Origin of the sequence: Pseudonocardia sulfidoxydans NBRC 16205 (genome assembly GCF_007989085.1) — a bacterium.
In the GTDB taxonomy this organism is placed as follows: domain Bacteria; phylum Actinomycetota; class Actinomycetes; order Mycobacteriales; family Pseudonocardiaceae; genus Pseudonocardia; species Pseudonocardia sulfidoxydans.
The window spans coordinates 1-84,154 of record NZ_BJVJ01000020.1 but is presented as its reverse complement, the minus strand read 5'-3'; the positions used below and the strand labels follow the sequence as shown (position 1 = coordinate 84,154).

Annotated in this window: 71 protein-coding genes and 2 tRNA genes; 31 read left to right on the top strand and 42 right to left on the bottom strand. The window is 72.9% G+C overall.

Annotated elements, in window-relative coordinates; translation table 11 throughout:
* On the top strand, positions 1-635 hold a 635-nt coding region (locus PSU4_RS12520; RefSeq protein ID WP_281290676.1), incomplete at its 5' end, for an acyl-CoA dehydrogenase family protein.
* On the opposite strand, the gene PSU4_RS12515 is transcribed toward PSU4_RS12520, so the two are convergent.
* The 3 genes from PSU4_RS12515 to eno are packed head-to-tail and all read right to left on the bottom strand — an operon-like array spanning position 619 to position 2,989.
* Entirely contained in the window at positions 619-1,143 is a 525-nt protein-coding gene (locus tag PSU4_RS12515) for a DUF501 domain-containing protein (RefSeq protein ID WP_147106842.1), read from the bottom strand. The genes PSU4_RS12520 and PSU4_RS12515 overlap by 17 nt on opposite strands.
* A 21-nt stretch (positions 1,144-1,164) precedes the next feature.
* A complete protein-coding gene (locus tag PSU4_RS12510) occupies positions 1,165-1,695 on the bottom strand; it encodes an FtsB family cell division protein (RefSeq protein ID WP_147106839.1) in 531 nt (176 codons plus the stop codon).
* Position 1,696: 1 nt separating this feature from the next.
* Positions 1,697-2,989, bottom strand: coding sequence for a phosphopyruvate hydratase (gene eno / locus PSU4_RS12505; RefSeq protein ID WP_147106837.1), 1,293 nt, complete (start codon positions 2,987-2,989; stop codon positions 1,697-1,699).
* A 164-nt stretch (positions 2,990-3,153) separates the two neighbouring features.
* On the opposite strand from eno, the gene PSU4_RS12500 reads away from it, so the two are divergent.
* Positions 3,154-3,591 carry a tetratricopeptide repeat protein gene (locus tag PSU4_RS12500; RefSeq protein ID WP_147106833.1) on the top strand — a complete coding sequence of 146 codons (438 nt, stop codon included), beginning with the start codon at positions 3,154-3,156 and terminating at the stop codon, positions 3,589-3,591.
* 150 nt (positions 3,592-3,741) lie between these two features.
* On the opposite strand, the gene efeB (PSU4_RS12495) is transcribed toward PSU4_RS12500, so the two are convergent.
* Genes efeB (PSU4_RS12495) through efeU (PSU4_RS12485) form a run of 3 tightly spaced genes read right to left on the bottom strand, consistent with a single transcriptional unit; the run spans position 3,742 to position 6,988 of the window.
* Positions 3,742-4,962 carry an iron uptake transporter deferrochelatase/peroxidase subunit gene (gene efeB / locus PSU4_RS12495; protein ID WP_147106830.1) on the bottom strand — a complete coding sequence of 407 codons (1,221 nt, stop codon included), beginning with the start codon at positions 4,960-4,962 and terminating at the stop codon, positions 3,742-3,744.
* Positions 4,963-4,967: 5 nt separating this feature from the next.
* On the bottom strand, positions 4,968-6,122 hold the full coding sequence (gene efeO / locus PSU4_RS12490) for an iron uptake system protein EfeO (RefSeq protein WP_147106827.1): 1,155 nt from the start codon (positions 6,120-6,122) through the stop codon (positions 4,968-4,970).
* A gap of 32 nt (positions 6,123-6,154) precedes the next feature.
* Positions 6,155-6,988, bottom strand: a complete 834-nt coding sequence (gene efeU, locus PSU4_RS12485) for an iron uptake transporter permease EfeU (RefSeq protein ID WP_147106824.1) — start codon at positions 6,986-6,988, stop codon at positions 6,155-6,157.
* 405 nt (positions 6,989-7,393) lie between these two features.
* Here efeU (PSU4_RS12485) and efeU (PSU4_RS12480) point away from each other — a divergent pair, with 405 nt between their 5' ends.
* From efeU (PSU4_RS12480) to efeB (PSU4_RS12470), 3 genes are read left to right on the top strand one after another with little or no spacing between them, the layout of a single operon-like run.
* Complete coding sequence (gene efeU / locus PSU4_RS12480; RefSeq protein WP_147106821.1) at positions 7,394-8,215, top strand: iron uptake transporter permease EfeU; 822 nt, start codon at positions 7,394-7,396, stop codon at positions 8,213-8,215.
* Between the two features lie 45 nt (positions 8,216-8,260).
* Positions 8,261-9,403, top strand: a complete 1,143-nt coding sequence (gene efeO, locus PSU4_RS12475) for an iron uptake system protein EfeO (RefSeq protein ID WP_147106818.1) — start codon at positions 8,261-8,263, stop codon at positions 9,401-9,403.
* A 13-nt stretch (positions 9,404-9,416) separates the two neighbouring features.
* Positions 9,417-10,709 carry an iron uptake transporter deferrochelatase/peroxidase subunit gene (efeB, locus tag PSU4_RS12470; protein WP_147106815.1) on the top strand — a complete coding sequence of 431 codons (1,293 nt, stop codon included), beginning with the start codon at positions 9,417-9,419 and terminating at the stop codon, positions 10,707-10,709.
* On the opposite strand, the gene PSU4_RS12465 is transcribed toward efeB (PSU4_RS12470), so the two are convergent.
* The 5 genes from PSU4_RS12465 to PSU4_RS12445 form a co-directional block, all read right to left on the bottom strand.
* Positions 10,682-11,680 carry a nucleoside triphosphate pyrophosphohydrolase gene (locus PSU4_RS12465; RefSeq protein ID WP_147106812.1) on the bottom strand — a complete coding sequence of 333 codons (999 nt, stop codon included), beginning with the start codon at positions 11,678-11,680 and terminating at the stop codon, positions 10,682-10,684. The two genes, efeB (PSU4_RS12470) and PSU4_RS12465, sit on opposite strands and share 28 nt — an antisense overlap.
* A gap of 9 nt (positions 11,681-11,689) precedes the next feature.
* Positions 11,690-12,655 (bottom strand): SurA N-terminal domain-containing protein, encoded by a 966-nt coding sequence (locus PSU4_RS12460; protein WP_147106809.1) that lies wholly within the window; start codon positions 12,653-12,655, stop codon positions 11,690-11,692.
* A 59-nt stretch (positions 12,656-12,714) separates the two neighbouring features.
* A complete protein-coding gene (mfd, locus tag PSU4_RS12455) occupies positions 12,715-16,302 on the bottom strand; it encodes a transcription-repair coupling factor (protein ID WP_222596234.1) in 3,588 nt (1,195 codons plus the stop codon).
* Between the two features lie 170 nt (positions 16,303-16,472).
* On the bottom strand, positions 16,473-17,225 hold the full coding sequence (locus PSU4_RS12450) for a hypothetical protein (RefSeq protein ID WP_147106806.1): 753 nt from the start codon (positions 17,223-17,225) through the stop codon (positions 16,473-16,475).
* Positions 17,222-18,202, bottom strand: coding sequence for an ABC transporter ATP-binding protein (locus PSU4_RS12445; protein WP_147106803.1), 981 nt, complete (start codon positions 18,200-18,202; stop codon positions 17,222-17,224). Before PSU4_RS12445 ends, PSU4_RS12450 begins: the two co-directional genes overlap by 4 nt.
* Before the next feature lie 146 nt (positions 18,203-18,348).
* Here PSU4_RS12445 and PSU4_RS12440 point away from each other — a divergent pair, with 146 nt between their 5' ends.
* Positions 18,349-20,172 (top strand): chloride channel protein, encoded by a 1,824-nt coding sequence (locus tag PSU4_RS12440; protein WP_246115074.1) that lies wholly within the window; start codon positions 18,349-18,351, stop codon positions 20,170-20,172.
* Positions 20,169-20,672, top strand: a complete 504-nt coding sequence (locus PSU4_RS12435; protein WP_246115073.1) for a MarR family winged helix-turn-helix transcriptional regulator — start codon at positions 20,169-20,171, stop codon at positions 20,670-20,672. The genes PSU4_RS12440 and PSU4_RS12435 overlap by 4 nt, the downstream gene beginning before the upstream one ends.
* A 7-nt stretch (positions 20,673-20,679) precedes the next feature.
* On the opposite strand, the gene PSU4_RS12430 is transcribed toward PSU4_RS12435, so the two are convergent.
* The 4 genes from PSU4_RS12430 to PSU4_RS12415 form a co-directional block, all read right to left on the bottom strand.
* Positions 20,680-24,009: a S41 family peptidase gene (locus PSU4_RS12430; protein ID WP_147106797.1), complete on the bottom strand. Its 3,330-nt coding sequence runs from the start codon at positions 24,007-24,009 to the stop codon at positions 20,680-20,682.
* A 21-nt stretch (positions 24,010-24,030) separates the two neighbouring features.
* Entirely contained in the window at positions 24,031-24,300 is a 270-nt protein-coding gene (locus PSU4_RS12425; RefSeq protein ID WP_147106794.1) for a DUF2277 domain-containing protein, read from the bottom strand.
* 48 nt (positions 24,301-24,348) lie between these two features.
* The gene (locus PSU4_RS12420) at positions 24,349-25,020 is read right to left on the bottom strand and encodes a PIG-L deacetylase family protein (protein WP_147106791.1); all 672 of its coding nucleotides are present in this window, start codon (positions 25,018-25,020) and stop codon (positions 24,349-24,351) included.
* A gap of 210 nt (positions 25,021-25,230) precedes the next feature.
* Complete coding sequence (locus PSU4_RS12415; RefSeq protein ID WP_147106788.1) at positions 25,231-26,217, bottom strand: acyl-CoA desaturase; 987 nt, start codon at positions 26,215-26,217, stop codon at positions 25,231-25,233.
* A gap of 185 nt (positions 26,218-26,402) precedes the next feature.
* Here PSU4_RS12415 and PSU4_RS12410 point away from each other — a divergent pair.
* Positions 26,403-26,473: transfer RNA gene (locus PSU4_RS12410), tRNA-Gln, on the top strand.
* A gap of 1,474 nt (positions 26,474-27,947) precedes the next feature.
* Here PSU4_RS12410 and PSU4_RS12405 read toward each other — a convergent pair.
* Positions 27,948-28,451, bottom strand: a complete 504-nt coding sequence (locus PSU4_RS12405) for a L,D-transpeptidase (RefSeq protein ID WP_246115072.1) — start codon at positions 28,449-28,451, stop codon at positions 27,948-27,950.
* 253 nt (positions 28,452-28,704) lie between these two features.
* Between PSU4_RS12405 and glmU the strand changes: the two genes are divergently transcribed.
* The 5 genes from glmU to pth all read left to right on the top strand — a co-directional run bounded on the left by glmU (position 28,705) and on the right by pth (position 33,308).
* Positions 28,705-30,261 (top strand): bifunctional UDP-N-acetylglucosamine diphosphorylase/glucosamine-1-phosphate N-acetyltransferase GlmU, encoded by a 1,557-nt coding sequence (gene glmU, locus PSU4_RS12400; RefSeq protein WP_147106785.1) that lies wholly within the window; start codon positions 28,705-28,707, stop codon positions 30,259-30,261.
* Positions 30,258-31,238, top strand: coding sequence for a ribose-phosphate diphosphokinase (locus PSU4_RS12395; RefSeq protein WP_147106783.1), 981 nt, complete (start codon positions 30,258-30,260; stop codon positions 31,236-31,238). Before glmU ends, PSU4_RS12395 begins: the two co-directional genes overlap by 4 nt.
* A 138-nt stretch (positions 31,239-31,376) precedes the next feature.
* Complete coding sequence (locus PSU4_RS12390; RefSeq protein WP_147106780.1) at positions 31,377-31,802, top strand: hypothetical protein; 426 nt, start codon at positions 31,377-31,379, stop codon at positions 31,800-31,802.
* A gap of 265 nt (positions 31,803-32,067) precedes the next feature.
* Positions 32,068-32,721, top strand: coding sequence for a 50S ribosomal protein L25/general stress protein Ctc (locus PSU4_RS12385; RefSeq protein ID WP_147106777.1), 654 nt, complete (start codon positions 32,068-32,070; stop codon positions 32,719-32,721).
* A gap of 20 nt (positions 32,722-32,741) precedes the next feature.
* Complete coding sequence (pth, locus tag PSU4_RS12380) at positions 32,742-33,308, top strand: aminoacyl-tRNA hydrolase (RefSeq protein ID WP_186816900.1); 567 nt, start codon at positions 32,742-32,744, stop codon at positions 33,306-33,308.
* Between the two features lie 36 nt (positions 33,309-33,344).
* On the opposite strand, the gene PSU4_RS12375 is transcribed toward pth, so the two are convergent.
* Positions 33,345-35,000 (bottom strand): fatty acyl-AMP ligase, encoded by a 1,656-nt coding sequence (locus tag PSU4_RS12375; protein ID WP_147106770.1) that lies wholly within the window; start codon positions 34,998-35,000, stop codon positions 33,345-33,347.
* Between the two features lie 38 nt (positions 35,001-35,038).
* On the opposite strand from PSU4_RS12375, the gene PSU4_RS12370 reads away from it, so the two are divergent.
* Entirely contained in the window at positions 35,039-36,385 is a 1,347-nt protein-coding gene (locus PSU4_RS12370) for a dipeptidase (protein WP_147106767.1), read from the top strand.
* A 128-nt stretch (positions 36,386-36,513) separates the two neighbouring features.
* The gene (locus PSU4_RS12365; RefSeq protein WP_147106763.1) at positions 36,514-39,675 is read left to right on the top strand and encodes an AfsR/SARP family transcriptional regulator; all 3,162 of its coding nucleotides are present in this window, start codon (positions 36,514-36,516) and stop codon (positions 39,673-39,675) included.
* Here PSU4_RS12365 and PSU4_RS12360 read toward each other — a convergent pair.
* The 10 genes from PSU4_RS12360 to metG form a co-directional block, all read right to left on the bottom strand.
* The gene (locus tag PSU4_RS12360; protein ID WP_147106760.1) at positions 39,657-40,493 is read right to left on the bottom strand and encodes an ABC transporter permease; all 837 of its coding nucleotides are present in this window, start codon (positions 40,491-40,493) and stop codon (positions 39,657-39,659) included. The genes PSU4_RS12365 and PSU4_RS12360 overlap by 19 nt on opposite strands.
* A complete protein-coding gene (locus PSU4_RS12355) occupies positions 40,490-41,467 on the bottom strand; it encodes an ATP-binding cassette domain-containing protein (protein ID WP_147106756.1) in 978 nt (325 codons plus the stop codon). The genes PSU4_RS12360 and PSU4_RS12355 overlap by 4 nt, the downstream gene beginning before the upstream one ends.
* Before the next feature lie 140 nt (positions 41,468-41,607).
* Positions 41,608-43,401 (bottom strand): ABC-F family ATP-binding cassette domain-containing protein, encoded by a 1,794-nt coding sequence (locus PSU4_RS12350; RefSeq protein ID WP_147106754.1) that lies wholly within the window; start codon positions 43,399-43,401, stop codon positions 41,608-41,610.
* Positions 43,401-44,372: a 4-(cytidine 5'-diphospho)-2-C-methyl-D-erythritol kinase gene (locus PSU4_RS12345; protein WP_147106751.1), complete on the bottom strand. Its 972-nt coding sequence runs from the start codon at positions 44,370-44,372 to the stop codon at positions 43,401-43,403. The genes PSU4_RS12350 and PSU4_RS12345 overlap by 1 nt, the downstream gene beginning before the upstream one ends.
* Before the next feature lie 104 nt (positions 44,373-44,476).
* The gene (locus tag PSU4_RS12340) at positions 44,477-45,994 is read right to left on the bottom strand and encodes a DHA2 family efflux MFS transporter permease subunit (RefSeq protein ID WP_307724781.1); all 1,518 of its coding nucleotides are present in this window, start codon (positions 45,992-45,994) and stop codon (positions 44,477-44,479) included.
* Complete coding sequence (locus PSU4_RS12335; protein ID WP_246115071.1) at positions 45,991-46,557, bottom strand: PadR family transcriptional regulator; 567 nt, start codon at positions 46,555-46,557, stop codon at positions 45,991-45,993. The genes PSU4_RS12340 and PSU4_RS12335 overlap by 4 nt, the downstream gene beginning before the upstream one ends.
* A 348-nt stretch (positions 46,558-46,905) precedes the next feature.
* The gene (gene rsmA, locus PSU4_RS12330) at positions 46,906-47,763 is read right to left on the bottom strand and encodes a 16S rRNA (adenine(1518)-N(6)/adenine(1519)-N(6))-dimethyltransferase RsmA (RefSeq protein WP_186816898.1); all 858 of its coding nucleotides are present in this window, start codon (positions 47,761-47,763) and stop codon (positions 46,906-46,908) included.
* A gap of 34 nt (positions 47,764-47,797) precedes the next feature.
* Entirely contained in the window at positions 47,798-49,783 is a 1,986-nt protein-coding gene (locus PSU4_RS32755) for a resuscitation-promoting factor (protein WP_147106745.1), read from the bottom strand.
* A 201-nt stretch (positions 49,784-49,984) separates the two neighbouring features.
* The gene (locus PSU4_RS12320) at positions 49,985-50,869 is read right to left on the bottom strand and encodes a TatD family hydrolase (RefSeq protein WP_246115070.1); all 885 of its coding nucleotides are present in this window, start codon (positions 50,867-50,869) and stop codon (positions 49,985-49,987) included.
* Positions 50,870-50,912: 43 nt separating this feature from the next.
* Positions 50,913-52,706, bottom strand: coding sequence for a methionine--tRNA ligase (gene metG / locus PSU4_RS12315; RefSeq protein ID WP_147106738.1), 1,794 nt, complete (start codon positions 52,704-52,706; stop codon positions 50,913-50,915).
* Positions 52,707-52,773: 67 nt separating this feature from the next.
* Here metG and PSU4_RS12310 point away from each other — a divergent pair, with 67 nt between their 5' ends.
* From PSU4_RS12310 to PSU4_RS12290, 5 genes are all read left to right on the top strand, one after another.
* Complete coding sequence (locus PSU4_RS12310; protein WP_147106734.1) at positions 52,774-53,349, top strand: TetR/AcrR family transcriptional regulator; 576 nt, start codon at positions 52,774-52,776, stop codon at positions 53,347-53,349.
* Positions 53,346-55,001 (top strand): amidohydrolase, encoded by a 1,656-nt coding sequence (locus tag PSU4_RS12305; RefSeq protein ID WP_147106731.1) that lies wholly within the window; start codon positions 53,346-53,348, stop codon positions 54,999-55,001. The genes PSU4_RS12310 and PSU4_RS12305 overlap by 4 nt, the downstream gene beginning before the upstream one ends.
* Before the next feature lie 53 nt (positions 55,002-55,054).
* On the top strand, positions 55,055-55,537 hold the full coding sequence (locus tag PSU4_RS12300) for a cation:proton antiporter regulatory subunit (protein ID WP_147106729.1): 483 nt from the start codon (positions 55,055-55,057) through the stop codon (positions 55,535-55,537).
* Complete coding sequence (locus PSU4_RS12295) at positions 55,537-56,715, top strand: cation:proton antiporter (protein WP_147106726.1); 1,179 nt, start codon at positions 55,537-55,539, stop codon at positions 56,713-56,715. Before PSU4_RS12300 ends, PSU4_RS12295 begins: the two co-directional genes overlap by 1 nt.
* Before the next feature lie 174 nt (positions 56,716-56,889).
* Entirely contained in the window at positions 56,890-57,801 is a 912-nt protein-coding gene (locus PSU4_RS12290; RefSeq protein ID WP_186816896.1) for an endonuclease domain-containing protein, read from the top strand.
* Between the two features lie 51 nt (positions 57,802-57,852).
* On the opposite strand, the gene rsmI is transcribed toward PSU4_RS12290, so the two are convergent.
* The gene (gene rsmI, locus PSU4_RS12285; RefSeq protein WP_147106721.1) at positions 57,853-58,704 is read right to left on the bottom strand and encodes a 16S rRNA (cytidine(1402)-2'-O)-methyltransferase; all 852 of its coding nucleotides are present in this window, start codon (positions 58,702-58,704) and stop codon (positions 57,853-57,855) included.
* A gap of 117 nt (positions 58,705-58,821) precedes the next feature.
* Here rsmI and PSU4_RS12280 point away from each other — a divergent pair, with 117 nt between their 5' ends.
* Entirely contained in the window at positions 58,822-60,306 is a 1,485-nt protein-coding gene (locus tag PSU4_RS12280) for a dolichyl-phosphate-mannose--protein mannosyltransferase (protein ID WP_147106854.1), read from the top strand.
* Positions 60,307-60,309: 3 nt separating this feature from the next.
* Here the strand turns inward: PSU4_RS12280 and PSU4_RS12275 are convergent, their stop codons facing one another.
* The 3 genes from PSU4_RS12275 to aspS form a co-directional block, all read right to left on the bottom strand.
* Entirely contained in the window at positions 60,310-61,275 is a 966-nt protein-coding gene (locus PSU4_RS12275) for an Lrp/AsnC family transcriptional regulator (RefSeq protein ID WP_147106718.1), read from the bottom strand.
* Between the two features lie 108 nt (positions 61,276-61,383).
* Positions 61,384-61,965, bottom strand: a complete 582-nt coding sequence (locus PSU4_RS12270; RefSeq protein ID WP_147106716.1) for a hypothetical protein — start codon at positions 61,963-61,965, stop codon at positions 61,384-61,386.
* An 89-nt stretch (positions 61,966-62,054) separates the two neighbouring features.
* Positions 62,055-63,827 (bottom strand): aspartate--tRNA ligase, encoded by a 1,773-nt coding sequence (gene aspS / locus PSU4_RS12265; protein WP_147106714.1) that lies wholly within the window; start codon positions 63,825-63,827, stop codon positions 62,055-62,057.
* A gap of 132 nt (positions 63,828-63,959) precedes the next feature.
* On the opposite strand from aspS, the gene PSU4_RS12260 reads away from it, so the two are divergent.
* Positions 63,960-64,982: a tryptophan--tRNA ligase gene (locus tag PSU4_RS12260; RefSeq protein WP_147106711.1), complete on the top strand. Its 1,023-nt coding sequence runs from the start codon at positions 63,960-63,962 to the stop codon at positions 64,980-64,982.
* Between the two features lie 137 nt (positions 64,983-65,119).
* Positions 65,120-66,688: an MFS transporter gene (locus PSU4_RS12255; protein ID WP_147106708.1), complete on the top strand. Its 1,569-nt coding sequence runs from the start codon at positions 65,120-65,122 to the stop codon at positions 66,686-66,688.
* A gap of 175 nt (positions 66,689-66,863) precedes the next feature.
* Here the strand turns inward: PSU4_RS12255 and PSU4_RS12250 are convergent.
* The 5 genes from PSU4_RS12250 to PSU4_RS12230 all read right to left on the bottom strand — a co-directional run bounded on the left by PSU4_RS12250 (position 66,864) and on the right by PSU4_RS12230 (position 71,079).
* Positions 66,864-66,936: transfer RNA gene (locus PSU4_RS12250), tRNA-Ala, on the bottom strand.
* 42 nt (positions 66,937-66,978) lie between these two features.
* Positions 66,979-68,067, bottom strand: coding sequence for a divisome protein SepX/GlpR (sepX, locus tag PSU4_RS12245; RefSeq protein WP_147106705.1), 1,089 nt, complete (start codon positions 68,065-68,067; stop codon positions 66,979-66,981).
* A 198-nt stretch (positions 68,068-68,265) separates the two neighbouring features.
* Positions 68,266-68,940: a GNAT family N-acetyltransferase gene (locus PSU4_RS12240; protein ID WP_147106702.1), complete on the bottom strand. Its 675-nt coding sequence runs from the start codon at positions 68,938-68,940 to the stop codon at positions 68,266-68,268.
* 9 nt (positions 68,941-68,949) lie between these two features.
* Entirely contained in the window at positions 68,950-70,176 is a 1,227-nt protein-coding gene (glp, locus tag PSU4_RS12235) for a molybdotransferase-like divisome protein Glp (protein ID WP_147106699.1), read from the bottom strand.
* Positions 70,177-70,182: 6 nt separating this feature from the next.
* Positions 70,183-71,079 (bottom strand): UTP--glucose-1-phosphate uridylyltransferase, encoded by an 897-nt coding sequence (locus PSU4_RS12230; RefSeq protein WP_147106696.1) that lies wholly within the window; start codon positions 71,077-71,079, stop codon positions 70,183-70,185.
* Positions 71,080-71,115: 36 nt separating this feature from the next.
* Here PSU4_RS12230 and PSU4_RS12225 point away from each other — a divergent pair, with 36 nt between their 5' ends.
* The 4 genes from PSU4_RS12225 (at position 71,116) to mscL (ending at position 73,389) form a co-directional block, all read left to right on the top strand.
* Positions 71,116-71,721, top strand: a complete 606-nt coding sequence (locus PSU4_RS12225; protein WP_147106693.1) for a 5-formyltetrahydrofolate cyclo-ligase — start codon at positions 71,116-71,118, stop codon at positions 71,719-71,721.
* 56 nt (positions 71,722-71,777) lie between these two features.
* Positions 71,778-72,161: an FmdB family zinc ribbon protein gene (locus tag PSU4_RS12220; protein ID WP_147106688.1), complete on the top strand. Its 384-nt coding sequence runs from the start codon at positions 71,778-71,780 to the stop codon at positions 72,159-72,161.
* Positions 72,162-72,268: 107 nt separating this feature from the next.
* The gene (locus PSU4_RS12215; RefSeq protein WP_147106685.1) at positions 72,269-72,943 is read left to right on the top strand and encodes an SAF domain-containing protein; all 675 of its coding nucleotides are present in this window, start codon (positions 72,269-72,271) and stop codon (positions 72,941-72,943) included.
* A gap of 17 nt (positions 72,944-72,960) precedes the next feature.
* Entirely contained in the window at positions 72,961-73,389 is a 429-nt protein-coding gene (gene mscL / locus PSU4_RS12210) for a large-conductance mechanosensitive channel protein MscL (protein WP_147106851.1), read from the top strand.
* 10 nt (positions 73,390-73,399) lie between these two features.
* On the opposite strand, the gene PSU4_RS31240 is transcribed toward mscL, so the two are convergent.
* Complete coding sequence (locus tag PSU4_RS31240; protein ID WP_186816895.1) at positions 73,400-73,567, bottom strand: hypothetical protein; 168 nt, start codon at positions 73,565-73,567, stop codon at positions 73,400-73,402.
* Between the two features lie 69 nt (positions 73,568-73,636).
* Here PSU4_RS31240 and PSU4_RS12205 point away from each other — a divergent pair, with 69 nt between their 5' ends.
* A complete protein-coding gene (locus tag PSU4_RS12205) occupies positions 73,637-74,197 on the top strand; it encodes an Rv0909 family putative TA system antitoxin (RefSeq protein WP_147106683.1) in 561 nt (186 codons plus the stop codon).
* 94 nt (positions 74,198-74,291) lie between these two features.
* On the opposite strand, the gene PSU4_RS12200 is transcribed toward PSU4_RS12205, so the two are convergent.
* The 5 genes from PSU4_RS12200 to PSU4_RS12180 form a co-directional block, all read right to left on the bottom strand.
* On the bottom strand, positions 74,292-74,786 hold the full coding sequence (locus PSU4_RS12200; protein WP_373866048.1) for a MogA/MoaB family molybdenum cofactor biosynthesis protein: 495 nt from the start codon (positions 74,784-74,786) through the stop codon (positions 74,292-74,294).
* Between the two features lie 83 nt (positions 74,787-74,869).
* Entirely contained in the window at positions 74,870-76,693 is a 1,824-nt protein-coding gene (locus PSU4_RS12195) for a S1C family serine protease (RefSeq protein WP_147106677.1), read from the bottom strand.
* A 96-nt stretch (positions 76,694-76,789) separates the two neighbouring features.
* Entirely contained in the window at positions 76,790-78,196 is a 1,407-nt protein-coding gene (locus PSU4_RS12190; RefSeq protein WP_147106848.1) for a HAMP domain-containing sensor histidine kinase, read from the bottom strand.
* A gap of 53 nt (positions 78,197-78,249) precedes the next feature.
* Entirely contained in the window at positions 78,250-78,951 is a 702-nt protein-coding gene (locus PSU4_RS12185) for a response regulator transcription factor (protein WP_147106674.1), read from the bottom strand.
* A gap of 51 nt (positions 78,952-79,002) precedes the next feature.
* The gene (locus PSU4_RS12180; protein ID WP_147106671.1) at positions 79,003-79,881 is read right to left on the bottom strand and encodes an NAD(P)-dependent oxidoreductase; all 879 of its coding nucleotides are present in this window, start codon (positions 79,879-79,881) and stop codon (positions 79,003-79,005) included.
* A gap of 65 nt (positions 79,882-79,946) precedes the next feature.
* Between PSU4_RS12180 and PSU4_RS12175 the strand changes: the two genes are divergently transcribed.
* From PSU4_RS12175 to PSU4_RS12165, 3 genes are all read left to right on the top strand, one after another.
* A complete protein-coding gene (locus tag PSU4_RS12175; protein ID WP_246115069.1) occupies positions 79,947-81,089 on the top strand; it encodes a metallophosphoesterase in 1,143 nt (380 codons plus the stop codon).
* A gap of 369 nt (positions 81,090-81,458) precedes the next feature.
* A complete protein-coding gene (locus PSU4_RS12170; RefSeq protein ID WP_147106668.1) occupies positions 81,459-82,043 on the top strand; it encodes a hypothetical protein in 585 nt (194 codons plus the stop codon).
* A gap of 71 nt (positions 82,044-82,114) precedes the next feature.
* On the top strand, positions 82,115-82,912 hold the full coding sequence (locus PSU4_RS12165) for a transposase family protein (RefSeq protein WP_147106665.1): 798 nt from the start codon (positions 82,115-82,117) through the stop codon (positions 82,910-82,912).
* Positions 82,913-84,154 lie beyond the last annotated feature (1,242 nt).

Sequence of the window (84,154 nt, the reverse complement as noted above, 5' to 3'; positions counted from 1 at the left end):
GGCTGGCCGACCAGCCGCTGATGCAGTCGGTGGTGGCCGACCTGGCGCTGGAGTCGGAGGCGGCGACGGCGCTCGCGCTGCGGCTGGCCGGGGCGGTCGACCGGGGCGAGACCGAGCTGCTGCGCCTGGCGCTGCCAGCGTCGAAGTACCTGGTGTGCAAGCGCACCCCGACGGTCGTCGCCGAGGCCATGGAGTGCTTGGGCGGCAACGGGTACGTCGAGGAGTCAGGGTTGCCGCGGCTCTACCGCGAGGCGCCGCTGAACTCGATCTGGGAGGGCTCGGGCAACGTCACGGCCCTCGACGTGCTGCGCGCCGTCACGAAGGAACCGGACTCCGTCGAGGCCGTCCTGCAGGAGATCGACGCGGCCGCGGGCGTCGACTCGTGGTTCGACCGGGCCCGCACCGAGCTGCGGACGGAGCTGCGCTCACGCGAGCAGCGCACCGCGCGCAGGCTCGCCGAGCTGCTGGCGCTGTGCCTGCAGGGGTCGCTGCTGCTGCGCCACGCCCCCGAGGAGGTGTCGACGGCGTTCGTGTCCTCGCGGTTCCTGCCCGACGGGCCGTGGCGCACCGCGGGGACGCTGCCGGCGGCGGCGCACACCGAGGCGCTGCTGGGGCGGGTCAGCCCTCGTCGTTGACGCAGACGCAGGGGCCGGCCTTCCACCACTCGCCGACCTCGTCGAGGGCCTCGTCGCCGAACGGGTTGACCCCGCGCCCGCGGGCCAGCGCGTGCCCGGCGTGGACGTGCAGGCACTTGACCCGGGTGGGCATCCCACCGGCGGAGACGTCGGTACCGAGGGGTTCGATCGCGTCGCGCTCGGCCAGGTAGGCCTCGTGGGCGCGCAGGTAGGCGGCGGCCAGCTCGGGGTCGTCGGCGAGCCGGTCGGTCATCTCCCGCATCCGGCCGTCGGCCTCCAGCGTGCCCAGCCGCGACGCGAGCCGCGGGCACGTCAGGTAGAACAGCGTCGGGAACGGGGTGCCGTCCTCGAGGCGCGGCGAGGTCGCGACGACGGTCGGCAGCCCGCACTCGCAGCGGTGCGCGACCTCCCGTACCGAACGCGGCGCGCGCCCGAGCTGGGCGGTGACGGCGGCGCGATCGGCGTCGGAGATCGTCGGCGCGGGAGTGTTCCCCGGAGCGGGTGTCACTGTGCGGACGTCACTGTGCGGTCATAACTGTGCGGGGGAACCTTCCGAGACGGTGGTCCAGAGGCGTTCGAACCACGGTTGCCCGGCGGCGAGCTCCTCGGGGCTCGGCGGCGGGACGGGCAGCTCGACGATGTAGGGCACCTCGCCGGGCTTGACGTAGCCGAGGCGGCTGCGGGCGTCGGCCTCCACCTGCGACGGGTCGGAGAGGCGGGCCCGCTGCTCGTCGAGCCGGTCGACCTCGGCGGCGATCTGCTGCTGCTCGTGGGTCAGGTCGGACAGCTGCTGACGCTGGGCCACGAAGTTGCGCAACGGAACCGCCACGGTGAGCGCCAGCGCGCAGACGACGACGGCAAGCACGGCGGCACGCCGCGTCGACGAGACGCCGAGGAACCCGGTGGTCGCGGCGACGACACCGGCCGCGCGGGACCGGGTGCGCGTCAGCTGGGGTTCGCGGGTGCGGGTGCGCCGCCCCGCGGCACCCGGCCGGGCCGACGAGGCGCCGCGGCCCCGGTCGCCCCGGGTCCGCGCGCGCTCGTCGGCCGCGGCGGGCACGTCAGCCCTGCGGCACCGCGTACCGCGGGAAGGCCAGCTCGCCGGCGTAACGCGCGGCGTCGCCCAGGGCCTCCTCGATGCGCAGCAGCTGGTTGTACTTCGCGACCCGCTCGGAGCGGGCGGGCGCGCCGGTCTTGATCTGGCCGCAGCCGGTGGCGACGGCCAGGTCGGCGATCGTGGTGTCCTCGGTCTCGCCGGAGCGGTGGCTCATCATGCAGCGGTAGCCCGCCGACTGCGCCAGCGTCACGGCGTCGAGGGTCTCCGACAGCGTGCCGATCTGGTTGACCTTGACCAGCAGCGCGTTGGCGGCGCCGCGCAGGATGCCGTCCTCGAGCCGCTCCGGGTTGGTGACGAACAGGTCGTCGCCGACGAGCTGGACCTTGTCGCCCAACGTCTTCGTGAGCTCGATCCAGCCGTCCCAGTCGTCCTCGGACAGCGGGTCCTCGATGGAGACGAGCGGGAACGCGTCGACCAGCTCCGCGTAGACCGCGGACAGCTCCGCCGACGACAGCGAGCGGCCCTCGTAGGAGTACGTGCCCTTGTCGAAGAACTCGGTGGCGGCGACGTCGAGCGCGAGGACGACGTCGGAACCGAGGGAGAAGCCGGTGGTCTCGATCGCGGTGGAGATCAGCTCCAGCGCACCGCGGGTGCCGCCCTTGACGTCGGGAGCGAAGCCGCCCTCGTCGCCCAGGCCGGTGGCCAGCCCGTTCTTCTTCAGGACGGACTTGAGCGCGTGGTAGACCTCGGTGCCCCAGCGCAGGGCCTCGCGGAACGACTCCGCACCGATCGGGGCGATCATGAACTCCTGCACGTCGACGGACGTGTCGGCGTGGGCGCCGCCGTTGAGGATGTTCATCATCGGGACGGGCAGCACGTGGGCGTTGGGGCCGCCGACGTAGCGGAACAGCTCCAGGCCCGACGACTCCGCGGCCGCCTTCGCGACGGCCAGGGACACACCCAGCAGCGCATTCGCGCCGAGGCGGGACTTGTCGTTGGTGCCGTCGAGGTCGACGAGGCGCTGGTCGACCAGGCGCTGGTCGACGGCCTCCATGCCGGTCAGCTCGGGACCGATCTCGTCGAGCACCGCGGCGACGGCCTTCTCGACACCCTTGCCGCCGTAGCGCTTCGCGTCGCCGTCGCGCAGCTCGACGGCCTCGTGCTCACCCGTGGACGCGCCGGACGGGACCGCGGCCCGGGCCAGCGTCCCGTCGTCGAGGGCGACCTCCACCTCGACCGTCGGGTTTCCTCGCGAGTCGAGGATCTCGCGCGCGCCGACCTGCTCGATGACCGCCACCACAGCTCCCGTTCCGGATTCGACACTTGGACCCGGTGCGTCACCCTAGCCGCCGGCGGGCCCCCGGCCGCGCACCGCGGGCGAGGTGTCGTGGCCGTCACCCGCCCCGGGCCGTCCTGTCAAGCCTCGCGGATCCGCGTGCCGGGGCCTACCGTGGAGCGACCATGACGACGCCGCACGGATCACACGCAGAGGAGCCCGACGAAGCCCGGTCCGGGACCGGCCCCGACGTGTTCGCCTCGTTCCGCCGCGCGGAGCGGCTGTTGTCGGACCGCCGGCCGCTCGACGCGCTGCAGGCGCTCGGCCCGGTGCTCGACTGCGAACCCGACGACGTCTCGGTGCAGCTCCTCGCGGGCCGCGCCTATTTCGACTCGGCGCAGCTGCACCGCGCGGAGCAGGCGTTCACCCGCGTCCTGGAGCTCGACCCGGCCGACCACTACGCGCGCTTCGCGCTGGGCAAGACGTTGCAACGTCAGGCCCGGCTCCCGGAGGCGTTGGCGCAGTACAAGATGGCCGCCGCCATGGACCCGCGCCCGGAGTACCAGGAGGCCCTGGGCGAGTTGCGGGCCCGCGTCGCGATGGACCGCGCCGAACCGGCCTGACACCACCCGCGCGCAACCTCACGGTCGTGGTCGGGCGCCGGGACGACCGTGAGGTTGCGCCCGGTTCTCGGGCCCACCCGGGCGCGGCCCGCACAGACGGTCGTGAGCGGCAATAGTCGCGATAGCGACTATTGCCGCTCACAGGGGTCATCAGGTGAACAGGGCGCGGCCCCACCAGTCGTCGGGGCCCGTCGTCCCGGGTGGGCAGGCGTAGAGGCCCGAACCGACGTGGCGGATGTACTCGTTGAGCGCGTCGCTGCTGCCGAGCTTGCGCTGCAACGTCACGAACTGGTCCGGGTCGCGCACGTAGGCCAGGAAGAACAGGCCGGCGTCGAGCGTGCCGGTGCGGGCGTCGATGCCGTCGGTGTAGGAGTAGCCGCGGCGCAGGATGCGCAGCCCACCGTTGTTCTCCGGGGCCGCGAGCCGCACGTGGGCGTCCTCGGCGATGACGGGCCCGTCGGGGCCGACGGCGCCGAAGTCGGGCGTGTCGAACTCGTCGGTGCCGGTGAGCGGCGCGCCGGAGGTCTTGAACCGGCCGAACACGGCCTGCTGGTCAGACAGCCGGTCGCGGTCCCACGGCTCCACGAACATCCGGATGCGGCGGGCGACGAGGTAGCTGCCGCCGCCGAGCCAGCCGGCGCCGTCGCCGTCGGCCACCCAGACGTGCTGTCCGAGCGCGGCGTCGTCGGCGCCCTCGATGTTGCGGGTGCCGTCCTTGAACCCCAACAGGTTCCGCGGCGTGCCACCGGAGTTCCCCGTCGACGACGTCTTGCCGAACCCCAGCTCCGCCCACCGGGCGACGACGGTCCCGCGGCCCAGCCGGGTGAGGTTGCGGACGGCGTGGAACGCGACGGTGGGGTCGTCGGAGCAGGCCTGCACGGCGACGTCACCGCCGCTGCGGGCGGGATCGAGGAGCTCGCCGGGCAGGGCCGGCAGCGGGGCGAAGGCGGCGGGGCGGCGGGCGGCGAGGCCGAAGCGGTCGGTGCCGTCGGCGGCGGTGAACAGGCCGGGCCCGAAGCCGATCGTGATCGTGAGCCGTCCGGGGGCCAGCCCGTCGGCCTCGCCGGTGTCGGCGGGCGGCAGGGCGTCCGACGGCGCCGGCCCGGGTACGGGCACGCCGCGGGTCATGGCCTCGGCCGCGGCGGTCCAGGTCTTCAGGAGCGCGACGAGGTCCTCGCGTCGGGTGGTGGTGACGTCGAAGGCGGTGAACGCCAGCCGGTCCTGCACCGGCGTGGCGATGCCGGCCTGGTGCGGGCCGTGGAACTCGACGACGTCGGCCGCCGCGGCCGCGGACGGTGCACAGCCCGCGAGGGCACCGACGGCGCCGGCTCCCGCGATCCCCTGCAGGAGCCGGCGCCGGGACAGTTCCATGCGGGTCAGACCACCTTCCCCGCGACCTGCGACAGCGGCTCGGCGAGCGCGTTGACGGAGTCGGCGAGCGAACGCTTGTCGGTGTCGGTCACGGCGCCGTAGTCCTGGTAGCCGCCGTCGGCGGTCCTGTACTCGGCCAGACCCTGCGCGACGTCGGTGAAGCGGGCCTCGAGCTGCTGGGCGAGGTCGGGGTCCGTGGCCGCCAGCGCCGGCTGCAGCAGCTCGAACGCCTTGCGGGCGCCGTCGATGTTGGCGGCGAAGTCCCAGAGGTCGGTGTGGGAGTAGCGGTCCTCCTCGCCGGTCACCTTGCTGGTGGAGACCTCGGTGAGCAGGTCGGACGCGCCGTTGGCGAGCTCGGCGGGCTGGTAGGTGTTGGTCGCGACCTTCGTCTTGAGGGTCGCGACGTCGGCGTCGAGCTCGTCGGCGATCGGCGCCATGCCGTTCAGGGTCCCGTCGGCCCAGAGTGCCTTCTCGATGCGGTGGAAACCTGTCCATCGGGTGGGGTCGGTGACGTCGTCGATGCGGGCGTCGATGGCCGGGTCGAGGTCGCCGAAGCTCTCGGCGACGGGCTCGATGCTCTCGTAGTGCACGCGGGCCGGGGCGAACGCGTTCTTCGCGGCGTCGATGTTCCCGGCGCGGACGGCGTCGGTGAATGTCTTCGTGGCCGTCTGCAGTTGGGCGACCTCGGTGACGACGTAGTCGTGGTAGCCCTGGGTGGCGGCGGTGAGCGAGGTGTTGCCGGCGGCGGCAGGCGCGGAACTGGCGCCAGCCGCGGCGCCGTCGACGGTGAACGTCCAGGTGTCCTTGGCCGCGCCCGGGCAGTAGACGCTGTAGGTGCCGGGCTCCATGCGCAGCGAGAAGGTGCCGTCGAGGCCGGCGGTGATGTTCTCCTTCTCCCCCAGGATCTTCCCGCCGCCCTGGACCTCGGCCTCGGTGACCTTCGCCGACGCCGCGTTGGTGACGGCGAAGGTCACGGGCCCGGTGGGGACGGTGGCCGGGTTCGGGCCGCAGCCCGCGTCGCTGATCTCGATCGTGACCGCGGACGCGGGCGGGTCGCCGGGCGAGGCCTGTTGGGAGCTCGCCGAACAGGCGGAGGCGAGCAGCCCCGCGCTGGCGAGGGCGGCGACACCGCAGGCGGCGCGGGTTCGGGTGGGGGTCACGAGTCGTGCTCCTCGATGGATCCGGTGGGGGGTCAGGCGGCCGGCGCGGGGGCCGGCGTGCGCCGCTTCGTGGTGGGAGCGAGCACGTAGATCAGGAGTGGGACGACGTACACCAGCCAGACGACGACCTCGAGGACCACCGGGTAGGGCTGGATGCCGAGGACGCCGGTGAGCAGCGACGACACGGGCGTGCCGGGCAGGACGAGCCAGGACAGGTCGAGGGCTCGGGTCTGGCCGATGTCGATCCAGCCGGCCTCGTGGGCGGTGTGCGCGGCCGTCGTCAGCAGGCCGCCGGCCACGACGACGAGCACGACGCCGGTGACCCGGAAGAACCGCGCCATGTTCAGCTTCACGCCGCCGCGGTAGATGCCGTAGCCGAGGGCGACGGCCGCGACCACACCGAGCAGGGCGCCGAGGCCCGCGAGCAGCGGCGACGTCGAGGCCTGGAACGCGGCGAGCAGGAAGACGGCCGTCTCGAAGCCCTCGCGGAGCACGGCGAGGAACGCCATGGCGACGAGTGCGGTCGTGGAGCCCGCGGCCAGCGCCGCACCGGCCGACGACTCGAGCTCGGCGCGCAGGTCGCGGGCGTGCGACCGCATCCAGATCACCATGTAGGTGACCATCGCCACGGCGAGCAGGCCGATGACGGTCTCGAGCCCTTCCTGGGCGGCCTGTGGGAGGTCGGCGGTGACGATCTCCAGGACCACGCCGACGGCGATGCAGATGACGACGGCGGTCCCGACGCCGATCCAGACGGATCGCAGTGCGTCGCGGCGGCCGCGGGCGACGAGGAAACTCGCCACGATCCCGACGACGAGTGAGGCCTCGAGCCCTTCGCGCAGTCCGATGATGAACGTGGCGAGCACCCGGGACCCACTTTCCGTGACACCGGCTCCGCAGCATTCTCACGACCGGGCGAGACGAAATTAGGTATTCCTGGGATTGCCTGTCAATAGGCTCGGATAACCCCGCCGAATTGCGCGTGGAGCGCTTTTCGAGAATTGCCGACGACGTCGTCCGAAAAGACTCGCCGAATGGGTGGACGGTCCCGTTCGGATGCTTCCGCCGGTGGTGGACGCCACGTCCGATCTTGCGTTCTCTGTGCCGGAAAAGTCCGATTCGCGAATACGACGAGCACCCCGCCGGAGATCAACCGGCACTTGGTAACGAAACGGCACTACCGCCGCGGACACGACAGAGGCTAGCCTCGCTGCGCACCTGCGCAGGCTGGCCTAAGAAGCCGTACGAAACAGACTGGAGACGTCGGAAACGTGCTCGGCAACGCGTTGATCGGACTGCGGGAAGGCCTGGAGGCCGCGCTCGTCGTGAGCATCCTGGTCGCCTTCCTCGTGCGCACCGACCGGCGCTCGGAACTGCCCAAGGTGTGGCTGGGCGTCGGCATCGCCGTCGCCGTCTCGGTGGGCGTGACGCTGGCCCTCACCCTCACCCAGCAGGCACTCACCTTCGAGGCCCAGGAGGCGCTCGGCGGGACACTCTCGATCGTCGCGGTCGCGTTCGTCACCTGGATGATCTTCTGGATGCGGCGCAACGCGCGGGCGTTGTCGTCGGAACTGCAGGGCAAGCTCGAGGACGCGCTCAAGATCGGACCCGTCGCGGTCGTCGTCGTAGCCGCGCTCGCCGTCGGCCGCGAGGGCCTGGAGACGGCGGTGTTCTTCTTCTCCGCCGCAGAGGCCGCGGGCGAGACGCTGCAACCGCTGATCGGGTTCCTGATCGGCATCGCCATCGCGATCGCCCTGGCCTACCTGATCTACCGCGGCGCCGTGAAGATCGACCTCGGCAAGTTCTTCACCGTCACCGGCCTGCTGCTGATCTTCGTCGCCGCCGGGATCCTCGCCTACGGCGTCCACGACCTGCAGGAGGCCGGCATCCTGCCCGGCCTCAACACCCTGGCCTTCGACGTCAGCGCCGCCGTCCCCGCCGACTCCTGGTACGGCACGTTGCTCAAGGGGATCTTCAACTTCTCGCCGCAGACCACCGTGCTCGAGTCGATCGTCTGGGTCGCCTACGTCGCCGTGGTCCTGACGCTCTTCCTGCTTCCCGGCCGACGCCGCGCCGCTGTCGCCACCACCTGAGAAACACCGCGCTGAGAAACCGCGCTGAACACCCCGAGGAGAACCATGTCACGCAGGACCGCGGCCTCAGTGCTCGCCGCAGCCGCGGCAGCCGCCGTGCTCGCCGGATGCACCAGCACCGCCCCACCGGCCGAGAACGCCTCCGGCGGACAGGGCGGGCCCATCAAGGTCGCGGCCGCCGACTCGTCGTGCGACGTCGCGGTCACGGAGGCACCCGCCGGCAAGATCTCGTTCACGGTCACCAACACCGGGAGCAAGGTCACCGAGTTCTACCTCTACGCCACCGGCGACCGGATCATGGGCGAGGTCGAGAACATCGGACCCGGCCTGACCCGCGACCTGATCGTCGAGGTCCCCGACGGCGGCACCTACACCACCGCCTGCAAGCCCGGCATGGTCGGCGACGGCATCCGCGCGGCGTTCACCGTCACCGGCAACGCCCAGCGCTCCGTCGACCAGAACACCCTCCTCGCCGAGGCCACCGCCGGCTACACGCGCTACGTCAATTCCCAGATCGAGGCCCTGGTCCCCAAGACCCAGGAGTTCGCCGACGCCGTCAAGGCGGGCGACGTCGCCACGGCCAAGGCGCTGTTCCCGGTGTCGCGCACCTACTGGGAGCGCATCGAGCCGGTCGCCGAGTCGTTCAGCGACATCGACCCCAAGGTCGACGGCCGCGACGACGGCGAGCCCGGCGTCCCGTTCACCGGCTACCACCGCCTGGAGAAGGACCTGTGGGAGACCGGCCTGCAGCCCGACTCGGCCGCGATGGCGGACGCGCTCGTCGCCGACATGAAGGACCTGCAGACCCGCGTCAAGACCCTCGAACTGACCCCGGTCCAGCTCGCCAACGGCGCCAAGGAGCTGCTCGACGAGGTCGCCACCGGCAAGATCACCGGTGAGGAGGACCGCTACAGCCACACCGACCTGTGGGACTTCAAGGCCAACGTCGAGGGCTCGCAGGCCGCGGTCGCCGCGCTGCGCCCGGTGATCGACGAGAAGGACAAGGCACTCGGCCCGCTGCTCGACGAGCGCTTCGCCGCCGTCGACACCCTGCTCGAGCAGTACCGCGTCGGTGACAGCTACAAGCTCTACACGGAGCTGACCGACGAGGACAAGAAGAAGATGACCGACGCCGTCGACGCCCTGAGCGAGCCCATCAGCCAGGTCGCCGCCGTCGTCACCAGCTGATCGGACACACCGAATGACCGACACCGGCCGGACCGAACGCACCGTCCCCCCACCCCCCTCCGAGGAGACCGGTGGTGGGCTCTCACGACGGGCGCTGTTCGGTCTGGCCGGTGCCGGCGTCGCGCTGGCCGGTGGCGGCGCGGCTGTCGGCTGGGCGGTGGGCGAGAACGCGTCGTCGACACCGGCGACGGGTGTCGTCCCGTTCCGCGCCGTGCACCAGGCCGGTATCGCGACCCCCGCGCAGGACCGGCTGCACTTCGTGGCCCTCGACCTGACGACGACCGACCGCGTCGCCGTCGCGCGCCTGCTCGCCCGCTGGGCCACCGCCGCCGAGCGGATGACCGCGGGCGAGGAGACGGCCGCGAACGGTGCGGTCGGCGGCAACCCCCTGGCCCCACCCGCCGACACCGGCGAAGCCCTCGGGCTCCCGGCCGCGTCGCTGACGATCACCGTCGGGTTCGGCGGCTCGTTCTTCGACAAGCTCGGGCTGCAGGACCGCCGCCCGCCCGCGCTGGCCGAGCTGCCGCCCTTCGCGGGCGACAACCTCGATCCCGCCCGTTCCGGCGGCGACCTGTGCATCCAAGCCTGCTCCGACGACCCCCAGGTCGCCGTGCACGCCGTGCGCAACCTGGCCCGCATCGGGTTCGGCACGACGTCGGTGCGCTGGTCGCAGCTCGGGTTCGGGCGCACCTCGTCGACGTCGACGGCGCAGACCACCCCGCGGAACCTGTTCGGCTTCAAGGACGGCACCAACAACGTCAAGGCCGAGGAGCCCGACCAGCTCGACGACCACGTCTGGGTCCAGCCCGGCGACGGCCCCGACTGGATGACCGGCGGCACCTACCTCGTGGCACGGCGCATCCGGATGCACATCGAGACGTGGGACCGGACGTCGCTGCAGGAGCAGGAGCAGATCGTCGGGCGCAGCAAGGGTGAGGGCAACCCGCTCAGCGGCACGGCGGAGTTCGACGTCGCCGACCTGAACGCCCGTGGCGCCGACGGGGAGCCCGCGATCGCCACCGACGCCCACATCCGGCTCGCCTCGCACGAGACGCTGAACGGCGTGCGGATCCTGCGGCGCGGCTACAACTTCGTCGACGGCACCGACGGCCGCGGCCGCCTCGACGCCGGACTGTTCTTCATCGCGTTCGTCCGCGACCCGCAGACGCAGTTTGTGCCCATGCAGCGCGTGCTCGCCCAGCAGGACCCGATGATGGAGTACCTGCAGCACACCGGGTCCGCGATGTTCGCGTGCCCGCCGGGGCTGGCCGGGTCGGACTACTGGGGCAGCGCCCTGCTCTCCTGAACGACGCTGCTCGCCTGAACGACGCTGCTCTCGTGAACGACGCTGCTCTCCTGAGCCGTCCACGCCGCACGCCAGGCGTCGCCGTCGAGGGCGTGCGCGTCCGCGCCCTCGGCGGTCGCCGCGCGCTGGGCCGCGCGGACGCGGTCGGCGAACCGGCGCGCCGCGGTGCGCAGCTCCGCCTCCGGATCGACCCCGGCGAGCTTGGCGCGGGCCGCGAGCGCGAACAGCTCCTCCCCCACCCCCGGCCCCGACGGCAGCAGCTCGGCCGGGAAGCCCGCCCGGGCGGTGCGGCTGGTGAGCTTGGCCGCGAGCGCGACGGCGGGCTGCCCCATCGGCACCCCGTCGACACTGGACTCACGCTGCTTCTCGGCCCGCTTGAGCTCCTCCCAGCGGTGCTCCTGGCGTTCCGCGGTGTCGATCCGCTCGCTGCCCGCGAAGACGTGCGGGTGCCGCCCCACCAGCTTGGCGACGAGATCACCGGCGACGTCGTCGACGTCGAACGAGGCGGCGTCCTCGGCCGCCACCCGGGCGTGGAACAGGACCTGCAGGAGCACGTCGCCGAGCTCCTCGCGCATCGCCGTCCGGTCGCCGTCCTCGATCGCCTCGTACAGCTCGTAGGCCTCCTCGACCAGGTACTGCAGCAAGGAGTCGTGCGTCTGCTCGGCGTCCCACGGGCAGCCGCCGGGCGAGCGCAGCCGGTCCATGACGGCCACCGCGTCGAGCAGGGCCGCGCCCGTGGGCTCGGGCGTCGTGATCACGGCGTCGGCCGCCGCGACGAGCGGGTGCGCGGGATCGGTGGTGAGCACGACCGATCCCGCGGGCGGGTCACCGTCGAGCGGCACGGCACCCCACGAGGCCGGGTCGGTGACGTCGGGGGTGGCGACGACCGCGGTGGCCGTGCGCAGCGGGCCCACGGCCGCCGCGGGCAGGACCGCGCCGAGGCGCGCGGAGAGCAGGACGACGGTCGTCACGAGAGCCGGTCAGGGGGTGGCGGCGGGCGGGGCGAGGATGGTGCCGGGCACCTGGTCGGCCGGCAGGACGCCCATCGACAGCGGGTCCCACACGCCGTAGCGCGGGTTGATGCGGATGTCGGTGGCCATCGCACGCGGCTGCAGCAGGTGCGTGCCGAACGTCAGCAGCAGGGTGCGGTCCACCTGGTCGGCCGACTGGCCGTCGTCCTGGCCGCGCGCGGGCGGCGGCGGGTCGGCGAGGGTGCGCGACTGCACCTTCGCGATCGTCCACGTGGTGTCGCCCTGCTGCGGCTTCACGATGATCACGCCGCCCTGCGGGGTGCCGAGCAGCGACCACGCGTACGGCGGGGCCTGCGCGAAGCCGGGCACGATCTGCGACGCCGGGACGGCGCGGGCGGGGCCGCCGAAGAACTGGTCGGCCGCCGGACCACCCGTGAGGGCGGCCCGGGCCTTCGCCTGCGCGTCGGCCTCCGACGACGTCTGCCCCACCTGCACGGCGACGTTGAGCCGGTCGAGCTCGCGGCGGCCCAGCTCGACCATCAGCAGGTCGTCGCGGACGGCCTCGCGGCGCAGCGCCGGGTCGCCGTACTGCGCGATCGGCGACTCCAGCGTCGCCGCGGCGGGCTGGTTGTCGTCGGTGGTCCGGTCGTCGGCGGCGATGGTCTCGTCGACCTGCGCGTCGGTGACCGTCAGACCGGTCTCGGCCGCCTCGGCGCGGATCAGGTCGTGCAGCACCGCGCGGCTGACCAGCTCACGCGCCACGAGATCGGGGGTGACCCCGGACTGCGCCATCAGCGCCGTGAGCCGGGGCGAGGCGAGCAGCGTGCCCAGCTGCGACTCGACACTCGACAGCCCGACCGACGAGTCGCCGACGATGACGGCCGACCCGACCTGGCTCGGTCCGCTGCCGCATCCCGCGACGACCGCTCCGAGGATCGACGTGACGGCGATGGCCCGGATCACCCTGCTGCGCACGGGCCCACCCTCTCACGTGGCTTTCCACACCCCGCCGAGGGTCATGTGCGGCCGCCCGCTCAGCCCGCCGCGACCGCTGCGGGCGTGCCCGTCAGGTCGGTGAGCAGCCGCTTCGCCCACTCCAGCAGCTCGACGTCGCGCAGCGGCGCGCCACCGATCCGGTTGCCCTCGGCCGGGCGCGGGACCGTCACCAACCGGGCCGCCGGCTTGTAGACGGCCTTCGGGTACAGCCGCTTGAGCCGCATCTGCGCCGAGTCGGCCAGGTCGACCGGCCCCACCCGGACCGCGTTGCCCGCCACCGCGACCTCGCCCACCCCGAGCTCGCGGCACGCCTGCCGGAACGCCGCGACCGCGAGCAGGTTGCGGACCGGCTCCGGCGGCTCGCCGTAGCGGTCGGTGAGCTCGTCGACGATCGCGTCGAGCGCCGCCTGGTCGGGCGACTCCGCGATCTTGCGGTACACCTCCAGGCGCAGCCGCTCGCCCGTCACGTAGTCGTGCGGGACGTGCGCGTCGATCGGCAGGTCGATCCGGACCTCGGCCAGCGGCTCGGGCTCGTCGGAACCCTGCGAGCCCGCCTGCTTGCGGAATGCCGCGACGGCCTCGCCGACCAGCCGGATGTAGAGGTCGAAGCCGACGCCCGCGATGTGCCCGGACTGCTCGGCGCCCAGGATGTTGCCCGCGCCGCGGATCTCCAGGTCCTTCATCGCGACGGCCGCGCCCGAGCCCAGGCCCGAGTGCTGCGCGATCGTCGCCAGCCGGTCGTGCGCCGTCTCGGTGAGCGGGTTCTCCGCCGGGTAGAGGAAGTACGCGTAGCCGCGCTCGCGGCCACGCCCGACCCGGCCGCGCAGCTGGTGCAGCTGCGAGAGCCCGAGCGTGTCGGAACGCTCGACGATCAACGTGTTCGCGTTGGAGATGTCGAGGCCGTTCTCGACGATCGTGGTGCAGACCAGGACGTCGTACTCGCGGTGCCAGAAGCCGTTGACGGTGCGCTCGAGCACCTCCTCGTTCATCTGGCCGTGCGCCACCGCGATCCGCGCCTCCGGCACGAGGTCCTGGATCGTCTTCGCCGCGCGGTCGATGCTCGACACCCGGTTGTGGACGTAGAAGACCTGCCCGTCGCGCAGCAGCTCGCGGCGGATCGCGGCGCCGACCTGCTTCGGGTCGTAGGCGCCGACGTAGGTCAGCGTGGGGTGGCGCGACTCGGGCGGGGTGGTGATCGTCGACATCTCGCGGATGCCGGCGAGGCTCATCTCCAGGGTGCGCGGGATCGGCGTCGCCGACAGCGTCAGGACGTCGACGTGCGCGCGCAGCGCGGTGATGTGTTCCTTGTGCTCGACGCCGAACCGCTGCTCCTCGTCGACGATCACCAGGCCGAGGTCCTTCCAGCGCACGCCCGTCTGCAGCAGCCGGTGGGTGCCGACGACGACGTCGACCGTCCCGTCCGCCAGCCCCTCGATCGTCTGCTTGGCCTCGGCCGCGTCGGTGAACCGCGACAGCCCCTTCACCGTGACGGGGAAGGCGCGCATGCGGTCGGAGAACGTCGCGAGGTGCTGGGTGGCCAGCAGCGTCGTCGGGACGAGCACGGCGACCTGCTTGCCGTCCTGCACCGCCTTGAACGCCGCCCGCACCGCGATCTCGGTCTTGCCGAACCCGACGTCGCCGGAGATGACCCGGTCCATCGGGACGGCCCGCTCCATGTCGGCCTTGACCTCGTCGATCGCGGCCAGCTGGTCGGGGGTCTCGGTGAACGGGAACGCGTCCTCCAGCTCACGCTGCCACGGGCTGTCGGTGGCGAACGCGTGCCCGGGCGAGGCCTGCCGCGCCGCGTAGAGCTGCACCAGCCCGGCGGCGATGTCGCGGACGGCCTTGCGCGCCTTGCTCTTCGTCTTCGACCAGTCGGCGCCGCCCAGCTTGTTCAGCGCGGGCTGCTCGCCGCCGACGTAGCGGCTGATCTCGTCGAGTGCGTCCGTCGGCACGAACAGCCGGTCGGCGGGCTGCCCGCGCTTGGACGACGCGTACTCCAGCACCAGGTACTCGCGCGTCGCGCCCTGCACGGTCCGCTCACGCATCTCGACGAACCGGCCGATGCCGTGCTGGTTGTGCACGACGAAGTCGCCCGGCTGCAGGACCGCGAGGTCGACGGCGTTGCGCCGGCGCGCGGGCATCTTGCGGGCCGTTGCCTCCAGCCCGGCGCGGCTGCCCGTCAGGTCGGCCTCGCTGAGCACGACCAGCCCGATCGCCGCCGCGGTGAACCCGTCGGCGACCCGCCCGCACGTGACCGTGACCAGGCCCTTCTCGGGCTCGTCGGTGAGGGCCTCGACCAGCGACGCCGGCACCTCGGCCTCACGCAGCTGCTCCAGCGACCGCTGCGCGGTGCCCTGCCCGGCGACGACCAGCACCGCGGCACCGCCGGTGGCGACGTGGGCGCGCATGTCGACGAGCGCGCGGTCGGTGTCGCCGCGGTAGGACTCGATCTCGTGCACGGCGGGCACGAGGGACTCGTCGGACCCCGACAGCAGCGGCGAGAGCGTCACGACGGGCCGCCCCGACGTCGCCGCGTGCGCGAGCACCTCGCCGAGGTCGCGGTAGGCCGACGCGCCGAGGTCGATCGGGGCGGCCGCGCCGGCGGCGGCGTCGTCGCTGCCCAGCGACGCCGCGAGCCACGACGCCTCCAGGAACTCCTGGCCGGTGCGGACGAGGTCGTGGGCGCGGGTGCGGATCCGCTCCGGGTCGGCCACCAGCACGATCGACCCGGCGGGCAGCAGGTCCGTCAGCAGCTGCATCTCGTCGCCCACCAGGGCCGGGACCAGCGACTCCATGCCCTCCGACGGGATGCCCTCCGCGAGCTTCTCCAGCAGCTCGCGCAGCTGCGGGGTGTTCTCGTGCGTCTTCGCGAGGGCGGTGGCGCGGGCCCGGACCGGTGCGGTGAGCAGCAGCTCCCGGCACGCGGGCGCGACGACCTCCTCGACGGCCTCGACCGAGCGCTGGTCGGCGACCGCGAACGCGCGGATCTCGCTGACCTCGTCGCCCCAGAACTCGATACGGACCGGATGGTCGGCCGTGGGCACGAAGAGGTCGACGATGCCGCCGCGGACGGCGAACTCGCCGCGCTCGGTGACCATCTCGACGCGCGTGTACGCCAGCTCGACGAGCCGTTCCAGCAGGTCATCGAACCCGTACTCGGTGCCGACGCGCAGCCGGACCGGGTCGAGCGTGCCCAGCCCCGGCGCGATCGGCTGGATCAGGCTGCGCGCCGCCGCCGCGACCAGCCGCACCGGGGAGTCGCCGCCCGCGAGCGCCCGGAAGATCGTCAGCCGGCGGCCGACGGTGTCGGGGCGCGGGGAGAGCCGCTCGTGGGGCAGCGTCTCCCACGACGGCAGGACCGCGACCGCGTCGGGACCCAGCAGGTCCGACGCGGCGGCCGCCAGGTCCTCGGCCTCCCGGTCGGTCGCGGTCACCGCGAGCACGGTCCGGCCGCCCTCGGCGACGACGGCCGAGGCGAGGAACGGGCGCAGCGCGGCGGGGCCCTCGACGGCGAGCGCCGGGACGTCGGCCGCGCGGGGGTCGAGCGTGGCGACGGAGTCGAGGACCCCGACCAGGGCGGGAACAGTGGCGGTGAGCAGGCCGGACAGCGGGGCCGCGGACACGTCGGGGCAACTCCTCGAAGAGGGCAGAGCACGCGAGACAGACCCTCCCCCGGGAATCGCACCCGGGTCGGGGCCTGTCACCCAGCCTACGCGCCGCCCCCCAGACCCTGTGAGCGCAGACCCTGTGAGCGGCAATAGTCGCTATAGCGACTATTGCCGCTCACAGGGGGTCAGGCGTCGCGTCGGTTCGCCACCGCCAGCGCGATCGCCATGAGGACGACGGCGACGCCCGCGAACCACGCCAGTGAGCCCCACGGCCCGAAGTGCATCGTCGACATCGACGGCACCGCGCCCGCGTCGCCACCCCCGCCGGTGAGGAAGTTCGTCGCGTTCACGAACGGCAACCAGCTCTGGATGTCGGCGCCGACGCGCGGGATCAGCCCGATCAGGTTCTCGACCAGCAGCACCCACACCAGCAGCAGCGTCACCGCGCCCGCGGTCTGCCGGACCAGGACGCCGACGGCCAGCGCGATCACCGCGCCCACCGCCCACACCAGCGCGATCCCCGCGACGACCCGCCACTCCGCCCCGGTCGACAGGCTCATGGACGTCGGCGAGATCAGCCACGCCACACCCCAGGAGCCGAACCCGGCGAGCAGCCCGACGACGCCCGCCACCGGCACCACGACCGCAGCCTTGGCCAGCAGCGCCGCCGTCCGGTTCGGGACGGCCTGGAACGTCGTGCGGATCGTCCCGAAGCGGTACTCCGAGGTCACCGAGACCGTCGCCATGACCATGACGACGACCATGCCGAACGTCGCGAAGTAGCCGCTGACCGCGAACGGCACCGACCCGTCCGCCGGGCTCCAGGTGGCGACGACGACCGCCGTCAGCCCGATGACGATCACGACCGCGACGGCGCTCGTCCACCACGGCGAGCGCGTCGACATCAGCTTGATCCGTTCCGCGGCGACGGCACTCATCGCTGCACCTCCGACCGGTGCGTGCCGGCCGGACCCGGCGCCGGGGCACCGGGGACCGGCGGCCGGGGTGGCGGCCCGCCCGCCGTGAACTCCACGTCCCCGCCGGTGATCTGCATGAACGCCTCCTCCAGCGAGCCGCGCACCTGCGTCAGTTCGTGCAGCACGATCCCGGCGGCCGCGGCGAGCTCGCCGATCTGTTCCGTCGACGCCCCGGTGACGCGGGCGCCGCCCGACGGGTCGGGCGTCACGCCGAACCCGGCGGCCTGCACGACCGGCACGAGGTCGGTGATCGCGGGGCTGCGCACCAGCACCGACGACCCCGAGGCCCCGTCGACGAACGCCGCGGTCGGGCCGTGGGAGATCAGCCGGCCGCGCCCGATGACGACCAGCTCCGTCGCGGTCAGCGCCATCTCCGACAGCAGATGGCTCGACACGAACACCGTGCGGCCCTCGGCGGCCAGGCCCTGCATCAGCGTGCGGATCCAGCGGATGCCCTCGGGATCGAGGCCGTTGACGGGCTCGTCGAACATCAGCACGGGCGGGTCGCCGAGCAGCGCGCCCGCGATGCCGAGGCGCTGCGCCATGCCGAGCGAGAACGTCCCCGCCCGCTTGCCCGCGACAGCCGTCAGCCCGACGAGCTCCAGCACCTCGTCGGCACGCGTCGCGGGCAGTCCGGTCGCGGCGGCCATCCACTGCAGGTGCCGGCGGGCGGAGCGGTTGGGGTGCACCCACTTCGCGTCGAGCAGCGCACCGACCGTCCGCATCGGACGGGCGTGGTCGCGGTAGGGGCGGCCGTCGATCCTGACCTCGCCCGCGTCGGGGCGGTCCAGGTCGAGGACCATCCGCATCGTCGTCGACTTCCCCGCGCCGTTGGGTCCGAGGAACCCCGTCACGACGCCCGGGCGCACCTCGAAGGTCAGGTCGTCGACGGCGAGCGTCGAGCGGTACCGCTTGGTGAGACCTCTCACCTCGATCATGGACGTCCTCCTGCTCGGTTCGCCCCATTCCACCGTGAATCCGCCGGTCGGGGCACCGGGTCATCCCTGGAAGGAGTCAGGGACGACCCCGAACGACGCAATCTGTGTGGGTGCGCAATCGTTGCGTGACGTGCATGATCCCGGTCGTGTCCCGCTCCGCCCCACCCGTCCGCGACCGCGCCCGCCACCTCGGCGACTTCACACTCACCCCGCGCGTCCTCGTCACGATCGCGTGGGCGCTGCCCATCGGCGCGCTCGGCGCCGTCGCCGCCTGGGCCCTGCTACGGCTCATCGGGCTGATCACCAACCTCGTCTTCTACGGACGCGTCGACACCGCACTGGTCGCGCCCGGCGCCGCACCGCATCCCGCCTGGCTGGTGCTGCTCGCGCCCGTCGCCGGCGGCCTCGTCATCGGCCTGATGGCCCGCTTCGGCTCGGAGAAGATCCGCGGCCACGGCATGCCCGAGGCCATCGAGGCGATCCTCCTGCGGCGCAGCACCGTCGAGCCGCGGGTGGCCGTCCTCAAGCCCGTGTCGGCCGCCGTGAGCATCGGCAGCGGCGGGCCGTTCGGCGCCGAGGGGCCGATCATCATGACCAGCGGGGCCGTCGGCTCCATCCTCGCCCAACACCTGCACCTGTCGGCCGACGAACGCAAGGCACTCATGGTCTCCGGCGCCGCAGCCGGCATGGCCGCGACGTTCAACGCGCCCTTCGCGTCGGTGCTGCTCGCCGTCGAGCTGCTGCTGTTCGAGTGGCGCCCGCGCAGCTTCCTGCCCGTCGTCGCGGCCGTCTCCGTCGCCACCGTCGTGCGGGCCCCGCTGCTCGGCAGCGCCCCGATCTTCCCCGTCGACCTCGGCACCTTCACCCCGAGCGCCCCCGTCGACGCGCTGTGCGTCGCCGCGGGCATCGTCGGCGGGCTGCTCGCCGTCGCCGTGACCGCGCTCGTCTACCTGTCCGAGGACACCTTCGCCCGGCTCCCACTGCACTGGATGTGGTGGCCGGCCATCGGCGGGCTGATCATCGGCATCGGCGGTCTCATCGAGCCGCGGGCCCTCGGCGTCGGCTACGACGTCATCGACGAGCTGCTCACCGGCAGGGCGACGATGTCGCTGATCATCGGGATCCTCGTCGTGAAGAGCCTGATCTGGGGGCTGTCGCTCGGCTCCGGCACGTCCGGCGGGGTGCTCGCGCCCGTCTTCATGATCGGCGCCGCCCTCGGCGCGCTCGAAGGTCTCGTGTTCCCGCAGACCGCGCCCGGGTTCTGGGCCATCGTCGGGCTCGCCGCCGTCGTCGGCGGGGTCATGCGCTCGCCGATCACCGGTGTCGTGTTCACCCTCGAGCTCACCCACGCCTGGTCCGCGCTGTTCCCGCTGATGATCGCGGCGGCCGCCGCCTACGGCACCTCGGCCCTGGTGCTGCGCCGATCCGTGCTCACCGAGAAGATCGCCCGGCGTGGGTACCACCTCACGCGTGAGTACGAGGTCGACCCGCTGGAGGTACTCATGGTCGACGAGGTCATGCACGCCGACCCGGCGACGCTGCGGACCACCGACCCCCTCCCCGTCCCCACGACGACCCTCACCGCCGGCGTCCCCCGCCGCGGCCGGCCCTGCGACGACCCACCCCGGCAACGGCTCTTCCCCGTCGTCGACGACGACGGCGCGCTCACCGGGGTCGTCCCCCACCGCGCGCTCACCGACCCGCCCGCGAGCGCCCGCACCGTCGCCGACCTCCTCGTCGACGACCCGCTCGTCGTCCGCGCCGACGACACGCTGCGCGCGGTCGCGTCCCGGTTCGCGGAGGCCGCCGTCGGTGCCGCGCCCGTGGTCGACCGCGACGACGCGACCCGCCTCGCCGGGATCGTCACCGTCGAGCAGCTCCTCGACGGACGGCTGCGCGACCTCGCCGAGGAGCACCATCGGGAGCGCCCCATGCGTCTCCTCGGCCGACGCGCGACGATGCCCTCGTGAGCGACGCACAACAGGCCGGCCCGACCGAGACCGAGATCGAGTCCGTCATGCGGGCCGCCCGGGTCCTCGTCGGCGTATCGGCGCAGTCGTTCGCGGTCGTCGAGGACCGGCTGACCCTGCCGCAGCTGCGGGTGCTGGTGATGGTCGCCAGCCGCGGGCCGCTGCGCCTTGCCGCGGTCGCCGAAGGGCTCGGCGTGCACCCCTCCAACGCCAGCCGCGCGTGCGACCGGCTCGTCGTGGCCGGTCTCCTGGACCGCACCGACGACCCCGCCGACCGCCGCCAGCTCGTCCTGCAGGTCACCCCGAAGGGCGAGGCGCTCGTCGACGAGGTCATGGGCACCCGCCGCACCACCATCGACCGGCTGCTGTCACGGATGGCCCCGTCCGACCGGGCCGCGCTCGTCCCCGCCCTGGCCGCCCTCGCCGACGCCGCCGACGACGGATTCGCCCGGGCCGTGTGGTCGATGGGCTGGACGACGGGCGCAGGGCCGAGCACGTGAGCGACGCTCAGCGGGGCGGCAGGTCCGGGCGGCGGCGCGACGGGCGCGTCCCCGGGTCCGGAGGGCGGACCGCCGGCGTCCGCTCCAGCGCCTCCAGGCCCAGCCGCACCGCCGTCTCCAGCTGCGGGTCGCGGCCCGCAGCCCAGTCCTGCGGCGTGATCACGACCTCGACATCCGGCTCCACCCCGTGGTTCTCCACGTCCCACGCCACGTCGTCGAACCAGAACGAGTACCGCGGCTGCGTCACCCGGGTCCGGTCGACGAGGCCGTAACGGCTGTCGATCCCGATCACCCCGCCCCACGTCCGGGTGCCCACCACCGGGCCCAGCCGCAGCCGCTTGAACGCCGCCGTGACGATGTCGCCGTCGGAACCGGAGTGCTCGTCGGCCAGCGCCACCAGCGGGCCGCGGGGCGCATCGCCGGGATAGGTCTGCGGCTGGCGGTGGCGCACCACGTCCCAGCCGATCACCTTGCGGGCGAGCTTCTCGATCACCAGCTGCGACGTGTGCCCACCCGAGTTGCCCCGCACGTCGACCACCAGGCCGTCGCGGCTGGTCTCCCGGCCCAGGTCGCGGTGCAGCTGCGCCCAGCCGCTGGCCACCATGTCCGGCACGTGCAGGTAGCCCAGCCGCCCACCCGACGCCTCCGCGACGAACGCGCGCTTCGTCGCCACCCAGTCCTGGTAGCGCAGCGGCAGATCGTCCTCCAACGGCCTGACGACGACCCGGCGCACCTCGCCGTCGCTCGTGCGCACCGTGAGCTCGACCAGCTGGTCCGCGGTCCCCACCAGCAGCGGCGCCGGCCCCAGCTCCGGGTCGACCCGCCGCCCCGCGACCTCCAGCAGCACGTCGCCCTCACGCACGTCGACACCCGGGTCGGCCAGCGGGCTGCGCGCCCGGGTCGCCGACGTCTCCGGCGGCAGCACCCGGGCGACGCGCCAGCCGTCGTCGGCGCGTTCGAGGTCCGCACCGAGCAGCCCCGGACGACCCGACCAGTCACCCGCGCCGCCGCCACCGATCACGTACGCGTGCGACGACCCCAGCTCGCCCTGCAGCTCCCACAGCAGGTCGACCAGGTCGTCCTTGCTGCCGACCGCGTCCACCAGCGGCCGGTACCGGGCCAGCTCGGCGGCCCAGTCGACGTCGGCCATGTCCTCGACCCAGAAATGGTCGCGCATCAACCGGCCCGCCTCGTCGAACATCTGCCGCCACTCCGCGGCCGGGTCGACCGTCACCGTGATCCGCGACAGGTCGATGTCGAACTCGTCGGCGTCGTTCTCCGACGGCGCCGACGACCCCGACCGGTCCGAGCGCAGCACCCGCACCGTCGACCCGTCGCGCACCACCAGCCGGTTCCCGTCACCGCTCACCTCGTAGGACGTGGCGGGATCGGCGATCACGTCGAGCTTGCGACGCACCAGGTCGTAGCGCTCCAGCACCGGACGCGGCCCACGGTCGCCGGTCAGCTCGCGGCCCTCGCCCAGCACACCCGAGATCGGCCGGCGGAACCACAACAGGCAGTCCTTCGCCGCACCCAGCCCACCCAGGCGACCCTCCGCGACCGGGATCGGCACCACGCGCGCGGCCAGACCCTCGACGTCGACGACGACCGCGTCCTCGTCGGTGCCCTTCTCCTCGGTCTTCCCGGCCGCGTCCTCCGCCGCCGGCTCGGCGTCCTCGGCACCCTCGCTGTCCGTCGCCGGCAGGTCCTCCGGCCCCTCGTCCGCACTCGTCGTCGGGCGACCGTCCGGCGTCGCCCCGAACGGCGACGGCGTCCGCGCCGCCAACGGCACCAGGAACGGCCGCCACGACGCCGGGAACGTCAGATCGAACGAGTGCTCGTCGTAGATCGGGTCGAACGTGCGCAGCGACAGGAACGCCAGGTACTTCCCGTCGGTCGTGAACACCGGATGCCGGTCGACGAACCGCGGCGGCGTCACCTCCACCAGCGTGTCGTCCGCCAGCCGGGCGATCATGATCCGCGACAGCCCCGTCTCCACCGGGTCCGCGAACGTCAGCCACGCGCTGTCGGGCGAGTACGACACCCCCGACACCTCGCCGTCCGCACCCCGGGCCAGCTCCCGCAACGCCCCCGTCGCCGTGTCCATGACCAACAGCCGACCGTCATGGGTGGCGATCGCGACCGTCGACGCGTCCGGCGCCGCCTCCAGCTCCAGCACCCGCCCGACCTCACCCACCCCGTACCGGACGAGCGCCGCGACGCCCTCGGCCCGCGGGTCCAGCGGCGCCACGACGACGGCGTCCTCACCCTCGGCGTCGTCGACCCACACCGCACGGTCCTCACCCAACGGCTGCGCCAGCCGCGCCCGCACCCCCGGCTCCGCCAACAACGTCCGCGCCGGACCGTCGCGGTGGGTCAGCCGGTGCACCGTGCCCCGCACCTGCGCGATGCTCGCCCGGCCCGTCCGGTCCGGAGCGACCCGGCCGAGCCAGTTCGAGGCATGCACCCGGAACGGCTCCCGGTCGGTACGCGGCCCCGCGAGCGCGACGTCGATCCGGCGCGGCTGCGAGTCCGACGCCAGGTCCTCGAGCAGGAACAGCTCCCCCGCCGACTCGAACACGATCCGCGACCCGTCCGTCGCCGCGTGCCGCGCGTAGAACGCCGGCGAGCCGTCCGCGCCGTGGTCACTGTGCCGGCGCAACCCGCCCACGTCGCCGTCCAGCGGCAGCGAGTACACGTTGCCCCAGCCCTCGTGGTCGGACAGGAACGCGATCCGATCACCCACCAGCGTCGGCGAGTCGATCTGCCCGTCCAGCTCCGCGGCCAGCCTGCGGAACTCCCCCGAACCCTCCCGGTCCCACCACAGCTTCCCCGCCGTGCCACCCCGATAGCGCTTCCACCAGGCCGTCTCGCGCGACATCGTCGTCCCCAGCAACACCGCCGGACCGTCCGCCGACGTCGCCACATCCGACACCGGCCCGAAGCCCAGCCGACGCGGCGCCCCACCCGCCGCCGGGATCGCGTACGCCCACGTCCGGCGCGCCGACGCCTGCCCCGACGCGCTCACCGCGACCACCTCAGCCGTGTCGCCCGAGCCGCGCCAACCCACCGTGCGGGCGCCGCCCAGGAACGTCAGCCGACGCACCCCGCCACCGTCGAGATCGGTCACGAACACCTCCGGCGCGCCCTCACGCGCCGACGTCCACGCCACCAGCCGACCGTCCGGCGACAACCGCGGCCGCGACACCGGCACGTCGTCCGCGGTCAACCGGTACGCCCGGCCCCCCGCCAGCGGCGCCGTCCACACGTCGTCCTCGGCCGTGAAGACCAGCGTGTCACCGTGCAGATGGGGAAACCGGAGGTAGCTGCGAGGCACACGCAGACGGTAGTCAGCGCATCAGCTCCCGTAACGGGCGGCCGCGCGGGCGCGGGCCTTGACCGCCTCCACCTCACGATCACGCGGCGGCGCCGTCGTCACCAGCGCGTCCAGCAGCTGCCGGGTGGCGTGCTCCACCGCCGCGACGGCCTCCGCGAACGCCTCCTCGTTGGCCTTCGACGGCTTCGCCGCGCCACTGATCTTGCGCACGTACTGCAGCGCGGCGCCGTGCACCTCGTCGTCGGTCGCGGGCGGTTCGAAGTTGTGCAAGGTCCGGATGTTGCGGCACATGCGCCCGATACTCCCCGGTTTCGGCCCCCAGGTCACCGGCCCGGTCACTTACAGGACGGGATCTCCGCCGGTCAACGGCGCCACCGCCAGCACGATCCGCGGCACGTGGAACGCCTCCGCGTACCGCGCCCGGCACTGCACACCCCGGATGCGGGCCAGCCCCCCGAACGTCTCCCCGTCGAACCACGCCCGGTCCCGCTGCGACCCGTAGTGCTCGTGCAGCTTCGCGACCTTCTCCCGCAGCACCGGCTCCGCCAACGGCAGGTACACCGACGGCACCGTCAGGTCGTTCTCCCACTTCACGATCTCGTAACAGAACGTCAGATGGTCCCGGAACACCGTCGGCACGATGTCGGCCAACGTCCGCAGATCCGGATCCGTGTCCAACGGCGACGGCGCGAAGATCAGATCCGGGTCACCGTGCGCGCCCATGTCCTCGACGGCCTGCTTCGCCCGCTCCCACCGCGTCGTCAACCGGCCATCAGGCAGATCCAACACCGTGACCTCGAGCTTCGCGCCCGGACAGAACGCCGCCAACGCCGCGCGCTCCTCCTCCTCGCGCAACGACCCGCCACCCGTCAGCACCAGGGCGCTCACCTGCACACCCGGATGCGCCCGGCACAGCTCCAGCAGCGCCCCACCCGCCCCGATCGCGATCTCGTTGCAGTGGACGCCGAGCAACAACATCCGGTCCAGACGCTCCGGGAGCAGGCTCAGCATCAGGGGCCACCTCTCCGGTGACCGACCGGGCGACACACGCCGACCCGGGGGCGCGGGACGGCGCGCACGCCTCGGGCCACCTCGAACGAACGGGACGGGAGGACCAGCGCCCGATCAGTGTTCCACGGACGACCCCGCCACACCCGCACACCGGACGTGACGACGGCGCGTCGCGTCCGGGTCAGTTGGCCCACCCGGACGAGTGACGACTCAGCTCGTCTTGAGCTTCTCCAGCCGACGCGGCGTCGGCCAGCGCACATCCGTCGCCCACCCGAACTTCTCGAAGAACCAGATCACCCGCGCCGAGATGTCGATCTGCCCCCGCAACACACCGTGCCGCGCACACGTCGGGTCGGCGTGGTGCAGGTTGTGCCACGACTCGCCCATCGACAAGATCGCCAACGGCCAGAAGTTCCGCGACTTGTCCCGCGACCTGAACGGCCGCTCCCCGAACATGTGACAGATCGAGTTGATCGACCACGTCACATGGTGCGACACCCCCATCCGCACCAGACCGCCCCAGAAGAAGCCCGTCAACGCGCCCGCCCACGACCACGTCACCAGACCGCCGATCAACGCCGGCAGCGCCAGACTCACCAACACCCACACCCCGAACAGCTTGCTCACGGTGCGGATCGCCCGGTCCGCCAGCAGATCCGGGATGAACCGCTGGTAGTTCGTCTTCCTACGGTCGAACAGCCAACCCGTGTGCGCCCAGAAGAACCCACGCGCCACACCCGCCAGCGACGTACCGAAGCGCCACGGCGAGTGCGGGTCACCCTCCTTGTCGGAGAACGCGTGATGACGACGATGATCCGCCACCCACGCAAACACCGACCCCTGCACCGCCAGGCCGCCACCGATCGCCAGCACCACCCGCAGCCACCGCTTGGCCTTGAACGAGCTGTGCGTGAAATGCCGGTGATAGCCGACCGTCACACCCAGGATCCCGACGGTGTAGAACACCGCCCCGATCACCACGTCGTGCCAGCCCAGACCCCAGCCCCACACCACCGGGACCGTGGCCAGCAACGCCAACATCGGCCCCACCACGAACAGCCACACCAGCATCTGCTGCCAGCCGCTGCGGGTCTCGCCGAGGATCGGCTTCGCGACGCCCGGCCGGGGCCTCGCCTCGGCCTCCGGAACACTGGGGGGAGCGCCCGTCGCGCGCGCGTCGGCGGCCTCTGCGGTCATGCGTCACCTCTCGGGTCGGGATCGGTCGGCGACGACCGTTGCCGCCCGAGAATAACGAATGCGGCGCGCCCCCCGAACGCCGAACCGGCGCGAAGTCCGTGAACCAGACACGAACAACGCACCGCGGCGACCCCATGCCCGCCCGGGCGGGGCCGCTGTGGGCGTCGTGCCAGGATGGAGGTCTGTCCGCCGTGGTGTAATGGCAGCACCTCGGATTTTGGTTCCGATGGTTCAGGTTCGAATCCTGGCGGCGGAGCAGCACCCCGACGCAACGTGCCGCCACCGGTCCCCCGGTAGTCCCGACGACGATCATCGTCCCTGGTGCGTGAGCGCCCCATGCGTCGCTCAGTACCCGCAAACAGCGATGATCCACCCCCCGCTGGTTCGGCCGCTGCCCACATCCGCGCCGATGCACCGCGCCACCGCGGCGCGCACCCAGTGACGGCAGCGCAGCAGCCGACGCCCCGGCTGCCAGACGACCCGGCAGCCCGGCGGCTGCGAGGCGTGACCCGGCCGGGATCCACAGCCCCGCCCCCGGCAGCTCCGCGACCCAGCAGCGCGGCACCCCGGCAACGCGGCAGTCCGCGACCCGGGCCCGCTCGGCATGATCATCGTTTCGGAGTCATGGGCGACGCAGGTGTCGTTCATGAGCCAGAAATGGCGATCACCGCGCGGCCCACTGCCCATGATCGTCGCTTCTGGTGGATGAGCGTCATCCTCGTCGCTCATGCGCCGGGAACAGTGATCATGTGGGTGGAGCTGTCAGGGGCCGACGGCCGAGGTCGCCGGCCACCTGAGCCCGCAAGATCATCGACGCCGGGACGCGCCGACACCACTGACGCCCATGTCCCAGGCCCGGCCGGCCCGGCACAAGGCAGCTCGATCCGACGCTGCTCGCCCCGACGACCCGGCGTGACGCACCCGGCCCAGCCCGGCACAGCGCGGCTGGGTCCAATGCGCTCGCCCCGACGACCCACCGCGTGGCGCACCCCGGCCCACCCGGCGCACCCCAGCCCAGCCCGGCCGGCCCGGCACAGCGCGGCCCTGCTCACCGCGGCTCGAGCCGACACATCTCGCCCCGACGACCCGGCGTGACGCACCCCGGCCCAGCCCGGTACAGCGCCGCTCGGTCCAACGCGCTCGGCCCAACGGCCCACCGCGTGGCGCACCCCGGCCCACCCCAGCCCAGCCCGGCCGGCCCGGCACAAGGCGGCTCGATCCCACGCGGCTCGCCCAACGACCCGGCGAGACGCACCCCGGCCCAGCCCGGCACAGCGCGGCTCGGCACGGCCCTGCACACCGCGGCTCGATCCGACGCGGCTCGCCCCGACGACCCGACGTGACGCACCCCGACGCCCCTCAGCCCAGCCCAGCCCGGCCCGGTCCAACGCGGCCGGCCCGGCGTAACACAACCCGGCACACCCGGGCATGCCCAGGCCTGGCACACCCCGGCCGGGGTCGGCACGGCACGGATCCGACGCAGCTCGCCCCGCTCACGCGGAGCACCCCCAACCCCGTGATCGCCATTTGTGGTGCATGAGCGTCGCCCGCGTCGCTGGAGGACCACGAACAGCGATCACGAACAGCCATCACGAACAGCAGGGCAGCAGCCGGATGCGCCGCCGTTCGGCTCAGCCGGCGCGACTCAGCCTGCGCGGCCCGCCACCGAGCGAGGCGCAGATCACGAGGCCGCGCCGACCGGACCGCGTGCAGGGGGCGGCGGCCGAACGTCAGACGATCTCGACGCGGTCGCCGACCTGCAGGTACTCGTAGAAGTGCGCGGCCTCGGCGCGGGGGAGGCGGACGCAGCCGGCGGAGGAGGTCTCGGTGTTGCCCTCGTGGAAGGCGATGCCGCCGGGGGCGAAGAAGACCGCGTAGGGCATGGGCGCGTTGTCGAACTCGGCGCTGCGGTGGTCGCGGTTCTTCCATTCGACGCCGAAGGCGCCGCGCGGGGTCTCCTTGCCGGGTCCGCCGGTGCTGATGGTGACGGGCCCGTGGACGACGGCGCCGTCGTCGATCAGCCAGGCCTTTTTGCCGTCGATGGAGACGCAGGCACGGGCGGCGATGGTGCAGGGGGTGCCGTCGGCGAGGGGGGCTTCGACGGGTCGCAGGGGTTCGGCGTGGGCGACGCCGGCTCCGGCGAGGGTTCCGAGGCCGGTGAGGCCTGCGGCGGCGACGGCTCGCGCTTTCCTGCCGAGGATGCCTGCAGCCGACGACGCTCTGTGCCTGCCCACGCCCGTACTCCTGCCTCGCCGTTCGCGGGCCGACGGGCCCGCGGACCGTCTCACCCGACCGAGTGATCCAACGACGGTCCGGGGCGGGGGTTACGAACCGGTCGTCGGGGATGGGCGGGGAGTCCTGCGGCGAGTCGGTGCGCGCCGGGGGCCGGTGGTCACCACCCCGTAGGATTCGGCCGTCCGGGCGCCGGTCCTGCACGAACGGCCTGGCCGCGCGACAGCCGAGAGCGACGACCGAGGAGTACGGCTCATGCCCGATCGTCCCGCCGGGGACGCCCCGCCCGCATCGTTCGCACGGCCCGCTGCGGCCGTCGTCCTCGCCGCGGGCGAGGGCACGAGGATGCGGTCGGCGACGCCGAAGGTCCTGCACGAGATCGGTGGGCGGAGCCTGCTGGGTCACGCGGTGCATGCGGTGGCGGCGTTGGAGCCCGAGCATCTGGTGGTGGTCGTCGGGCATGCGCGGGAGCGGGTCGCCGAGGCCGTCGCGGGGATGGCCGACGAGCTGGCACGTCCGGTGTCGACGGCGGTGCAGGAGCAGCAGAACGGCACGGGTGACGCGGTCCGGTCGGGGCTCGCGGGCCTGCCGGGTGGGCTGGTCGGCACGGTGCTGGTCACCTACGGCGACGTGCCGTTGCTCGACACGGCGACCTTGTCGGCTCTGCAGGCGGCGCACGTTTCCAAGGACGTGGCGGTCACCGTTCTCACCACGGTCCTGGAGGACCCGACGGGGTACGGGCGCATCGTGCGCGACGCGTCGGGCGCGGTGACGGGGATCGTGGAGCAGCGTGACGCGACGCCGGAGCAGCGGGCGATCACCGAGGTCAACTCGGGTGTGTACGCGTTCGACGCGGCGTTCCTGTTGGCGGCGATCGGCCGGCTGACCACGGACAACGCGCAGGGCGAGCTGTATCTGACGGACCTGTTGGCGATCGCGGCGGCGGACGGCGCGGGGGTGTCGGCGCTGGTGTCGACCGACGTGTGGCAGGCCCGGGGGGTCAACGACCGGGCGCAGCTGGCGGAGGCCCGCGCGGAGCTGAACCGCCGGGTGGTGCGCCGCTGGATGCTCGACGGGGTGACGGTGGTCGACCCGGCGACGACGTGGATCGACGTGCAGGTCCGTTTCGAGGCCGACGTGACGGTGCATCCGGGCACGCAGCTGCACGGGACGACGTCGGTGGCGGGTGGCGCGCAGGTCGGGCCGGACACGACGTTGACCGACGTGGAGATCGGCGCGGGCGCGAGCGTGGTGCGCACGCACGGGAGCGGCGCGGTGATCGGTGCGGGTGCGTCGGTGGGGCCGTTCGCGTTCCTGCGGCCGGGCGCGCACCTGGGCGAGCGCGGCAAGATCGGCACGTTCGTCGAGGTGAAGAACGCCGACATCGGTGCGGGCAGCAAGGTGCCGCACCTGACCTATGTGGGCGACGCGACGATCGGTGAGATGAGCAACATCGGCGCGTCGTCGGTGTTCGTGAACTACGACGGTGTGACGAAGCGGCGCACGGTCGTGGGCTCGCACGTCCGTACCGGGTCCGACACGATGTTCATCGCCCCGGTGCAGGTCGGGGACGGTGCGTACACGGGCGCCGGCACGGTCCTGCGTGACGACGTGCCGCCGGGGGCGCTGGCGGTGTCGGCCGGGTCACAGCGCACCATCGACGGGTGGGTCCGGCGCAAACGCCCCGGGACGCCCGCGGCCGAGGCCGCCGAGCGTGCCGAGGCGGCCGCATCCCAGCTCGACGGAGCGGCCACCGCCGCACCCGCCACGGACGATGCCGGCCGACCCGGCCGAGGAGGCACACGACGGTGAGCGCGATCTTCGCGACCCCGAAGAAGAACCTGATGCTCTTCTCCGGGCGGGCGCATCCGGAGTTGGCCGACCAGGTGGCCAAGGAGCTCGACGTCACGATCACCCCGCAGTCGGCCTACACGTTCGCGAACGGCGAGATCTTCGTCCGGTTCGAGGAGTCGGTTCGTGGGTGCGACGCGTTCGTGCTGCAGTCGCACTCGGCGCCGATCAACGATGCCGTGATGGAGCAGCTGATCATGGTCGACGCGCTCAAGCGTGCGTCGGCGAAGCGGATCACCGTGGTCATGCCGTTCTGGGGCTATGCCCGCCAGGACAAGAAGCACCGCGGCCGTGAGCCGATCTCGGCCCGTCTGATCGCGGACATGTTCCTCGTCGCGGGTGCCGACCGGATCATGACGGTCGACCTGCACACCGCCCAGATCCAGGGCTTCTTCGACGGCCCGGTCGATCACCTGTTCGCGTTGCCGGTGCTGGCCGAGCACATCAAGCAGAAGTACGCCGACCGCGACCTGGCCGTCGTCTCCCCGGACTCGGGCCGTGTGCGCCTGGCGGAGCGGTGGGCGGAGACGCTGGGGGGCACGCCGTTGGCGTTCATCCACAAGACGCGTGATCCGCGCAAGCCGAACGAGGCGGTCGCGAACCGGGTGGTCGGTGATGTCGACGGTCTCACCTGTGTGGTGATCGACGACATGATCGACACCGGCGGGACGGTCGCGAAGACGGCTGAGGTGCTGCTGCGCGAGGGTGCGCGGGAGGTCGTCATCGCGGCCACGCACGGTGTGCTGTCGGGGCCGGCGGTCGAGCGGTTGTCGACGTGCGGTGCCACCGAGGTGATCTTCACCGACACGCTGCCGATCTCGGAGGACAAGCGCTTTCCGGGGATGACGGTGCTGTCGATCGCGCCGCTGCTGGCGGAGGCCATCCATCAGGTGTTCGAGGACGGGTCGGTGACGAGCCTGTTCGACGGTAACGCCTGACGCGGCACCACCCGAAAGGACCCGGCTGTTCGGATCGCCCGATCAGTCGGGTTCTGTGCTGAACCGGTTCGGTCCAGGATCCGTCTGACGGTGAGGGGTATCGGAGCGGCCGGTGCCCGGTGGGGCCGGGAGGTCGACATGTCATCGCGGACCGGGGACGTCACGACGGGCCGCAGTACGCGGTCGCTGGCCGCCTGGCGGTGGGTGTCGGCGATCCTGCTGCTGGTCATGGGCGGGATCCACCTCTACCTGGTGTTGTTCAGCGGTTTCGACGGGCTGGTCGGAACGCTGTTCGTGATCAACGCGATCGGTGCGCTCGTGCTGGCCGTCGCGATGGTCGCGGTCCCGGACCGGCTGTTGACGCTCACGAGCCTGCTGAGCCTGTTGTTCACCGCGGGGACGTTGCTGGCGCTGGTGTTGTCGCTGACGTTGCCGGGCGGGTTCCTGGGCGTGCGCGAGCAGATCTCGGCCGAGCTGGTGCCGACGACGCTGGTCGTCGAGGGACTGGGGACGCTGGTCCTGTTGGGCGCGACGCTGCTGGCGGCGCGTCTGCGTCGTCCGTGACGGGCTCGTGACGAGCCCTGTGAGTGGCGATGGTCGCTATAGCGACTATCGCCACTCACAGGGGTCGCTGCGGCGCGCTGCCGGTCAGCAGGCCCGACCCCGGGGCCGGGGCCGTACGGACCCGGCGTACTCTCGTCGACAGTTCCGCGGCGAGGGCGGGCGGTCAGTGAGCCCGCCGTGATCGACGCTGGACCGGTCCGACCGGTTCCACGCCCCTCCTCGCCGCGCGCTCACACACACCGCGTTCGTATCGAGGAGTAGTCCCGTGGCCCAGGCCCGCATCGACGCCGAGACCCGCACCGAGTTCGGCAAGGGCGCCGCCCGTCGCACCCGCCGCGCCGGCAAGATCCCCGCTGTCCTCTACGGGCACGGCACCGACCCGCAGCACCTCGCGCTGCCGTCGCTGGAGTTCGCCCGCGTCGTGCGCGACCAGGGCCGCAACGCCGTGCTCGAGCTCAACATCAGCGGCAGCCCGCAGCTCGCCCTGACCAAGACCGTCGTGGTCCACCCCATCCGCCCGTACATCGAGCACGTCGACCTGCTCGTCATCAAGCGTGGCGAGAAGGTCGTCGTCGAGGTGCAGGTCGTCGTCACCGGCGACGCGCAGCCGGGTAGCCTGGTCACCCAGGAGCTCAACACCATCGAGGTCGAGGCCGACGTCCTCAGCATCCCCGAGTCGATCGAGGTCTCGGTCGAGGAGGCCGCGATCGGCACCCAGTTCCTCGCCGGTGGCCTCACGCTTCCCGAGGGTGTCGAGCTGCGCACCGACCCCGAGGCCCTCGTCGTCAACGTCGTCGCGGCGCCCACCGAGGCCGACCTCGAGTCCGAGGTCGACACCGAGGGTGCCGGCGTGGTCGAGGACGCCCCCGAGGCGGAGGCCCCGGCCGCCGAGGCCGGCTCCGAGTCCTCCGAGGGCTGACGGCCGTGCCGGGCCCCGCCATGGTGGTCGGGCTCGGCAACCCCGGCCCCGAGTACGCCGAGACCCGGCACAACGTCGGTTTCCGCGTCGTCGAGCTGTTGGCGGCGCGGGCCGGCGGCGGCCGGTTCTCGAAGCACAAGAGCAACGCCGACGTGCTGGAGGGTCGGCTCGCCGGCCGCAAGGTCGTGCTCGCGAAGCCCCGGACGTACATGAACGTCTCGGGCGGGCCGGTCGCCGGGCTGCTGCGCTACTTCTCCGTCCCCGCGACGGAGCTGGTCGTCGTGCACGACGATCTGGATCTCGGCTTCGGGGTCATCCGGCTCAAGCAGGGTGGCGGCGAGGGCGGGCACAACGGGCTGCGTTCGATCAGCCAGTCGATCGGCACCCGCGACTACCTGCGGGTCCGCTTCGGCATCGGGCGCCCGCCCGGCCGCCAGGACCCGGCGGACTTCGTGCTCAAGCGGTTCTCGTCCGTCGAGAACAAGGAGCTGGAGTTCGCGGTCGACCTGGCTGCCGACGCGGCGGAGGCCCTGCTGGCCGACGGCCTGGAGCCGACGCAGAACAGGTTCCACGCGCTGTCGGGCTGAGCGTCCCGTCCTTCTGCAGGAATACGTTCCCGGGGGTCAGGCCCGCGCCGCGATCAGGTCGCCCGTCGCGGAGCGGCGCAGTTTGCCCGACGGCGTCTTGGGCAACGTCCCCGGCGCGAGGACGACGACATCGGCCGGACGTACCCCGCAGGCCGCGGCGACCTTCGACGTGACGTCCTTGCGGATGACGTCCTCCGCGGCCGGGTCGCCTGCCTTGCGCGACTCGACGGCCACCAGGAACGACTCGCGGTGGCGGCCGGCACCGGCCTCGAGCCGAACGGCGACGACGTTGCCCGCCCGCACGTCGGCGGCCAGCGCGGCGGCGCGTTCGATGTCGGTCGGGTAGATGTTGCGCCCGCCCATGATGATGACGTCCTTGCGCCGCCCGCAGACAACGACCTCCACCCCGGCGAGGTAGCCCTCGTCGCCGGTGTCGAGCCAGCCGTCGGCGTCCTGGGCGGGGCGCGGCCCGTCGACGGTCAGGTACCCGGGCGTCACGGACTCGCCGCGCAGCTGCAGGATGCCGACGCCCCGCTCCGGCAGGACCGTCCCGTCGTCGCCCACGACGCGCACCTCGATACCGGGCAGCGGCGGCCCGAGGCGGGGGAAGCGGCGGGTGGGCCCGTAGAGCGCGGGCCGGGCGTGGCGCTTCTCCTCGAGCCATTCGGCGTCGACGTGGTCGATGACCATACCGGTGTCGCACGGCGCGAACGACACCCCGAGCGCGGTCTCGGCCATGCCGTAGGCGCACACGACGGAGTCGGCGCCGAGGCCGAAGCGCGCCCCGGCGTCGGTGAGGGCGATGACGGCGTCGGGGTCGATGGGCTCGGCCCCGTTGAGGGCGAACCGCATCGACGACAGGTCGAGTGAGCCCTCCTCGGCGCGGGCGAGCTGGCGGGCCAGCACCGCGTAGGCGAAGTTGGGGGCGGCGGTGACGGTGCCGCGGTACTTCGAGATCAGCTCGGCCCACAGCAGCGGCCGGGACAGGAAGTCGACGGGCGTGACCGTCACCAGTTCCAGCCCGGTGACCATGGGGACGGTCATGAACCCGACCATGCCCATGTCGTGGAACAGCGGCAGCCACGACACCATCACGTCGCGCTCGGCGTCGAGCTGGGCCGCGGTGACCATGCCGGTGATGTTGGCGAACAGGTTGCGGTGGGTGATCCGCACGGCCTTCGGCTCGGCGGTCGAGCCGCTGGTGAGCTGCAGCAGCGCGGTGTCGTCCTCGTCGGCGACGGCCACGTCGACGGTGATCGGCTCCCCGCCGTCGGAGAGCTCCGACAGGAGCCGGTACGCGATGCCGCGCTCGGCCAGCACCGGGGCGAGCGCGTCGAACGGCGCCCCGAGCAGGACGAGCTTCGCGCCGATCATGCCGAGCACCGTGACGGTGTCCTCGGCCCAGACGGCCAGGTCGGTGCGGGCGGTGGGCTGGTGCAGCATCGTGACGCTGCCGCCTGCGAGCCACACGGCCTGGGCGGCGGGGGCGATCTGGGCCGGTTCGGCGGCGAGCACCGCGACGGCGACGCCCCGTTCGAGGACGGGTTCGGCGACCAGCGCCCCGGCCAGCCTGCGCGCCTTCTCGTGCACGTCACGCCACGGTGTGCGGACGGGCTCCTTCGGCTCCCCGGTGATCATTGCCTTGGCGGACCGGGCCGCGCTGTCCGTCAGCATCTGGAGGAACCGCGACATGCCGCCGAGACTACGACCTGCGCGTAGCATCCGGCTCCGTGGCCGACCCGCTCTCGAACGACGCCCTCGCCGCCGCCGTCGACGCGCAGCTCGCTCCGGCGCGCGCCGACCTCGAACGCCTCGTGCGGATTCCCAGCATCTGGGCTGATCCCACGCGTGCCGACGACACCCGTCGCAGCGCCGACGCCGTCGCCTCGCTGGCGCGCGACGCCGGTGCGGCCGACGTCCAGATCCTGCAGGCCGAGGGTGGCGCACCGGCCGTCGTCGCCCGCTTCCCCGGCCCGGCCGGGACGCCGACCGTCCTGCTCTACGCCCACCACGACGTGCAGCCCACCGGTGGCGACGAGCACTGGACGAGCCCGCCCTTCGAGCCGACCGAGCGCGACGGCCGCCTGTACGGGCGCGGCGCCGCCGACGACAAGGCCGGCGTCATGACCCACCTGGCGGCGCTGCGCGCGTTCGACGGGACGCCGCCCGTCGGCGTCACGCTGTTCGTGGAGGGCGAGGAGGAGTCGGGCTCGCCGACGTTGACGGCGCTGCTGGCCGAGCACCGCGACCTGCTCGCCGCCGACGTGATCGTCATCGCCGACGCCGCGAACCCCGCGACCGACGTCCCCGCCCTGACGACGACGCTGCGCGGGCTGGTGGACGTCGTCGTCGAGGTGTCGATGCTGGAGCAGCCGGTGCACTCCGGCGTCTTCGGCGGCCCGGTCGGCGACGCCCTCACCGCGCTCTGCAAGGCCCTGGCCTCGCTGCACGACGACAAGGGCGAGGTCGCCGTCCCCGGGCTGGTGCGCACCGAGTCCGAGGCCCCCGACATGGACGAGGAGACGTTCCGTTCGACCGCCGGGCTGCTCGACGGCGTCGAGCTACTGGGGTCGGGGACCATCCCGGACCGGACGAACCTGAAGCCCGCGATCGCCGTCCTGGGCATCGACGCGCCCCGGGTCGCGGACGCGTCGAACGTCCTGTTGCCGCGTGCGCGGGCGATGGTGAGCATGCGGCTCGCCCCGGGTGAGGACGCGCTCGCCGCGCAGCGGGCCCTCGCGGAGCACCTGCGCGCGCACGTGCCGTGGGGCGCGCACGTCTCCGTGGAGCCGGGCAGCGGTGTCGCGGAGCCGTTCGCGCTGCAGAGCACCGGCTCCGCCTACGACGCCGCCCGCTCCGCGTACTCGCGCGCGTACGGCAACTCCGTCGTCGAGATGGGCATCGGCGGCTCGATCCCGTTCATCGCGGAGTTCGCCCGGACGTTCCCGGGCGCCGCGGTGCTGGTGACGGGCGTCGGCGACCCGGCCAGCCGCTGGCACGGCATCGACGAGAGCCTCGACCTCGCCATGTTCGGCCGCGGCGTCCTGGCCGAGGCCTACTTCCTGAACAGCCTGTGAGTGGCGATAGTCGCTATAGCGACTATCGCCACTCACCAGGGACGTCGGAATCGCCCACGAGGGCCTGAACCGCCCGGTCACCGGGGTATTCGCTGCAGCCACGCGATCGCGCACGGCAGACTGACGGCGTGCGGATCGGGGTGCTGGGGAGCGTGGCGGCGTGGCCGTCGGCCAACGGCACCGTCGCGCCCGCCGACACCGACGCCGCGCCACCCGGCCTGCGGCTGCGCGGGCTGCTGGCCCGCCTCGCGCTCGACGCCGGTCGCCCCGTCACCACCGAGGCGCTGGTCGACGACCTGTGGGGCGAGGAGCCGCCGGACGCGGTGGCCAACGCGTTGCAGTCGCTGGTGTCGCGGCTGCGGCGGGCGCTCGGCGCGCGGCTGGTGGTGACCGTCCAGGGCGGCTACCTGCTCGACCTCGCCCCCGATGCCGTCGACGCCGGGCGGTTCGGCCACCTCGTCGCGACCGCGAGGGCGGGCACCGACGCGGCGGTCGCGGCGTCGGCGTTGGAGGAGGCGCTCGGGCTCTGGCGCGGACCGGCGCTGGCCGACGTGCGCCGGCTCCCGTTCGCCGACGCCGTCGCGGCACGGCTGGAGGAGCAGCGGGCGGTGGCCGTCGAGACGCGCGCCGCACTGGGCCTTGTCGCGGGCGACCCCGGTGCAGGTCTCGATGCGGTCAGCGATCTCCTTGCGGCGCAGCCGTTGCGGGAGAGCGCCGCGGTAGTGCTGGCCCGCGGGCTGCACGCGACGGGCCGGCAGGCCGACGCGCTCGCCGTGCTCGACCGGACGCGGGAGCGGCTGGCGGGCGAGCTGGGCGTCGACCCCGGCCCGGAGCTGGCGAGAGCCCGGCTCGACGTGCTGCGCGGGACGCCCGCGCCGGCCCCTGCCCGCAAGGAGCCGGTGCACAGGTCCGTCGCACTCACCAGCTTCGTGGGTCGCGACGCCGACGTCGGCCGGGTGCGCAGCCTGCTGAGCACCGCCCGGCTCGTGACGCTGCTCGGTCCGGGCGGAGCGGGGAAGACCCGGCTGGCCAGGGAGATCGTCGACGGCCGCGCCGAGGCGCCGGTCGCCGAGCTCGCGCCGCTCACCGGTGCCGAGCAGCTCCCCGGCACGGTGCTGGCGGCCGTCGGCGAGCCGGAGCTGATGATGCGCAACCCTGACGACGGTCCGCCCGACCTCACCGGCCGGCTGTTGACCGCACTCGGGGACCGCGACGTCGTGCTGGTGCTGGACAACTGCGAACACCTCGTCGACGACGTCGCGGTGCTCACCCAGCGGATGCTCGAGGCGGCGCCGCGGCTGCGGGTCCTGGCGACCAGCCGTGAGCCGCTGGCCGTGCCCGGTGAGGTGCTGCACCCCGTCGAGCCGCTCGACACCGCCGCCGCGGTCCGACTGTTCGCCGACCGCGCCGCCGCCGTCGCCCCCGGGTTCGTCGTGGACACGACGACCCAACCCGTCGTCGCCGAGATCTGCGCGCGCCTCGACGGTCAGCCGCTGCCCCTGGAGCTCGCCGCGGCCCGGCTGCGGACGTTGTCGCTCACCGAGATCGCCGCGCGTCTCGACGACCGCTTCCGGCTACTCACCTCCGGCGCCCGCACCGCGTTGCCGCGGCACCAGACGTTGCGCGCCGTCGTCGACTGGAGCTGGGACCTGCTGGTCGAGCCCGAGCGGATCCTGTTGCGCCGCATGGGGGTCTTCGCGGGCGGCGCGACGGCGGCGACCGTCGAACGGGTCTGCGCCGGCGCGGGCGGCCCCGACCCGGCCGACGCGTTCGACCTGCTGGCAGCACTCGTCGACAAGTCACTGGTCGTGGCGGTGCCGTCCGGTGGCCCGGACCCGACGCGGTACCGGCTCCTGGAGACGATCCGCGACTACGCCGCCGAGCGGCTCGCCGAGGCCGGCGAGGCCGACGCGGTCGTCGCCGCGCACGCCGCCTGGGTCGTCGACCTGGCCGAGACGTCCGAACCGCACCTGCGCGGCGCCGACCAGCTGCGCTGGCTCGTGCCGCTGCGCGCCGAGAACGACAACATCGCCGTGGCGCTGCGCAGGGCCGTGAACCGCGGCGACGGCGCGACCGCGCACCGGATCGTCGCCGCCATGGGATGGTCGTGGTTCATCCGCGGCCGCTACGAGGAGTCGATCACCTGGGTCGCGGAGGCCGTGGCGCTGCCCCCTCCGGATCTACCGGCCGTCGCCGCCCGCACACTGGCCTACCTGCTGCTGACCTTCGTCGCGCGCGGTGACGTCGACGCGGCCGTCGCCCGCCTCGACGAGGCCGTCACCGCCGCCGCGGCCACACCCGAACCGCGCCATCCCGCGCTGCAGCTCGTCGCGCCGCTGGGCCGGGCGTTCACCGGTGACCCGACGTTGCTCGAGGAGGTGTCCGTGACGTCGGACGATCCGTGGGTTCGCGCGTTCGCCACCCAGGTGCGGGCGCAGCTCGCGGAGAACGACGGCGACATCGAGCTGCAGCGACGCCTCGTCCGGACCGCGCACGAGCTGTTCACGACGACCGGGGACCGCTTCGGGCTGGGCATGACGATCGGGACGCTGGGCGAGCTGGAGGACCTGGCCGGCAACCTCGACGCCGCCGCCGCGGCCTACGACGAGGCCCTCGCACTGGCCACCGAGCTGGGCAACGACGACGACCTGCCGCAGTTCATGCTGCAGCAGGCCGGGCTGTGCCTGCGGCGCGGCGATCCCGTCCGGGCCCGGGAGCTCGCCGAGAGCGCCGCCGACATCGCGTCGGGCCCCTTCGGCGTGCAGACGATGGCGCGGGCGGCGCTCGCCGACATCGAACGCGTGGCGGGCAACCTCACCGCGGCGCGCCGGCACCTCGCGGCGGCCGAACGCGACGCCGGGCACGGGCTGGCCCGCGAGCAGCGGCGGGCCCTCGTCGAGATCGTGCGGTACCGGGTCGAGGTCGCGGCCGGGGACGTCGACGCGGCCGCGGCCTCCCTCGATCGCGCCCTCGACGAGGCGATCGCGAGCCACGACGGCCCGGTCGCGGCGCTCGTCGTCGAGTACGGCGCGCAGTTCGCACTGACCCGTGGCGACGCCGACGCCGCGGGGCTGATGCTCGGGGTCGCGCTGGCCCAGCGCGGCACGCTCGACCACGGCAACCCCGACGTCGTCGCGGTCGTCGACGGGGTGCGGGACGCCCTCGGCCCCGCCGCGGCGGACGATGCGCTGCGGCGGGGCCGGGGCCTCCCCCGTCCCGACGGCCTCGCAGCCGTCCGGGACCTCGTGCGGACCGTGTCGTCGAGGACGGATCAGGCGCGCTTGCGGTAGAGCGTCACCGCGATCGGCGCGAACACGGCGACGACGACGGCGGCGGCGATCAGCGCCGTCGTGGCCGCGGCCGCGACGGGACCGCCGGTGAGCAGGCCGCGGACGGCGTCGGCGACCTTCGAGACCGGGTTGACGTTCACGAACGCCTGCAGCCAGCCGGGCATCGAGTCCGACGGGACGAACACGTTGCTGCCGAAGGTCAGCGGCAGCATGATCATCGCGCCGATGCCCTGCACGGAGCGGGGCTGGCGGACGAGCATCGCGAGCGCGGTGAACACCCAGCACAGGGCGAAGGCGAACACCATGACCAGGCCCATCGCCGCGATCACGTTGAGCGGGTTGGTGTGCATCCGGAAGCCGAGGATCGTGCCGAGAACCAGCATGATCACGCCGGAGGTCAGGTAGCGCACCAGGTCGGCCATGATCGCGCCGACGAGCGGTGCCGACCGGGAGATCGGGAGGCTGCGGAACCGGTCGAAGATGCCGGTGTGCAGGTCCTCCGCGAGCCCGACGCCGGTGCCCGCGGACGCGAACACCACGGTCTGCACCAGCACGCCGGGCAGCGCGAACTGCAGGTACTCGGTGGTGTTGCCGGCGATCGCGCCGCCGAAGACGTAGACGAACAGCAGCAGGAAGATGACCGGCTGCAGCGTCACGTCGATCAGGGCTTCGGGCGAGTGGATCGTCTTGACGACGCCACGCCACGCGAGCGTGAGGCCGTGGCGGATCGTGGACGGCCCGTGTCTGCTGCGTTCGATGTCGGGTATCGGCATGGGCGGGCGGGGCGTCGTTCCGGGTGCGACAGCAGTGGTGGTCATGCCGCCACCTCCTCGTCGGTCGTGGCCTGCTTCTCGGCGTCCTCCGCCGTGCGGCCGGTCAGGGTCATGAAGACGTCGTCGAGGCTCGGCAAGCGCAGCCCGAGCTCGGCGATGGCGAGCCCGGCCTCGTCGAACCGGCCGCCCGCGACATGCAGCAGGCCCGGTTCGTGCGCGGCGACGGTCAGCTCACCGGACGCGTCGACGACCGGGGCCTCGTCGGTGAGCCCGGCGAGGATCGTCGAGACCGCCGGGATGTCGGTGCGGTGCAACGGGCGCACGTGCAACCGCTGCCCGCCGACGTCGGCCTTGAGCGACGCCGGGGTGCCGCTCGCGATGACCCGACCGGTGTCGATGACGACGAGGTCGTCGGCGAGCTGGTCGGCCTCCTCCAGGTACTGCGTCGTGAGCAGCACGGTGACGCCGTCGGCGGCGAGGGCGCGGACCTGGTCGAGCACCTCGTTGCGGTGCCGCGGGTCGAGCCCGGTGGTGGGTTCGTCGAGGAACAGGACGTCGGGGCGGCCGATGAGGCTGGCCGCCAGGTCGAGCCGGCGGCGCATGCCGCCGGAGTAGGTGCGGACGCGGCGCGTGGCGGCGTCGGCCAGCCCGAAGCGCTCGATGAGCTCCGCGGCCCGCACGCGGGCGGCGCGGCGCGGCATGTCGAGCAGCCGGGCGATGAGCATCAGGTTGTCGGTGCCGGAGAGGGCCTCGTCGACGGCCGCGTACTGGCCGGTGAGGCCGATGCGGGCGCGGACGGCCGCGGGTTCGGCGACGACGTCGTGCCCGAGGATCGTGGCCCGGCCGGCGTCGGGGCGCAGCAGGGTGGCGAGGACGCGGACGGTCGTGGTCTTGCCCGAACCGTTGGGGCCGAGCAGGCCCAGCACCGTGCCGCGCCGGGCGGTCAGGTCGACCCCGGCGAGGGCCTTCGTAGTGCCGAAGGACTTCTCGAGCCCCTCGACGTGAATGACGGTGTCCATGGGGAGGACTCTGATCCCCACCGCTGACGCCGCGCTGACACGACGCTGACACCACTTCAGCCGACCGCTGACGTCACGGTGACACCACACCAGCCTGTGAGCGGCGATAGTCGCTATAGCGACTATCGCCACTCACAGGGCTACGACTCGGCGAGCTCCGCGGCGGCCAGCCACTCCAGCTCGACGGCCTCACGTTCCGCGGTGACGGCCTTGAGCTGCGCGCCGAGCTCCATCAGTTTCGCGGGGTCGGTGGCCGCGGCCGCGAGGGCGTCGTGGAGCTGGGACTCCTTGGCCGACAACGACTCCATCTTCCGCTCCAGCCGCGAGGCCTCCTTGCGGGCGGCGCGCTGGTCGGCGGCGGACACCGCCGGAGCGGCCTTCGCCGCACCGGAGCCGGTCATCGCGATCGCGGCGACGGCGTCGCCCGACGCAGCCCGACGCTGCAGGTACTCCTCGATCCCGCCGGGCAGGTGCGTGATGCGGCCGTCGCCGAACAGGGCGACGACGGTGTCGCACACCCGCTCCACCAGGTAGCGGTCGTGACTGACGACGATCAGCGTGCCCGGCCAGCCGTCGAGCAGGTCCTCGAGGTTGGACAGGGTGTCGACGTCGAGGTCGTTGGTGGGTTCGTCGAGCAGCAGGACGTTGGGCTCGGCCATGAGCAGCCGCGTCAGCTGCAACCGGCGCCGCTCACCACCGGACAGCTGCCCGACGGGCGTCCACTGCCGCGCGGCGGGGAAACCGAGCCGTTCCAGCACCGACGACGCCGACAGCTCCAGCTTCCCGAGCCGCACGAACTTGGCGACGTCCTCCGTCGCCTCGAGCACCCGCATCTCGCGGGGCAGGTCGACGATCTCCTGGGTGAGCTCCGCCAGCTGGACGGTGGTGCCCTGGACCCGCTTGCCGCCGTCGAGCGGGCGTTCACCGGTGAGGGAGCGCAGCAGCGTCGTCTTGCCGGAGCCGTTGACGCCGACGATCCCGATCCGATCGCCCGGCCCGAGCCGCCAGGTGACGTCGTCGAGCAGCGTGCGGTCGCCGATCCGCACGGTGGCGTCCTCCAGCTCGAGGACGGTGCGGCCCAGGCGGTTCGTCGCGAAGCCGAGCAGTTCGACGGAGTTACGCGGCGGCGGCACGTCGGCGATCAGGGCCTCGGCGGCCTCGATGCGGAACCGCGGCTTCGACGTCCGCGCCGGGGCGCCACGGCGCAGCCACGCCAGTTCCTTGCGCGCCATGTTCTGCCGCCGGGCCTCGGCCGCGTCGGCCTGCCGGGTGCGTTCGGCGCGGGCGTAGACCCAGTCCGCGTAGCCGCCGAGGTAGCTCTCGACGTTGCCGTTCGCGACCTCCCACGTCCGGGTGCACACGGCGTCGAGGAACCAGCGGTCGTGCGTCACGACGACGACGCCGCAGCGCCGCCCGATGAGGTGCCGGGCCAGCCAGCCGACGCCCTCGACGTCGAGATGGTTGGTCGGCTCGTCGAGGACGACGAGGTCGGGCTCGCCGATGAGCGTGGCCGCGAGCCCGACGCGGCGCTTCTCGCCGCCGGACAGCCCGTCGACGGTGCGGTCGAGGTCGGTGACGCCGAGCCCGGTGAGGACGTCGCGCACCCGCGGGTCGGACGCCCACTCGTGCTCGGCGCCGTAGTCGGCGAGCACGACGTCGCGAATCCTCGCGCCCGCGGGCAGCGGATCGCCCTGCGCCAGGTGGGACAGCTTGAGCCCGCCGACGCGGCTGATCCGCCCCGACTGCGGCTGCCGGCGCCCGGCGAGGATGTCGAGCAGCGTGGTCTTGCCGCCGCCGTTGAGGCCGACGACGCCGATCCGCTCGCCGCGCTCCACGCCCAGCGACACGGAGTTCAGCAGGACGCGCGAGGCGTCGCCGGGGACGTGGGCGGTGACGGACTCGAGGTTGACCAGGTTCTGCCGAACCGGGGGCATCAGGCACGCACTTTCGGCCAGGAGCCGGTCGGGGGGCCCGACGGCGGCTCGTTCTCGTCGACGATCCGGGCCCCGGGGACGGGCCCGTGGGCGACACGGACGGTCCGGCACACCCCCGCACCGGCCAGCTCGGCGGCGACCTCCACCGCGGAGTCGGCGCTGTCGCACAGGAACGCGCAGGTGGGCCCCGACCCGGACACCAGCCCCGCCAGCGCGCCCGCGGAGACGCCGGCGCGCAAGGTGCGGCGCAGATCGGGGGCGAGGCTCACGGCGGCGGCCTGCAGGTCGTTGCCCAGCGACAACGCGAGCTGGCGGGGGTCGCCCCCGGCGAGCGCTTCCAGGACGGGCTCGACGGCGCGGACCGGGGACTCGGTCTCCGACGCGGCGCGCAGCCGGTCCAGCTCGGCGAACACCGTCGGCGTGGACAGGCCCTGCCGTGCGAGCGCGATCACCCAGTGCTGCGGGTGCCGCGACAGGACCGGCACGATGCGCTCCCCCCGCCCGGTGCCGACGGCCGTCCCGCCGTGCAGCGCGAACGTGACGTCGCTGCCCAGCTCGGCGGCCATGACGGCCAGCTCCTCGCGGGTGAGGTCCAGCTTCCACAGCCCGGCGAGTGCGACGAGGGTGCCGGCGGCGTCGGCGCTGCCGCCCGCCATACCGCCCGCGACAGGGATGCCCTTGCGCAGCACGACCTTCACGTCGGTGTCGTGGTCCGCATGCCGGCCCAGCAGCTCGACGGCCTTCCACGCGAGGTTGGTGGCGTCGGTGGGGACCTCGGCCGCGGTGTCACCGGTGACCTCGACGCCCGGGACATCCGACGTCGCGACCGTGACCTCGTCGAACAGGCTCACGGCGTGGAACACGGTGACCAGCTCGTGGTAGCCGTCGTCGCGCACGTCGCCGACGGCGAGATGCAGGTTGATCTTCCCGGGGACACGCACGGTGACCGGGACGGGGACGGCGGCGAGCACCTGACAACACTACGTGCCCGAGCGCGCGACCGTCCGTGGACGCCGGGTGCGGCACGCGCCGGGCTCGCGTGCGACACGCGCGGACCGGCGCGCCCCACCGGGGTTCAGGCGGGCGCCGGCGCCGGGTCGGGCTCGGCCGCCGCGGCCCGCCGCGCCGCCAGGTGCCGCGGCATCGCGAACGACGCGACCGCGACCAACCCGATCAGCAGCACCGCCGCCGGCAGGTACAGCGACTGCCCCATCGCGGTGGCGAAGCCCTCGTGCAACGCGGGCGGCAGCGCCGCGACACCCGCCTCGGCGCTGCCCCCACCTGCGCCACCGGCGGCAGCGGGCAGGTTGGCCGCGATGCGGGAGGCCATCAACGTCGCGATCGCCGCGGAGCCGAGCACCGCGCCGACCTGCCGCGTCGTGTTGTAGATGCCCGCGCCGCTGCCCGCGTTCGACATCGGGAGGTTGCGGGTCGCCGTCGTGGCGATCGGCGCCCAGATGAACCCGTTGGCGACGCCGAGCAGGGCGATCGGCAGCAGCAGCTCCCACACCGGCAGCCCCGGCCGCAGGATCGCACCCGCCCAGAACAGCGACGCGGCGAAGCACACCATCCCGAAGCCCGCGAGCCAGCGCGGGTGCACCTGGTCGGTCTTGCGGCCCACCCACAGGGCGAGCACCCCGGAGATCACGGCCATCGGCACCAGCAGCAGCGCCGACCGCGTCGGCGACAGACCCATCACGCCCTGCGCGTAGAACATCAGCGGGAACGCCATCGCGGTGATCGCGAAACCGACCGTCGTGATCGCGACGTTGGCCAGGCTGAAGTTGCGGTCGCGGAACAGCGCGAGCGTCACCAGCGGCTCGCTCCTGGTGCGCGCCTGCCACCACAGGAACACCCCCATGACGACGACGCCCGCGATGATCAGCGACCACACCGAGACGGGACCCGCGATCGTGCCCCAGTCGTAGGCCTGGCCCTCCTGCAGCCCGAAGACCAGCAGGAACATGCCGATCGCGCTGAGCACGACGCCGACGATGTCGAACTTGTGGACGTGCGTCTCCAGCGCAGGGACCAGCCGCACCGCGAACACGAACGCGATGACGCCGACGGGCACGTTGATGAAGAAGATCCACTCCCAGCCCAGGCCGTCGACCAGGACACCGCCCAGGATCGGGCCCACCAGCGTCGCGACGCCGGCGACCGCACCCCACAGGCTCATCGCCCGGCCCCGGGTCTCGGCCTGGAACGTCCGGGTGATGACCGCCATCGTCTGCGGCGTCATCAGCGAGGCGCCGATGCCCTGCACCACCCGGGCCGCGACCAGCATGCCGATCGAGCCCGTGAGCCCGCACCACAGCGACGCCAGCGTGAAGATCGTGAGGCCGACCAGGTAGACCCGGCCCGGTCCGAACCGGTCACCGAGGCGGCCCGTGATCAACAGCGGTACCGCGTAGGCCAGCAGGTACGCGCTCGTGACCCAGACGACCGCGTCCACGTCGGCGCCCAGGTCGGACATGATCGCCGGCGTCGCGACGGACACGATCGTCGAGTCCACCAGGATCATGAAGAACCCGATGACCATCGCCCACAGGGCCGGCCACGGGCTTGCGGGGAGCGGCTTCCCCGCGGTCACAGCCGATCCTCCGACGGCCACGTCAGCTCCTTCGTCTCGAGCCGCTCCACCAGCCGGGTCAACCAGCCGATCTCGGCTCGCGCCATCTCGATGAGGTACAGGGAATCCAGCAGGTGCGCCTCGTGCGTGCGGCTCGTCGCCGCCGCGATCAGGGGCGCCGCCGTGTCGACGTCGGTCTGCAGCGCGTCGATCCGCGTCCGCAGCAGCGCGATCGCCTCGGCGCGCGGCAGGTTGTGGGCCTCGCCGAGCGCCACGGGGAAGCGCGGATACTCGTTGACGGGGGCGCCGAGGTTCTCGGCAATCCACGACCGCAGCGCCTCGCGGCCGGCGGCGGTGACCCGGTAGGTGGTGCGCTCGGGGCGCCCGCCCTCACGGTCGGTGCCGACGGCCTCGACCAGCGACGCGTCGGCCAGCCGGGCCACCGTGTGGTACAGCGATCCGGGCCGGACCTTGACGATCCGGTCCTCGTGACGGTCGAGCATCAGCCGGTACATCTCGTAGGGGTGCATCGGCTTCTCGCACAGCAGGGCGAGCACGGAGGTGCCGAGCGGCGTCATCGTCATCGCTCCCACTCCGTTCCGATCGTTCCAGCCGAACTATTCCGTGTGGAATATAGGTCGGATCCCGTTCCGCGTCACCCGACGGTGGCACACGACACCGACAGTTCACGGACGGTTCTCCGCAGCTCACGGGCATTGCGGACCAACCGGACACGCTCGAGGGCCCGCCTACGGTGACGACGATTGAGCACTCCAGGAATCGACAGGCTCCGGCCTGCGTCGACCCCACCCCGGCGCGCAACCTGACTGTCGTCCGGCGCCGAAACTCCGACCGTGAGGTTGCGCCCGACCGATGGCGCGCAACGTGCCGGCTGTCCGCTGGCGCGAACACGACCGTGAGGTTGCGCGAAGTCAGGTGGGGCGGGCGGCGGCGACGCGGGCGAAGTCGGCGACCCCCAGGCGCTCGGCCCGGGTCAGCGGGTCGATCCCCGCGGCTCGCAACGCCTCCTCCGCCGCCGCGGGCGAGCCCGCCCAGCCCGCCAACGCCGACCGCAACGCCTTGCGCCGCTGCGCGAACGCGGCGTCGATCACCGTGAAGACCTCGGCTCGCGCAACAGCGGACGCCGGCGCCGGGCGGCACGTGAACGACAGCAGCCCGGAGTCGACGTTGGGCACCGGCCAGAACACCGCGCGCGGCACGGGGCCGGCGCGGCGGGCGTCGGCGAACCACGCCAGCTTCGCGCTGGGCACCCCGTAGGTCTTGGACCCGGGCTTGGCGGCGAGCCGGTCGGCCACCTCGGCCTGCACCATGACCAGCCCGCGACGGATTCCCGGCAGCTCGGCGAGCAGGTGCAGCAGCACCGGGACGCCGACGTTGTAGGGCAGGTTCGCGACGATGGCCGTCGGCTGCGGGCCGGGCAGGTCGGCGGCGTGGACGCGCATGGCGTCGGCGGGTGTGACGCTCAGCCGGTCGGCCAGCGCGGGCGCGAACTGCGCGACCGTCGCAGGAAGCCGCTGCGCCAGAACCGGATCGATCTCCACGGCGTGCACCGCCGCCACCGCGGGCAGCAGCGCGAGCGTGAGTGACCCGAGCCCGGGGCCGACCTCGACGACCACGTCGTCCGGGGTCAGCTCCGCCGACTTCACGATGCGCCGCACAGTGTTCGGGTCGTGCACGAAGTTCTGGCCGAGCCTTTTCGTCGGCCGGATCCCGAGGTCCTCGGCGAGGCCGCGGACCTCGGCAGGGCCCAGCAGCCTCGCGTCGTTCACCCGCAGATCATGCCCGGGAAGGATCGGCCGGGACTCACAGACCCAGCTTGCGCGAGCAGGCGGGCCACGCACCGTAGCCGCCGCGCGCGTCACGCATCTTGGTGGCGACGGCGATCTGCTGCTCCCGGGTGGCCTGGTGCGGCAGCGGCGCGTACTGGGTGCCGCCGTAGGCCGCCCAGGTGCGGGCGTCGAACTGGAGGCCGCCGTAGTAGCCGTTGCCGGTGTTGATGGCCCAGTTGCCGCCGGACTCGCACTTGGCCAGCGAGTCCCACGCGCCACCGCCGGCGACGGCCGGGGCGGCGGGGATGTCCTTGTTGGTGCCGACCTTCACGATCTTCGGCTTCGGCGGCACCGTCGACCCGGCGCTGACCTGCTCGCGCCGGACCTCCTTGCCGTTCTCCGTGAAGACGCGCATGACCGACGACTGCTCGCCCGCCTTGCCCGGGTCGACGACGACCTTCTTGCCCTGCGCCATCGTCGGGTCCTCGACGGTCTGCTCGGGCGGGGGGATCTTGCGGGTGACGACGATGTCGTTGACCGCGTTGCGGACGACGCGGATCTCCATGCCGTCGGTCAGCGGGGCGTCGAGGCCCGGAGCGGCGACGTCGTCGGACCCGAGTTGGACGCCCCGCTCGGCGAGCAGGCCGCCCACGGTGCCGGCCATCGTCGTGACCTGTGTGGGGGTTCCGGCACCGTCGACCAGCGACACCGTCCGCTGCACGTTGACGATCAGCGACATCCCGGACAGCGGGATCTCCGAGTCGGGCGACACCGACATCTGGATGGGCTGCGCGTCGAGACCCATGCCGGCGAGTGCCTCGGACACGACGTCGGAGGTGGTCCACACCTGGCGACGCTCGCTGCCCTCGATGAGGGTGATCTGCCGGGCCCGGTCGACGACGATCTCGTCGCCGCTGGACACCTCGCTGCCGAGGCCGGGGGCGACCCGGTCCTGCGGGTTGGTGGCGATGCCGGCGGCCTCGAGGGCGCCCGCGACGTCGCCGGAGAAGGTGTGGACGACCTGCGACTTGCCGTCGACGGTGACCGTGACGGTCTTGTCCATGGCGAGCGCGGTGCCGCTGCCGGCGGTGAGGGTGACCAGCGCGGCGAGCGCGGTGGCGCGGACGACCGTGCGGTTGCGGCCGCGGGTGGCCTCGTCGAGCCCGGCGGCGTCGGCCTCGGTGAGCCCGGCGGGCGCGGTGGACCGGCGCGCGGCGCGGGTGCGGGGCGCCGGGTCGGTGGGCGTCTCGACCTCGGCGGCGGACTCGTCGACGGCGGGCGGGCCGGCCTCGGGGGCCTCGGGTACGGCCGGCGCGGCGGCGGACCGGGCGTCCTGCACATCGGTGTCGGCCACCGGCTCGTGCGTGACGGTGTCGGCGACCCGGCCCGCCGGCGGCAGCCCGGCGAGGGCGGACAGCCCGTCGACGGTAGGCGGGTCGACGAGGCGGTTGCGGCCGGTGAGCGGTTCGACGGCCGGGCTCGGCCGGACCGCGGGGCTCGGCTGGATCACCGGGAGGCGGTCGGTGCGCGCCGGGGCGTCGACCGGGCCCGCCTGGGCCGGGACGGCGAACCAGTCGGTGCGGTAGGCGGCGTGGGCGTCGTCGAGGGCCGTGTACGTGGGCCCCTCGGAGCCGACGACGGGGAACCAGCGCGTCGCGGGCTCGTCGGGGTCGTACGAGGGCTCGTCGACGGCGGCCGGGTGGGCGTGCGAGTCGGCGGCGGGGCGCTGGTCGGCCCAGAACGACTCGATGTCGTCGTGGTCGTCGTGGTCGTCGAGGACGCCGGAGCCGTCCGGCTCGTCGTCGAGGTAGCCCAGGTAGGGCTCGCGGCGTGGCTCGGCGAACCAGCCACCGGTGGCCGGGGCGTCGGTCGCGGTCAGGCGCGCCAGCAGCGCGTCGGCGCGTGCGCGGGGATCGAGTTCCTCGTCGAGGGGGCTGCCCGGGGCGGGGAAGTCGTCGGAGGCGTACCCGTGACGCGCACGGGCGGCACGCCGTTGCAGATGCGAGGAGACGTCGACCACTGCAATCCAGACCTCGACGGACCGGGCAGGGGCTGCTGCGGTCACGGTGGCCCGAAGGCAGTAGGTCAGGGGAGCGCCCCGAGCCACCGTTGCCGCGTGTGCTGGGGAGCGTTACCCCATCCCGGCGATCACGGAACCGTAACGGGCACAGGTGATCCACTTCCTGCCACGACACGCTGTGAGCGCCGAACGGCCTCCCGGCTACGCCGAGCGACGGCCGTCCGCGCCGAGAGCGAGGTCCGGCACGATCGGCGGCAGTTCGGCGAGCCGGAAGACCCGTTCGGCGTTTCGCCCGGCGACGCTCGCGAGCCGCTCGTCGGACACACCTCGAACGGCGGCCAACCCACGCACCGTCCACGGCAGGCAGTACGGCTCGTTCGCGCGACCGCGATGCGGGTGCGGGGTCAGGAACGGGGCGTCGGTCTCGACGAGGAGCTGGTCCTCGGGCACGAGCGCGGCGGCCTCACGGAGGTCGTGCGAGTTCTTGAACGTCACCGGCCCGGCGAACGACAGCACGTATCCCGCGTCGGTGCACTCGCGCGCCATCGCGGCGTCGCCGGAGAAGCAGTGGAACACCACGGTCTCGGGCGCCCCTTCCGAACGCAGGACGCGCAGGACGTCGGCGTGCGCGTCGCGGTCGTGGATCATCAACGGCTTGCCGAGTCGTTTGGCCAGGTCGACGTGGCGTCGGAACCAGGTCTCCTGCGCGTCGGGCGGCGAGTGGTCCCAGTAGAAGTCGAGGCCCGTCTCCCCCACGGCGACGACGCGCGGGTCGGCGGCGAGGCGCTCGATCTCGGCGAAGTCGTCCTCGGAGACGGCGGCCGTGCGCGTCGGGTGCAACGCGACCGCCGCCGCCACCCGGGAGTCCGAGTTCGCAGCGGCGACGGCCCAGCGTGCGGCGTCGAGGTCGTCGGCGATCGTGACGACCCGCGTGACCCCGACGGCCGCTGCCCGATCAAGGGCCGCAGCGACGTCTGACGCCGTGACGCAGCCGCACGCGTCGAGATGGGTGTGGGCGTCGACGGTCGGCGCCGGCAACGGCTCCGGCGGCTCGGGCCGGGGCCGCCGTCCGTACGGGCCGCTCACGCGGCTCGTGAGTGGCAATAGTCGCCATAGCGACTATTGGCACTCACAGGCGCTCGATCGGGGCCCACGACGGCCCGTCCTCGCCCAGCCCCGGGTCGAGCTTCGCGAAGATCGGCGTCGGCTTGGCCAGCGGCCGGCCGGCCTCGATCGGCGTCGACTCCCAGCGCGCGGACTGCGTCTCGTAGTCGCCGGTCAGGACCTTGTAGGCCGGGCCGTCGCCCAGGTCGTCGACGTCGCGGATCTCCGGCTGCGCCGCCCACACCCCGGTGCCGCCGAGGGCCTCGTGGACCTGCTGCGCGGCGTGGGGCAGGAACGGCGTCAGCAGCGTGTTGGCGTCCTGCACGACCTGCAGCGCGGTGTGCAGGATCGTGTCCCGGCGCTCCGGGTCGTCCTTGCGCTTCCACGGCTCCTGGTCGGACAGGTACCGGTTCGCCGCGGTGACGACGCGCATCGCCTCCCCCGCGGCCTGCTTGAACCGGTTGCGCGCGAGCAGCCCGCCGACGGTGTCGAACCCGGCCCGGGAGACGGCGAGCAGCTCGGCGTCGGCCGCCTCCGGGGCCAGCGGCTTCGGGATGGCGCCGACGTTCTTGTGGGCCATCGAGATCGAGCGGTTGACGAGGTTGCCCCACTCGTTGGCCAGCTCGAAGTTGGTGCGGCGGACGAACTCGTCCCAGGTGAAGTCGGTGTCCTGGTTCTCCGGGCCCGCGACGGCGATGAAGTAGCGCAGCGCGTCGGGGCCGAACTCGCGCAGGAAGTCGCCGACGTAGATCACCCGGCCGCGGCTCGTCGAGAACTTGGAGCCGGACATCGTCAGGTACTCCGACGACACGATCTCGCTCGGCAGGTTCAACGTCCCGAACGCGCCGGGCTCGCCACCGCGGTCGCCCGCACCGTTCTGGCCCAGCAGCAGCGCCGGCCAGATCACGGAGTGGAAGACGATGTTGTCCTTGCCCATGAAGTAGTAGCCCTCGGCCGAGGGGTCGGTCCACCACTGCTTCCAGGCGTCCGCGTCGGGCCCGCGCCGGGCCCACTCGACCGACGCCGACAGGTAGCCGATGACGGCGTCGAACCAGACGTAGAGGCGCTTCATCGGCAGGTCGCGCCAGCCGTCGAGCGGGATCGGGACGCCCCAGTCGAGGTCGCGGGTGATCGCGCGCGGCTTGAGGTCCTCGACGAGGTTGGCCGAGAACTTGAGGACGTTGGGCCGCCAGTCGGTGCGGGTCGACAGCCACGAGCCCAGCGACTCGGCGAACGCCGGCAGGTCGAGGAAGAAATGCTCGGTCTCGACGAACTGCGGGACCTCGCCGTTGATCTTCGACCGCGGGTTGATCAGGTCGGCCGGGTCGAGCTGGTTGCCGCAGTTGTCGCACTGGTCGCCGCGGGCGCCGTCGTAGCCGCAGATGGGGCAGGTGCCCTCGACGTAGCGGTCGGGCAGCGTGCGGCCCGTCGACGGGCTGATCGCGCCCATCGCCGTCTTCGACACGACGTAGCCGTTCTTGTGCAGCGCCAGGAACAGGTTCTGCACGACCTCGTAGTGGTTCGACGTCGTCGTCCGCGTGAAGAGGTCGTACGACAGCCCGAGGCCCTGCAGGTCCCGGGTGATGACCTCGTTGTACTTGTCGGCGAGCTGACGCGGGGTGAGCCCCTCGGCGTCGGCCTGCACCTGGATCGGGGTCCCGTGCTCGTCGGTGCCGGACACCATGAGCACCTGGTCGCCGACCATCCGCCGGTAGCGGGAGAAGACGTCGGAGGGCACACCGAAACCGGAGACGTGGCCGATGTGCCGCGGGCCGTTGGCATAGGGCCACGCAACGGCGGTCAGCACGCGGGAGCTCATGTGGCCAGCGTATTCCCCGTCACGACGGAGGTTGCGGGGCCGTCGTCAGTAAGTGTTTACTTGCGCCATGACCCGCCGGGACGAGATCGTCGACGCCGCCCTCCGGCTCTTCGCCGAGCGCGGCTACGCGGCGACGACGATCGTCGCGATCGAGGAAGCGGCCGGCTTCACCCCCGGCGCGGGCGGCCTCTACCGGCACGTCCGGTCCAAGCGCGAACTGCTCGACCTCGCCCTCGAACGGACCCTCACGACGCGGCGCGCCGCCCAGACGGACCCGGCACTCTCGGAAGGCGACCTGCGCACCGCCGTCACCGCCGCCGCCCACGGCGCGCTCGCGACCTTCGACGCCGACCGCGACCTCTACCGCCTGCTGCTGCGCGGCGGCGACCTGCCGATCGACCTCGACGACACCTACGACCGCCTGTTCCAGCCCGGGTTCGACGAGGTCGCGGCCTGGCTCGCGCACCTCGCGGGCGACCGCCCCGGACTCGACGCCGCCGCGGTCGCGTCCGTCGCGCTCTCGTCGCTCTGCTACGTCGTGGTCAGCGAGCTCGCCTACGGCCGCCCACCGGGTGGTGTCGACCGCGAGCGGTTCGTCGCCGCCTGGGTCGACGGCCTCGTCCGACAACTGGAGGAACCGTGATCGTCACCGGCGGCACCATCCGCACCATGGATCCGGCGGCGCCCCGCGCCGAGGCCGTCGGGGTGCGTGACGGGGTGATCGCGGCCGTCGGCACCCTCGCGGCGGTGAGCGCCGCGGTCGGCGGACCGGTCCACGACATCGGTGGCGACACGCTGCTGCCCGGGTTCGTCGACCCGCACCACCACCTCTACCTCGTCGCCTCCGACGTGCACACCCGCGCCCTCGACGTCGCGCTGCGCGATCTCGGCGCCCTCCTCGACCGCATCTCGGCGTTGCGCGGCACCGGGTCCGGTTGGCTGCGGCTGCACGGCGTGCGCCCGCTCCAGCTCACCGAGGGCCGCCTCCCGACCGCCGCGGAGCTCGACGCCGTGTGCCCCGACCGGCCCCTGCACGTGATGTCGATCAGCTACCACGAGTCCACGGTCAACTCCGCGGGCCTCGCGGCGCTGGGCATCGGCGCCGGCACCCCCGACCCCCCGGGCGGCGTCATCGAGCGGGACCGGCGCGGGAGGCCGACGGGTGTGCTCGTCGAGCAGGCCTCGTTCGCGGCGGAGTCGGCGACCCGGCGCGCCACCGACGACCCGGACGGCTGGGTGCGGCGCGCCGTCGAGCACTCCCATGAGCTCGCCCGCCACGGCGTGACCCGCATCGGCGACATGGCCGTCCCGCCCGCGGGCGCAACCCGGTACGCCACGGCGGCACCCGACCTGGCGGTCGTCGCTCACCGCTGGCACGTCGGCACCGCCGAGATCGGCGACCCCGCCGTCCCGGCCCTGGCCGCCGACGGGCACCCGCGGGCGCCGCTGGGCGGGTTCAAGATCCTCGCCGACGGCGGGGAACGCTGCGACCTGTGCCTCGATCGTCGCCAGCTGTGGCGGTCGACGGCGTCGCTCCCCGCAGCGGTCGCCCGGCACGGCCGCCGCGCCCTGGCACTCGCCCGCCGCGGCGGCACCCCGGCGCGGCGCGCGGACGGCCGGTGGCACAACGGGACCCGCGTCCTCGACGCCGACGGGCTGCGCCGCGCAGTCCACGCGTCGGTCGCCGCCGGCCTCTCCCCCGCCGTGCACGCCGTCGGCAACGGCGCCGTCGCCGATCTGCTCGACGCGACGCGCGGCGTCGACGAGGTACTGCGCGTCGAGCACGCGATGGTGTGCGACGCCGCGCTCGCCCGCCGGATCGGAGACGCCGGACTGCAGGTCGTCGCACAGCCGTCGTTCCTGCACGACCTCGGCGACGAACTGACCGTGCTCCCGTTGCCCGACCCGTTGCGACTCGTTCCGCTGCGGACCCTGCGTGCGGCCGGTGTCCACGTCGCGCTCAGCACCGACTACCCGGCGGGCACCATGTCGCCGCTGGTCGGGATCGGTGCAGCGGTCACCCGGCGGACACGCAGCGGGCAGGTCGTGCACGCCGACGAGGCGCTGACCGTCGAGGAGGCCGTCGCCGCCTGGACCCGCGACGCCGCCGCCGTCCTGCGGTCCGACGCCGGGATCCTGCGGGTCGGAGCGCCCGCCGATCTGGTCGCCCTCGGCGCCGACCCGTGGACGGCCGACCCCGACCACATCGCCTCGATCGAGGTCACCGGGACGTGGTCGGCCGGTGGCCGCACCTTCACCGCCCCCACCCGCGCGGTCCGCCCGCCCTGCACCTGACATCGAGGGGACTACCCGTCGCGACCGCGGGGGCCCCGACATACGGTGTCAGCGTGAACGTCGAGGTGACCCCCCTGCCGGGAATCGGTGTCCGCAAGGACTTCGCCATCCGGGCCGGTAGACGCATCGGCGTCGTCACCCACCGGGACGGCAAGATCGAACTGATCGTCTCCAAGTCCGACGACCCCGACGCCGCCCTCGCCTCCCTGCCGCTCACGGTGGAGGAGGCCAGCGCACTCGCCAACCTCCTCGGCGCCCCGCAGCTCGTCGCGCAGCTCACCGAGGAACACCGCGACATGCCCGGCATCCACACCCGGCAGCTCCCGATCAACGCCGGCTGTCCCTTCGACGGCCGCACCCTCGGCGACACCGCCCTGCGCACCCGCACCGGCGTCTCCGTCGTCGCCGTCATGCGCGCCGGCCAGATCCACGCCTCCCCCACGCCCGACTTCACCCTCACCGCGGGCGACCTGCTCGTGACCGTCGGAACCTCCGAAGGACTGGAGAACGCCGTCAAGATCCTCAAGCGGGGCTGATGAACCACACCGCACTCGAACTACTCGAGCTCGGTGCGATCTTCTTCGGGTTGGGCCTGCTGGGCCGTCTCGCGAACCGCATCGGCCTCTCCCCGATCCCGCTCTACCTGCTCGGCGGCCTGGCCTTCGGCTCCGGCGGCCTCGTTCCCCTCGGCGACATCGGTGACTTCACCGCGCTCGCCAGCGAGGTCGGCGTCGTCCTGCTGCTCCTGCTGCTCGGGCTGGAGTACTCCGCCTCCGAGCTCCTCACCGGGCTGCGCCGGTCCTGGACCGCCGGCCTGCTCGACATCATCCTCAACGCCGCCCCCGGCGCCGCCGTCGCGCTGATCCTCGGCTGGGGACCTGTCGGCGCCACCGTCATGGCCGGCGTGACCTACATCAGCTCGTCGGGGATCGTCGCCAAGGTCCTCGGCGACCTCGGGCGCCTCGGTAACCGCGAGACCCCCGTCGTCCTCTCCATCCTGGTGTTCGAGGACCTCGTCATGGCCCTCTACCTGCCGACGCTCACCGCGTTCCTCGCCGGAGTGAGCTTCTACGGCGGGCTGAGCGCCGTCGGGATCTCGCTCGCCGTGATCACCGTCGTGCTCGTCATCGCGCTGCGGTTCGGACGCTTCGTCTCCGCCCTCGTCGACAGCCCCGACCGCGAGGTCTTCCTGCTCAAGGTGCTCGGCGCCGCCCTGCTCGTCGCCGGGTTCGCGTCCGCGATGCAGGTCTCCGCCGCGGTCGGCGCCTTCCTGCTGGGCATCGCGATCTCCGGCTCCACCGCCGAGAACGCCACCAAGCTGCTCGAGCCCCTGCGCGACCTGTTCGCCGCCGTGTTCTTCGTCGTGTTCGGGCTCAACACCGATCCCCGTTCCATCCCCCCGGTGCTCGCGTTCGCGGTCGGTCTCGCCGTGGTGACGACCCTGACCAAGGTCGGGACGGGCTGGTGGGCCGCGCGGCGCCAGGGCATCGGGAAGCTGGGCCGTGCCCGCGCCGGTGCCGCCCTCGTCGCACGCGGGGAGTTCTCGATCGTCATCGCCGGCCTCGCCGTCAGCTACACCGCCGTCCCCGCGGACCTCGCCGCCCTCGCGACCGCCTACGTGCTGATCATGGCCGTCCTCGGCCCGATCGTCGCCCGCTACGTGGAACCGGTCGCCCGCAAACTCGTCCGCACCCCCGCCGCCCCCGCCACCTGACCCACCGCCGGCGGAGCCCTTGCGGGACAGCCTCCCGCCGAGTTCGACACGAGACTTGTTTCGATCATGATCGGACCAGGCTCGTGTCGAACTCGGCGAGGAGCTGTGCAGCGGAGTGCGAACGGTGACGCGCAATCCGCCTCGCGGGCACGACAAGGTCGCAACGATCGCGCCATGATCGATCAACCCTTCCGCGGCAGCGACGCCGTCCACGCCGGGCTGCTGAGCAAGAACCACCTTCTCGGCCCGCGGTTCGTTCGGGTGTTCCCGGACGTGTACGTCCCGGCAGGCCTCCCGCTCGACCTCGACGTCCGCTCCCGCGCGGCATACCTGCTCGTCGGGTGTCGGGGCGGCCTGCTGGCGGGCTGGTCAGCGGTGAGGCTCCTCGGGGCGGAAGGGGCGCCGTTGGACGCGCCGGCCGAGGTCCTCGTCGACCATGACCTCCGCCGCCACGCCGGCCTCGCGGTCCGGCGCGGCTCGGCGACCGGTGACGATGTGTACGAGGTCGAAGGCTGCCGGGTCACGTCGCCGCTGCGGACGGCCTGGGACCTCGGGCGCCGACGAGGCGTCGAGAACGCGGTCGTGGCTCTCGACGCGTTGACCCGAGCACACGGCATCGACCCCGTGGAGCTGCTGAAACGTCGCGAGGAACAGCCGGGCGCGCGGGGTTGCCGGCAGCTCGACCGGGTGGTCGAGCTGGCCGACGGGCGGGCCGAGTCACCGATGGAGTCGCGGCTGCGGGTGCTGTTGGTCCGCAGCGGGCTACCGATGCCGCAGGTGCAGTACGTGTTGCGCGACGAGGACGGCGTCGTCGTCGCCCGGTTCGATCTCGCCTACCCCGACGCCCGGCTCGCGATCGAGTACGACGGCCGTGAGCACCACTTCAGCGTGCTGTCGGCCGACGACCGGGTGCGGGATGCACGAGCGGGTCGTCTCGGATGGCAGACACTGCGGTTCACGCGCGACGACCTCGTCCGGACGCGGCCGCGCACGGTCGCTGTGGTCCGTGAGGTGCTGGCGGAACGTCGCAGCATCCTGCGGCGCGCCGGCCTGCGCCTCCACGACCCCGCCGAGTTCGACGCCTGACTGGTTTGATCATGGTCGGATCCAGTCTCACGTCGAACTCGGCGGTGGGGGTCACGCGTTGCGGGCGGCCAGGGCGGCGTTGTAGAGGTCGCGTTTCGAGGTGCCCGTTGCTGTTGCTACCGCGGCGACCGCGTCCTTCAGACGTTCGCCGGCCTCCACCCGGGACTCCACCTCCGGCAGCAGGCTGTCGATCGACGGGGCCTGCGCCGGGTCGGAGCCCGCGAGGACGACGGTGATCTCGCCGCGGACCTCGCCCGTCGCCCACTCCGCCAGCTCGGCGAGGGTGCCGCGCACGACCTCCTCGTAGCGTTTGGTCAGCTCCCGGCAGACGGCCGCATCGCGGTCGGGGCCGAGGACGTCGACGGCGTCGCGGAGGGTGTCGGCGAGCCGGTGGGGCGACTCGAAGAAGACGACGGCGCGGCGTTCGGCGACGAGCTCGGCGAGCCACCGTTTCCGCTCGCCGGAGCGGCGGGGGGCGAAACCCTCGAAGCAGAACCGTTCGCACGGCAGCCCGGAGAGCACGAGCGCGGTCGTCACGGCGGAGGGGCCGGGCAGGCAGGTGATGGGCAGGTCCTCGGCCGCGGCGGCGGCGACGAGCCGGAATCCTGGGTCGGAGACGGCGGGCATCCCGGCGTCGGTGACGACGAGGACGATCGACCCGCCGCGGACGGCGTCGAGCAGCCCGGGCAGGCGTGCTGCTTCGACGGAGTCGTAGTGGCTGACGACCTTCCCGGTCACGGTGACGCCGAGTGCGGCGACCAGGGAGCGGAGCCTGCGGGTGTCCTCGGCGGCGATGACGTCGGCCTCGGCGAGGGCGTCGCGCAGTCGCACCGAGGCGTCGCGGGCGTCGCCCAGCGGGGTCGCGGCGAGGACGAGTCGGCCCGCCGGGGAGTCGGTGCTCATGTCGGGAGCCTACGATCGGCCCGCGTGGGGGTTCGCGGTGAAGTGGTGGCGCCCGTCGCGGAGGTCGTCGGCACGCCGCCGCCGCTGCGTCCGCCGGAACGGACGGATCCGCGGCGCATGCTGGGTCTCGGCGGTCTCGACGACAGGCTCCGCGGCTGGGTCCTGACGATCGCGGTGGGCCTGCTGGGCGGGGTGCTGCGGTTCGCGGGTCTGCGGTTCCCCACCGACCAGGGCACCCCCGTCTTCGACGAGAAGCACTACGTCCCGCAGGCGTGGCAGATGCTGCGCAACGGTGGTGTCGAGGACAACCCCGGCTACGAGCTGGTGGTGCACCCGCCGCTGGGCAAGCAGCTGATCGCGTTGGGCGAGTGGTTGTTCGGCTACGACGCGATCGGCTGGCGGGTGGCGGCGGCGGCGGCGGGGACGTTGTGCATCGTCCTGGTCGTCCGCGTGACGCGGCGGTTGACGCGGTCGACGATGCTGGGCGCGGTCGCGGGGCTGTTGCTGATCTGCGACGGGTTGTCGCACGTGCAGTCGCGGATCGGGATGCTCGACATCTTCGCGGCGCTGTTCGTGCTGGCCGCGTTCACGACGATGGTGCGTGACCGTGACGACGTCCGGGAGCGGATGGCCGTCGTGATGGCGGAGGGCCGGGTCGACGACACGCTGTACGGGCCGCGGCTGGGGTTCCGCTGGTGGCGTTTCGGTACCGGGGTGTTGCTGGGCCTGGGCTGTGCGGTGAAGTGGTCGGGCATCTACTGGGTCGTCGCGTTCGCGGTGCTGACGGTGCTCTGGGACGTGACGGCGCGGCGGGCGGCGGGGGTGCGCCGCCCGTGGGTGGGCACGATCCGGCGGGACCTGCTGCCGGGGGTGTGGGCGCTGGCCGTGGTGCCGGTGCTGGCGTACCTGTCGGCGTGGTGGGCGTGGTTCGGCAGCGAGACGTCGGTGGACCGGCACGCCGTGGGGATCATGGTGGGGTCGGGCGGGCCGTTCTCGTTCGTGCCGGACGCGTTGCGCTCGCTCTGGTACTACAGCGGCCACGTGCTGGCGTTCCACGAGGGCCTGGACACGCCTGCGGGCAGCCCGCACCCGTGGGAGTCGAAGCCGTGGACGTGGCCGATGGGGCTGCGCCCGATGCTGTACTACTACGCGGGCGGCGATGACGTCGGTACCTGCGGCGGGGCCGACTGTGTGTCGGCGGTGATGCTGGTCGGTACGCCCGCGCTGTGGTGGCCGGCGCCGCTGGTGCTGGGCTGGGCGTTGTGGCGCACGGTGACGCGGTTCGACTGGCGTTACGCGGCCGTGCTGGTGGGCTACGGGGCGGGCTTCCTGCCGTGGTTCCTGAACCTGAACCGGCAGATGTACTTCTTCTACATGGCGCCGGTGGTGCCGTTCCTGGTGATCGCGACGGTGCTGGTGATGGGCGAGCTCCTGGGGCGGGCGCGGGCGCATCCGGAGCGCAGGCAGACGGGTCTGCTGGTGGTGGCGTTGTGGGTGGGGCTGGTCGTCGCGAACTTCGCGTGGTTGTGGCCGATCCTCAACGGGGTGCCGATCACGCAGGCGCAGTGGCAGGCGGAGCTGTGGCTGCCGTCCTGGCGGTGAGTGTCAGTCCTCCGACGGGAGCGTGAACAGCCCGTCGCGTTTGAGGGTGCTGACGACCGGCGACGCCTCGGCCTCGACGACCCGGTCGAGCCACGCGGCCGACGTGAGGAGGTCGTGGAGGGCGTCGACGGTGGCGACGGCGACCTCGGCGACAAGCTGCCGGTCGCCGGTGACGCAGGCGGCGTGGCGCACGGCGGGTTCGCGGGTGAGCGCGGTGGCGACGGCGGCGGTGTCGCGTGGGGCGCAGCGCACGGAGACGACGGCGCGGACGGCGAACCCGAGCAGTGCCGGGTCGACGACGACGCGCAGCCGCAGGCCCCCTTCGCGACGTAGCCGTTCGACGCGGCGGCGCACCGCGGAGGCGGACAGGCCGGTGACGCCGGCGAGCTCGTCGACGTCGCGGCGGCCGTCGTGGGCCAGGGCGGCGAGCAGCAGCGCGTCGGGCCGGTTGACGTCCTTGGCCTCGCCGAAGGGCGCGTACTCGGGCGGGGGTTCGACGTCGACGAGCGCGTCGTGTTCGGCGTCGGTGAGCAGGCCGGGCCGCCAGTGCGCGGAGGTGCGGACGTAGCGCAGCACCGTCCAGACACCGGACCCGGCGAGGGCGGGCAGCAGCGGGAGCTCGTCGAGGGTGAAGGCGGCGAGCCGGGCGGGGTCGCAGTCGATCTCGGCGAGGCAGCCGTAGGGGCCGGCGAGGACGTGGGCGTTGCGGGTGTCGCGGCGGTTGGCCAGGGCGAGGGCACCGATGCGTTCCTTGCCGGGCTCGCAGCGCAGGGCGACGATCGCGCCGGCGGAGGGGGCCGGGGCGCCGGTCACGCGGACGGCGCCGCGGGCGAGGAGTTCGGTGCCGTGGCGTTCGACGACGCCGTCGGGTTCACCGAGTGCGGCGGCGATCCGCGGCCAGGAGGCGCGGCCGTCGACCTGCAGTGCACCGACGATGCGGCGGTCCAGCCCCGCCAGGGTGCCCCCCACGTGCGCACCCCGCCGTTCTTGTCGTGCCCGCGTTCGCGATCATCCTGCCCGATCGCGCATCGTCGGTACGGTCGGCCGGTATCACCCGACAGGGGTAGACCTGTCGGGTCAGCAGCCGTCGAGTCGCAACGGTCTGTGTACCGGATCGACGCCGAGGGTAAGGGAATCGAACGTCGACCGGTAGCCACAGCCGGGCCCGGCGACGACTTCGACGGCACGGTCGGTGGCGGGGTCGCCGGCGAAGCGGACCTGCGCGGGCGGGGCGCCCTCGGCGAGGCCCTGCCAGACCAGCGAGTCCTGGGTGAGCGGACCGGAGCCGCGGCGCAGGTGGACCGAGTACACGACGTCGACGAACGCGTGCCCCTCGACGACGACGAGCCGGTAGCCGCCGCCCTCGACGACGGTGAGGTCGCGCTGCGGTCCGGAGAACCGCAGTCCGACGATGGAGACCGCGCACCACGCCGCGAGCAGCACGACGCCGATCAGGGCGGTGAAGATGCGGTTGGCGCGCCGGCGCGGGACGACGGCCGCGGCCACCGTGATGAGCGCGATCGTCACACCGACGAGAACTGCCGTCGCCGGGCCGCCCCACGCCAGGTGGAACGGGTTGACCGCGGTGAACGCGGCGAGCAACGCCGTCACCAACGCACAGACCGCGCAGACCACCGAGCGCCGTCGGACCTCGAACACCCCCCACGTGCAGGCGACGCCCCGGGGCGCCGCCGGGCGAACCTACACCCGGTCGGACCCGCTGCGACGCAACGGGTCCGGCCCGGTGATCAGGGCTTCGGGGCCTTCGCCGGAGGCGTGCGGACGCTCAGGTGCAGCTCCTTGAGCCGCGCCTCGTCGACCTCCGACGGTGCGCCCATGAGCAGGTCCTGCGCGTTGCCGTTGAGCGGGAACGCGATGGTCTCGCGGATGTTGGGCTCGTCGGCCAGCAGCATGACGATGCGGTCGACCCCCGGGGCGATCCCGGCGTGCGGCGGGGCGCCGTAGTGGAAGGCGCGGACCATGCCGCCGAACTCCTCGTCGACACGCTCCTTGGGATACCCGGCGATGCGGAACGCCTCGTACATGACCTCGGGGCTGTGGTTACGCACCGCGCCGGACGACAGCTCGACGCCGTTGCAGACGATGTCGTACTGCCAGGCGAGGATGTCGAGCGGGTCCTTGGTGCGCAACGCCTCCATGCCGCCCTGCGGCATCGAGAACGGGTTGTGGCTGAACTCGACCTTGCCGTCGTCGTCGAGCTCGTACATCGGGAAGTCGACGATCCAGCAGAACCGGAACGGGCCCTCCTCGAACAGGTCGGCACGCTTCGCGGCCTCGACCCGGACCTCGGCCATGATCTTGCCGACCTCGGACTCCTCACCCGCGCCGAAGAAGATCGCGGTGCCCGGCTCGCCCTTGACGTCGGCGATCAGGCGCGTGGTGACGTCCTCGGTGAGGAACTTGGCGATGGGGCCGGTGAGCGTGCCGTCGTCGGCGATGCGCACCCAGGCCAGGCCCTGCGCCCCCTTCTCGACGGCGAACGCGCCCATCTGGTCGAAGAACGAGCGGGGCCGCCCGCCGCAGCCCGGCACCGGCAGGGCGCGGACGTGCTTGCCGGCGAAGGCGCGGAAGTCGCTGTCGGCGAACAGGTGCGACACGTCGACCAGCTCGAGGGTGGCGCGCAGGTCGGGCTTGTCGGTGCCGTAGCGGGCCAGCGCGTCGCGGTAGGCGATGCGCGGGAACGGTGACGTCGTCTCCCGCTCGGGTGCGAACTCGGTGAACAGCTCCGTCATCACGCCCTCGATGACCCCGAAGACGTCCTCCTGCTCGGCGAAGCTCATCTCCATGTCGAGCTGGTAGAACTCGCCGGGCGAGCGGTCGGCGCGGCTGTCCTCGTCGCGGAAGCAGGGCGCGATCTGGAAGTAGCGGTCGAAGCCCGACACCATGAGCAGCTGCTTGAACTGCTGCGGCGCCTGCGGCAGCGCGTAGAACTTGCCGGCGTGGATGCGCGACGGGACCAGGAAGTCGCGCGCGCCCTCGGGGCTGGTGGCCGACAGGATCGGCGTCTGCAGGTCGAGGAAGCCCCGCTCGGTCATCTTGCGGCGGATGCTCGCGACGACCGCCGAGCGCAGCTGGATGTTGCGATGCATCCGGGCGCGGCGCAGGTCGAGGAAGCGGTAGGTCAGCCGCGTCTCCTCGTTGACCTTCTCCTCGGGGAACACGCTGAACGGCAACGGGTCGCAGGTGCCGAGCACCTCGATGTCGCCGACCTGGACCTCGATCTCGCCCGTCGGCAGCTCGGGGTTGGCGTTCTCGGCGTCGCGGCGCAGGACGCGGCCGTCGGCGCGCAGCACCGTCTCCCGCGGCAGGCTGCCCAGCGCCTCGTAGGCCGGGGAGTCCGACCGGACGACGAGCTGCACGACCCCGGAGTTGTCGCGCAGGTCGACGAAGACGACACCACCCAGGTCCCGCCGGTTGTGCAGCCAGCCCGACAGCCGGACGTCGGTGTCGACGTCCGTCGCGCGCAGCTCGCCGCAGGTGTGAGACCGGTATCGATGCATCGTCCGTCCATGTCGTCGACTCGGGGGTTCCGGCCCGGGCCGGGCCGTCCGACGGCCCACGACCCCTCTGACCAGGGTTCCCGCAGCGTACCGCGACGCTCCGCGCCCGCTCCGTTCCCCTAGGATTGCCCGATGACCACGTCCGGCCGCAAGGTCTCCCTCACCGGCATCAAGCCGACCGGCGAGCCGCACATCGGCAACTACATCGGCGCCATCAAGCCCGCGCTGGAGCTGGCCGAGCAGTACGAGGCCATGTACTTCATCGCCGACTACCACGCGCTGACCACGGTGCGCGATCCCGAGCTGCTGCGCCACTATTCGCGGTCGGTCGCGGCCACCTGGCTCGCCGCCGGGCTCGACCCCGAGCGCATCACGATGTACCTGCAGTCCGACGTGCCCGAGACGTTCGAGCTGACCTGGATCCTGTCCTGCGTCACCGCCAAGGGCATGATGAACCGGGCCCACGCCTACAAGGCGGCGCGCGACCGCAACGCCGAGTCCGGCAAGGAAGACCTCGACGCCGGCGTCAACATGGGCACCTACAACTACCCGGTGCTCATGGCCGCCGACATCCTGCTGATGGACTCCGACGTCGTGCCCGTCGGCAAGGACCAGTCGCAGCACGTCGAGTACGCCGCCGACATCGCCGGCTCGTTCAACCACCTCTTCGGTGGCGGCAAGCCCGTCCTCAAGATCCCCGCGCTGGTCGTCCCCGAGGCCGACACCGGCAAGACCCTGCCGGGCACCGACGGCCGCAAGATGAGCAAGAGCTACGACAACACCATCCCGCTGTTCCTGGAGAGCGCGAAGCTCAAGAAGCTGGTGCGCCGCATCCCGACCGACTCCACCCCCGTCGAGGACCCGAAGGACCCGGACAGCTCGTCGGTGTTCCAGATCCTGGAGCAGTTCGCCACCCCCGACGTCACCACCGACGTCCGCAAACGCCTCGAGGCCGGCGGCGTCGGCTGGGGCGAGCTGAAGAACACCCTTTTCGAGGTGCTCGACGAGAAGCTCGGCCCGCTGCGCGCCCGCTACGACGAGCTGATGCTCCCCGGCAGCGAGCTCACCGATCTGCTCGCCGCGGGCGCCGACAAGGCCCGCGTCCGCGCCCGCGAGGTGCTGGGCCGGGTCCGCGAGGCCACCGGCATCCAGTAGGCCCACCGCGCGCAACCTCACTGCTGTCCAGGCGATTCCGGACGACCGTGAGGTTGCGCGCGGCGTCACGTCCTGGCTCGTCCGAGCGACATCTCCGGTGACACACCTCGCGTCATCGGTGACGATCGGAGAGCGGCATGGCGGAGCAGTCGGTCGCAGGCGGGTCGGTGGGCTCGGGGAAGCTCGCGGCCCGGTCGAAGTGGCTCGCGCTCACGGCGATGATGTTCGCCGTCGCGATGACGTTCATCGACCAGACGATCGTCGCGATCGCCGCCCCGAACATCCAGTCCGAGCTGGGCCTCACCAGCAGCGGCGTCACGTGGGTGGTCAACAGCTACCTGCTGGCCCTGGCCGCGGGGTTCGCCCTCGGCGGGCGGCTCGCCGACGTCCTCGGCTCCCGCCGCATCGTCGTCGTCGGCATCGTCGGGTTCGCGGTGACGTCGACGCTGTGCGGGCTCACCCCGAGCGGCCCGCTCGCCGAGGCGTGGATCATCGTCTTCCGCGCGCTGCAGGGCCTTTCGGCGGCGCTGATGATCCCGGCGGCGCTCGCCGTCGTGGTGTCGTCGTTCCCGGTGAGCGAGCGCGGCAAGGCGCTGGCGATCTTCTTCGGCGTCAGCGGCGGGCTCACCGCCATCGGACCGATCGCGGGTGGCTACCTCACACAGTGGACGTGGCGGGCGATCTTCTGGATCAACGTGCCCGTCGCGGTCGTCGCCCTGGTCCTGACGATCGCCGCCGGCATCGCCCCGTCCGTGCGGCGGGAGCGGATCGACTGGCGCGGCGCACTGGTGATCGCCGTCGGCATGGCGCTGTCGGTGCTGGGGTTCGAGCAGGCCCGCAACTGGGGCTGGGACAGCCCGCTGACGTGGCTGTGCATCGTCGGCGGACTGATCGCGCTGGGCGTGTTCGTGTGGTTGGAGCAGCGCACCGAGGTGCCGCTGATCACGATCGGGATCTTCCGGGGGCGGGCGTTCCTGTCCGACAACCTCGTGCTGTTCTTCTCCATGATCGCGTTCGTCCCGGTGTTCTTCTTCGCGAGCATCTACTCGCAGGTGTCGCTGGGCTACGGCGCGAGCAGCGCGGGCCTCTACCTGCTGGTGTTCTTCGCGGGCTTCGCCCCGGCCGCGCAGATCGGCGGGCGGATCCTCGACAGGCGGGGCGCGAAACCGTCGGTTGTCGTCGGCTGTGTGGTGGCGATGGTCGGGTTCCTCTGCTGGGCGTGGAAGATCACCGACCTCAGCCTCGGTGCGCAGTGGTGGTGCATCGTGCTCGCGGGCGCCGGGATCGGGCTGCTGCTCGGCCCGGCCAGCACCGACGCCACCAACCGGGCCATCGACGCCTCCTACGGCGAGGTCACCGGCATCACCCAGACCGTCCGCAACTACGGCTCCGCGCTCGGCCTCGCCGTCCTCGGCACGGTGCTGGGCAACGTGTTCGCCTCCCGCATGCAGACGAGCCTCGCCGCGTTCGGGGTGCCGCCGTCGGAGGCGGCGTCGCTGGCGTCGTCGGGCGGGGGCGACTCCTCGGCGCTCGCGAACGTCCCCGAGCGGCTGCGCACCCAGATCGAGGCGGCCGTGGCCGCGGACTTCGCCGTCGCCACCCGGGCGGTGCTGATCGGCATGGCCGTCGCCCTGGCGATCTCCCTCGCCGCGGCCCTGCTCCACCCCGGCGGCCGGGTCACCGAGGAGACCTCCGCATCCTTGTGAGTGGCGATAGTCGCTATAGCGACTATCGCCACTCACAGGGACTCGATGCCGAAGGCGAGGGGGTCCCGGGGGCGACGCCCCGCCGGGCGGGGCCTGGGGGCTGCGCCCCCAGAAGTTCGACGGAACGCGAGAGGGAAGCGGCAGAGGGCCGCGAACACGAGCCAGGAAAGTGGAGTGGAGCTGAGGGGAATCGAACCCCTGACCTTCTCGATGCGAACGAGACGCGCTACCAACTGCGCTACAGCCCCGTACCGCCGTCTCCGGCGGGACGTCAAAACCCTAGCAGGGGCCTACTGACCGGCCGCACGGCGGTACCCCGGCCGCTCGCGGCTGTCGAGTTCCCCGAGTTCCAGCTCTTCCTCGTCGACCTCGACCAGGCTGGTCCCGGCCGGCAGCGGGGGCGGCGGGGTGGGGGCGATGCGGGGCAGCGCGGTCTCCGGTTCGGTGTCCTCGTCGGTGTCGCCGTCGGGGCGGACGGTGCGGCGCTTGGCGGGGAGGATGCCGAGTGGTTCGCCGACGCCCTTGACGCGGGTGGGGTCGCCGTCGTCGTCGAGGCCGGCGTCGGGCTCGTCGGGCTCCTCCCCCGAGGAGGCGGCGGCGTCGACCCAGCCGTCGTCGGTCCCGAGGTCGGCGCCGGTGTCGTCCAGGTCGGCATCGCGATCGTCGTCGGGTCGTCCGGCGGCGCGACCCCGGGCGGCCCACTCGTCGAGCGCGGGGTCGTCGGCGGCGGGCGGGCGGCGGGTGCCTGCGGCGCGGGCGGCCCGCCGGGCGCGGATGGCGTCCTCCATGCGGACCTGGCGGCGCAGGTAGACGAGGTAGCCCGCGAGGGAGGCGCCGACGAGTCCGGTGAGCCACCAGATGCCGGAGGACAGGAAGAGCGCGAGGAGCGCGGAGACGACGATGGCGCCGAGCAGGCCGAGCACGATGCGCTGGCGGGCGGCGTAGCGGGCGCGGGCGTTGAGGGCGGCGGCCTCGGGGTCGAACCCGCCACGGCCGGGGCGAAACCGCGCGGGCGGACGCTCCCAGCTCTGCTCGTCGGTGTCGTCCCAGCCGTCGAGGCGGCTGGGGTCGTCGTCGACCCGCAGTTCGGCAGGGTCCTCGGACGTCCGGGGCTGCGGGGCGCCGTCGGCGTCCCCGTCGGCCGCGTCGACCCCGTCGGCCGCGTCGACCCCGTCGACCGTGGTCGTGACGCATTCGTCGGTCCGGTCCATCAGTGCCACCTCCTGGTCAAGGCGCTCGCGGCCCGGTCGCGCGAGCACCCGGCCGGACAGGGCGGCCGCTGAGGGCCGCGCCACCTCCTGCCGGCGTCGCGCGACCGTCGGTACGAGGATCAGCAGCCAGATCGCCACCAGGCTCACGAAGATCATCGAGCTCGGCACGGCCGCTCCTCTCCCCCGATCGGCGCAGTCGAGCGTGGTCCTGCTCCCCCGAGCAAGATCGCGCCCACGACAACGGTAGCCAGCGCGATCGTGGGATCCCGGAAGCGACGCGCCGTTGCCACCCAGATCGAGGAACGTTTCCTCGGATGCGGGTGTGACGAGTGTGAACCGGGAGGGTCACATTATGTGGACGACCGGCTACGCCTCGTGGTCGACGGTGTGGGCGAGCCCGTGTCGGACGAGCGCGGCGGCCACCCCGCCTGCGGGGACGTCTTCGACGGTGAGGGCGAAGCAGAGGTGGTCGCGCCAGTCGCCGTCGACGTCGAGGTAGCGACGGAACAGACCTTCGTGCCGGAACCCGAGCTTGGCGAGCACCCGCAGGCTGGCGACGTTCTCCGGGCGGACGGTCGCCTCGACCCGGTGCAGCCCGACGGCGTCGAAGCAGTGGTCGAGCGCGAGGGCGACGGCGGCCGTCGTCACCCCCTTGCCGGTGACGGCGGCGTCGCACCAGTAGCCGACGTAGGCCGACAGCAGCGGCTCGCGCACGACGTTGCCGATCATGACCTGGCCGGCGAGCCGGTCGTCGACGGTGATCGCGAACGGGAGCGCGGCCCCGCGACGGGCGGCCGAGCGCAGCAGCATCCAGCGGGCCGGCCACTCCGCGGCGGAGTGGCGCTGCGCCCAGCTGCCGGGTGCGCTGGGTTCCCAGGGCGCGAGGTGTGCCTCGTCGCGAATCCTGATCGCCGACCAGGTGGTGGCGTCACGCAGGCGAACCGGGCGCAGCGCGACGACACCTGCCGCGGTGCGCAGCCCGCCCGTCCGCGCGGGCCAGCCGGGATGGCGGCCGAGTCGCTCGGGGACCGCGTGTGACATCGCTGCCGGTCAGCGCCTGTTGGACAGGAACGCGACCGACACCTGCTCGTCGACGGTCAGGTCCTCGACGTCGTCGGGGACGATGAGCAGCCCGTTGGCCTCGGCGAGCGACGTCAGCAGGTGCGTGCCGGAGGTGCCGAGGGGCTGCAGCAGGTAGTCGCCGCTGCCCTGCTCGCGCAGCAGCCGGCCCCGCACGTAGCCGCGCCGGCCCTTGCGGGACACGACCGGCGACGTGAGGCGCGCCTGCAGGACCCGGCGGTGCGGGTCCTCCAGGCCGAGCCCGAGCCTGACCAGCGGCCGGGCGAGCACCTCGAACAGCAGCAGCGCGGTGGCCGGGTGCGAGGGGAACAGGAACGTCGGCACCGCGTCGCGGCCGACGACGCCGAAGCCCTGCGACGAGCCCGGGTGCATGGCGACGCGGGTGTCGTCGATCTCGCCGATGCCGTCGAAGGCGGACCGCAGTTCCGCGCCGGGCCGTCCGGCGACCGCGCCGCACACCACGAGGATCTCGCTGAACGGCAACATGTCCTCGAGCGCGGAGCGGACCTCGCGGACGTCGGCACGGACGAGCCGCAGCCGGGACACGGCCGCACCGGCCTCGCGGGCGGCGGCGGCGATCGCGTGGGTGCAGACGTCGGGCACCTGCCCGGCCCCGGCGCCGCGCGAGACGTCGACCAGTTCGTCGCCGACCGCGAGCACCGACACCCGCGGCCTGGGGTGCACCAGCACCTGGCCGCGGCCCGCGGCGGCGAGCATCGCGACCTGCGCGGTGCCGATGATCTCGTCGCGGTTCACGGCGACGTCGCCGGGCTGGACGTCCTCACCGATGCGGCGCACGAACACCGCCGACGGGACGGCGCGGTGCACCGCGATGCGGGCCGAGCCGGAGTCGGTGTGGTCCGAGGGCAGGACGGCGTCGGCCAGCGTGGGCAGCGGCGCGCCCGCGACGACCCGGACCGCCTGTCCGGGCTGCAGCCGCAGCGGCTGCCGCGACCCGGCGGGGATCTCCCCCACGACGGGAAGCGACACGGGCGCGGCCTCCGACGCGCCGACGAGGTCGACGCTGCGGACCGCGTAGCCGTCGATCGCCGCCTGGTCGAAGCCCGGCAGCGGGCGCGACACGCTGACCGACTCCGCGGAGCGCAGCCCGTGGGCGTCGGCGATCGCGACGCGGACCGGTGCCGGACCCACCGCCGCCGCGAGGACCCGTTCGAGCTGTTCGTCGACCGACCGCACCGTCGCCTAACCCTCCAGCCGCGCGGCCAGCCAGCTGCGCAGGTCGTCGCCGTAGTCGGGGTGCTGGAGCGCGAAGTCGACGAACGCCTTCGCGTAGCCGCCCGGGTTGCCCAGGTCGTGGCGGCCGCCGCGGTGCACGACCACGTGCACGGGGTGACCCTCTTCGATCAGCAGCGCGACGGCGTCGGTGAGCTGCAGCTCGCCGCCTGCGCCGGGGGTGATGCGGTCCAGCGCGTCGAAGATCGCGCGGTCGAGCAGGTAGCGCCCGGCGGCCGCGTAGGTCGACGGCGCCTGGTCGGCCGGGGGCTTCTCGACCATCCCGTGCACCCGTTTGACGTCGGCGTCCGCCGTGTCGGCGACGTCGAACACGCCGTAGGCGGAGATCTCGGGGCCGGGGATGTCGAAGGCGCACAACACGGTTCCGCCGTGTTCGGCGCGGACCGCGGCCATCCGGTCGAGCACGTCGCCGGTCGGATCGGGCAGGACGATGTCGTCGGGCAGCAGGACGGCGACGGCACCCTCGTCGTCGCCGAGGACGTCGGCCACGCAGCCGACCGCGTGCCCGAGACCCTTGGGCTGGTGCTGGGTGACGGTCTGCACCTCGATCAGCTCGGCCGCCCGGCGGACCTTGGCGACCAACGCGTCCTTGCCGCGCTCCTCGAGCGTCTTCTCCAGATCGGGTTGCGGGGCGAAGTGCGCGGCGATCGCGTCCTTGCCCGGTGAGGTGACGACGAGCAGCCGCTGGGCGCCCGCACGGGCGGCCTCCTCGGCCACGAGCTCGATGCCCGGGGTGTCGACGACGGGCAGCAGCTCCTTGGGGACCGTCTTCGTCGTCGGTAGGAAGCGGGTGCCGAGACCGGCGGCGGGCACGACGGCGGAGCGGAACGCACGGGACTCGCTCATGGTCGGCGAGCCTATCGGCGCCGGTAACGTGCCCGCGTGACGGCACACGGAGACGTCGATCCCAAGATCCCGCTGCGACGCGGGCTGCTCGACGCGCGCAGGGCCGTCGACGCCGGCCGGCGGGCCGTCCGGGCCGCCGCCCTGGCCGACGGCGTGGTGGCGCTGGCGGCGTCACGGGGTGCCGGGCTCGTCGTGTGCGCCTACCTGCCGGTGGGGAGCGAACCGGGCTCCGTCGCGATGCTCGACGCGCTGCGCGCAGCCGGACATGTCGTGCTGTTGCCGGTGGTCCCCGACGAACCGGGCAGCCTCGACTGGGCCGCCTACGAGGGGCCCGACTCGTTGGCCGACGGGCCTCTCGGCCTGCGCGAACCCACCGGTCCACGGCTCGGTGTGGCAGGTATCACAGCGGCGGACCTCGTGCTCGTCCCGGCGCTCGCCGTCGACCGTGCCGGGAACCGGCTGGGCCGTGGCGGCGGCTACTACGACCGGACGTTGCCCCTCGCGCGCGCGGATGCACTGGTCATCGCGGTGGTCGACGACGACGAGCTGCTCGACGCCGTTCCCGCGGACCCGCACGACATGCGCGTCGCGGGCGTGCTGCGCCCGGGCTCCGGTGTGACGACGCTCGGAACAGCCGGTTGATCCCGCGGGTTAAACTTGGCAGTCCCTGTATGGGAGTGCCAGCTCCGGAGGATCCCTTGCCGACCTACCAGTACGCCTGCACCGCCTGCGACCACCGGTTCGAGGCAGTGCAGTCCTTCTCCGACGACTCGCTGACCGTGTGCCCCGAGTGCAGCGGCCCGCTCCGCAAGGTGTTCTCGTCGGTCGGGATCGTATTCAAGGGCAGCGGCTTCTACCGCACCGACAGCCGCGGCAGCAACGGCGTCGCCGCGTCGTCGGAGTCGAAGGCCGACTCGTCGACGTCGTCGGCCTCCTCGGAGTCGTCGTCGGGCTCGTCGTCGGACTCCGGCTCGTCCACCCCGCAGACGGTGTCGGGCAAGCCGCCCAAGCACGGTGAGCTGGTCAAGACCTCCGGCCCGTCGAAGTCGAGCGGATCGTCCGGGGCCACGCCGGCCGCCTGAGTTGTCCACATCCTGCGGAACCATCCACAGGTCCGCAGGTGAGGGCCCCGCGGGACAGTAGGCGCGCCTAGCGTCGGAACCGATCATGGTTTCGACGGGAGGCCCGCATGCCCACCCCCTCCGCAACACCGTCCCGCCCCTGGGACGCCCTGCTCGCCCGGCTGCCCGCCACACGCTGGCGCCGCGGCGTCCTCGCGCGCCGAGTCCTGGCGGGCGCACTCGTCGTCACGGCGGCGGTGCTGGCGTTCCGGCCCGCCGCCGCCGCGGGTGACCCCGTCCTCGTCGCCGCCCGCGACCTCCCGGCCGGGGTCGTCCTCGGCCCCGCCGACGTCACCGTCCGGCCCTGGCCGCAAGCACTGGCCCCCGCGGGTGTGCTGCGCGACAGCGCCGACGCCACCGGGCGCGTCCTCGCCGGGCCCGCCCGGTCGGGTGAACCCGTGACCGATCTCCGGCTCGCCGGGCCCGCCCTCGCCGCAGCCGCGACCGGGCTGCCCGACGCCGTCGCCGTCCCCGTCCGGCTGGCCGATCCGGGGGTCGCGGGCCTGCTCGTCGCGGGCAACGTCGTCGACGTCGTCACCCCCGGGGCGGGCGCCGACGAGGCCATCGTCCTCGCCGAAGGAGCCGTCGTCACCGCGGTACTGCCCGGCGATCCGGGCGGTGCCACGGCCGGGTCACGTGGCCGGATCGTGCTGGTCGCGTTGCCCCCGACACAGGCCACACGCCTCGCCGCCGCCGGGCTGACCCAGCAGGTCGCCGTTACCCTCCGACAGCAAACCAGGTGATCGAACGGGGGAACACAGTGTTCAAGGGGTTCAAGGACTTCATTCTGCGCGGCAACGTCGTCGACCTCGCGGTCGCCGTCGTCATCGGTGCCGCGTTCGGCGCGATCGTCACGTCGTTCACCGACAAGATCATCGGGCCGCTGCTCAACGCGATCACCCCGCCGACCTCGACCGGGCTCGGCGTCTACATCATCGCGGACAAGCCCAGCACCTACATCGACTTCGCCGCCGTCATCACCGCGGCGATCAACTTCCTGATCGTCGCCGCGGTCGTCTACTTCATCATCGTGCTGCCGCTCAAGGCCCTCAAGGAGCGCCGCAAGCGCGGCGAGGAGCCGGGCCCGGCCGATCCCACCGACGTCCAGCTGCTCGCCGAGATCCGCGACCTGCTGGCCGCCCAGGCCGGAGCGTCCGACGGCAAGCACTCGCCGTCGAGCGACAAGTAACGGAGGACTCTCAGTCCCGGTCGTGGTGCGGGGGGCGGTTGGCGCGCAGCCACTCGTCGCCCGACGGGTCGCCGGAGCGCGGCTCGTCGTCGCCGCGCTCGTCACTCGTGGTCACGGGCAGCGTGTCGCCGAAGATCTCCTCGATCCGACGCCGCATCTGCTCGGACAGCTCCGCCATGCCGTCCATGGTGCCACCCGGCTGCCTGACGGCGCCGTGCCCTGCGGGAACACCCTCGACGGTGCCACCATGGACGAACCGGGCCCGGTCGCGCCCGGCCAGGGATCGGGGGACCACATGGGACTGCTGGACAAGGCCGTCGAGATCGTCGAGGACGTCATCGAGCGGGCCACGCCGTACGCGAAGGGGGCCGCCGAGAAAGCGGCGCCGCACGTCGAGAACGCCAAGCGCAAGGCCGGGCCGTACCTGGAGCAGGCCCGGGAGAAGGCCTCGCCCTACCTCGACCAGGCGAGCAGGAAAGCCGGCCCGGTGCTCGACCAGGCGAAACAGAAGGTCGACAAGGCCACGGGCGGGCGGTTCCACGACCAGCTCGACACGGTGGGCAGCGTCGTCGGCGACGTGATCGACCGGACCGCCGCGGCCGCCCGCCGCGGCGGGACCGGCGGCGAGGCCGCGAAGGACGCAGCCGCCGCCGATGCCCCGACGGTCGCCACCACGACGCCGCCGACGAGCACACCGACGTCAGCACCGACCGCGCCCGGCACCGCCGGGGCCCCCGGACCAGCGCCGACGACGCCCACGACTCCGACGGCGGCGCCCACCGATCCCGACAAGGGCCCGGGCGCCTGAGGACCACCCCGCCGAGTTCGACACCCGACTGGTCCCGACCATGATCGAACCAGTCTGAAGTCGAACTCGGCGGCGGCCGTCGCGGCCGGGTCGGCTAGTCGGGGTCGAGGTCCGACAGCTGCGCGATCACGTGCGTGACGAGCGGGGTCAGCGTGGCCATGCCGTCGCGCACCGCCGCCCGTGACGACGCCAGGTTCACGACCAGCGTGCTGCCCGAGACGCCGACCAGCCCGCGGGACAGCCCCGCGTCGACGGCCCCGGCGGCCAGACCCGAGGCGCGCAGGGCCTCGGCGATGCCCGGGATCGGACGGTCGAGCACACCGGCGGTGGCGTCGGCGGTGACGTCGCGCGGCGAGACACCCGTGCCGCCGACCGTCACGACGAGATCGACACCGCCGATCACCGCGGTGTTGAGCGCGTTGCGGATGGCGACGGACTCGCCGGGCACGATCACGACCGCGTCGACGACGAAGTTCGCCTCTTCGAGCAGCTCGGTGACGAGCGGGCCGGTAGCGTCCTCCCGTTCGCCGTGGCTCGCCCGGTCGTCGACGATCACGACGAGAGCACGGCCGATCTGGGGTGGCGCCATCTCCATACAGTCACCGTAGTGGGCCGCTCCGCGCTCACCGGATCCGGCGGCGCGCAACGTCCGCGGGCCGGGTCGGGTGCCGGTCATCCGGTCGCCGAACCCAGGGTGACCTGCACCGTCCGGTCGGCGAGCTGCACCGGGAGGGTGGCCCCGGGGGCGGCCGAACGGATCTGTGCCTGCAGGTCCAGACCTGTGTTGATCCGCTTGTCACCGAACTTGAGGACGACGTCGTTCGCTGTGATCCCTGCCGCGTCGGCGGGGCCGCCGGGGACGACGCTCTGGATGCGGGCCCCGGAGATCGTCTGGTCGTCGGCGACCCCGACGCCGAGGACGGCGCGGGTGGCGCGCCCCGTCTGCTCCAGCTCCTGCGCGATGCGCTTGGCGGAGTTGATCGGGATGGCGAAGCCGACGCCGATCGACCCGCCCTGGGAGCCCGTCGTCGCGATGGCGGAGTTGATGCCGACCACGCGGCCCTGCATGTCGACGAGCGGGCCGCCCGAGTTGCCCGGGTTGATGGCGGCGTCGGTCTGCAGGGCGCTGAAGACGGTGGGGTCGGAGCCGGCGAGCTCGTCGCCGACACCGACGGCGCGGTCGAGCGCGCTGATGATGCCGGTGGTCACGGTGCCGCCGAGGCCCAGCGGCGACCCGAACGCGACGACGGGCTGGCCGACGCGGACGCTGTCGGAGTTGCCGAGCTCGATCGGCGTGAGGCCGTTGACGTCGGTGGCGCGGACGACGGCGAGGTCGGAGCTGGGGTCGCGGCCGACGATGGTGGCCGGGACGCTGCGGCCGTCCTGGAACACCGCGGTGACGCTGCCGCCGTTGGCGGCACCGGCGACGACGTGGTTGTTGGTGAGGATGAGCCCGTCGGCGGACAGGATCATGCCGGAGCCCTCGCCCTCGCTGCGGGCGCCGCTGACGCGCAGCTGGACGGTGCTGGGCAGCACCCGCGTCGCCACGGCCTCGACCGGACCCTGGGCGGCGGGGTTCTGGTCGACGTCGGGCAACGGCTCGTTCAGCACGTTGCCCGAGGACGCGGCGGGCTGGCCGCGGTCGGCGAGCCGGTAGCCGACGTACCCGCCGACACCGCCTCCGACCAGTGCCGCGACCAGCGCGAGGGCGATCATCGCGCCGACGAGGCCACCGCGGCGACGGGGCCTGCCCTCGCCCGCTGCGGGGGCGGTGACGGTGCGGTCGGGCGGTGGGCCGTGGGACCAGGGCTGCTGCGCGGTGTGCTGGCCCGTCGGCTGGTGGAGGGCGTGCTGCCCGGTCGACTGGCTGTGCTGCGGCCCGGGCCGGCCCTGCTGCTGTCCGGGGAGGTGCGCGGTGGCGCCCCCGCCGGACCACCCGCCCGCCGCGGCGGGACGCCAGCCGGGCGGAGGCTGCTGCGCCCCGGGGACGACCCACTGACCGGACGGCTGCGCGTGCTGCGGCTGATGCTGCTGCCCCGGTCCGGCCGCCGCGGGAACGCCCGCGGGCGGGGTCCCGACGCGGGGCTCGCCCCCGGGGTGGACGGTCGCCGGCAGGGTCGGGGCCGCCGGAACGACGGGCGCGTCGAGAGCGGTCTCGGCGACGGCGGCCGGGTCGACGGCGGGCGGCCCGGACCCGTCGGGCCCGGCGTCGGCAGCGGCGTCGGCAGCGGGGTCGCCACCCTGATCGAGCGGCGCCGCCGGGTTCCCTGCCGGCGGCGTCACCGGGTCGGTGTCGGGCCGCGGTACCCCCATGGCGTGCGCCGGCGAATGCTCGACACCCGAATCCTGCTGTGCCGCAACCGGTTCGACGGACCCACCGCCCTCGGCGGGCAGCCCGCCGGGCGGCGTGGGCACCACCGGACGGTCGGGCTCGGCCCGATCCGTCGCGGTGCCGTCGTCGGCGTGCCCGGGCGTGCCGGACCCGTCATTCGCCATGTCTGCCGCCCCCACGTCGCGAACCCCTCGGCACAGCCTATGAGCAACGCCCGCGGTGCGCGCTGTCGCCGTCCTCGATCGCGGCAGCGCAGGGGTTCACTCGGACGGGCGACTTCCGGGGAGCCGCAGGACCAGCAGCGCGCCGCCCTCGGGGGCGCGCTCCGCCCACACCGCGCCGCCGTGGCGGCCCGCGACCTGACGCACGATCGCCAGGCCCAGCCCCGAGCCGGGCATGGTGCGGGCCTGGTCGGCCCGGTAGAAGCGGTCGAACACGTGCGGCAGGTCCTCGTCGGCGATGCCCGGGCCCTGGTCGGCGACCTCCAACACCATCGTCCAGTCGTCGAGCACCGTCGCGTCGACGCGCACCCGGCCGCCCGGCGGGCTCCACTTCGCCGCGTTGTCCAGCAGGTTGAGCACCGCGCGTTCCAGCGCCGTCGAGTCGCCGACGAGCGTCCACGGCACCATCCGCACGTCGAACTCGACGTCCCCGGCGCGGCGACGGGCCCGTTCCAGCGCCCGGTCGACGACGTCGGTGAGCTCCACCGGCTCGGCCATCATGCGGGGCGGGTCGTCGCGGGCCAGTTCGACGAGGTCGCCCACCAGCTGCGACAGCTCCCCCACCTGGGCGCGGACGTCGTCGAGGATCTCGGCGCGGTCGGACTCCGGCAACGTGGGGGCACCCGGGAGGTCGGCGGAGGCGAGCAGTTCGAGGTTGGTGCGCAACGAGGTCAGGGGCGTCCGCAGCTCGTGCCCGGCGTCGGCGACGAGCCTGCGTTGCTGCTCCTGCGACGCCGCGAGGGCACCGAGCATCTCGTTGAAGCTGTGGGTGAGGCGGGCGAGCTCGTCGGACCCGGAGACCCGGATGGGGTCGAGCTGGCCCGTCGCGGCGATGCGTTCGGTGGCGGTGGTGAGCCGCTGCACCGGGCGCAGACCCGCACGCGCCACGGCGACACCCGCGATCGCGGCCACGGCGACGCCGATCCCCCCGATGATCGGCAGGGCGACGCCGAGCTTGGTCAGGACCTCCTGCGTCGGCGCGAGCCGCTGCGCGATGACGAGCGCGCGCCCCTGACCTGCCTGCACGGCGACGACACGATAGGGGCCGGCCGCCGACGCGGCGGTGCGGACCGAGTAGTCCTCGGCGCCGCGGGCGACCTCGACCTCCTCGTCCCCCAACGGCGGTGCCGACGCCGAACCCTCCGCCGACAGCGCGCGCGGCGGACCGGCGGGACCGGCCTGCAGCAAGGCGATGCGGATGTCGGCGGCGCCCAGGACCTCCGGCGGGATGCCGGCCAGCGACGCCGGATCCGACAGCTCGCTCTGCGCCGCCGCCGAGGCACGCTGCAGGAGGTTGTCGTCGAGAGTGGCGAGGATGTTGGCGCGCACGATGAGGAACGCCGCGACCGACACCAGGACGACCGCCACGGCCGCGACGAGCGCGGCGAGAATCCCGATGCGCGCACGCAGCGAGATGTGTCGGAGCGCCGGGAGCCGGGAGCGCATCGACGCAGCATTCCTGGTGGCCGGGGCGACCCGCTCGGTGGCCCCGGCGCGGCTCACGGCGGCGTGTCCCGCAGGACGTACCCGACACCACGGACCGTGTGGATGAGCCGCGGCTCGCCGTCGGCCTCCGTCTTGCGACGCAGGTAGCCGATGTAGACCTCGAGCGCGTTGCCCGTCGTCGGGAAGTCGTAGCCCCAGACCTGCTCGAGGATCTGCGCGCGGGTGAGCACCCGGCGCGGGTGCGCGAGCAGCAGCTCCAGCAGCGAGAACTCGGTGCGCGTCAGGCTGATCGCGCGCTCACCGCGGCGGACGTCGCGGGTGTCGGGGTCGAGGGAGAGGTCGGCGAACTCCAACGGCTTGCTCGCCCCGGCGGCCGCGGCCGCGATCTCGTCGGGGGTGCGGCGGCGCAGCAGGGCGCGCAACCGCGCCAGCAGCTCCTCCAGGGCGAACGGCTTCGGCAGGTAGTCGTCGGCGCCGGCGTCGAGCCCGGCGACCCGGTCGGACACCGCGTCGCGGGCGGTGAGCACGAGGATGGGCAGTTCGTCGCCGGCCGCGCGCATCCGTCGGCACACCTCGAGGCCGTCGAGGCGGGGCATCATCACGTCGAGCACCATCGCGTCGGGGCGCGAGGTCTGGAGCGCGTCGAGCGCGGCCTGGCCGTCACCCGCCAGCTCGACGGTGTAGCCGTTGAACGCGAGCGAGCGCCGCAGTGACTCGCGGACGGCCCGGTCGTCGTCCACGACGAGGATTCGCATGTGCCCAGTCTGTCCCCGACGACTGAGAGGCGCCTGAGAGGTCGCTGTGCACTACTCCGTTTGTTCGTGCAGGAACGACGCCAGGTAGGCGGCGGCCATGTCGTCGTCGGCGTGCCCGGCGTCGGAGACGCGGCGCAGCCGGTCCCGGGCCGCGGCCGCGACGTCGAGGCGGACCCCGGCCGCCGCCCCGGCGTCGACGATCAGCCCGGAGTCCTTGGCCGCATTGGCCGCGGAGAAGCTGGGCCTCCAGTCGCCGGCGAGGATCGCCTGCGCCTTCACCCGCAGGTAGGGAAGGTCGAGCGGACCGCCCTCGATCGCGTCGAGGAACACCGCCGGGTCGACGCCCAGACCCTTCGCGAGCGCCATCGTCTCGCCCGTCGCGGCGGTCACCGCCATCACCCAGCTGTTGGCGACGAGCTTGAACCGGCTCGCGGCGGCCCCGGCACCGTCGTCGCCCAGCCACACCGTCTCGCGGCCGACCGCGTCGAACACCGGGGCGACGCGGTCGCGCACCTCGGCCGGGCCGGCCGCGAAGACCTGCAGCTGCCCGTTCTCGGCGGGGGCACGCGTACCGAGGACGGGGGCGTCGACGAACACGAGCCCGTGCTCGCGGGCCAACCCCGCGAGACCGGCCAGCGGAGCGACACCGACCGTCGTCATCTGGGCCCACACCTGCCCTGCGACGAGCCCGGGAGCGGCGCGTTCCATCACGGCGCGCACGTCGCCGGCGTCGCCGAGCATGGTGACGATCACGTCCGCACCGCGGACCGCGTCGGCGGGTTCCTCGCTCGCGGTCGCCCCGGCGTCGACGAGCGGGCGCGCCTTCTCGGCGGTCCGGTTCCAGACGCGCAGGTCCAGCCCCGCGGCGAGGATGTTGCGCCCCATACCCGCACCCATGATCCCGGTGCCCAACAACGCCACTGTCGTCATGGGCCCGAGGCTATTCGGCGCACGCCGCCCGCGCCGGACCGCGCCCCGTGGGCGAGGATCGTCCCGTGTTCGCCGTGCTGTCGCTGGTGCTCCTGCTCGTGACGCACCTCTACCTCTACAAGCGCGCGGTGCACGACGTGGTCGTCACGCGCCGGGCCCGCCGCATCGGCGCGGCCGTGATCGTCCTGCTCGGGCTCGTCGCGGCCGCCGCCTTCACCACACAGCGGATCCTTGCACCCGACACCGCGCGCCCCCTCGCGCTCACCGGCTACCTGTGGCTGGCCGTCGCCCTGTACGCGTCGCTGCTGCTGCTCGTCGGCGAACTCGTGCGGCTCGGTTTGCGCGCCGTCGGCCGCACCGCCGACCCCGAACGTCGCCGGTTCCTGTCGGGCGTCCTCGCCGGCACCGCCGTCGTCGCCGCCGCCGGAACCGTCACCTACGGCGCCATCGCCGCCCGACGGATCCGCGTCGAACGTCGCGACGTCCTGCTCGACCGTCTCGACCCCGCCTTCGACGGCTGGACCATCGCCGCCATCAGCGACATCCACCTCGGACCACTCGTCGACCGCGCCGACCTCGCCGGGTTCGTCGCCACCATCAACGACGCCGCACCCGACGCCGTCGCCGTCGTCGGTGACCTCGTCGACGGCGACGTCGACACCCTCGGCCCCTACGCCGAACCCCTGCGCGACCTGCGCGCACCCACCTACTTCGTCACCGGCAACCACGAGTACTACTCCGGCGCGGAACAGTGGATCGAACACCTGCCGACGCTCGGCGTCCGCGTCCTCCGCAACGAACACGTGACCCTGCGACGCGGCGACGCCGTCCTGCACATCGCGGGCTGCGACGACCGCACCGCCGCCCGCTCCGGCGTCCCCGGCCACGGCTTCGACCTGGCGGCAGCGCTGGCCGGTCGGGGCGTCGACGAGCCCGTCGTCCTGCTCACCCACCAGCCCGTCATGGTCGACGACGCCACCCGCGCCGACGTCGACCTCCAGATCTCCGGGCACACCCACGGCGGCCAGCTCTGGCCGCTCACCGAGACCGCGCTCCTCGACCAGCCCGTCCTCGCCGGCCTCACCCGCGTCGGCAACACCTGGCTATACGTCACCCGCGGCGTCGGGTTCTGGGGGCCGCCCGTGCGCGTCGGGTCACCGCCCGAGATCACGCTGCTGACGCTGCGAGCTCGGGGTGTGGCCCCGTGAGATCGTGGCGGTGCGCGAACGCCCTCGACGGCTTTGCCGGCGACTGACCGTCCTCCGGCAACACGGAGCATCCCGGGCAGGTTCGCCGCAGGCCCTCGTAGCTCAGGGGATGGAGCACCGCTCTCCTAACGCGAACCAGGTAAGATCACTGCCTGCGCCTCCGTCTCGGGACCCGCGATCACCAGCCCACCGGCTGCCGCCTCGTGTCAGCGGGTGCTGGTCTGTTCCGGCCCTCAAGTGCCCCAGATGTGCCCCCGCATCGCGGACAGACTGAGTCAGAGCGTAGGCGGTAACAATCGGTCATATGGGAGCGAAGGAAGATCAGCACCGTCGGACCGCCGATGGGCTAGCACGCACGCGAGGAAGCTGATGTTCTGGTTCGCCCTGGTCTGTGGATGGGTACTCACCGCGGCAGTCATCGCCCTGGTCTGGATCAACGTCCGGCATGACGGACGCCTCGGCATCGGCGTCGCCGTCGGAGCCGTCGGTGGTGTGCTGTGGCCCGTGACCCTTTGGGTTGCTGTTGGTGCGTTGCTTCTCAACCGAATGACCATCAAGCGGACGTCCTCGACGATGGCGACTGTCGCTCAGACCAAGGCACAGGTCGCCGAAGCGGAGGCGTTCGCGAAGCAAGCTGAGATCGAGGGGATGCCGACCTCAGCCGCATACTGGCGCGCGGAGGTGCAGCGACTCAGCGCGCAGGGCCTCACTGCGGGCCCACCTCGCTCTGGCTCGACCAGCATGGTTGTTCTTGGAAGCGCCGTCGCGGCGCTCGCGACCCTCGGGGCCCTCTTCGTTGCGGCGCCGACATCCGCCTCGCCCGCGCCACGGAACGTACCCTCTGCTGCATCGGGCACGGAACGTCCGGCTGGATCGAGCACGACCTCCGACCAGACACTGAGCCTTTGCCAACCTGTTGGACGGGCAGGTCAGGGTTGGTGCGGCGTGGCGTGACCTCGAATGGGTGAAGCTCCTGGTAGACGGGCGGTTGCTGAGACCAGACCGTCCAAACCAGGAGCTTCAACGTGCTGTCCTACCCGTCCGCGATGACCGTGTCCAGTCGCGCGCTCAAGCTCCTCGCCGACCTGCTGCGCGGGCGCCGCGCCGACCGCGGCACCCGCTGGCGCAAGCTCCCCGCCGGCCGCCAAGCGCTGCTGGTGGTGGCGCACCTGCGCAAGAACGACACCTACGCCGAACTGGCCTGTGGGTTCGGCGTCGGGACCTCCACCGTGTACCGCTACATCCGCGAGGCCCTCGACCTGCTCGCCGCGAAGGCACCCACCCTTGAGCAGGCGATCGGGGTCGCCAAGCGCAAGGCGTTCGTGATCCTCGACGGCACCCTGCTGCGCATCGACAGAGTCGGCATGGCATCCGGGTACGACCGCGCGTTCTACTCCGGAAAACACAAGGCCCACGGCCTGAACGTGCAGGTCATCGCCGACCCGGTCGGCAGGCTGGTGTGGATCTCCCCACCGCTGCCCGGCGCACGCCACGACATGGGCGCGGCCCGCGATCACGGGATCATCGACGCCTTGGCCGCCCATGACATCCCGGCGGCGGCCGACACCGCCTACCAGGGCTCCGGGCCCACAGTTGCCGTCCCACAGCGTCGCCGCCGCAAGGACCCCGACACCGGCCGATACCGCAAGCTCTCTCGGTTCCAGAAGGACGTCAACACCGCCCACGCCCGGCGCCGCGGACCCGGTGAGCGAGCCAACGCCGAGCTGAAGAACTGGCGAGTGCTGCGCAAAATCCGTTCCAGCCCCAACCGGGCGGACACGCTCATCGCCGCAGTTCAGACACTCATGATCGCCAGCACATGATCAGGTTGGCAAAGGCTCACTCACTGCCCTCGGGAACGTCCCAAAGAAGTTCGGCGAGACGGCCAGTTATGGAGTTGTCGGCGATCACTCGCCGCTTGATTTTGTCGTCAGTGAACCGCGGGCAGCGAAATGTAACTCCTTTGCTTCGCAGCCTACGAACGGAAAGTTCGTCGAGCTACCGATCGTCGCCACAACTCATGACGATCCAGAAAAGCGTCTAACCTTCGTTCCTTTCGGCGCAGGCTGGGAATTTGTTGGCACTGACGGGCGCTCAGTTAAGGCATCGACCACGGCAGCGGCTAGCTGCTCATACGAAGCACCGTCGAATCTCGGGCCCAACCGCGTGTACGAGTTCCGGGTCGTCGTAGACGTTCCCGAGCAGGACGGGGCGCTGATCTATCGGGCGGTGGCCACTACCGCGGGATGGGAATGGGCGTTGACGAACTGAAGCCGGGGACCCCAGTTCGAAGTCTGCGTGGAAGTCGCTGTCCGCCCTGAGTTGAGCTCTAATGTAAAGCGGCCGGCGCGTCGTGACCCGCGGTGACCCCGATTAGCCGGGCGCTGATTGCACGACGGGCACCTCTGCGCCCTGAACTGTGCGGCATCCGCCGACCGGTACGCCGCAGCGCATCAAGATGCGGGCGAACACTTGGGCTCTAGGCACTTCCAGCGGCTCGCTTACATGTCTCAACCCACGTGACCACACCCCCCGTGCCCAGACTCACGCGGCAGGAGTGAGCCGGTGTCCGGCACCGTGTCGACACTCCCGTCGACACTCCCGCCGCAATTGCCGCTCAGCTAGTCACTCAGAGCTGTCCGCCGGCGATCGCCGCAGCCATGCCCTCCTGCGCGCAGGAGCCTTCCGAATCACACTCACCAACCTGCCGCATCGTATCGGTGGCGCGGGCTAGGCCACCCCGAACGGGGTGTGGGCATTCGAGACAGAGGCGGCACCTCGCATCATCGTAACGCGGGATCAGAAGTACGCTTAGCGGATGGCGTTGACGCGAGGCCTCCAATCCGATCTGAGTCGCGGAGCTCACCGGCAGACAGCGCTGCAAGCATACTTTGCAAAGTCGGTTGACGATGGCAGTCAACTCGTTTGCATGTTTGCTAATCGATGCCGATCTTCCACGGGAAGTATGGACTTAGCCGAGGGCCAGCTTTCGCATATTGGCGTCCATTATGAGCTGCAAGATTCCGGCAAACCCCTCCGGGTTTTGGTAGTCCCGATGCAGACTG

What these genes read in the sequence shown, in the direction of transcription:
- PSU4_RS12230 (WP_147106696.1), bottom strand. Translation starts at nt 71,079, where the DNA reads ATGAGCGAGTCCCGTGCGTTCCGCTCCGCCGTCGTGCCCGCCGCCGGT.
- PSU4_RS12200 (WP_373866048.1), bottom strand. Translation starts at nt 74,786, where the DNA reads ATGGCGCCACCCCAGATCGGCCGTGCTCTCGTCGTGATCGTCGACGAC.
- PSU4_RS12195 (WP_147106677.1), bottom strand. Translation starts at nt 76,693, where the DNA reads ATGGCGAATGACGGGTCCGGCACGCCCGGGCACGCCGACGACGGCACC.
- PSU4_RS12180 (WP_147106671.1), bottom strand. Translation starts at nt 79,881, where the DNA reads ATGACGACAGTGGCGTTGTTGGGCACCGGGATCATGGGTGCGGGTATG.
- PSU4_RS12445 (WP_147106803.1), bottom strand. Translation starts at nt 18,202, where the DNA reads ATGATCGAGGTGAGAGGTCTCACCAAGCGGTACCGCTCGACGCTCGCC.
- PSU4_RS12500 (WP_147106833.1), top strand. Translation starts at nt 3,154, where the DNA reads ATGACGACGCCGCACGGATCACACGCAGAGGAGCCCGACGAAGCCCGG.
- PSU4_RS12280 (WP_147106854.1), top strand. Translation starts at nt 58,822, where the DNA reads ATGCTGGGTCTCGGCGGTCTCGACGACAGGCTCCGCGGCTGGGTCCTG.
- PSU4_RS12185 (WP_147106674.1), bottom strand. Translation starts at nt 78,951, where the DNA reads ATGCGAATCCTCGTCGTGGACGACGACCGGGCCGTCCGCGAGTCACTG.
- efeB (WP_147106815.1), top strand. Translation starts at nt 9,417, where the DNA reads ATGACCGACACCGGCCGGACCGAACGCACCGTCCCCCCACCCCCCTCC.
- PSU4_RS12390 (WP_147106780.1), top strand. Translation starts at nt 31,377, where the DNA reads ATGTCATCGCGGACCGGGGACGTCACGACGGGCCGCAGTACGCGGTCG.
- PSU4_RS12360 (WP_147106760.1), bottom strand. Translation starts at nt 40,493, where the DNA reads ATGACCACCACTGCTGTCGCACCCGGAACGACGCCCCGCCCGCCCATG.
- PSU4_RS12420 (WP_147106791.1), bottom strand. Translation starts at nt 25,020, where the DNA reads ATGCTGAGCCTGCTCCCGGAGCGTCTGGACCGGATGTTGTTGCTCGGC.
- PSU4_RS12240 (WP_147106702.1), bottom strand. Translation starts at nt 68,940, where the DNA reads ATGTCACACGCGGTCCCCGAGCGACTCGGCCGCCATCCCGGCTGGCCC.
- PSU4_RS12190 (WP_147106848.1), bottom strand. Translation starts at nt 78,196, where the DNA reads ATGCGCTCCCGGCTCCCGGCGCTCCGACACATCTCGCTGCGTGCGCGC.
- PSU4_RS12425 (WP_147106794.1), bottom strand. Translation starts at nt 24,300, where the DNA reads ATGTGCCGCAACATCCGGACCTTGCACAACTTCGAACCGCCCGCGACC.
- PSU4_RS12290 (WP_186816896.1), top strand. Translation starts at nt 56,890, where the DNA reads ATGATCGATCAACCCTTCCGCGGCAGCGACGCCGTCCACGCCGGGCTG.
- pth (WP_186816900.1), top strand. Translation starts at nt 32,742, where the DNA reads ATGGTGGTCGGGCTCGGCAACCCCGGCCCCGAGTACGCCGAGACCCGG.
- aspS (WP_147106714.1), bottom strand. Translation starts at nt 63,827, where the DNA reads ATGCATCGATACCGGTCTCACACCTGCGGCGAGCTGCGCGCGACGGAC.
- PSU4_RS12415 (WP_147106788.1), bottom strand. Translation starts at nt 26,217, where the DNA reads ATGACCGCAGAGGCCGCCGACGCGCGCGCGACGGGCGCTCCCCCCAGT.
- PSU4_RS12335 (WP_246115071.1), bottom strand. Translation starts at nt 46,557, where the DNA reads ATGACGATGACGCCGCTCGGCACCTCCGTGCTCGCCCTGCTGTGCGAG.
- PSU4_RS12170 (WP_147106668.1), top strand. Translation starts at nt 81,459, where the DNA reads ATGTTCTGGTTCGCCCTGGTCTGTGGATGGGTACTCACCGCGGCAGTC.
- efeO (WP_147106818.1), top strand. Translation starts at nt 8,261, where the DNA reads ATGTCACGCAGGACCGCGGCCTCAGTGCTCGCCGCAGCCGCGGCAGCC.
- glmU (WP_147106785.1), top strand. Translation starts at nt 28,705, where the DNA reads ATGCCCGATCGTCCCGCCGGGGACGCCCCGCCCGCATCGTTCGCACGG.
- PSU4_RS12295 (WP_147106726.1), top strand. Translation starts at nt 55,537, where the DNA reads ATGAACCACACCGCACTCGAACTACTCGAGCTCGGTGCGATCTTCTTC.
- PSU4_RS12450 (WP_147106806.1), bottom strand. Translation starts at nt 17,225, where the DNA reads ATGAGTGCCGTCGCCGCGGAACGGATCAAGCTGATGTCGACGCGCTCG.
- PSU4_RS12215 (WP_147106685.1), top strand. Translation starts at nt 72,269, where the DNA reads ATGCCCACCCCCTCCGCAACACCGTCCCGCCCCTGGGACGCCCTGCTC.
- rsmI (WP_147106721.1), bottom strand. Translation starts at nt 58,704, where the DNA reads ATGAGCACCGACTCCCCGGCGGGCCGACTCGTCCTCGCCGCGACCCCG.
- PSU4_RS12355 (WP_147106756.1), bottom strand. Translation starts at nt 41,467, where the DNA reads ATGGACACCGTCATTCACGTCGAGGGGCTCGAGAAGTCCTTCGGCACT.
- PSU4_RS31240 (WP_186816895.1), bottom strand. Translation starts at nt 73,567, where the DNA reads ATGGCGGAGCTGTCCGAGCAGATGCGGCGTCGGATCGAGGAGATCTTC.
- PSU4_RS12310 (WP_147106734.1), top strand. Translation starts at nt 52,774, where the DNA reads ATGACCCGCCGGGACGAGATCGTCGACGCCGCCCTCCGGCTCTTCGCC.
- PSU4_RS12350 (WP_147106754.1), bottom strand. Translation starts at nt 43,401, where the DNA reads ATGCCCCCGGTTCGGCAGAACCTGGTCAACCTCGAGTCCGTCACCGCC.
- PSU4_RS12375 (WP_147106770.1), bottom strand. Translation starts at nt 35,000, where the DNA reads ATGTCGCGGTTCCTCCAGATGCTGACGGACAGCGCGGCCCGGTCCGCC.
- PSU4_RS12255 (WP_147106708.1), top strand. Translation starts at nt 65,120, where the DNA reads ATGGCGGAGCAGTCGGTCGCAGGCGGGTCGGTGGGCTCGGGGAAGCTC.
- efeB (WP_147106830.1), bottom strand. Translation starts at nt 4,962, where the DNA reads ATGGAACTGTCCCGGCGCCGGCTCCTGCAGGGGATCGCGGGAGCCGGC.
- PSU4_RS12260 (WP_147106711.1), top strand. Translation starts at nt 63,960, where the DNA reads ATGACCACGTCCGGCCGCAAGGTCTCCCTCACCGGCATCAAGCCGACC.
- PSU4_RS12205 (WP_147106683.1), top strand. Translation starts at nt 73,637, where the DNA reads ATGGACGAACCGGGCCCGGTCGCGCCCGGCCAGGGATCGGGGGACCAC.
- metG (WP_147106738.1), bottom strand. Translation starts at nt 52,706, where the DNA reads ATGAGCTCCCGCGTGCTGACCGCCGTTGCGTGGCCCTATGCCAACGGC.